This window comes from Streptomyces sp. NPDC094034, from assembly GCF_040303865.1.
In the GTDB taxonomy this organism is placed as follows: domain Bacteria; phylum Actinomycetota; class Actinomycetes; order Streptomycetales; family Streptomycetaceae; genus Streptomyces.
Genome location: NZ_JBEOUD010000016.1, coordinates 57672 through 160710 on the forward strand (window position 1 = coordinate 57672; position 103039 = coordinate 160710).

The 103039-nt window shown below is 71.4% G+C and carries 67 protein-coding genes (1 of these 67 running past the window's edge); 27 read left to right on the forward strand and 40 right to left on the reverse strand.

Translation table 11 applies throughout. From position 1 onward, the window contains the following. A protein-coding gene (locus ABTZ59_RS16740) for an SDR family NAD(P)-dependent oxidoreductase (RefSeq protein ID WP_351397231.1) crosses the window boundary here: on the forward strand, positions 1-481 show its 3' portion. 314 nt of this gene lie to the left of the window's left edge; the window shows 481 of its 795 coding nt (coding positions 315-795); its start codon lies off the left edge, out of view; it ends in the stop codon at positions 479-481. Between the two features lie 125 nt (positions 482-606). On the opposite strand, the gene ABTZ59_RS16745 is transcribed toward ABTZ59_RS16740, so the two are convergent. From ABTZ59_RS16745 to ABTZ59_RS16755, 3 genes are all read right to left on the reverse strand, one after another. Further along, on the reverse strand, positions 607-1209 hold the full coding sequence (locus ABTZ59_RS16745; protein WP_351397234.1) for a TetR/AcrR family transcriptional regulator: 603 nt from the start codon (positions 1207-1209) through the stop codon (positions 607-609). Between the two features lie 111 nt (positions 1210-1320). Continuing rightward, complete coding sequence (locus tag ABTZ59_RS16750; protein ID WP_351397236.1) at positions 1321-3363, reverse strand: S9 family peptidase; 2043 nt, start codon at positions 3361-3363, stop codon at positions 1321-1323. 236 nt (positions 3364-3599) lie between these two features. Continuing rightward, a complete protein-coding gene (locus ABTZ59_RS16755) occupies positions 3600-4652 on the reverse strand; it encodes an aldo/keto reductase (RefSeq protein ID WP_351397239.1) in 1053 nt (350 codons plus the stop codon). A 105-nt stretch (positions 4653-4757) separates the two neighbouring features. On the opposite strand from ABTZ59_RS16755, the gene ABTZ59_RS16760 reads away from it, so the two are divergent. Next, positions 4758-5387, forward strand: coding sequence for a TetR/AcrR family transcriptional regulator (locus ABTZ59_RS16760; RefSeq protein ID WP_351397242.1), 630 nt, complete (start codon positions 4758-4760; stop codon positions 5385-5387). A 155-nt stretch (positions 5388-5542) separates the two neighbouring features. Here ABTZ59_RS16760 and ABTZ59_RS16765 read toward each other — a convergent pair whose 3' ends face one another. Next, complete coding sequence (locus ABTZ59_RS16765) at positions 5543-6457, reverse strand: AraC family transcriptional regulator (protein WP_351397245.1); 915 nt, start codon at positions 6455-6457, stop codon at positions 5543-5545. A 101-nt stretch (positions 6458-6558) separates the two neighbouring features. On the opposite strand from ABTZ59_RS16765, the gene ABTZ59_RS16770 reads away from it, so the two are divergent. Then, the gene (locus ABTZ59_RS16770; protein ID WP_351397248.1) at positions 6559-7509 is read left to right on the forward strand and encodes an MBL fold metallo-hydrolase; all 951 of its coding nucleotides are present in this window, start codon (positions 6559-6561) and stop codon (positions 7507-7509) included. Between the two features lie 114 nt (positions 7510-7623). On the opposite strand, the gene ABTZ59_RS16775 is transcribed toward ABTZ59_RS16770, so the two are convergent. Beyond that, positions 7624-8616: a translation initiation factor 2 gene (locus ABTZ59_RS16775; protein WP_503002977.1), complete on the reverse strand. Its 993-nt coding sequence runs from the start codon at positions 8614-8616 to the stop codon at positions 7624-7626. A gap of 90 nt (positions 8617-8706) precedes the next feature. Here ABTZ59_RS16775 and ABTZ59_RS16780 point away from each other — a divergent pair, with 90 nt between their 5' ends. Together ABTZ59_RS16780 and ABTZ59_RS16785 are read left to right on the forward strand one after the other, a co-directional pair. Continuing rightward, a complete protein-coding gene (locus tag ABTZ59_RS16780; protein ID WP_351397254.1) occupies positions 8707-13227 on the forward strand; it encodes an ATP-binding protein in 4521 nt (1506 codons plus the stop codon). Positions 13228-13270: 43 nt separating this feature from the next. Then, positions 13271-14683, forward strand: a complete 1413-nt coding sequence (locus ABTZ59_RS16785) for a lipase/acyltransferase domain-containing protein (protein ID WP_351397257.1) — start codon at positions 13271-13273, stop codon at positions 14681-14683. A 181-nt stretch (positions 14684-14864) separates the two neighbouring features. Here the strand turns inward: ABTZ59_RS16785 and ABTZ59_RS16790 are convergent, their stop codons facing one another. Then, a complete protein-coding gene (locus ABTZ59_RS16790) occupies positions 14865-15779 on the reverse strand; it encodes a LysR family transcriptional regulator (protein WP_503002994.1) in 915 nt (304 codons plus the stop codon). Positions 15780-15868: 89 nt separating this feature from the next. On the opposite strand from ABTZ59_RS16790, the gene ABTZ59_RS16795 reads away from it, so the two are divergent. Further along, positions 15869-17194, forward strand: a complete 1326-nt coding sequence (locus ABTZ59_RS16795; protein ID WP_351397263.1) for an aspartate aminotransferase family protein — start codon at positions 15869-15871, stop codon at positions 17192-17194. A gap of 77 nt (positions 17195-17271) precedes the next feature. On the opposite strand, the gene ABTZ59_RS16800 is transcribed toward ABTZ59_RS16795, so the two are convergent. Further along, positions 17272-17694, reverse strand: a complete 423-nt coding sequence (locus ABTZ59_RS16800; protein WP_351397266.1) for a Rid family hydrolase — start codon at positions 17692-17694, stop codon at positions 17272-17274. Positions 17695-17786: 92 nt separating this feature from the next. Between ABTZ59_RS16800 and ABTZ59_RS16805 the strand changes: the two genes are divergently transcribed. Both ABTZ59_RS16805 and ABTZ59_RS16810 read left to right on the forward strand, forming a co-directional pair. Next, positions 17787-18305 (forward strand): MarR family winged helix-turn-helix transcriptional regulator, encoded by a 519-nt coding sequence (locus ABTZ59_RS16805; RefSeq protein WP_351397270.1) that lies wholly within the window; start codon positions 17787-17789, stop codon positions 18303-18305. A 134-nt stretch (positions 18306-18439) separates the two neighbouring features. Continuing rightward, positions 18440-18706 carry a hypothetical protein gene (locus ABTZ59_RS16810; RefSeq protein ID WP_351397273.1) on the forward strand — a complete coding sequence of 89 codons (267 nt, stop codon included), beginning with the start codon at positions 18440-18442 and terminating at the stop codon, positions 18704-18706. 143 nt (positions 18707-18849) lie between these two features. Here the strand turns inward: ABTZ59_RS16810 and ABTZ59_RS16815 are convergent, their stop codons facing one another. Together ABTZ59_RS16815 and ABTZ59_RS16820 are read right to left on the reverse strand one after the other, a co-directional pair. Next, positions 18850-19776 (reverse strand): hypothetical protein, encoded by a 927-nt coding sequence (locus ABTZ59_RS16815; protein WP_351397276.1) that lies wholly within the window; start codon positions 19774-19776, stop codon positions 18850-18852. A 22-nt stretch (positions 19777-19798) separates the two neighbouring features. Continuing rightward, positions 19799-20191: a hypothetical protein gene (locus ABTZ59_RS16820; RefSeq protein WP_351397279.1), complete on the reverse strand. Its 393-nt coding sequence runs from the start codon at positions 20189-20191 to the stop codon at positions 19799-19801. Between the two features lie 81 nt (positions 20192-20272). On the opposite strand from ABTZ59_RS16820, the gene ABTZ59_RS16825 reads away from it, so the two are divergent. Then, entirely contained in the window at positions 20273-24139 is a 3867-nt protein-coding gene (locus ABTZ59_RS16825; RefSeq protein ID WP_351397281.1) for a CHAT domain-containing protein, read from the forward strand. A 37-nt stretch (positions 24140-24176) separates the two neighbouring features. Here ABTZ59_RS16825 and ABTZ59_RS16830 read toward each other — a convergent pair whose 3' ends face one another. The 12 genes from ABTZ59_RS16830 to ABTZ59_RS16885 all read right to left on the reverse strand — a co-directional run bounded on the left by ABTZ59_RS16830 (position 24177) and on the right by ABTZ59_RS16885 (position 55249). Next, the gene (locus ABTZ59_RS16830) at positions 24177-24896 is read right to left on the reverse strand and encodes a type 1 glutamine amidotransferase (protein ID WP_351397284.1); all 720 of its coding nucleotides are present in this window, start codon (positions 24894-24896) and stop codon (positions 24177-24179) included. Continuing rightward, positions 24893-25732, reverse strand: coding sequence for a M23 family metallopeptidase (locus ABTZ59_RS16835; protein ID WP_351397287.1), 840 nt, complete (start codon positions 25730-25732; stop codon positions 24893-24895). Before ABTZ59_RS16835 ends, ABTZ59_RS16830 begins: the two co-directional genes overlap by 4 nt. 141 nt (positions 25733-25873) lie before the next feature. Then, on the reverse strand, positions 25874-26092 hold the full coding sequence (locus ABTZ59_RS16840) for an MbtH family protein (protein ID WP_351397290.1): 219 nt from the start codon (positions 26090-26092) through the stop codon (positions 25874-25876). Positions 26093-26167: 75 nt separating this feature from the next. Continuing rightward, the gene (locus ABTZ59_RS16845) at positions 26168-35617 is read right to left on the reverse strand and encodes a non-ribosomal peptide synthetase (protein ID WP_351397293.1); all 9450 of its coding nucleotides are present in this window, start codon (positions 35615-35617) and stop codon (positions 26168-26170) included. Next, on the reverse strand, positions 35614-42789 hold the full coding sequence (locus ABTZ59_RS16850; RefSeq protein WP_351397296.1) for a non-ribosomal peptide synthetase: 7176 nt from the start codon (positions 42787-42789) through the stop codon (positions 35614-35616). The genes ABTZ59_RS16845 and ABTZ59_RS16850 overlap by 4 nt, the downstream gene beginning before the upstream one ends. Then, positions 42782-43801, reverse strand: coding sequence for a 3-hydroxyacyl-CoA dehydrogenase family protein (locus ABTZ59_RS16855; protein ID WP_351397299.1), 1020 nt, complete (start codon positions 43799-43801; stop codon positions 42782-42784). The genes ABTZ59_RS16850 and ABTZ59_RS16855 overlap by 8 nt, the downstream gene beginning before the upstream one ends. Before the next feature lie 33 nt (positions 43802-43834). After that, complete coding sequence (locus tag ABTZ59_RS16860; RefSeq protein ID WP_351397302.1) at positions 43835-49552, reverse strand: condensation domain-containing protein; 5718 nt, start codon at positions 49550-49552, stop codon at positions 43835-43837. Between the two features lie 31 nt (positions 49553-49583). Further along, positions 49584-51605: a non-ribosomal peptide synthetase gene (locus tag ABTZ59_RS16865; protein WP_351397305.1), complete on the reverse strand. Its 2022-nt coding sequence runs from the start codon at positions 51603-51605 to the stop codon at positions 49584-49586. Positions 51606-51620: 15 nt separating this feature from the next. Beyond that, complete coding sequence (locus ABTZ59_RS16870) at positions 51621-52694, reverse strand: HAD-IIIC family phosphatase (protein WP_351397308.1); 1074 nt, start codon at positions 52692-52694, stop codon at positions 51621-51623. After that, the gene (locus ABTZ59_RS16875; RefSeq protein ID WP_351397311.1) at positions 52691-53977 is read right to left on the reverse strand and encodes an acyl-CoA dehydrogenase family protein; all 1287 of its coding nucleotides are present in this window, start codon (positions 53975-53977) and stop codon (positions 52691-52693) included. The genes ABTZ59_RS16870 and ABTZ59_RS16875 overlap by 4 nt, the downstream gene beginning before the upstream one ends. Continuing rightward, positions 53961-54239, reverse strand: coding sequence for an acyl carrier protein (locus ABTZ59_RS16880; RefSeq protein WP_351397314.1), 279 nt, complete (start codon positions 54237-54239; stop codon positions 53961-53963). Before ABTZ59_RS16880 ends, ABTZ59_RS16875 begins: the two co-directional genes overlap by 17 nt. Beyond that, positions 54236-55249 (reverse strand): 3-oxoacyl-ACP synthase III family protein, encoded by a 1014-nt coding sequence (locus tag ABTZ59_RS16885; protein WP_351397317.1) that lies wholly within the window; start codon positions 55247-55249, stop codon positions 54236-54238. Before ABTZ59_RS16885 ends, ABTZ59_RS16880 begins: the two co-directional genes overlap by 4 nt. A gap of 502 nt (positions 55250-55751) precedes the next feature. On the opposite strand from ABTZ59_RS16885, the gene ABTZ59_RS16890 reads away from it, so the two are divergent. From ABTZ59_RS16890 to ABTZ59_RS16905, 4 genes are all read left to right on the forward strand, one after another. Then, positions 55752-56471 carry a GntR family transcriptional regulator gene (locus ABTZ59_RS16890; RefSeq protein ID WP_351397320.1) on the forward strand — a complete coding sequence of 240 codons (720 nt, stop codon included), beginning with the start codon at positions 55752-55754 and terminating at the stop codon, positions 56469-56471. Then, a complete protein-coding gene (locus ABTZ59_RS16895) occupies positions 56468-57460 on the forward strand; it encodes an ADP-ribosylglycohydrolase family protein (RefSeq protein WP_351397323.1) in 993 nt (330 codons plus the stop codon). The genes ABTZ59_RS16890 and ABTZ59_RS16895 overlap by 4 nt, the downstream gene beginning before the upstream one ends. A gap of 189 nt (positions 57461-57649) precedes the next feature. Beyond that, on the forward strand, positions 57650-59128 hold the full coding sequence (locus ABTZ59_RS16900; RefSeq protein WP_351397327.1) for a purine-cytosine permease family protein: 1479 nt from the start codon (positions 57650-57652) through the stop codon (positions 59126-59128). Then, positions 59125-60093 carry a PfkB family carbohydrate kinase gene (locus ABTZ59_RS16905; protein WP_351397330.1) on the forward strand — a complete coding sequence of 323 codons (969 nt, stop codon included), beginning with the start codon at positions 59125-59127 and terminating at the stop codon, positions 60091-60093. The genes ABTZ59_RS16900 and ABTZ59_RS16905 overlap by 4 nt, the downstream gene beginning before the upstream one ends. A gap of 41 nt (positions 60094-60134) precedes the next feature. Here ABTZ59_RS16905 and ABTZ59_RS16910 read toward each other — a convergent pair whose 3' ends face one another. The 3 genes from ABTZ59_RS16910 to ABTZ59_RS16920 all read right to left on the reverse strand — a co-directional run bounded on the left by ABTZ59_RS16910 (position 60135) and on the right by ABTZ59_RS16920 (position 62500). Further along, complete coding sequence (locus ABTZ59_RS16910; protein ID WP_351397333.1) at positions 60135-60836, reverse strand: ribonuclease H family protein; 702 nt, start codon at positions 60834-60836, stop codon at positions 60135-60137. 104 nt (positions 60837-60940) lie between these two features. Beyond that, positions 60941-61846: an NADP-dependent oxidoreductase gene (locus tag ABTZ59_RS16915; protein WP_351397336.1), complete on the reverse strand. Its 906-nt coding sequence runs from the start codon at positions 61844-61846 to the stop codon at positions 60941-60943. 132 nt (positions 61847-61978) lie between these two features. Beyond that, complete coding sequence (locus ABTZ59_RS16920; RefSeq protein WP_351397339.1) at positions 61979-62500, reverse strand: MarR family winged helix-turn-helix transcriptional regulator; 522 nt, start codon at positions 62498-62500, stop codon at positions 61979-61981. A 124-nt stretch (positions 62501-62624) separates the two neighbouring features. Between ABTZ59_RS16920 and ABTZ59_RS16925 the strand changes: the two genes are divergently transcribed. After that, complete coding sequence (locus ABTZ59_RS16925) at positions 62625-63041, forward strand: organic hydroperoxide resistance protein (protein ID WP_351397342.1); 417 nt, start codon at positions 62625-62627, stop codon at positions 63039-63041. Positions 63042-63070: 29 nt separating this feature from the next. Here ABTZ59_RS16925 and ABTZ59_RS16930 read toward each other — a convergent pair whose 3' ends face one another. From ABTZ59_RS16930 to ABTZ59_RS16945, 4 genes are all read right to left on the reverse strand, one after another. After that, entirely contained in the window at positions 63071-64396 is a 1326-nt protein-coding gene (locus tag ABTZ59_RS16930) for a DUF3089 domain-containing protein (protein ID WP_351397345.1), read from the reverse strand. A gap of 295 nt (positions 64397-64691) precedes the next feature. Further along, positions 64692-65567, reverse strand: a complete 876-nt coding sequence (locus ABTZ59_RS16935; RefSeq protein ID WP_351397348.1) for an LLM class F420-dependent oxidoreductase — start codon at positions 65565-65567, stop codon at positions 64692-64694. 366 nt (positions 65568-65933) lie between these two features. Then, a complete protein-coding gene (locus ABTZ59_RS16940; RefSeq protein WP_351397351.1) occupies positions 65934-67517 on the reverse strand; it encodes a glycerol-3-phosphate dehydrogenase/oxidase in 1584 nt (527 codons plus the stop codon). Continuing rightward, positions 67514-68113, reverse strand: coding sequence for a TetR/AcrR family transcriptional regulator (locus ABTZ59_RS16945; RefSeq protein WP_351397354.1), 600 nt, complete (start codon positions 68111-68113; stop codon positions 67514-67516). The genes ABTZ59_RS16940 and ABTZ59_RS16945 overlap by 4 nt, the downstream gene beginning before the upstream one ends. 153 nt (positions 68114-68266) lie before the next feature. Between ABTZ59_RS16945 and ABTZ59_RS16950 the strand changes: the two genes are divergently transcribed. From ABTZ59_RS16950 to ABTZ59_RS16960, 3 genes are all read left to right on the forward strand, one after another. Continuing rightward, the gene (locus ABTZ59_RS16950) at positions 68267-69886 is read left to right on the forward strand and encodes an FAD-binding oxidoreductase (RefSeq protein WP_351397357.1); all 1620 of its coding nucleotides are present in this window, start codon (positions 68267-68269) and stop codon (positions 69884-69886) included. 2 nt (positions 69887-69888) lie between these two features. Next, positions 69889-70770: a diacylglycerol/lipid kinase family protein gene (locus ABTZ59_RS16955; RefSeq protein ID WP_351397361.1), complete on the forward strand. Its 882-nt coding sequence runs from the start codon at positions 69889-69891 to the stop codon at positions 70768-70770. Positions 70771-71079: 309 nt separating this feature from the next. Further along, positions 71080-72216, forward strand: coding sequence for a PQQ-dependent sugar dehydrogenase (locus tag ABTZ59_RS16960; protein WP_351397364.1), 1137 nt, complete (start codon positions 71080-71082; stop codon positions 72214-72216). Between the two features lie 200 nt (positions 72217-72416). Here the strand turns inward: ABTZ59_RS16960 and ABTZ59_RS16965 are convergent, their stop codons facing one another. From ABTZ59_RS16965 to ABTZ59_RS16980, 4 genes are all read right to left on the reverse strand, one after another. Beyond that, positions 72417-73685: an alpha-L-fucosidase gene (locus ABTZ59_RS16965; protein ID WP_351397367.1), complete on the reverse strand. Its 1269-nt coding sequence runs from the start codon at positions 73683-73685 to the stop codon at positions 72417-72419. Positions 73686-73705: 20 nt separating this feature from the next. Continuing rightward, entirely contained in the window at positions 73706-75052 is a 1347-nt protein-coding gene (locus tag ABTZ59_RS16970; protein WP_351397370.1) for a 6-phospho-beta-glucosidase, read from the reverse strand. Positions 75053-75262: 210 nt separating this feature from the next. Continuing rightward, positions 75263-75958 carry a hypothetical protein gene (locus ABTZ59_RS16975; RefSeq protein WP_351397373.1) on the reverse strand — a complete coding sequence of 232 codons (696 nt, stop codon included), beginning with the start codon at positions 75956-75958 and terminating at the stop codon, positions 75263-75265. Next, positions 75958-76566, reverse strand: coding sequence for a SigE family RNA polymerase sigma factor (locus ABTZ59_RS16980; protein WP_351397376.1), 609 nt, complete (start codon positions 76564-76566; stop codon positions 75958-75960). Before ABTZ59_RS16980 ends, ABTZ59_RS16975 begins: the two co-directional genes overlap by 1 nt. 362 nt (positions 76567-76928) lie before the next feature. Here ABTZ59_RS16980 and ABTZ59_RS16985 point away from each other — a divergent pair, with 362 nt between their 5' ends. Then, positions 76929-78629 carry a lysyl oxidase family protein gene (locus ABTZ59_RS16985; RefSeq protein WP_351397379.1) on the forward strand — a complete coding sequence of 567 codons (1701 nt, stop codon included), beginning with the start codon at positions 76929-76931 and terminating at the stop codon, positions 78627-78629. 65 nt (positions 78630-78694) lie between these two features. On the opposite strand, the gene ABTZ59_RS16990 is transcribed toward ABTZ59_RS16985, so the two are convergent. Beyond that, a complete protein-coding gene (locus ABTZ59_RS16990) occupies positions 78695-81595 on the reverse strand; it encodes a glycoside hydrolase family 3 C-terminal domain-containing protein (protein ID WP_503002989.1) in 2901 nt (966 codons plus the stop codon). Positions 81596-81933: 338 nt separating this feature from the next. Here ABTZ59_RS16990 and ABTZ59_RS16995 point away from each other — a divergent pair, with 338 nt between their 5' ends. The 5 genes from ABTZ59_RS16995 to ABTZ59_RS17015 all read left to right on the forward strand — a co-directional run bounded on the left by ABTZ59_RS16995 (position 81934) and on the right by ABTZ59_RS17015 (position 89885). Continuing rightward, complete coding sequence (locus ABTZ59_RS16995; RefSeq protein WP_351397382.1) at positions 81934-83607, forward strand: type 2 periplasmic-binding domain-containing protein; 1674 nt, start codon at positions 81934-81936, stop codon at positions 83605-83607. A gap of 29 nt (positions 83608-83636) precedes the next feature. Further along, entirely contained in the window at positions 83637-84674 is a 1038-nt protein-coding gene (locus ABTZ59_RS17000) for an ABC transporter permease (RefSeq protein WP_351397384.1), read from the forward strand. Continuing rightward, positions 84671-85630 (forward strand): carbohydrate ABC transporter permease, encoded by a 960-nt coding sequence (locus ABTZ59_RS17005; RefSeq protein ID WP_351397387.1) that lies wholly within the window; start codon positions 84671-84673, stop codon positions 85628-85630. Before ABTZ59_RS17000 ends, ABTZ59_RS17005 begins: the two co-directional genes overlap by 4 nt. Before the next feature lie 80 nt (positions 85631-85710). Further along, positions 85711-87918, forward strand: a complete 2208-nt coding sequence (locus ABTZ59_RS17010) for a 1,4-beta-glucanase (RefSeq protein ID WP_351397390.1) — start codon at positions 85711-85713, stop codon at positions 87916-87918. Then, positions 87918-89885, forward strand: a complete 1968-nt coding sequence (locus tag ABTZ59_RS17015; protein ID WP_351397392.1) for a beta-galactosidase — start codon at positions 87918-87920, stop codon at positions 89883-89885. The genes ABTZ59_RS17010 and ABTZ59_RS17015 overlap by 1 nt, the downstream gene beginning before the upstream one ends. 112 nt (positions 89886-89997) lie before the next feature. On the opposite strand, the gene ABTZ59_RS17020 is transcribed toward ABTZ59_RS17015, so the two are convergent. The 4 genes from ABTZ59_RS17020 to ABTZ59_RS17035 all read right to left on the reverse strand — a co-directional run bounded on the left by ABTZ59_RS17020 (position 89998) and on the right by ABTZ59_RS17035 (position 93867). Further along, entirely contained in the window at positions 89998-91032 is a 1035-nt protein-coding gene (locus ABTZ59_RS17020) for a LacI family DNA-binding transcriptional regulator (RefSeq protein ID WP_351397395.1), read from the reverse strand. A 185-nt stretch (positions 91033-91217) separates the two neighbouring features. Then, positions 91218-92450, reverse strand: a complete 1233-nt coding sequence (locus tag ABTZ59_RS17025) for an NAD(P)/FAD-dependent oxidoreductase (RefSeq protein ID WP_351397398.1) — start codon at positions 92448-92450, stop codon at positions 91218-91220. Continuing rightward, entirely contained in the window at positions 92450-92644 is a 195-nt protein-coding gene (locus tag ABTZ59_RS17030; RefSeq protein WP_351397401.1) for a ferredoxin, read from the reverse strand. Before ABTZ59_RS17030 ends, ABTZ59_RS17025 begins: the two co-directional genes overlap by 1 nt. A gap of 23 nt (positions 92645-92667) precedes the next feature. After that, positions 92668-93867 (reverse strand): cytochrome P450, encoded by a 1200-nt coding sequence (locus ABTZ59_RS17035; RefSeq protein ID WP_351397404.1) that lies wholly within the window; start codon positions 93865-93867, stop codon positions 92668-92670. 209 nt (positions 93868-94076) lie between these two features. Between ABTZ59_RS17035 and ABTZ59_RS17040 the strand changes: the two genes are divergently transcribed. Beyond that, positions 94077-94583, forward strand: coding sequence for a MarR family winged helix-turn-helix transcriptional regulator (locus tag ABTZ59_RS17040; RefSeq protein ID WP_351397407.1), 507 nt, complete (start codon positions 94077-94079; stop codon positions 94581-94583). Between the two features lie 296 nt (positions 94584-94879). Then, positions 94880-95725 (forward strand): M23 family metallopeptidase, encoded by an 846-nt coding sequence (locus ABTZ59_RS17045; RefSeq protein WP_351397410.1) that lies wholly within the window; start codon positions 94880-94882, stop codon positions 95723-95725. A 44-nt stretch (positions 95726-95769) separates the two neighbouring features. Here ABTZ59_RS17045 and ABTZ59_RS17050 read toward each other — a convergent pair whose 3' ends face one another. After that, the gene (locus ABTZ59_RS17050; RefSeq protein ID WP_351397425.1) at positions 95770-96153 is read right to left on the reverse strand and encodes a DUF6114 domain-containing protein; all 384 of its coding nucleotides are present in this window, start codon (positions 96151-96153) and stop codon (positions 95770-95772) included. Positions 96154-96218: 65 nt separating this feature from the next. Then, on the reverse strand, positions 96219-96860 hold the full coding sequence (locus tag ABTZ59_RS17055; protein WP_351397413.1) for a DUF6230 family protein: 642 nt from the start codon (positions 96858-96860) through the stop codon (positions 96219-96221). A gap of 669 nt (positions 96861-97529) precedes the next feature. Here ABTZ59_RS17055 and ABTZ59_RS17060 point away from each other — a divergent pair. Continuing rightward, positions 97530-98231: a Tat pathway signal sequence domain protein gene (locus tag ABTZ59_RS17060; RefSeq protein ID WP_351397416.1), complete on the forward strand. Its 702-nt coding sequence runs from the start codon at positions 97530-97532 to the stop codon at positions 98229-98231. A 205-nt stretch (positions 98232-98436) separates the two neighbouring features. On the opposite strand, the gene ABTZ59_RS17065 is transcribed toward ABTZ59_RS17060, so the two are convergent. Next, positions 98437-99252 (reverse strand): SAM-dependent methyltransferase, encoded by an 816-nt coding sequence (locus ABTZ59_RS17065; protein ID WP_351397419.1) that lies wholly within the window; start codon positions 99250-99252, stop codon positions 98437-98439. Positions 99253-99512: 260 nt separating this feature from the next. Between ABTZ59_RS17065 and ABTZ59_RS17070 the strand changes: the two genes are divergently transcribed. Continuing rightward, the gene (locus ABTZ59_RS17070) at positions 99513-102752 is read left to right on the forward strand and encodes an alpha-L-rhamnosidase (protein WP_351397422.1); all 3240 of its coding nucleotides are present in this window, start codon (positions 99513-99515) and stop codon (positions 102750-102752) included. Positions 102753-103039: the final 287 nt, after the last annotated feature.

Sequence of the window (103039 nt, forward strand, 5' to 3'; positions counted from 1 at the left end):
CGACGCCTGGGCCGAGCTGTACAACGTCAACGTCATCTCCAGCGTGCGTATGGTCCAGCGCCTGCTGCCGGGCATGCGTGCACGCGGCTGGGGACGTGTGATCCAGATCAGCAGCGTCACCGGCCACCGGCCCTCGCCGAACCAGCCGCACTACGCCGCCACCAACGCCGCCCGGAACAACCTCGCCGCCTCGCTCGCCCGCGAACTCAAGCACTCCGGTGTCACCTCCAACGCCGTCGCGGCGGGAGGCATCCTCACCCCCGCCACCCAGGACTTCCTGGTGGGGGTGGGCAGGGCCCAGGGCTGGGGAGAGACCTGGGCGGAAATCGAACCCAAGACGGTGGCGCTCGCCCCCAACGACGCCGGCCGTATCGCCAGGCCCGACGAGTACGCCAACCTGGTCGCCTTCCTGGCCGGCCCGGCCGCCGGTTACATCAACGGCACGACCCTGCACATCGACGGCGGGTCCTACGACGTGTGACCCGGACGCGGGACGCCGCCCCGCCAACGCAGCGTCAGGGCCTCGCGGTGTCCGCCGGCCACGCGGCCGCTCCGCACACCACCGGATACCCCGGCGGCCTGCGGGGCGGCCGCCGCACGGTGGCCTCAGCCGACTCCGGCCGCGCGCATGTGTCCGATACCGCTGTCCAGCACCGCCCGCAGATGCGTCGACCGGCCGGTCGACAGCATGATCGATACACCACCCTGGATGCCCGCGAGCAGCGCCGCGGCGTTCTCGTCGACGTCGAACGACGCCGGCAGTCGTCCCGCGTCCCGCATCGCCCTGATGCCCACCGCCAGATACTCCTGCCACTGGCGCAGGAGCTCCACCACGATGGCCCGCGCACCCGGCGTCGAGCGCCCGACCTGCATGATCAGTGAGCCCAGCGGGCAGTGGTCCCCCTGCTCCTCATAGCGCTTCACGACCACCTCCCGCCACTGCTCCCAGGCATCCCAGGAGTCCAGGCACCCCAGGTACGGCATCTGATCGTCCAGTACCCGGTCCGCCTCGAACCGCGCGACCGCGAGCAGCAACTGGTCCTTGCCCTCGGGAAAATAGTGGAACAACTGGCTCTTGCTGGTGCCGGTACGCGCTCGCACATCGTCCAGCGTCGTCGACGCAGCCCCCTTCTCCCGTAGCACCTCGGCCGCGCCCGCAACGATCCGAGCCCTGGTGGCCTGCCCTTTCGCCGTCAGCACACCGCTCATCGCACCCTCCCGGATTGGACTTCTCAGTCCATTATGCGGCCGTACCACATGGGCGCCGTCGGGTGCGGCCACCGGCCGTCCGGCGTGACGGCACAACGCGCCCCTTCCCCGCTACGCCATGTCGGCCAGCGTCGCGGAGTCGGCGGCCTTCGGGGTCAACGCGTAGTTCGGGGGTGTCTCCCCCATGAGGTGCCGGACGAAGTAGTCCCATCGCCGTCGCCACCAGTAGCGCTGCCGTGACAGCAGCGCGTGGTCCGCGTTGGGGACGATCAGCAGATCGAAGTCCTTGTCCGCGTCGATGAGCGCGTCGACGAGGCGCAGTGTGACGTAGGGGGTGACGTTGTCGTCGAGCTCGCCGTGGATGAGCAGCAGCTTGCCGACGAGGTTCTGGGCGTGGGTCTCGTTGGCGTGCGGAACGTAGATCTCGTCGCCGGCGTCGGCGACATAGGTCTCGCCCCATGCCGCGTGGTACACACGGGCGTCGTGGCCGCCCGCGCTCGAAACAGCCACCTTGAAGAACTCCGGGTGCAGCAGCAGTGCTCTGGTCGACTCGTATCCACCGCCCGAGTGCCCGTAGATGCCGACCCGGTCGAGATCCAGCCAGGGGTGGCGCTGTCCGAGCTGAGTGATCGCGGCGACATGGTCGTCGAGGCCGACCCGGTCGCCCGGACCGCGGGTCGCCGCCTGGAACGCCTTGCTCCGGCGGGGGGTGCCGCGGGTGTCGAGAACGACCACGGCGAATCCCAGGGCGGCCATGGATACGGCGTGATCGTGCGCGGGGCCGGATGAGCGGGGGTAGCGGACGCTGACCACGCTCACCTGCGGGCCGGGGTAGGTCTCGTCGAGGACCGGGTACTTCTGGTCCGGGTCGAGCTGGTGGGGCCGGTAGAGCAGTCCCCACAGATCGGTCACACCGTCCGCGGCCTTCACCACGAACCGCTCGGGCGGCTCGAATCCCGCCTCGACCAGGCCGGTGGCATCGGCGGTGCTCACTGTCGCGACGAGGTCACCGTCGCGGTCCAGCAGCAGGCTGGTGGCGGGCTCGTCGATCCAGGAGACGACATCGACGAAGCGGCGACCGTCGGGGGACGCCGTGATCTCATGGTCGCGGCCATCCTCCAGGAGGGTGTCGACGCGGGCGGTGGCGAGGTCGACGCGGCAGAAGGCGCGGGCGTACGGGTCGGCGTCGGTGTCACGGGCCGTCGCGGTGAAGTAGGCGTACTCCGGATCGGCGGAGACGAGGTCGACCACCAGCCACTCCCCCGATGTCAGCGCGCGGATCGTGCCATCGACGCCGATGAGGTGGAGATGTCCCCACCCGGTGCGGTCGGACCACCAGACGACGTCCCCGTTCGGTAGCACGCGGATGTTGGGCGGCGCCCCGAAGACGGGGTGCGGCGTGACCGGCGGGTCACCCTTCTCCTGGTGGACGGTGCGGGTGCTGCCGGTGCTCAGGTCCATCGCCCACAGGGTGAGGGTGCGGTTCCCGCGATCGCCGGCTATCCAGAACAGCTCCCGCTCCCCCGGTCCCCACCAGGCGTAGCCGAGTTGGAACTCGGAGAGGTAACTGGCCACCTGCGGGCCGCAGTCGGCCAGGGTGACGGCGCCCGTGACGACGTCGACCGACAGCATCTGGGCGGTCGGGACGTGCGCGTCGCCGACCATGGCGTAGCGGGAGGTGTGCAGTACGGGCCGGCCGCCGCCGGGGGGCCGCGCCTGCACCAGGTGCATCCGCTCGACCTCGCGCTGGTCGATGAGGTGGGTGGCGATCCGGGTCGAGTCCGCGGACCAGATCAGCAGCGGCGGGGATGGGATGCCGAGCGGTCCGAGCACATGCCGGAACGTGGTCATGTCGGGTGGGGTCGCGTAGGAGTGGTCGGGTTCACCGTCGTAGGTGAGCGGGCGTTCGTCCCCGGTGGCTCGCTCGCGCAGCCATAGATTGTGGTCCCGCACGAACGCGACGAGCTTTCCGTCCGGTGAGGGCGACTCGTGCATCGCCGGTCCGGAATCGCCGGTCGTGGTGCAGGTCGCGGTGGCCCGGTCGTAGGTGAGCTCAAGCGGACCGACGGCGATCCGGACGGCGCCCGCCCCGAAGGTCAGATCGGAGACCGGGAGCGCGTCGGCCTCCAGCGGAGTGCCGAGTGCCTCGGACATGCCGGTGGCGACCACGGCGTGGTCAAAGGCCGGGGAGACCTGGCCGGTGAGGCCGTCGACGACCCGATCGCCCGCCGGTCATGGACTGACGGGACCGGGGCCCTCGCGCGATGAGCCGACGTTCGCGCGGGCCGAATGCCGGCGGGGCGCACTGGCGACCTCGCCCCTGGTGACCTTCCGCGGTCGTGCCGACAGGTTGGCGGACAGGCTGACGCCGTCGGTTACTTGAGTCGGCGTCATGGAGCGGGCGGGAGTGCGACGACCGGTGGATTGAGGCGGGCGAAGCCTTCCTGGCGCTGGTAGGGAAAGTACGGGTAGGGCGCCGTCTTGCCGCTCGCGGCATCGAGTTTCGCCATCTGGTCGGGCGTGAGCGTCCAACCGACGGCACCGAGGTTCTGGCGAAGCTGGTTCTCGTCGCGGGCGCCGATGATGACGGAGGAGACGGTCGGTCGCCGCAGCAGCCAGTTGATGGCGATCTGCGGAATGCTCTTCCCGGTCTCCTGCGCGATCTCGTCGAGGGCGTCGACCACACGGTAGAGGTGTTCGTCCTCGACCGGCGGGCCGTAGTCCGCGGTGTGGTGCAGTCGGCTGTTGGCCGGCAGCGGCTGGCCGCGGCGGACTTTGCCGGTGAGCCGTCCCCAGCCGAGCGGGCTCCATACGAGGGCTCCGAGGCCCTGATCGAGCCCGAGGGGCATCAGCTCCCATTCGTAGTCGCGGCCGATGAGGGAGTAGTAGACCTGATGTGCGACATAGCGCGGGTGGCCGTACTTCTCCGCGATCGCGAGGGACTTCATCGCCTGCCAGCCGGAGAAGTTGGAGATGCCGAGGTAGCGGACCTTCCCCGCTCGTACGAGATCGTCGAGTGTGGACAGGACTTCCGCGATCGGCGTGCCGGCGTCAAAGGCGTGCAGCTGGAACAGGTCGATGTAGTCGGTGCCGAGCCGGCGCAGGGCGTCCTCGCACGCGGTGATCAGGCGGGAACGGGAGGAGCCCGCATCGCCTGGGCCCTCGCCCATCGGCAGGCTGGTCTTGGTGGACACGATCACCTGGTCCCTGCGGCCTTTGATCGCTTCGCCCAGCACCTCCTCGGAGGCCCCGCCGGAATAGACGTCGGCGGTGTCGAACATCGTGATCCCGGCGTCGAGGCAGATGTCCACGAGGCGGCGGGCTTCTCGCGTATCGGTGTTGCCCCAGGCACCGAACAGCGGTCCTCGGCCGCCGAAGGTGCCGGCGCCGAAGCTCAGTGCGGAGACCTTGAGGCCGGATGTGCCCAGCCGTCTGTATTCCATGACTGTTCCTCTTTCGTCGCCTGACCTGGCTAACGGTCCTGGAGTTCCGTTAGTGTGTGCCCCAACGTAGCAGGTGTGGCCGATTAATGAAACTGGAGTCCCGTTATGGGGTCTGAGGGTGCGGTTCCGGGGACCGTCCGTCCTGGTGGGCGCACGGCGCGGGTGCGGGCGTCGGTGCTGCGGGCAGCCGGGGACGCCCTGGCGGAGCATGGGTTTGCCCACCTGGACCTCGCCGACATCGCGCGCCGTGCCGAGGTGGGCAAGACCACCGTGTACCGCCGCTGGGGAACGGTGACCAGCCTGGTGGCCGATGTGCTGCTGGACATGGCCGAGCAGTCACTGCCGCGTACCGAGACCGGCTCGCTGCTCGGTGATCTCAGGGCCAACGCCCGGCTCGTGCAGCGCACCTTGGCCGACCCACGGCAAGGAGCGCTGTTCAAGGCGGTGATCGCCGCCGCCACCGGCGAGGCGAAGACGGCCGAGGCCCTGCACCGCTTCTACGACATCCGCGTCAAGGAGTGGGCACCGTGCGTCCAACAGGCCATCGACCGGGGCGAGGTGCCCGAGGGCACCGATGTGCACGAGGTGATCCGTGCTGTCTCCGCCCCCCTCTACTACCGCCTGCTGACAAGTGGCGACCGCCTCGACGAAGCCGCCGCGGACCAGGCCGCGGCGGCCGCGGCGGCCGCGGCACGCGCGGGAGCGTATCTGCGGGGCGACGAAGGCCGTGCGTGACCGGCTTCCCGCGTCCGTCGCTGAGCGCGGGTCACCGTGCGTGATCTCCGGGGACATGACGTTTTCCGGTTCCCCTGGCCTCGTCGGCGAGCGCGAGCCGCGTGGTGCGGTCGTCGCCGTGGCCGCGCGTCCGGGCGATCACCGGAGCGGGGGCCTCAGGACGAGTTGGCGGCTCGATACCGCCCCGGTGTGATGCCGAACTCCCGTTGGAAGGCGTGGGAGAGTGCGTACGGGCTGCCGTAGCCGACTCGGTCGGCGATGGTGGCCAGGGTGTCCGGGGTGTCGCGGAGCAGGGTGGCGGCGCGGATCACGCGCCACCAGGTGAGGTACGCCATCGGAGGGCGGCCGACCAGGGTGGTGAACCGGCGCGCCAGGGTGGGACGGGAGACACCCGCCTCCGCCGCCAGCCGGTCATTGCTCCACGGCGCGGCCGGATTCGCGTGCAGCGCCCGCAGAGCGGCGGCCGCCACCGGGTCGCCCAGTACGCGGGGCCAGACTCCGCTGGGGGCGTCGGTCATCCAGGCGCGGATCATGTAGACGAGGAGGAGGTCGAGCAGGCTCGGGAGCGCCACGCAGGAGCCGGGCCGCATCTCGTCCAGCTCACCGGCGAGCAGATCGATGGCGGCGCGGAGTTCGAGATGTCTGCTCACTTGGCTGGGAAGGTGGACGACCTCGGGCAGTTCTGCCATGAGCGGGTGCATACGGCTGCAGTCGAGCCAGTACTTCCCGCAGAGCATCTCTGTCTCGTGGCGATCGGGCTGGGTTCGCGGCTCTGTCTCCTCAAGCCATTGCTCGAACGGCACCGCCTTCTCCTTCGCGACCGCCGCGTCGACCGGGAAGTCGGCGAGCACATGGCCCGTGCCATGGGGCAGCAGCACCGCGTCGCCCACGCCGAGAGGCAGCGGGGCGCTGCCGTCGGTCAGCAGCCAGAAGTGGCCCTTGAGAACGATGTAGAAGCCCGCGCCGTCGTACGGGTCCAGTCGCGCGCACCAACTCCCGCTGGTCCGCAGCCGGTGGGACCAGGGGTGCCCGAGGTGCACGGCAGAGATCGCGTCGCTCACCACATCCATCCAGCCAGGATATCCGGCGCATGAGGGATGAGACGCATTCGTATTTTTGTGAGCCAGATGGATATTGAGGCGATCTTTTGGCCTTCCTTAAGGTCGAGCCCATGACGAATGAGAACGACAGCGCGCAGAGCATGGTGCTGGGGGAGGTCGAGGTCATCCGGGTTGTTGAGTGGCACGAGCCGTTCCTGCCTGCCTCCGGCATGTTCCCGGGAGCCGCCGCCGATGTGTGGAAGGACAACGAGGACTGGCTCGCACCGGACCACTGGGCGCAGGACAGCGACGTGGTGGTGCTCGCTCTGCAGAGTTGGGTGCTGCGCAGCGCGGGCCGGACCGTCCTGGTCGACACCGGAGCGGGCAACGGGCGCGAACGACCGGGCATGGGGCCGTTCCACCGGGCCCAGAGTGATTTCCTCGGCCTCCTGGCGAGGGCCGGAGTCCACCCGCGGGATGTCGACGTCGTCGTCAACACCCACCTCCACGTCGACCACGTCGGCTGGAATACCGTCGACGCGGACGGGCAGTGGGTACCGGCCTTTCCCAACGCCCAGTACGTCATTCCGGCCGCCGACGACTTCCACTACGGTCCGGACAACGCGTACAGGAACGGCGCGCAGGAGGTCGACCGCCTGATCTACGAAGACAGCATCGCGCCCATCCACCGGGCCGGACAGTCCGTGCTGTGGGACGGCCTCCACCGCATCGACGAACACCTCACCCTGGAATCCGCGCCCGGTCACACTCCCGGCTCGTCCGTGCTGCGACTCGCATCCGGCGGCGACCGGGCGGTCTTCGTCGGAGATCTGCTGCACAGCCCGGTGCAGATCCTGGATCCCTGCTGCAACAGCAGCGCCTGCCTGGCCCCGGAACAAGCGGTGGCCAGCCGCCGTCGGGTGCTCGGACGGGCGGCTGACGAACGGGAGTTGCTCGTTCCCGCGCACTTCGGTGGCGCGGGGGCCCTGGAAGTTCGAAGGGACGGTGACCGGTTCACCCTCGGCCCCTGGGCAACAGCCGGCCGGCGGCCGGCGCCCACGGGCCGCTCGCTCACCTCCTGAGACGGGACAACGGCCGGGCGCGGGTGCGCGACGAGGAAGGCGAGAGCGCTCGTCGAACGGTCACGGAGGCGGTTGATCAGGTCGTTGAGCGTGGGATCGTCAGCGCCTCGGCCGTCACAGGCCCCGGCGTTCGATGACGCGCTCCTCCGCCTCCTCCACCTCGAAGCGGGCCGCTGGGTCGTCTCCCGCCCGCCGTACGGCACCCCGTACCAGGGCGAGATAGAAGAGGGCCGGGGCACAGGGCGTCCAGGTCTCGGCAGGCTGTTCCGCCATGAAGTCGAGTACCGAGTCGGGGTCGGCGGTGACGAAGGCGAAGCGGTCGTGCTCCCACTTGTCGCCCACACCGCGCGTCCAGCGCAGCCGCAGGGTCTTCTCGTCCAGGTCGGGCAGCACGGCGCGGAAGAAGGCCGCCCACTGGTTGTTGCGCAGGTCGAGGCCGAAGCCCAGGAGTTCCAGGTCGAGCGCGTCGGTCCTGTGCACGGCGAGTTCTTCGAACAGGGCCCGCCGGGCGACGGCGTACAGGCTGATCGGGCCGCCGTCCCGCGGCAGATCGTGGTCCCGGGCCAGGCCCTCGTTCGCGGACGAGTTCCAGCGTGAGCGGTTCGGCCCGACCACCTGGGCGCTGCGGTGGGAGAAGAGCATCTTGCCGTCCCGGCCTGTCTCCAGCGCCACGTTCACACCGAAGCTGCAATTCATGAAGGGGGGTGCCAGGACCGGATCCCGGCTCTCCAGGTACTGCTCGCGCAGGGTCAGCCCGTTGTGCTGCGTACGGTCCAGGTTGATCGACGTGGTGAGGAAGTCGTAGTAGTCGGCGTCCTGGAGGGTGAGGGTCACGACGGGGTCTTCGGCGAGGTGGGTGCGGGTCACGACGACCCGTTCGACGGCGAAACGGCTGTTGTTCCAGCGGTGCGGCCGGCCGAGGGCCTCCTTGCGTTCCTCGGCCTCCTGGATGGCATGCCGCCAGCCGCCGATCTCCTCAGGGAACTCCACCCGCTGCGGCCGGTACTTGACGCGGACGTCGTCCTCCTTGATGGGCCGGGTCCCGTCGCCCTCGAAGATATGACAGTCCGTCTCGCGGCCGACCACGGTGAATCGGTCCCGATGCACCCGAGGAATCATCAATAATCCTTTACGGCAGATGAGTTGATGGCTGGTATGTACCCCGCACACCAGACCCGGACATGATACGGACGTGCTGTGGCCGAGCCTCTGGCATTGATCAGATCCGAGCGACGCGCATCCGCTCTGGTGGGTACGGTGGCGGTGTCCCGGTACGCCCATCCCCCGGGCGGCCGTCCGCTGTTGCCGGACCTGCGGAACGTGGCGGAGGTGCGCCGACGGTTCACCGAAGTCGTCCGCAAGAGGCTGGAGTTCGGCGACGCGGTCCGCATCGACGAGGAGGGCGCCACCCGGCGGCGGCTCTGGGAGGGGCTGGAGAGCTTTCTCGCCCATGACGCCGAGCGGAAGATCCTCTACTGGACGGGCCACGGGGTCGACCTGCGCCGCGAGGGCTACTTCCTCGCCTGCGAGGACTCGGCGGCGGACGGATCCTTCGACCCGCGGCGAGCGATCGCGCTGACCGATCTCGTGGACCGGCTCCTGCGACCGGACTGCGAGACGGACACCCTGCTGATCGTCGACGCCTGCTTCTCGCACGGTCACTTGTCCCACGCGCTGGCGCGGGCACTGTCGTTGGAACACGCGAGCGTGCGATGGGCACGCAGGAATCGCAAGACCGGGTTCGTTGTCATCGGCACCTCAGGGATCGATGTGTCGGTGCCCGACGGGCGCTGGGTGCGATGGCTGGAAGAGGTCCTGGCCACCCCGGACTTCGTCGCGGCGGACCACGCCCGCCCCTTCGACCCCGCCGCGCTGTATCTGCCCGTCCCCTACCTGATCGAGGCGGTCGCCGCCGCGGCGGCGGCCTCGGGCCTCGACGAGCCGGCCCAGCGCCCGGGCCACACGGAAGTGCGGTCACTGCCCAACAGCTTCCTGGACAACCCGTTCTTCGTCGACGGCGGTCGGCGCGCCCACACCCCCGCGGTGCTGCGCGGCCGGGAACCATGGCTGGGTGCCGAGCAGTTCGGGCTGGAGGACGACAGCCATCTGCGGCGCCACTTCGCCGGACGGCAGGGCGCCCTCGGCCGCGTGGTGCGCTGGATGGACACCCATCCGAAGGGGCTGCTCGCGGTGACCGGGCCCGCCGGTGCCGGCAAGACGGCCCTGCTCGGCCGGCTCGCCCTGACCTCACTGCCTCAGTGGCGTGACGCCGTCGGCACGGAGCTGGTCCCCTCGACGCTACCGAGGGCGGGAACGGTGCAGGCGGCCCTGTCCTGCCGGGGGCAGTCGCTGCACTCGCTCACGGACGCGTTGTGGCAGGTGTTGTCCCGGCTTGAGGGCATGGACTCGCTGCCGGGCGCCGCGGTGACGCCCGAGCAGTGCCGCGCGGCGGTCGACAGACTCGTTACGCGTGCGGGCTCCCTGAACCTGCTCTTCGACGCCCTCGACGAGGCGATGCCCGAGCAGGCGCACGACATCGCCCGGCATCTGCTGAACCCCCTGTCCGCGCTGTGGGGGGTCCGGGTGATCGTCGCCACCCGCCCCCAGCCCCGGCGGCGTACCAGCGCGCGGACGTTGGAGGAAACACTGCTGGACACGCTCGATCAGAGCGTCGCCCCTCTCGTCCTGGGGGACGACGAGGAGGCCAGGCACAGCATCGCCGGCATGGCCGCCTCCGTCCTGGACCACGTGGGCTCGCCGTATCACGGGGAGGAGCACCGCGACGAGCGGGAATGGGTCGCGGGACTCGTCGCGGCCGAGAGCCATGGCTCGTTCCTGGTGGCCCGGCTCGCCGCGCGGGAACTCGCCCGGCGGCGCCGGGCGGTGACCGAGGCGGAACTCGCCGAGTGGATGCGGCAGGGAGGGATGGCCCTGAGCGAACGCCTCGCCGAGGAGGTGGGACATCTCACCGCCCAGCGGGGCTCGGAGCGCGCGGAGGAGCTCTTGCGCCCGCTGGCCGTCGTCCAGGGGCGTGGGCTGTCACGTCGCGGACCGTGGCTGGTGCTGGCCAACGCGCTGCGCGACGCGGGCAGTTTGGAACTGACGGCCGGGGATCTGCGACGCGTGGTGCTGAGCGCGGCGGGCGGTATCGTCACCGCCCAGCCCGCGCCCGACACCCAGGACACCGTCCATCACCTGGCCCACCCCAGCTACGGGGCGTACTTCCTGCGGCAGGCCGGCCTCGACGCGCCCCAGGCGCACCGCACCGTGGTGCGGGCGCTGCGGGCGCGGGCCGCAGGCGGCTGGTCCGACGCCGACGCGTACACGCTGCACTATCTCGGCGCGCACGCCGCGCAGGTCGGAGTGGAGGAACTGCGGGCGCTGTTCGAGGATGTCGAGTTCCTTGTCCGGACCAGTCCTGACGTCATGCTGCCGCTCGCGTCCACCCTGGCCCGGGAGTGCGACGGCGCGGCCCTGTACGGGCGGGTCGCCCACGCCTTCCGCAACGCCGCGGACCTCACGACCCGTAAGACGCTGTTGCGGGCGACCGCGTTCGTCAGCCACCGTGAACGGTCGTACCGGACCCTGGAGGGGATCGACGGGTTTCTGCCGTGGCGGGAGTACTGGACGGACATGCCGCCCGACCCGGTCGAATGGCGCAGGCCCGCTCCGCTGGGCGGGGCGAGGGCGCTGAGCTGGCGCGGCGGCACGGGGCCGGCGGAACCACTGTCCGGGGACACCCTGGCCGCGGGGGGCCGGGGCGAGGTGCTGGTGCTGCATCCGGAGTCGGGCCTACGGCTGCTCACCCGCCGGACGCACGGCGCGGACCGGGAGCGGGGCGACGCGCTCACCGAGGTGCGGGAGGTGGGCACGGGTCCGCACTGGATCACCGTCGCCCGCGACGGCCGGGCCCTGTACTTCTGGCGGTCCGACTCCCGGCTGCCCGAGTACGTCTATCGCTGGGGCGGCGCGGTGCGCAGCCTCGCCGCCGCCCAACGGGCCAAGGAGACCGTCGTGCTGGCCGCCGACGGCCGGCGGGTGTGGGTGTGGCGCTGGCAACGGGGCGGCACGCACCGCGGGGACGAAAGCCTGGTGGACATCAGCATGTCCGACGCCGAGCGGCTGGCCGCACTCGTGCTGGGATCCCGGCTGTTCGCCCTGGTGGTGGGCGAGCGGGCGATGCTGTACGAGGCCGACCGGAGGACCGGTCGGACCGGCGGTCTGCTGCCCGAGGGCGTGGATCTCGGCGACCTCACGGCACCCGCGCTGGCCGCCGCCGCGATCGCGGCACCCGAGGGTGCGCCGTCGGCGAGGGAGGGCGGGAAGCTCGGCTGGCTCGCGGTCGCGGACGGCGGCCAGGTCCGGATCTGGCGGTGCGAGACGGACGACGGGGCGCCGTCCGCGCCGCCCGTGGTGAACCGGGTGCGGCTCCTCGACTCCCCGGCCCGCGGCATGGCCTTCGGACACCACGGTGATCACACGCTCCTCGCCCTGCTCGAAAACCTCACGGTCCGCGTCCTCGATGTCGAGGACCAGCGCTACGAGGCGCGGTTCCGGCTGAGTGAACCGAGGGACGAGGCCATGGCCTTCGAACCCGGCGGACAGGGAGTGCTGGCCCTCGCCGACGGTCCCGACATCCGGATGCTGGAGGTGGGACCGGTGATGGCGCCGGGTCGTGGCCTGCCCGGGCGCGCTCACGACCAGAAGCCGCTGGTCGCGCTGGCGGGGGCGGCCGAGGGACCGCCGCTGCTGTGCCGTGTGTGGGGCGAGCGGATCCTCGTCTCCCGGCCCCGCGACGGCGCACCGGCCACCGGCCCGGCCCAGGTCCTCACCCACCTCGCGCCGGTGACCGCGGTCCGTGCGGTGCGCCACTCGGACGCGTGGATCGTGGTCGCGGCCGCGCGGCGCACCGTACGACTCTGGCGGTTGGCCGACGATCTGTCCGTAGCGGCCGAGCACGATCTGACGCTGGGCGGCGACGCCGGCAACCGGGTGCCCTCGCTCGGCCTGGTCGTCGACCGGGCCGTCGACAGGCTCCGGATCTACGTGCCGGACCGGCAGCGCATCGATCACGCGGAGATGCCGGGCGACGCCTCGCGGGGGTGGCTCAGGGGCGAGCCGGTTCCGGCGGGGCTGCGTTCTTGCGCGGTCGATGCCCGGGGGATGCGGGACGGCACGATATGGCTGGCCGCGGACCTGGGGGACGAACTCCTGTTGTGGGAGCACCGGGAGGGCCGGCTGGAGGTGACCGCGCGCGTCGCGTTGCCCGGCCGGGACGAGGACGCCGAGCCCACCCGGCTCACACTGGGCGAGCTGTACGACCCGGACGACGAGGAGTCCTTCCCGCTGCTGGCCTGGGTGGACGGCGGCAAGGTCAAGGTCGCCGAGTTCACGGGCGGGGGCGAGAGGTGGCAGAGCCTGCCGGGCACGGTACGGGGAGTGACGTCCCTGGTCTTCCGCGGTGCGCCGGAGCGGCCACTGCTGCTGGTGTGCGACGAGCACAGGGCGCCGGCGGTGTGGGACCTGCGGGACAAGAAATGGCTGCACGGCGACGGGGTGCCCCCGCGCGGCTACCCGGTCCGGGCGGCGGACGCCGCGCCGGACCCCGACGGTCTGGTGGTGGCCCTGCAAGGAGACCACCGCTGCGACCTGATCCGGCTGCCCCACGCCTTCTTCACGGACCGGATGACGACCGACAGCACGTCGCGACAGCCGTGAGGCACGGACAGAGAAGAGAGAGCGCACAGTGAAGCACGACCTCGTGGTGTTTGTACCGGGGATCCTCGGAAGCCGGCTGACCAGGGACGGCAGGGACGTCTGGAACCAGTCCAGGCAGGCTCTGTTCCAGCTCCGACGGCCGGGACGGGCCATGGCGGGTATGGCCCTGCCGCCGGACATCGGCGACGACCGTCCCGACGAGGAGCACCGGCTGGTGGCGGAGGGGCTGCTGAAGTCCCCGGACGCCATGCCCGGGCTGCTCTCCTGTCTGGGGTACCCGGATGTCCGGGCCGCGCTCGGCGATATGGCCGAGGGCCAGTACGTGCCCTTCGCATACGACTGGCGGCTCTCCAACCGGCTGACCGCCCAGGATCTGAAGGCACACGTCGAGCGCGAGCTCGCCCGGTGGCGCGAGCGGGTCGGCCACCACTACCCGGGCCACTCCGACGAGCCGAAGGTCATTCTGGTCTGTCACTCGATGGGGGGTCTGATCGGCCGCTACTACCTGGAGTGCCTGGGCGGCAGGGAGACTGCCCGCACCCTGGTCACACTTGGCACGCCGCACCGCGGCGCCGCCAAGGCCGTCCGGTTCCTGACCGGGAACGGGGTGGGACCGCTGCCCGGTGACGGCGGACTGCGCCGGGTGGGCCTCGGCGCGACCGGCCGTGTCGTCAACGAATCGCTGCGCGAACTCGCCCTGACCCTGCCCTCCGTGGCCCAACTGCTGCCCGTGTACGACGCGGTCCGGATTCCGGGCAAGAGCCGACGGCGCTATCTGAACGATGCCCGGCACCCGGTGCCGGACCTGCCCACGGCCCTGGTCAAGGACGCTTTCGCCTTCCACGACGAGTTCCGGGACGCCCGCGAGGCCCATCGCCGCGGCGACGCGGGCGGCCGGCTGCCCTACCGCGTGCACTGCCTCGGGGGAATGGCACACCCGACGGTGCACGGCGTCGAACTGTCGCCCGACGGGCCGCGGTTCACCACGGATCTGGACGCCGGCCGTCCGTGGTCAGGTGACGGGACGGTACCGCAGGAATCCGCCTTCGCCGGCTGGGCGCTCGACTACAAGGAGGACGGGATCTGGAACGGCTACCGGCACGCCGACATGGCCGGCGGTGGTGCTGTGGGCCACCAGCTCGCCGTCATCAGGGAGGGCCGGCCGGCCGGCGACATGCTCGCGGCCGACGAGGAGTTCGGCCTTGAGATCCCCGAGTGCGCGGCGGCCGGCGAACCGTTCGAGGTCCGGGCCGTGGGATCGGGGCTCGCCGACCGGAATCTGCGGGCGGTGCTGCGCCGGGACGATGTTCCGTACGGCGATCCTGTCGCGTTCGTCCCCGACGGTGAGGCGTTCCGCGCGGAGTTGGAGGGCGGTCCGGGGACCTGGGTACTGGAAGTGGTCTCCGAGCGCCCGCGCACGGTGTGCCGGGAGGTGGTCACGCTCCTGTCGGCGTGAGGATCGTCCAGGGCAGGGTGTCCCCTGGTGAGATGCCCACCGGTGAACCGGCCGGGTGAACGGGTGGGCCTTCCGCAGGACGCTCGACGCTGTGCCACGGGAGGGCTGTGACATGGGCGGGCTGTGACATGGGCGGTGCGCGGCGAGATACGAGGGACACCTGTCGCCCGGAGTCGGTCGATCAGTCATGTCCCGGCATCGGTGGGTGCGGATTGTGCCGCAGCGCGTCCAGCACGACGCGCACCGCCGCGCGAGGTGGTGTGCTCCGGCCGCTGCGGCGGATCGCCGCCGTGATCGTGCGCGTCACGGGAGTCGCGAGTGCCCTGGTGGCGACGCGATACCGGCGGTCGACGGCCAGTCCGGGCAGCAGCGCGATCGACAGCCCGGCCTCGACATGCTGCAAGGTCATCAGGTAATTGCTGAACCGGCACACCACCCGTGGCTCGAAACTCGCTTGACGGCACAGTCGAAGGGCGAGATTCGCCATGTACGACTGGGGCATGTCGAACGCCCACGGCTCGTCGGCGTAGGCCGCGATGTCCACGGTGCCGCGGCCGGCCGCGGCATGCCCGAGCGGTGTCACCAGCAGGATCGGGTCCGTGGCCAGCGGCACGAGGTCGAGATCCGGCCCCAGGGGCAGCTCGTCGAAGTTCGTGGTCGTGATGATGATGTCCACGTCGCCACCGCGCAGCGCGGGCATACTCTCGTGCGGTTCCAGCTGGAGCAGTTCGACGGTGAGGCGTGGATACTCGCGCGCGAGGCGGGTGACCGCCGGCACGGACATGGTGTGGATCGCGCTCTGGAACGCCCCCATCCTCACCAGCCCGGCCGGTTCTTCGCCAAGCCCGCGCAGCTCGGCCTCGACGGCGTCCATGTGATCGAGTATCGCCCGCGCCCGTCGCGCCAGGATCAGCCCGGCCGGGGTCAGCCGTACCCGCCGCCCCGTTCTTTCCAGGAGCTGGGTGCGCGTCTCGGCCTCCAACAGCGCGAGTTGCTGGGAGACATTCGACGGGCTCAGGTTGGCGGCTTTGGCGACCGCCCGAATGGTGCCCAGCGTGTCCAGTCGGCTCAGCAGCCGTAGCCTCCACGGGTTCATCACGCCCCCATTGTTGTGCGGTTCCACCGAACAGGAAAGCCGGAATCGCGAGATGGACGTGTCGCTCGGCGCGACTTACCGTCAGAGGCATGGCTGCTTCGACCGCTCCGCCGTCCGCCGAATCCTTCTGGTCCGATGCCGAAAGGCACCTCGTGCGCTACGGCGGCGAGTTCACCCGTGAGATCATCGACCGCGCCGCCGGAAGTTTCGTGTTCACCGCGGACGGCCGGAAGATCCTCGACTTCACCTCAGGCCAGATGAGCGCGCTCCTCGGCCACTCGCACCCGGCGATCGTCGCGACCGTCCAGCGACAGGTGGCGACCCTTGACCATCTCTACAGCGGCATGCTCAGCCGCCCGGTGGTCGACCTCGCCCGGCGGCTGGCCGACACGCTGCCCGCGCCACTGGAGAAGGCGCTGCTGCTGACCACCGGCGCCGAATCGAATGAAGCCGCGATCCGGATGGCCAAGCTCGTCACCGGCAAACACGAGATCGTCTCGTTCGCGCGGTCCTGGCACGGCATGACACAGGCCGCCGCGTCCGCCACCTACAGCACGGGGCGCAAGGGCTACGGCCCGGCCGCCCCCGGCAACTTCGCCATCCCCGTGCCGAACGCGTACCGGCCCGACTTCACCACGGCCGACGGCTCGCTGGACTGGAATCGTCAGCTCGACTTCGCGTTCGACCTGATCGACGCCCAGTCGACCGGCAGCCTGGCCGCGTGCCTCGTCGAACCGATTCTGAGCTCGGGCGGCATCATCGAGCCGCCGATGGGGTATTTCGCGGCCCTGCGGGAGAAGTGCCGGGAACGCGACATGCTGTTGATCCTGGACGAGGCGCAGACGGGCCTCTGCCGCACCGGGACCTGGTACGCGTTCGAGCGCGACGGTGTCGTCCCCGACATCCTCACGCTGTCCAAGACACTCGGCGCCGGACTCCCCCTCGCGGCCGTGATCACCAGCGCCGAGATCGAGCAGGAGGCGCACAGGCGCGGGTTTCTGTTCTTCACCACGCATGTCGCCGATCCGCTGGTGGCCGCGGTCGGCAATACCGTCCTCGACGTGCTGCTCGCCGACAAACTCGACGAGCGCGCGCGGACGCTGGGCGCGTTCCTCCGTGACGGCCTGGCGGACATCGCCGGCCGCTACGCGGTCGTCGGCGACATCCGCGGCCGGGGCATGCTGGCCGGGCTCGAACTCGTCGTCGACCGCGAGACGAAACGGAGCTCGGACGAGCTGGGCAGCGAGGTCACCCGACGCTGCCTCGAACTCGGCCTGCACACGAACATCGTCCAGCTCCCCGGCATGGGCGGAGTCCTGCGGATCGCCCCGCCGCTGACCGCCACCGAGGACGAGCTCTCGCTCGGTCTGACGATTCTGGACGAGGCGATCGGCGGCGCCCGCACCGCACTCTGAGGACGCCGGAACTCCGGGGCGACGCACACCGCGGTGCGGCGGTGTGCTGTGCCGGTGTGCCTGTGCCGGTGCCCCGGTCAGCCGTCGTGTCGGATGATGGCGGTGACGCGGATCTCGACACGCATCTTCGGGGCACCGAGGGCCGGCACACCGGTCTCGGTCCAGATGGGCGCGCGGTCGCCCATGCGCTCGCGGAACTGGTCCACCATGACGCGGTTGTGGGCCTCTCCGATGAAGTCAGGGGCGTCGGGGATGTGGTAGGAGTTCACGGCGATGACATCACGCCACGTGGCGCCTGCCAGGTTGAGGGTCCCCTCGACATTGTCGAACGCCTGGATGATCTCGTCCTCAAGGGCCTCAGGGAAGTTCCAGTCATCGTCCCACCCGCCCTGGCCGGACGTCTCGACGCGGTCGCCGATGCGAACCGCCTGGTTGTAGTGCATGTTGGCCAACTGCGTCTCACCGTATCCGGGTGTGGCGAAGAACTCCGGCTCGCTCATGGCATCCCTCTCATCTTCACTTCAAGCGTGAAGTGAAGATACCACGATTTGACTTCACGCGTGAAGTCACGACCGTTCGATAGGGTGCCGCCATGGCCGAACCCTCGAACCCCCACCCCTCCGAGGACGCCTCCGACAGCGCGCTGTGGCTGACCGCGGACGAGAAGGAGGCATGGACCGGGCTGGTCTCGCTGGTCCTGCTGCTCCCGGGGAGGCTGGAATCGCCACTGCACCAGAAGACCGGCCTGACCCTCTTCGAGTACCTGGCCCTCAGCCACATCTCGGAGGCCCCGGAGCGCCGACTGCGGATGAGCGATCTGGCCTATCTCGCCAACGGCTCGCTCTCGCGCCTGTCCAATGTCGTCAAACGGTTCGAGCAGCGGGGCTGGGTGGAGCGTTCACCCGACCCCGACGACGGCCGGTACACCGTCGCCGCCCTCACGGACGCGGGCTACGACGTGGTGGTCGCCGCCGCGCCCACCCACGTCCGCTCCGTACGGCGGTATGTGCTCGACCCACTCCCCGCCGCCGACCAGCAGGCACTGATCCGCATCGCCTCCAAACTGCGGGACCGACCGGGCGAGTCGGCCCCACACTCGACCGGGGCCTGACTCCGCAGCCTGAGACCGTGCCGGAAAGGGCCGATCCCGGATCCCGCGGACCCGATGACCGGACCCTCGTTGAGGGCTACGGTGTTGCGCGGCAGCCGAGTTGGTCGGCGAAAGCGGACGTGGAGGGGCAACGGATGAAACGGCTACGGGGGTTCGGCGCGGCGGTGGCCGCCGGGGCGGTACTCCTGCTCGCGGGATGCGGCGTTCCGACGGACTACAGCGAGATCGTCACATTCACCGACGAGCACGGCCGCGCGTGCACCGCGGCGGTGGTCGTCGACCAGGAACAGAACGAGGGCGACGACTACGAGGTCTCCAGTCTCGACTGCGACTACGCCCCGGCGGGCCGCACTCCGGGGCCCACCAGCTACTCCCCCCTGCCGGAGCGTGACACCAAGTGATGTCGTGACCGTGCGACAGCGCGCCCGGCTCGACAGAATCGACAGAGTCGCGGCTGGGTCCGGCGGGCACCGTCGGACCCGTCGCCGACGATCGGCGGTGGGCGGAGGAGCGGGGTACGGGGTACGGGGAAGGACCCCGACCCTCACTCCGCCTTCCTGAACACCTCCGACATCCCGTCTCCCGTGTCATGGGCCAGCAGCCCCGTCGCGTCCGGGGCCAACAGGCCGACGCGGGTGGCCAGTTCTCTGCCGTGTACGTCGACGGCCGCCTCGATGAGACCCGCGAGCGCCTCCAGCCCTGTCCGGGCACGGGAACGGGCCACGGCCCCGCAGGCGACGGCGACCAGCGCGGCCGGCCACCACCAGCAGGCGAGGAGGGCATAGCCCACGCCCCAGGCGGCGAGGCGGGCCGCGGCGCTGAAGGAGTCGCGGGCCGACTGGATCTGGCGTCCGGCGGGTTCGGGGAGAATGAGCCACAGTCGCGGCCACAGGGCGGCGAGGTCCACACCGTAGGCGGCCTCGACACGGTCCGCCGTCGCCTGCATACGGTCGCCGTACCAGGTGGGGCGTGTCGGTACGCGCAGCGCGATGCGGTCGCGGGCCTCGGTTAGGGCCTGGATCCGCGCCCAGGTGCCTCTCGGGATCGTCACCGTGCCGTTCGCTCCGACGCCGGTCGGGCCGGCGTGCGCGACGGCCTGCGCCACCTTCCCGTCCCTGTCCCTCCACCGTCGCTCCCGCCATGCGGTGAGGGCACGTGAGAGCGGGTCCCGGCCGAACCGCAGCCAGTACTGTTCGATCGCCCCGCCGAGGAACTGCGCGGCGAGCGAGGCCGCGGCGGCGGTGAGCAGCACGAGCGCCACCATAATCGCGGCGGTACCGGTCCGGTCCAGGGCGGGACGGGCGGCGAGGTCGTCCAGAGTGCCGCGCAGCCGGTCGACGTCGTGCCAGTGGCGATGCCCCAGGGTGGCGCCGACGACGGTGACGGCGAGGAAGAGCGCGCCGGGCAGCACCAACAGGTTCAGCCAGCGCTCGGTGAGTTTTCCGCCGAGGGTGGCGAGGAGGGGGTTCATGAGGTCGGGAGGCCGGAGGCGGTCACTGTCCGGGGTCCAGCCGGCCCTTGCGCATGCGTGTTCCATTGACCGCGCAGTGGGGCGCGGGCAGCAGGTCGCGGGCCCGTTCGAGCCGCGTGCAACGGGCCGGTCCCGGGCACACGGCCACCTTCATGTGGGTCGCGACGCCGGGAGCGCCGACGCCGCGGGATGCGTTGAGCAGTCCGCCCGCGACCCCGGCCAGACGCAACGCGTGGTCCAGGTCGTCGTAGCAGGCCGCCAGCGCGGCGGCGTCCTCGCCCGACCGCAGCAGGTCCCGCGCGCGCTCGGCGGGCTCCTGGACCCCGGGCTGCCGCATGTCGTGCGACGAGCCGAGCAGGGAGCACAACGCCGCTGTCCGGCGGGCGGGTTCGGGGTTGTCAGGCGATACGGTCATGCTCCAAGTGTGCCGGAGAGCGGGCACCGCCGAGAGTGAGTCGCCGCACTGCCGGCAGTCGACAACAGGGGGAGCGACAAGGTGAGGGACGGGCTGGTACAGGCGATCCGTGCGCGCCTCGCACGGGCCGGGACCGCGGACGAGGGTGTGCACAGGGACGTGGTGTTCGGCCCCGCGGCCGATGCCGAACTCCGGGCCCTGCTCAGGACCGCCGACGCCAGGACCGACCTGGAGGCCAGGCTGGTGGCCGGCTGGCTCTGCGTCGCCCGCGCGGCGGCCACGCCCGGCAGGCGCGGCGCTGTCCATGGAGCCATGGCGGGAACGCTGCTCTTCCCTGTGTGGATGGCCGATCCCGGTCTCGTGCCACCGCGGTTGGCGGCCGGCTTCGAGTCCACCGCCCCCGCGGACCGCCCCGATCCGGCGAACGCCGACGGTCCCGCCGAGTGGTCGGCCGACTGTGCCGCGGCCGTGATCGCGGCCGAGGGCCGACAGCACCATCCGCCGCGCGACGCTTCCGAGAACGAACTCCGGCTGTACGAACTGGCCGTGCGGGTGGGTGCCTCGCTGCCCTCGCGTGAGCTCCTGCTCGCAACGGCGGTGGGGATGGGCGGCCTCGCCGTCCTCGCGACGCCGGAGCACGACCCCACCTACGCGACCCGGGTCGCCGATCTGACCCACGCGCTGTCCCTCGCCGGGCAGCACGGGCCGACAACCGACGACGGGCCGACGGTCCACGACTGGCAGGCCCCCGACGACTGGCCGATGGCCGACGAAGGCCCCGACGCGGCGCTCCGTCTCACCCACCGCACCCTCAAGCGCCTTCCCGCCGACTCCCCCGACCGGCTGCTCACACTCAGCGATCTGGGCGTCCGGCTCCTGGATCGATACCGGCTGTCGTACGACCCGGACGACCTGTACGAAGCGGTCGGCATCGGACGCGACGTGTTGGCCCAACTGCCCGCGCACGGCCCGCACATCGCCCAGCACCTCACCGTCCTGGGCGTCGCGCTGCTGCAACTGCGCCAGCGGGAGGGCGGCACGCCGGAGGAGTGCGACGAGGTGGTGGACCTGTTCCGCCGAGCGGCTCCCGACCATCCCCAGGGGCCGGCGGCGGCAGGGCTCAACCTGGGACTCGGGCTCGTCCTGCGCTACCAGCGCACCGGTCGGCCGCACGATCTGCGCGAGGCGGTCGGCGTACTGACCAACGCGCTGGGCGCCTCCCGGGACCCGGAGCAGCACACCGCCGTCCGCGCCGCCCTGGGCAACGCGCTGCGCGCCCGCTACGCGCTGACCGGTGATCCGGCCGATCTGGACGCGGCGATCACACAGTTGTCCGCGGTGGTCGCCGCTTCCAGGGAGCCGACGCCCCGCACCGCGACGCGGCTGCTCGCACCCGCGATGGCCCTGCACGCCCGCCACGCTCTTGATCCGGAAGGGAACAGTGCGGATCTCACGGAGGCCCTGCGACTGGTGCGGCGGGCCGAGACGCTTCTGCCGCCGGGCCACCCGGAACGGCCCGTGACTCTCGGCGATCTCGGGCTGGTGCTCAGCACCTGCTACCAACGCTCGGGAAATCCCGAGGAGTTGAACGAGGCTGTCCTGGCTCTTCGGGAGGCGGTGGCGCTCACCGCCGAAGGGCACGAGATCCTCGGCGTGCGACTGCTCAATCTCGGCATGGCCCTGGGCCTGCGCCACCAGCTGACCGAGGACGGCGAGGACCTGCGCGAGGCCCGGGAGTGCCGGCGCCTGGCCAGGGAACTGCCGGGTCTCGGCCGCGCGCACCGCGCGGCGCTGCTCGGCTCGACGGCCATCAGTCGCATCACCGGATTCGAGCGTGCCGCCGACCCGGACGCCCAACTCGACGAGGCGATCGGCCTCTTCAGGGAGGCGCTCGCCCTCACCCCGGCGGACGACCGCCTGTTGCCGCGTCGGCGCCACAATCTGGCCGTGGCCCTGATGTCCCGCTTCCTGACGGCACAACGGCTCATTGACGCGCGGGAGGCCCGCGAACTGGCCGACTCGGTGATCGCCGCGCTGCCCGCGGACTCACCCGAACTGCCCGGAGCCCTGGTGGTGGCCGCCGGCGCCCGGCTGTCGAGCCTCGGCGCCGTGTTGTCGTCGGCGGTACCCAACGAGGCGATCGCACTGCTCCGCCGGGCGGTCGAGATCACCCCGCCCGGCCACGCGAAGCGCACACAACGCCTGGCTACTCTCGGTGAGGTCCTGCGGGACCGGGGGCCGCGCCGTAGGCGCCGTCGATCCGACCTGGTCGAGGCGGCCGAGGTGTTCCGGGAAGCGGCCCTGGAGCGGCAGTGCGCCCCCTCCCAACGCATGGACGCCGCACGGGCCTGGGGCGCCGTGCGCGCGGAACTCGGTGACTGGGCCGGCGCCCTGGACGGCTACGCGATGGCGGTCGACCTGCTGCACTCCGTCGCGCCCCGCCATCTCGTCCGTGATGACCAGGAGTTCCTGCTGAGCAGGACCGTCGGGCTGGGTGCCGAGGCGGCGGCCTGCGCGGTGCGCGGCGGCAGGCCAGGGCTCGCGGTGGGGCTGCTCGAACAGGCAAGAGGCGTACTTCTCTCCCACGCCTTCGACGCCGACAGCGATCTGACCCGGCTCCGGGAGACGGCCCCGGAGCTCGCCGACCGCTTCGAAGAACTCCGGGACGCTCTGGACACGGCTACCGACAGCCGGGATCAGGGGTTCCTCGAAGAAGGGCCGGAAAGGCACCGGGGCGACGCGCCCGGCCCCGAAGCCCGCGCCGATCTGCGGCAGCGGCTGGCCGCCGAGTGGCGGGAGCTGACCCGGCGGATCCGCGCCGAGCACCCGGAACTCGGCCTGCTGCGGCCGGTAAGGGAGTGGGACGAGCGGGAACTGCGCGCGGCGGCCACGGGGGGCCCGGTGGTGCTGGTCAACGTCTCCTCGTACGGCGGCGACGCACTGATCGTCACCGAGCACGCCATCGACGCCGTACCGCTCCCCCAACTGGCCCCAGGGACGACAGCGGCCCGCCGACAAGCTCTCCAGGACGCGCTGTTACGCATCGAGACGCCCGGCACCTCGCGCGCGCGGTCCCTGCGCGCACAACGAGTCGTCCGCGACACGCTCGCCTGGCTGTGGCAGGCGGCCACCGGACCGGTCCTCGATCATCTGGGCGTCCCGGCCGTCCCCGCCGGACCATTGCCCCGTGTGTGGTGGTCGCCGGGCGGCGTCCTGGGCAACCTGCCGCTGCACGCCGCGACCCCCCAGGACGGCGCGCCCGGGGCGTTGGGCCGGGTCGTCTCCTCGTACACGCCGACGCTGCGGGCGCTGCGACACGCCAGGCAGCGCGTCGCCCGTCCGGCAGGGACCGGCGCGCTCGTCGTCGCCGTCGGCGAGGCCGCCGGTCTCGCACCACTGCCCGCCGCGCGCCGCGAGGCCGAACGGCTCGCCCGGCTGCTGCCCGGCTCCGAGGTGCTGACGGGCGCGTCCGCCACCCACTCCGCGGTGGTCTCGGCCCTGCCCCGGCACGCGTACGCGCACTTCGTCTGCCACGCCCGGGGGGATCTGGAGCGCCCGTCCGGCAGCCGGCTCGTCCTGCACGATCACGCCGAACGGCCACTGACCGTCCGCGACCTCGCCCGGCTGCGGTTGCCATCGGTACGGCTCGCCTATCTCTCCGCCTGTGACACCCTGCGCACCAGCCCCGAGCTCGCCGACGAGTCCGTCCACATCGTCAGCGCCCTCCAGATCGCGGGCTTCCCTCATGTCGTCGGCTCGCTGTGGCATGTCGACGACACGATCGGAGCCGGTGTCGCCCAGAACGTGTACGAGGCCCTGAGCACGGGCGACGGCGCGCTGGACGTCGGCCGCACAGCCGAGGCCCTGCACTCCACGGTGTGCGCGCTGCGGGACACGTATCCCCGGACCCCCAGCTTGTGGGCCTGCCAGGTCCACGCCGGACCCTAAGGGCTGTCCCGTGATCCCCGGCGGCGGGCGGACGGCGCTACTGTGCGGCGCGCCCTCGGTGCACGACCTCGGCGAAACGACGGGTGAATCCCTCCCAGGCCGCGGACGACGCCGGTTCGTCGGCCACCGCCCGTTCATAGACCGTGTCCGGGTCGAAGCCCCGCGATGTCAGCCATTCCCGGTCCCAGCGACGGACGTCCGCCGCCACCGCCTCGGGGTGGAACTGCACGCCCCAGGCCCGCTCGCCCAGGCGGAATCCCTGATACCGGCACCGCTCGCTGTCCGCCAGCCAGACCGCACCCGCCGGGAGTTCGGTCACGGCGTCCACATGGCGCTCCATGGCGGGCACCACGGGAGACAGCCCGCCGAAGAGAGGGTCCTCGCGCGCCTCGGCACGCAGCCGGATCGGCGTACTCCCGCACTCCGGCTCGCCCGAGCGGCCACGCACCGTGCCGCCCGCGACATGAGCGAGCAACTGGCCGCCCAGACAGATGCCCAGCATCGGATTGCCCTGCTCCAGCGCCTGTCCGGCAAGACGCCGGGCCGCGGGGAGCCAGGGCGCACGCGCGTCCTCGTCCGGGAGGAATCCGCCGCCGAGCACGATCAGCGCCCGGCGTCCGAGCGTTTCGGGCAGCGGCTCGCCGGTGTACGCGTGGACCGTCTCCAGGCTCAGTCCTGCCTCCCGCAGCCAGCGGCCGACGCGGCCGGGACCGCCGTTCGGCGTGTTCTGCACCACGAGCACACTCCGCCTCGTCATTGCCCACACCCGACCGGCTCACCGGACCAGAAATGGGTGGCGTCCTCCGGCACACCGCGCCGTTCGGCCCCGTCGTCGTCGCGGTACTCCCACTCGAAGGGCACGCCGCGCGCGGTGGCCACATCGGGGCCGTCCATCAGCTGGAAGTGCAGATGAGGTTCGGACGAGTTCCCGGAGTTTCCGCACTCGGCGAGGTGCTGCCCCGCCGTGACGCGGTCGCCCACCGTCACGCGGAGGGAGTCGCGCCGCAGATGGGCGAGGACCGCGTACACGTCGTCGCCGATGTCGAGCACGAGGTAATTGCCCAACAAGTGGCGTGGCCAGCCCGCGTCGCGCAGGAAGCCCTCCAGGCCGAGGAAGGCGAGGCCGGGAAGCGACATCCGGCTCAGATGGTCCCGCTGCCGACTCGCGGCCGCGACGACCACTCCATCGGCGGGAGCGAGAAGGGGCCTCCCGAAGGAGGGATAGGACCGCGGACGTTGGCCGACCGGCCAGACCCAGTGGAAGGGCGGGGTGCGCGGCGCGTCCGCGGCGTCCTGCGGCGGCTCGTACTTCAGGTCGATGGCGTAGGTCTGGGCGTGGCTGTGCGTATGGCTGGGGATCTTGGTCGCGGGGCCGTTGAGCGCTGTCCAGCGCCCGGTGACGGGCGGCCGGACCAGCACGGGCCGCCGGTCCCCGACCGGACGCTGGGTCCGTACCAGGGCCCAGCGCAGAAGGATCGCGACCGCGATCAGGGCGACACCCACGTACCACAACGGCCCGATGCCGCGGACGTTCACCACAATGCACAACGTCCCGGCGCCGAACAGCAGGCCATGGCGCTTCCACAACAACACCGGTGGACACATCCCTCGTACCTTCCCGGAGGCGGGGCCGCCTCCGGCCGACGGACGATCCGTCAGTTACGGGCCGAAACCGGCCCCACCGTCAGCAATACCATCCGATGTCCCGGTGTTGCCACCACGGGCCACCACGTATCAGACCGAGGTGTCCGATATCTCCCGCAAGCTGCGGGGACGCATGTCTGTCCAGTGCTCGTTGACGTAGTCGATGGCGGTCTCACGGTCCACGTCGCTCAGCGCGGCCGTCCAGCCCGCGGGGGCCGGGGCGAAGGCCGGCCACAGGGAGTGCTGGCCCTCGTCGTTGACCAGGACGTGGAAGACGCCGTCGGCGTCGTCGAAGGGGTTGGTGCTCATGGAGGTTCTTTCCTTTCAGGTGTTCGGACATCGCGTGGAGAGAGGGCGGGGACAGGGGGCAGGGGCGCTCATGGCTCAAGGTTCGGGGCTGAGCAGGCCGGCCACCGCGTCGTCGGGCGCCGCGGCGATCGCGCCCAGCAGACGTTCGAGTTCCGTGGCGATCCGCTCGGCCCGGGGGCGCTCCACCGCGTCCGGGCGATGGCCGAGCCGCAGCGTCAACGGGCCGTCGCCGGCGAACGCCGCCAGCGTCAGCGGGTAGTGGGTGGCGTCGCGCCCCTCACTGTGGACGAGCCGCAGGCCCGGGGTGGCGCGTGCCAGGCTCGCACGGTCGAGGGGGTAGTTCTCGAAGACGACGTGCGTGTCGAACAGCTCACGCCGGCCGACCAGCCGCTGAATGTCCCCCAGCCCCAGATGCTGGTGCGGCAGGAGCGCGGCCTGCTCGTCCTGGAAGCGCGCCAGCAGGTTCAGTACGGTCTCCGCGGGGTCGATCCGCAGTCGTACCGGCACGGTGTTGATGAAGAGCCCGATCATCGATTCCATCCCGGCGATCTCGGGCCTGCGGCCCGAGACGGTGGTGCCGAACACCACGTCCGGCACGCCGCCGTGCCGGGCGAGGAGGAGCGCCCAGGCGCCCTGGACGACGGTGTTGAGCGTGAGACCGTGACGGCTCAGGTCGCGCAACGACGCGGTCAGCGCCTCGGGCAGGGTGAACTCCACGGACCGTACCGGCACCGCGCCTCCACGGACGACGGTCCCGCCGTCGGTGTCCTGGAGGAGCGACGGCGCCGCCGCGTCGGCGAGAGCCGCCCGCCAGGCGTCCCGGGCCGCGTCACCGTCCTGGGCCGCCAGCGCGGACAGATGCTCGCGGTAGGGCGTCACGGCGGGCAGCGCACCAGGGGCGCCCCCCTCGGCGTACAGCGTGAACAACTCACCGACCAGCAGCGACACCGACCACCCGTCCAGGATCAGATGATGGTGTGTCAGCACCAGCCGGTGTTCGTCCGGCCCCCACGCGAACAGTGTGAAGCGCAGCAGCGGAGGCCGGTCCAGCTCGAAGCGCCGACGCAGGTCGGCGGCCGCGAGCCGGTCGAAGACACGCTCGCGGCGCCCGGCCGACACCACCCCGAGATCGAGCTCACGCCACTGCGGCACGAGCGTGCCCGGCACCACTTGGACCGGTCGGGGCAGCTCGTGATGGACGAACGCCGCCCCCAGATTGGGGTGCCGCTCCAGCAGCCCCGCCGCCGCCGCGCGCAGGGCCTGACCGTCCAGCTCGCCCCGCAGACGCAGGACGAGTTGCGCCTGATAGACGTCCGGACTGTCCGGGGCATAGAGCGAGTGGAAGAGCAGTCCCTGTTGGAGCGGGGTCAGCGGCAGGACGTCCACGAGGCCGGGGTACGCCGACTCCAGGTGCTCGATCTCCGTCTGCTGGAGCGGGACCAGGGGAAGATCGGACGGGCTGTGTCCGCCCGCCCCGGGGGTTCTGGCATGCACGACCAGGGCGTCGAGCGCGGTGAACCACAGCGAGGCCAGCTCCCGGATCTCCTCCTCCGTGAACGCCGGCTCCGCCCAGGACCACGCGGCGTTCAGCCGCGGTCCTGCCGGACCGTCGACGGTCACCGCGTCGAGGCCGAGGAAATGCCCGCCGGGCGGCGCGAGTGTCCCGTCCGTGTCGGGCAGTGTGGTGAACTCCGCGGTGATGTCCCAGTCCTCACGGCCCTCCGCGGCGATCCGGCCCAGGTAGTTGAACCCGGCCCGGGGCGCCCCCAGGGCGGACAGCTCCGGCGCCGCCACCGGGTCGAGATGACGCAGTACGCCGTACCCGATACCCAGGTCGGGCACGGCCCGTAACCGCTCCTTGACCCGCTTCAGGGCCCGGCCGAGCGCCGGGCCCGCGGTCCACACATCCGTCCAGGCACATTCGGTGTTCTCCAGCCGGACCGGGAACATGCTGGTGAACCATCCCACTGTCCGGGACAGATCCATCTCGGGCAGTTCCGGACGTCCATGGGACTCCAGCTCGACGACCACACCACGGGAGTCCCCGCCGGGCGCGCGGCCCCGGCGGCGGCGCCACTCCTCCATGGCGAGGGCCAGCCCGGTGAGCAGTACGGGCTCCACACCGCACCGGAAGGCGGCGCCCACTTCTGTCAGCAGGGGGCGGGTGCGCTCCGGCGGCAGCGTCGCCGTGAACCGCCGCGTCGCTCCCGGCGCCGCTCCCTCCGGGGCGTCCGTCAACGCGTCCGCCCCGGACAGTGCCTCTTTCCACAGGGCCAACTCGCCCTGCCGCGCGCCGGTTTCGCCCTGCCCGGCGAGATATCCGGCCCAGTCGCGGAACGGGGTCCCGACGCAGGGCAGTGCGGGAGGGCGACCATCGGCGACGGCCCGATGAGCGGCGGCCAGGTCGGGCAGCAGAATGCGCCAGGAGACCCCGTCGACGGCCAGATGATGTACGACGAGGACCAGTCGGCCCGGCTGGAGGGGCCCGGCGTCGAGGAACACCGCCGACACCATCCCTCCCACGGCGGGATCCAGGCTGTCCCGGGCCACGCGGGCCGCGTCGGAGAGCAGTTCGGGCAGCCGGGCCCAGTCGTCGACGGCATCGACCCGGCGTACCCGGTCCCCCGCCCGCACAACCCCGGGCGGCAGAGCCTCCACCGCCCAGCCCGCCGTATCGGCCGAACGAACCGCGTCATCCGCACCATGGGGCCTGTTGTCGCCGCCCGTGCCGTCCGATTCGGCCGGATCGCCGGGGCTCATCCGCAGTCGCAGCCGCAGTGCCGCGTGGTGGTCCAGCAGGGCCTGGAGGGAGTCGGCCAGTTGCTCGCGAGTCAAGCCCGGCGGGGTCCGCAGGGTGAGGCACTGGCTGAAGGCAGCCGGATCGTCACCCGGCTGATCCCGCCACCAGCGCATGATGGGAGTCAGCGGGAGCTCACCGCTTCCGTCGTCCTCCCCCGACGGCACCGGGGCGGCGCCCGCCTCGAACACCTCTGCTTTTTCGGCCAGCTGGGACATGCCGGGGTAGCGGAAGACATCGCGCACGGTAATCCGCAGACCCGCGTCGCGGGCCCGGCTGACCAGTTGGATGGCCATGATGCTGTCCCCGCCGAGGCGGAAGAAGCCGTCATCGACGCCCACCGACTCCTCACCGAGCAATTCCGCGACGATGCCGCACAGCACCCGTTCACGCGCGGTACGCGGCGCCGCCGAACGTGGCACGGGCCGGGCCGGTGCGGGAAGCGCGGCCCGGTCGAGTTTGTGGTGGCGGGTCAGTGGCAGTCGGTCCAGGAGGACGACAGTTCCCGGCACCATGTACTCGGGCAGCACACCGGCCACGTACTCCCGCACCGCCGCCTCATCAACCCTCCGGCCCTCCTCCGGGACCACATACGCCACCAGCCGCCGGTCGCCGGGCCGGTCCTCCCGTACGACCACCGCCGCCTGGCCGATCCCGTCATGTCCGGTCAGTACGGCGGCGACCTCGTCGGTCTCGATACGGAATCCGCGCAGCTTCACCTGGCCGTCGGCACGGCCCGCGAACGCCAGCACGCCGTCGGGCAGCCACCGGGCCAGATCGCCCGTACGGTACATCCGCGTCCCGGGCGGGCCGAACGGGTCGGCCACGAACCGTTCGGCCGTGAGTCCGGGGCGGTTCAGATAACCCCGTACGACACCAGCGCCCGCAAGATACAGCTCACCCGTCACGCCCGCGGGCACAGGCCGCAGGAAGTCGTCGAGTACGTAGACGCGGACGCCGTCCAGCGGGCGTCCGATCGGGACACCCGACCGGTGGGGCCGGTCCTCGGGACGGGGGACGGCGGGGCCGGTGATCGGGTGCCGGGTCGCGAACGTCGTCGCCTCCGCCGGCCCGTAGCCGTTCACCACGAGGGTGGACGGGCAGTGCCGGCGCACGGCGCTCACGGCGCGCGGCGCCACCACGTCTCCCCCGGTCCACACCGTGTCCAGCTCACGCAGACATCCGGGGTTCTCCTCCGCGACGAGTTGGAAGAGACCGGCGGTGAGCCACAGCGTGGTGATCCCCGTGCCTGTGATCAGGCGCTCCAGCGTCGCCAGGTCCAGTTCACCGGGCGGGGCCACCACCACCTCCCCGCCGTTCAGCAATGGGACCCACGTTTCCAGGGTCGACGCGTCGAAGGAGAGCGGCGAGTGCATCAGGACGCGCTGCGGCCGGCTGTCCTGCCAGCAACTGTCGAGGGCGAGGGCGAGCACATCGCCATGGGTGACGGCCACGCCCTTGGGCACACCGGTCGAGCCGGAGGTGTAGATGACCTTGGCCAGACTCGCCGGACTCGCCGGACTCGCCGGACTCGCCGGACTCGCCGTGCCGCCCACCGCGAGCGCCGGTCGCGGATCGGCGGCGGCCGCGGCGGTGTCCCGTACGTCGATGATCCGCGGACCGCCATCGGGCCCGCCATCCGGGGACGCGTCGTCGCGGGGCCCGACGTCGAGGGGTGTGCCCTCGCCCACGATCATCACCCGCGCGCCCGACTCCGCCACCACCCGTTCCCGTCGCGCACGCGGCGACCGCGAGTCCAACGGCACATACGCGCCACCGCACTTGAGGACCGCCAGCACGGCCACCACGAATTCCGCGCCCCGCTCCATCAGCACCGCGACCGGGGTCTCGGCCCCGACGCCGAACCCGGCCAGCCGTACGGCCAGCCGGTCGGACCGGGCGTCCAGCTCCGCGTAGGTCAGCAGCTGTCCAGAGGCGCGGACCGCCGGAGCGCCGGGCGCGCGACGCGCCTGCTCGGCGAATCTCCCCGGCACGGTGTCATGCGTGAGCCGCGCGGGAACCGGTGAGGTGCCCCAGGTGGTGAGCAGCCGATCGCGCTCCCCGCTCGCCAGGATGCCGGCCAGGTGCACGGGCAGGTCGGGACCGGCGCAGACGCCCTCCAGCAGACGCGCGAAGCGGTCGCCGATCGCCTGTGCGGTCGCCCGGTCGAACAGTGCGCTCCGGTAGTCCAGCACCCCGTCCATGCCCAGGAAGGCGCCATCCGGGCCGCGGTGTTCGTACAGGCTCAAGGAGAGATCGAACTTGGCGGCTCCGGTGCCGACCGTGCCGATCTCGGCCGAGACTCCGGGGAGTTGGAGCCGCCGCGGCGGCTCCGGGGTGACGACCAGCATCACCTGGAACAGCGCCTGTCCGCTCGCCGAGCGGTGCGGCGCGAGCGCCTCCACCACATGGTCGAAGGGGGTGTCCTGATGGGCGAAGGCGGCCAGATCGGCGTCCCGGACCCGCCCGAGCAGCTGACGGAACGTCATCGTGCCCGAGGCGTCGGAGGTGTCGGTGCGCAGCACCACTGTGTTCACGAAGAATCCGACGATCCCGTCCCATCGCGCGTCGGCGCGCTCCGAGACCGCTGTCCCCACGGGGATGTCCGTACCGGCACCGAGCCGGGTGAGCAGTGCCGCCAGCCCGGCGTGCACCACCATGAACACACTGGCGCGCTCGGTGGCGGCCAGTTCCGCGAGCCCGCCGTGCACCGGTGCGGGTATCTGGAACGCCACGGTGTCCCCGGCGTCCACCGCCTCGTCGCCCGCCGTCCCGGCCGTCCGGTCGGCGGGCAGCTCGATCCGTTCCGGCAGTCCGTCGAGTACGCGGGTCCAGTGGGCGAGCCCGCGCCGTGCCAGAGCCGTGGGCTCGCCGTCCGTACCCAGTGCCCGGCGCTGCCACCGGGTGAAGTCCGCGTACCGCACCGGCAGGGGCGCCCAGTCGGGCGCCAGGCCGCGCAGGCGGGCCGTGTAGGCCGTACGGAAATCGGCCAGCAGCGGAGCGAGGGACGCGTGGTCGCAGGCGATGTGGTGCAGCAGGAGCAGCAGCACCTGTTCGTCGGAGCCGGTGATGAACAGCTCGGCCCGCAACGGGCATTCGGCATCGAGCCGGAAGGCGTACCGTGCACTCGTCGCCAGTGCCCGCGCCAACTCCCCCGCACCGGTCCTGGTGACGGTGAGCGCGGAGCTTGCGTCCGCCGGTGGCAGGATCCGCTGGACCGGCCGGCCGGCCGCCTCCTGGACGATGGTGCGCAGCGTCTCATGACGTACCGTCAGATCGACGAGAGCCGCCCGCAGCGCTTCCTCGTCGGCCTCGCCGGTGAACCGCAGGACCAAGGGTACGTTGTAGGCGCTGTCAGGCCCGGTGAGCGAGTGCAGGAACCACAACCGCCGTTGCGCGAAGGAGAGCGGCAGGTGCGCGGGGCGGCCGTCCGTTGCCTCGGTGTCTTCGGCTCCTTCGATGCCGTGGGTCCCGTCCGCGTCGAGGTCCAGGTCGACGTCCGGGGTGTGTCGCCACAGGTGCGCGGCGAGTTCCGCCACCGTCGGACGCGCGAACACGTCCCGTACGTCCACCTCCACCCGGAAGCGCTCGCGCGCGGCGCTGACCAGCCGTGTCGCGCGCAGACTGTCGCCACCGAGATCGAAGAAACTGTCCTGCGGCCCGACGCGCCCCGTACCGAGAAGCTCCTCGTACAGGGAGGCGAGCCGCCGCTGCTGAGGGGTGCCGGGCGTGCCCGCGGCATGGACCGGCGCCGCCGGGACGGGGGCGGGCAGGGCCTTCCGGTCCAGCTTGCCGTTGGCGGTGAGGGGCAACGACTCCAGGACCACGAACAGCGCGGGGACCAGATGGCCGGGCAGCCGCTCCCGCAGGTGTTCCCGCAGACGCGCGATGAAGGGGCCGGGATCGCCCGCCGCCGCCGTCCCGTCCCGCGCGGGAACCACATAGCCCACCAGCCGCGCGTCAGGGCCACCGGCGCCGTCTTCGGCGCCTTCCGGTACGGCGGCCACGACCGCCTGCGCGACCCCGGAGATGCCCAGCAGCGCGCTCTCGATCTCGGCGGGCTCGATACGAAAGCCGCGGACCTTGATCTGGTCGTCGGACCTGCCGAGGTACTCCAGGCCACCGTCCGGCCGCCACCGTACGAGGTCACCCGAACGGTACAGCCGCGATCCCGGCGGGCCGTAGGGGTCGGCGACGAAGCGCGCCGAGGTCAGGCCGGGCAGGTCGAGATACCCCCTGGCCACCCCGGGGCCCGCCACATACAGCTCCCCCGCCGTCCCGGGCGACACCGGACGCAGCCGGCCGTCCAGTACGTAGAGGCGGGTTCCGGGCAGCGATGTCCCGACCGGGCTGCCCTGTTCGGCGCTGTGAGGGGCGGCCAGATCGAGCCGGGTGGCGTGAACCGTGATCTCGGTGATGCCATACATATTGACCAGGACCGGAGAGGCGTCACCGCGCCGCCGGAACCAGGACCGCAGCCGTGCGGGCCGCAGCGCCTCACCACCGAGGATCACCCAGCGCAGCGTCAGATCCCTCCCCCGGTCCGGCTCCTCGTCGTCGGCCGCCGCCAGCGCGTAGAAGGCGGACGGCGTCTGGTTCAGCACCGTCACCCGCTCCCGGGCGAGCAACCCCAGGAACTCCCGGGGCGACCGGCTCACCTCGTGGGGAACGACGACCAGCCGCCCGCCGTGCGCCAGCGCGCCCCACATCTCCCACACGGAGAAGTCGAAGGCGCAGGAGTGGAACATCGTCCACACGTCACCGGCGTGGAAGCCGAAGTCGGCCGCGGCGCCTGCCAGCAGCGACACGGCGCTGTGGTGCTCCACCACCACACCTTTGGGCCGGCCGGTGGAACCCGAGGTGTAGATGACATACGCGGCGTGGCCGGGCGTCAGCGGCCCCGTACGGTCCGCGTCCACCGGATCGGCGGACGAGAACTCGTCCAGAGGTCCGGCCGGATCGTCCGGAGTGACCACGCACACGGGCCGGGCGTCCGCCATGATCGTGCCGACGCGGTCGGCGGGCCAGGCAGGGTCGATGGGGACATACGCCGCACCCGTCTTGGTCACCGCGAGAATCGCCGTGACCAGTTCGACCGAGCGGGGCAGCAGGACGGCGACCGTGTTCCCGGGGCCGGCGCCGCGCCGGATCAGCGCCCCGGCCAGCCGGTTGGCACGGGCGTTGAGCTCTCCGTACGACAGGAGGTCGGGCCCGCAGGTGACCGCCGGGGCCCCCGGGGTCCGCGCGGCCCAGCGCTCCACCAGCCGCGGCAGTGTGGCGGCGGACCGAAGGGGCGGGGTGCCGGCGCGGGGCACCGTCCGCCGTCGCTCCCCGGCCGACAGCAGTCCCAACTCCCCTACCGGGCGGTCGGGTTCGGCGAGCACGCCGGTCAGCAGCCGGACGAACCTGCGTGCCTCGGCGGCGGCCTCGCGCGGGCCGTACCGGGCCGGGTCGGCATAGAGGTCGACGCGCAGACCTGAACGCTCCGTCTCCGGGTGGACCGTGACGGACAGATCCTCCACCGGGCCGACCGCGAGATGGTGCATCGTCATCGGCCGGCCCGCGAACCGCCGTCCGAAACTGAAGGGCATCACGTTCACGGCGAGCCCGTACAGCGCCTGCCCGGTGCCGGTCAGGCCCAGATCCCGGTGCAGATCCTCGGCGCGGTAGTGCTGATGGGCGAGTGCGGATGTCATCTCGGCGTGCACGGCACGCACCAGCTCGGCCGCGGGCCGGTCCACGCGCACCGGCACCCGCAGCGGCAGCACGTTCGAGGTCATACCGCCCACCGCGCGGGCCACATCGCCCGTACGACCCGCTACCGGCAGCCCCAGCACCACTTCCTCGCCCGCGCCCACTCCGGCGCGCGCGTGTGCCAGCAGGGCCGCCGACGCCGTGGCCACCACCGGCCATCGGACCCCCAGCCGCCGGGCCAGCAGCCGCAGTTCGGCCAGCCCCTCGCCGGGAAGCCGGGCGACGCCGCGCGCCGCGACCCCGCTCAGGGCCTCTCCCGCGTCCGGCGCGTCCACCGTCCCGGGTGCGCCCGCCCCGGAACGAAGAGCTTCGGGGCGGGCGGACTCGGGGCGCGGGCCGGCCATCCGGTCGATCCAGTAAGCACGGTCGGCGCCGAACTCCGGTGAGGACCGGTAGTCGGCCTCCGCCCGCAGCAGCGCCTCCAGCGGGACCCGGGGGCCTGGCTCAGGGTCCTCCCCGCGCTCCAGGGCCGCGTAGACATCGCCGAGACGCCGGGCGAAGAGCGCGCCGCCCAGACCGTCCATCACCAGGTGATGGCAGAGCAGAAACCAGCACACCCGCTCGTCCGAGAGCCGGATGAACGCCGTACGGAACAACGGCCCCGCCGCGAGGTCGAACGGGCGGGCCGCGTCGGCCCGCATCCACTCCACCGCCGCGGCCATCGGGCACCGCTCCTGTCGCAGATCCACCACGGGCACACGCCACGGCGGCAGCGGCCCGACCCGCTGCCAGGGCTCCTCGCCCTCCCCGGCGGGAAACCGGGCCCGCAGTGGCTCCGCCTCCGCCACCGTGAGCCGGAAGGCCGTCTCGAAGAGCCCGGGGTCCAGAGCCCCGGACACCTCGAATCCCGCCGCCACGTGGTACCGGGCCGGCGGGGCGAACTGCTGCCCCAGCCATACCCCGTACTGCGCGGTCGAAAGAGGGACGGAGCCGGGGCGGTCCGCCGTGTTCCCCGGCTCCGTACCCTGCCTCATACGACGTTCCCCGGCGTGGCCGGACGGGCCTTCAGCCGCTGGGCGAGCACCTGGGCGACTTCGCCCAGCGGGCCCGGCCGCCCCAGCTCACCGTGGGTGCAGTCGATGGGCAGTATCTCCATCCCGCCGTCGTCCACCAGCGGCCGCCACAGCTCACGGGCGACGTCCGGGGAGGTCTCCCGGGCGGTGAAGATCAGTGGGTCGCCGGTGAACCGGCCCGGCTTGTGGGCGTACGAGAGCGCCGAGTTGTTGGCGAAGATCCGGGCGACCGCCGCGACCCGCTGCTCGTCGAACGAGGCCAGCAGCCCCGTCTGTTCGCGGGCGATCTCCACGAACCGCGGATAGGTCAGCGACTCGCCCGCCCAGCCCGCGGGGTCGTACCCGAAGAACTCCAGCACCATCGCCAGCACATCCCCGCCGGTCACCCGTGCCGTGGGCCCGCCCGCGCCGTCCTTGGCCCGGTCGGCGGGAAAGGCGTCCAGAATCGCCAGCAGCCCGACGCTCTCGCCGCTCGACTGGAGCTGTACCGCCATCTCGTGGGCCACCAGGCCGCCGAACGACCAGCCCAGCAGCTGGTACGGGCCGGTGGGCCGCACGGAGCGGATGTGATCCACATAGTCCGCCGCCATCTCCCGCAGGGACGCGGGCAGCACCTCCTCTCCGTCGAGCCCTCGCGCCTGGAGGCCGTACACCGGCTGGTCCGTACCCAGCGGCCCGGTGAGCCCGGCGTAGGACCAGGCGATCCCCGCCGCCGGGTGGACACAGAACAGCGGCGGACGCTCACCGGACTCGCGCAGCGGCAGCAGGACGCCGATACCGCTCCCCGGGTCCCGCTGTGTGCCCGCGAGCAGCACCTCGGCCGCCGCCTCGGTGCCACCGGCGGACTCGCCGGCACTCTCGCCGGGGGCCATGAAACCGCCGACGCTCCGGGTGGGTTCGGTCGCCGCCGTGGTCAGCAGCCGGACGAACCGGTCGGCGAGTGATGCCACCCGCTCGCGCGCCATCAGGTGCGGACGGTAGTCGAACCGGAGCAGCAGCCGCTCGCCGCGCGCGGACACCACCAGGTTCAGCGGGAAGTGCGGGGCGTCGTCCCCATAGGCCCGCGCCAGTTTCAGACCCGGCGCGGGTTCCGCCAACTCCTCCGTGTCGAGCGGGTAGTTCTCGAACGCCATCACGGTGTCGAACGGGTTCCCCACATCCGTGATCCGGCGGATCTCACCGAGGCTGATGTGGTGATACGGCAGCAGTGCGGCCTGCTCCCGCTGAAGCCTCACAAGCAGCGCGCCCAGCGACTCACCCGGATCCAGCAGCACCCGCGTCGGCACGGTGTTGATGAAGAGCCCGACCATCGTTTCCACACCGGCGAGTTCCGCGGGCCGCCCCGAGACCACGGAGCCGAACACCACATCGGTGTTACCGGTCTCCTGGCCCATCAGAATGCCCCAGCCGGCCTGGAGCACCGTGTTGGTCGTCACGCCGTGCCGGCGTGCCATGTCGACCAGGGCCACGGTCGTCTCCGCGCTCAGCTGCACGGTGACATTGCGCGGCGCCAACGGTTCCGCCGTACCCTCCTCCAGCGCGACCCGGGTCGACGCCGCCAGCCCCGCCAGCGCCTCCCGCCAGGCGGCTTCCGCCTCCGTGCTGTCGACCCGTCCGAGCCAGGACAGATACTCCCGGAACGGGGTGGTGGCCGGAAGATCCTCGGGCGGGAGATCCCCGGCCGTGACCGAACCCTCGCCGCCCGCCTCCCGGTAGAGAGCGAACAGCTCCCGCAGCACGATGGGCAACGACCAGCCGTCCATCAGGATGTGATGCGTCGTCAGTACGACCCGGTGGCGGTTGTCGCCCAGCCGGATCAGCATCATCCGCATCATCGGTGGAGCGGTCGGGGTGAACCTGCGGCTGCGCTCCAGATCCAGCAGCCGGTCGATCGCCGACTCCCGCGCGTCCTGCGCCAGCGCGCCCAGATCCTCTTCCCGCCAGGGCAGTTCGGCCGCGGCACCGAACACCTGGACCGGCTCGGCCAGGCCCTCGTGGACGAAGGCGGCGCTCAGGTTGGTGTGCCTCCGCAGCAGCGCCCGGCCCGCGGCACGGAGCCGGTCGGGGTCCAGATCACCGACGAGTTCCAGCCACACCTGCACGGTGTAGACGCTGTGTTCGCCGACCGGTTCTTCCGCCGCCCCGGCTTCCTCCCGGGCGCCCTCGTCCGTCTCCGTATCGGTGCCCAACCCGCTGACCAGGACGTGGTACAGCAGCCCCTGTTGCAGCGGCGACAGCGGAAGGATCTCCTCCAGGCCCGGGTAGTCGCGCTCCAGCCGCTCGACCTCGTCCTGGCTGAGGCTGGTCAGCGGGAAGTCGGAGGGCGTACGGCCGCCCGCCCCGGGTTCCATGGCGTGGGCGGCCAGCGCGTCCAGGATCTCGAACCAGGTGTCCGCCAGCTCATCGACCAGCCGCTCGTCGAGAATGCCCTCGGGCCAGGTGAAACTGACGCCGAGTTCGGGTCCCCGCGCCGTGTCCTGGGTCAGGGCGGTGATCTCCAGCGGATGCGCCAGCGGCATGTCCGCGTCGGCCCCGGCGCTCATGCCCGACTCCGGCGCGGGACCCCAGTCCGCTTCCCCCGACGCGGCGGGCAGCAGGAACCGACCGAAGTAGTTGAATCCGATCTCCCTCGGCGCGGCGGCGGCCAGGACGTCCGAGGTCTCCGGATTCAGGAAGCGCAGCAGACCGAAACCGATGCCCTTGTCGGGGATCGCCCGCAACTGCTCCTTCACCCGGCGCAGCGCCCGGCCCAGCTCCTGACGGGAGTCACGCCGGTCCTGGGTGCCGGCGGCGCCGGGCGCGAGCCGTATCGGATACATGCTGGTGAACCAGCCCGCCGTACGGGACAGATCGGCGCCGGGAACGACCGGCTCACGGCCGTGCCCCTCCACATCGATCACCACATCGCTCTCACCGCCGACACAGCGCCGCACCGCCAGCGCGAGCGCCGTCAGCAGCACATCGTTGATCTCGCAGTGGAAAGCGGCCGGAATCGTGCTGAACAGATGCCGGGCCCGGTCGGCGCCGTACGTCACCGCACGGGAGCGCGCGCGCCCCGTGGTGTCCACGGCCGGGTCCAGTGGCCGCTTCGCCAGCCGGGGCCCCGGCGTGCCCAATATCCCCGTCCACAGAGGGAGTTCGGAGGTACGACGCTCCTCGCGGGCCTGCGCGGACAGCGCGCGGCTCCAGTGCCGCAACGATGTCTCCACCGGACGCAGCGCGGGCACCCGGCCCGCTTCGAGATCCTGGTACGCCCCGACCAGATCGGGCACCAGAATGCGCCAGGAAACCCCGTCACAGGCCAGGTGGTGTGCCATGAAGATCAGCCGGCCCGGTGCCTCGTCGCCCGCGTCGAGCCAGACGATTCGCACCATCGTGCCCGCCTGGACGTCCAGTTGTCCCTTCGCCCGGCCGGCCTCTTCGGTGAGGACCCGTCCCAGATCGTCGGCGCCCCTCACATCGACCCGCCGCACACACGACGCGCCGGACACCGAGCCGGGGGGCCGTACCGAGAGCCGCCACTCGGCCGACGACCGGTCGAGCCGCAACCGCAGGGCGTCATGGTGGTCAAGGAGCTTCTGTACGGCGGCGATCAGCCGGTCCTCGCGCACCCCGCCGGGGACCTGGAGCAGTACGGCCTGGTGGAAGCCGTCGACCGGGCCGTCCAGCTCCTGGAGCCAGCGCATGATCGGGGTGAGCGGTATGTCGCCCACGCCCGAGGTGGCGCCCCCGGACCTGGTACGCGTGGTCTCACGGGCGGCGGCGGCCAGCGCGTTGACGGTCTTGTACTCGAAGATGTCCTGCGGGGTGAGCACCAGCCCCACCTGACGCAGTCGGCTCACCAGTTGGATCGACATGATGCTGTCGCCACCGAGGTCGAAGAAGCTGGCGTCCACCGGGACCTCGGATTGCCGCAGGACCTCGGAGAACACTCGGGCGACCTGCTCGACGCGGGTTTCGGCGGGCGTCACCACGGACGCCGGCGGGGCCGTCGGCTTCGGTGCCACGGGCGCGGCGGGCCGGGCAGGAACGACAGGGACATCCGAAGCGACGGGAACGTCGGGGACGACGGCTTCGGCGGGCCTCGGCGGCTCGACGGGCCCGGCCGGTTCGGCGGACTCGGGGGGCTCCGTGGCCGGTGCCGTGGCGGCGGGCTCCGGCGCGACGGCGGATTCCGGCGCGATGGCGGGCTCCGTGTCCCGGTCGAGTTTGCCGCTGGGAGTGCGCGGCAGCGACTCGGCGAGCCGTACCTCCCCCGGGACCAGATACGCGGGCAGCCGCTCGGCGGCCCACTCCCGCAGCGTCTCGGGCTCCGGACGCCCGGCTCCCGTCGCGGGCACCGCGTAGGCGACGAGCCGTGCGTCGCCCGCCGCGTCCTTCCGTACCGAGGCCATGGCCTCGCTCACCCCGGGGTGAGCGGCGAGCACGGTCTCCAGCTCGCCCGGCTCGATCCGGAATCCGCTGATCTTGACCTGTGCGTCGGCCCGCCCCAGGTACCGGAGTTGCCCGTCCTCGCGCCAGAGGGCGAGATCCCCGGTCCGGTACATACGGCTGCCGGGCGGGCCGAACGGATCGGCCACGAAGCGTTCCGCGCTCAGTCCGGGCCTGCGCAGATAACCGCGGGCCAGCCCGGCACCCGCCAGATACAGCTCGCCCCGCCGCCCCGGCTCCACCGGCTGGAGTGCCCCGTCGAGTACATACGCGCGCACATGCGTCAGCGGACGGCCGATGGGCGGCGCGCCCCCGGTCGATGAGTCGCCGGCCGATGAGTCGCCAGCCGGTGAGTCATCGGCCGGGGACTCGTCGGAGGACCAGGCGGTGGCGTACACGGTGGCCTCGGTCGGTCCGTAGACATTGAGCAGTCTGCTGCCGGGCATGGTCCGCGCGACGCGGGCGGCGAGGGCGGCGGGAAGCGCCTCCCCGGCCATCGCGAGCGTCTTCGCCGACAGTTCGACGCCGCCGAACTCCATGAGCTTCGCGAACACGGAGGGAATCGCGCACAGCAGCCCGCCCGACCAGCGCGGCGGGTCACCGTCGAGCAGTGACAGCAGATTGCCGACCACCTCGACACTGCCGCCGGTGGCCAGCGCCGGGAAGATCTCGGCCACCGACACATCGAAGCTGAACGAGGTCGCGGCCAGCGTGTGCGCGAGGGCGCCCGCGCCGAACTCGGCGGCCACCCAGGCGATCAGCGGCACCACCCCTCGATGAGCGACCACGACACCCTTCGGCGTCCCGCTGGATCCCGACGTGTAGATCACATACGCCGGATGCGCGGGCAGCAGGGGTGCCACGCGGTCCGCGTCGGTGGGCGGCTTCGGGGAGCAGCCCACCAGTTCGTCGGCGGTCTTCGCGTCGTCCAGTACGAGTACGTCGATGTCTCCCGGGGGACCGTCGATGTCGAGGTCCGCGCCGGCGGCGTCGGTCACCACACACCGGGGACGCGCGTCGTCGATCATGAAGCGGAGCCGCCGCGCCGGATAGGCGGGGTCGAGCGGCAGATACGCGGCGCCGGTCTTCAGCACCGCGAGCATCGCGACGATCGCCTCGGCCGACCGCGGCAGCAGCAGCCCCACGATCTGCTCGGGTCCGGCCCCGCGGCGGATGAGCAAGTGGGCCAGGCGATTGGCCCGCTCGTGGAGTTCGCCGTAGGTGAGCCGCGTCGTACGGTCCCGGACGGCGATCTGGTCCGGGTGCCGGGCCGCCGCGCTCTGAAGCAGTTCCGTGAGTGTGCCCTGCTGAGGGCGCCGCTCCAGCGCCCCCGTCCAGCCGTGCACCCTGGCCCGCAGAGCGGCGTCCAGCAGATCGAAGGAGCCCACCGGCAGGCCGGGGGCGGCCACGGCGGCGGACAGCAGACGCCCGAAACGCCGGCCATGGGCCGCCAGTTCGGCGGCGCTGTAGCGGCCCGGCACGCCCAGGAAGGTGATCCTCGGGCGGCCGTCGCCGGGCTGCTCGTCCACCACCACGCGCAGATCCTGGACCGGTTCCTGGTCCACCCTTTGGGCGACGGCGAGCAGCGCCCCGAACCGGATCTCCGGGCCGGGGGTCCTGATATCGGCGACGGGCCCGTAGAGCCGCGGGCGAGCGCCCGGCACTCCCAGCTCACGGCACAGCTCTTCGTGCCGCAGCCGCTGACGGGCGCGGACGCGGCGGCTCTCCTGGGCCACCCGCTGGACGAGTTGACCGAAGCCCATGGCGGGACGCACCGTCAGCCGCAGCGCCGCGATGTCCTCGGCCACACCCGGCACGCGCCGGGAGACCCGGCTCAGCCGTCCGTCGACCGGCAGACCGAGGAACAGGTCCGTGGCGCCGCTCATCCGGTGCGTGTACGCGCCGACGGCGGCCAGCAACACGGCCCGGGACGCCGTTCCGCTGTAGCGGGCCGCGGCGCGCAGCCGTTCGGATTCGGTGGTGCTGAGGACCACCGGAGTCGAGGGCTCGGCCGGAGCCCGGACAGCGGCGTCGTCGGCGCCCGGCGCCGATTCCCCGGCGAGGGTCACCGGCTCGGCGTGGCCCGCGACATACTCCCGCCAGAACGTGAGATCCCGGCCGCGGTCGTCCGACGCACGGTACTCGGCCTCCTCCGTGAGCAGCACCGCCGGTGACGTCAACGCCGAATCCCGTGGCGGCCATCCCTCGGCCTGTGCGGTGTAGACCTCCGCCACCCGGCGGGTGATCAGTGAGCAGCCGTAGCCGTCGAGCACCGAACGGTGATGGCGGTGGAACCAGTGGAAGCGGTGTGCCGAGAGACGGATCAGCGCCTGTGCCGACGCCGCGTTCCCGGCTGGGCGGGGCGCGCGGGCGAGTTGGGCCCGTACCCACTCCTCGGCCGCGACGACCGGGGCGGGGTCGGCGCTGAGGTCGACCAGGGGAAGCGGCAGGCCCTCGGCGAGTTCCGGGGCGGGCGGCCCCTGCGTACCCGGTTCGCTCCCCGGCAGCCGCACGCGCAGCGCTTCGCTCTCCTGGACGACCTGGGCCAGCGCCCTCTCGAACGCCGTGACGTCCAGAGCGCCGTGGATCTCCACGACCTCCGCGACAAACAGGCCCGGCCCCCAGGGGTCGGCCGGCGAGTCGCGCCAGACCTCCCGGCCTGCGGCGGACATCTCGTGACGCGCACTCTGGTGGTCAGCCATGGCTGGCTCCTCCCCGCGAGACGAGTTGGTGTTCCGGATGCTGCCTCTGCTCCGGGTACTGATAGAAACCGCGGCCGGACTTGCGGCCGACACTGCCTTCCGCGACATGGCGGGCCAGCAGGGCGCACGGCCGGAAACGTTCGTCTCCGGTGAACTCGCGCAGCACTTCGAGTGAGTCGACCACGGTGTCCAGCCCGATGAGATCCGCCGTACGCAGGGGCCCCATGGGGTGGCCGAAGCAGTCCTGGAAGACGCGGTCCACGGTCTCGGCGTCGGCCGTTCCCTCGCCCAGCACGGCGGCGGCCTCGTTGAGGGTCAGCATCAGCACGCGGTTCGTCACGAAGCCGGGCGCGTCACGGACCACGAGTGCCCGCTTGCCGAGCTCCGCGAGGAGGTCCACGGTCCGCCGGACGGTCCACTCGCTGGTCCGCGGCGCGCGGATGACCTCTACGGCGTCCTTGAGGGGGGCCGGGTTCATGAAGTGGGTGCCGATCACCCGGTCGGGACGGCCGGTGACGGAGCCGAGCCGGGTGATCGGGATGCAGGACGTGCAGGACGCGAAGACCGTGTCAGGGCCGCACACCTGATCCAGCCGCCGCAGGATCTCCTCCTTGATCGGCACCTTCTCGCGCGCGCACTCGACCACGAAGAGAGCTCTGGCCAGGTCCGGGAGTTTCGCCGACCAGGTGACACGGTCCTCAAGGGAGGGGGACGGGGAAGAGGGCGCGGGTGTCCCGGCGCCTGCCCCCGCTCCGGGTCCCGCGCCACCGGGCCCGGCTCCGGTCCCGGCCGGCGACGAGGAGCGCCGTCGTAACAGCCTCGCCATCCGCACCCCCGCGCGGAGGCGGGCCGGGCCGCTGCTGAGTGCCGCCGGATCGGGATCGACGACCACCACGGGATATCCGGCCTCCGCGAAGCACTGCGCCACGCCGACCCCCATGGTTCCGGCACCGACGACACCCACGGGCGCGCCGGGTGTCATGGCCGGCTCACTGTCCTTGCGTTCGCGCACGGTTACGGATCTCCTTCGGCTCTGTCCGGGATGTCAGTCGGTGAGTGACGCGGCGGCGCCGAACCACAGGTGGGGCAGTGGCGCGGCGGGCTCACGGAGGGCGACGCGCATGAGCGCGACCAGATCGTCGGCCAGGGCGGCGACCGTCGAGGCGTCGAACATCTCGGTGCGGTATTCCACCGAGATCTGCAACGCGTCCGGCCCTGGGCCTTCGACGACCGACCAGACCAGATCGTGACCCGTCCGGCCGTTGGGCAGGGTGAGCCGTCCCGCCTCCTCCCCCGGCCACCGCACGGCACCGGCCTCGATGCCGGCCGCCGCGCCGAGCCTCGCGGGCAGGCGGTGGTGGGCGTAGACGACATCGAAGAGCGGCGCCCGCCCAGGCTCCTGAGGCACACCGGCCGCGCGGACGATCTCGGCGAGCGGCACATCCCGATGGTGCTCCGCGTCGGCGGCCAGCCCTCGGATCCGCCCGGTGAGCAGGTCGAGGGAAGGGTCGTCGGCGAGCGAGATCCGCAGGGGCAGCGTGCGCGCGAACGGGCCGATCAACTCGCCCGCGTCCGGCGCCGTGGTGAGTCCGATGACCGCTTCTTCCGTCTCGGAACGCAGGGCGAGGAGCGTGGCGATACCCGCGAGCAGCCCCTCACGGGCTCCTGCGCGGCCCAGTTCGACCGCGAGCTCCGCCGGAATCCGGAAGGTGTGGGCGGCACAGGCGCCCGTACCGAACAGCGGGCGCGGCCGGTCGGCGGGCAGGTCGAAGGCGCGCAGCCCGGCGAGGGTGTGCTTCCAGTGGTCGAGGCCACCGTTGAGCGGAGCATCCGCACCCGGAACATCAGCGCCCGGACCTCCGGCGCCCGGCTCGCGCCGCGGGCGCGCGTACTCCTCGTACGGGACGGGGAGTTCGGGCAGTGCGGGCAGCCGCGCCGGGTGTCCGTGCAGCCGCGCGCCGTACAGGGCGAACAGGTCCCGGAAGAACACACCGGGCCGCGCTCCGTCATAGGCCGCGGGGTGGGTGGTCACCACGAGGATGTGTTCGGTGGGGCCAGTGGTGATCAGCAGCGCGCGCAGCGGACGGCCCGCCACCGGCTCCAGCGGCCGCCGCCCTTCCGCCAGGGCGAGTTGACGTGCGGCGGCCGGTGGGTCGTCCCGGTCGGAGGTGTCGATCGCCGTGAAGAAGTCACCGCGTACGGGACGCAACACCGCGTGCCGCTCCGCGAGCTCCCGCAGCGCGGTTCGCATCCGGGCCCCGTCCACCTCGCCACGCAGCTCCAGGCAGACGCTGACCGGGTCTGCGTGGTCTGCGTGGTCCGCGTGGTCCGCGGAATCGACGGCCGGGACCGGGGTGTCAGGGGCGGCGAGCTCGGTGACGGCCAACTCGGTGGGCGTCGGCTCGGTGGCCGTCGACTCGATCGCGGTTGGCTCGGTAGGCGTCGGCTCGGTGGCCGTCGGCTCGATCGCAGTCGGCTCGGTGGCGGTCCGTTCGACGGCCGTCCGCCGAGCGGGGGCCGGCTGTACGGGTATCTCCCCGTACGGGGTGTCCTCGTTCGCCGCGACGGCGCCCAGCAGCTCCATCAGCGATGCCGACAGGGCCTCGACCGTACCGGCGTCGAAAAGCTGCGTGGCGTACTCGATCACCACGTCGAGCGACTCCTCGCCCGCCCGCTCGGCGACGACCACCGTGAGGTCGAACTTGGCCGTGCCCTGCGGCAGTCCGGGGAAGTAGGGACCGGTGTCCTCATGCCCGGCAGGACCGAACAGGTCCTCGCCGAACGCGAGGCCCGCCGGAAGGGTCTGGTGGACGTACATCACATCGAAGATCGGGTTCCGGCTGGGATCGCGCTCCGGCGCGACCTCACGCACGATCTTGTCGAACGGGATCTCCTGATGGTCCAGCGCACCGAGCACCACGCCTCGCACCTGGCGCAGCAGCTCCCGGAAGGTGGGATCGCCGGAGAGGTCGGAGCGCAGGGCGATGGTGTTGTTGAAGAAGCCGAGCAGGCCCCACAGTTCGGGGCGGCTACGGCCGATGGTCGGGGTGCCGATCACGATGTCCCGCTGACCTGACCAGCGCGAGAGCAGCACCTTGAGTCCGGTGAGCAGCACCATGAAGAGGGTGGCGGTCTCCCGGCCGCCCACGGCCCTCAGTCCGTTGACCAGTTCACCGGGGATGGTGAACCCGTGGGAGGCTCCGGCGAAGTCCATCCGGGTGGCACGGGGCCGGTCGGTGGGCAGTTCGAGCGCGGGAGGATCGCTCAATCGCCCGCGCCAGTAGTCCAGTTCACCGTCGAGCCGGGAGCCCTCCAGCAGTTCGCGCTGCCAGCGCGCGTAGTCCCGGTACTGTACGGGCAACGGTTCGAACCGGTGTACGCGGCCGTCCAGGCGGGCCGTGTAGAACGCCAGGAACTCCTTCATCTGGATCTGGGGCGCCCAGCCGTCGTTGACCGCGTGGTGCATCGCCCAGCAGAAGAGATACTCGTCGGGCGCGACTCGCACCAGCGTCACCCGGACCAGCGAGTCACGGGCGAGGTCGAACACCCAGCCGGTCTCCACCCTGATGACCGCGCGTGCCGCGGCCTCGGGGTCCGGGTCGGCGGAGACGTCCTCGTACCGGAAGAAGTCGCCCAGCTCCGGGCGGATCACCAACCGGGGTCGCCCGTCGGCCTCGACGAAGTTCGAGCGCAGGGTCTCGTGCCGCTGGGCGAGATCTTCCCAGGCGAGCCGTACGGCGTCGGGATCCAGCGGGCCGCGGTGCCGGGAGACGCCCGGCAGGTTGTAGAGCGTGGTGGTCGGGTCCAACTGGTGGTGGAACCACATGCGTTCCTGCCCGTACGACAGCACCAGTTCGTCGCCGGGGAGGATCGGCGGCAGCGAGGGGCCGTCGTCCTGGGCGGCGGGCTCGGCCGACAGCTCCGGCCAGGTCCCCTTCTCCGGCGGGGCCTGTGGCAGCCGGGCCGAGAGGGCGTCCGCGAGGTCGCCGACGACGGGGTGGTCGTAGATGTCGACCAGTTTGAGATGGGCTCCGTAGCGCCGCTCCATTCCCTGGACGAGCTGGAGCGCGATGACGGAGTTCCCGCCGATGGTGAAGTAGTCGGCGTCGGCGGGGACTTCGTCCGCGCGCAGCAGATCGGTCAGGGATTCCTGGAGCCAGCTGAGCACCGTCTGCGAACCGGACGGCGCGCTCGGACCGGGCCCGGGCACAGCCACGGGCGCGGGGGCCGCGGGAGCCGCGGGGGCGACGGGTACAGAGACCGGCCCCGGCGCCGGAACGGGCCTGGGCGCGGGGACCTGAACTGGAGCCGGGACATGGGCAGGAGCCGGGACATGGGCAGGCGCGGCGGTGGGCGCCGGGGATGTCGCCGCCTCGGTGGCCGCCGCCATCGACGCCGCCGTCGACGCGGCCGTTCCGAACCCCTCGAAGGAGATGATGTCGCCCACGGGCCTGGCCCAGCAGCGGACGCCCCGGAGCGGGCGGCCGGGCAGCGGGACCCGGTGGCCGACGCCCTCGCGTTCGCCCGCCGCCGCCAGCGCCGCCCAGTCGGGATCCCACCGCAGCTCGTAGAGCCGGGCGAGCACGTCGAGTACCCCGTCCGTACCGGATTCCAACGTCAGCACGCGGGCGCCGGGGCGGCCGTCCAGATACTCCGACAGTCGCTCGCCCAGTTCCCCGCGGGCCGCCAGCTCGACGAAGACGACGGGACCGCTCGCCAACTGCTCGTCCGCCGCGGCCCGCAGCTGCTCCAGCCGGAGCGCCCCGCCGGCCACCGCCGGGTCCTGGCCGCTCGATGCCCGCTCCAGCGCCGTGGTGTCGGCGGGCGTCAGGGTGCTCCGGAGATGGCGGACGGTGTAGCGCGAGATCCCGGAACTCATCAGTCCGTCGGGGGCCACTCCGGCCCGGGTGAGCCGGGTGTACGCGGCGAGCTGGGCGCGTACCATCGCGGCGCGATCGGTCGGTACGGGCAACCGCTCGGGCAGCGGGTCCGGGGAGGGGCCAGTCCCCGGCGACCGGCCGGGGTCGGCGTCCCCGGAGAACAGGAACACCACGCGGGGCGCGGCCGCGCGCCGGGATTCGGTCCCGCCCGCCCCCGGGGACAGCGCCGTACCGGGGGCCTCCAGCCGCTGCCAGGTGGCCTCGGCGGCCAGTGCGACGGCCAGTTCGGCGGTGCGGCGTGCCACCGCGCCGACGCGGTAGGGGTGGTGCTCCCGTCCCTCGTTCAGGGTCCTGGCGACATCGGCCAACGGCCGTGTGCTGTGGCGCAGTTCGAGCGAGAGCCGTTCACACTGCGCGATGAGTTCGGCGGGCGTACGGGCGGACACACCGACCAATCGCGCCTCGGCCGGGCCATCGTTCGTGCCCGCCGCGCGCCGTACGGCCGTCGCGGGCGCCTGCTCCACCACACAGTGCGCGTTGACGCCACCGAGGCTGAACGAGCTGACACCGGCGCGGCGCACCTCGTCCCGCCAGGGCCTGACCGATGTCACGACATCGAGGCGAGCCCCGTCGAGGTCGATCTCCTCCGGCGCCCGTTCGAAGTGCAGCGAGGGGTACAGCTCACCGTGCCGCACACTGAGGATGGTCTTGACCAGCCCGGCGATTCCCGCGGCATGGTCCAGATGTCCGAGGTTGGTCTTCACCGATCCGACCGCGAGGCGGCGTCGGTCGCCGGGGCGGGCGAGGGTCAGCCCCTCCACCTCGATGGCGTCGCCGAGCCGGGTGCCCGAGCCATGTGTCTCGACATACCCGGCCGTCGCGATGTCCAGGCCGGCGCCGCTCCACGCCTTGCGGATGACCTCCGCCTGGGAGCGTGCGCTCGGTGTGCTGATGGTGGCGGAGTGCCGGCCGTTGTGTACGACGGCGCTGCCGCGGATCACGGCGTGGATGAACGCGCCGTCCGCCAGCGCCTGCTCCAGGGTGGTGAGCAGCAGGACCGCGCCGCCCTCGCCGCCGCCCGCCCCGTCCGCCGCGTGGTCGAACGCCCGGGACCTGGCGGTCGGCGAGCTGATGCCGGGAAAGTCCGCCACGGTGGCCGCGGGGGCGATGATATGGCGCAGGCTCACCCCGCCGGCCACCGCGTACCGCGCGTCGCCGTCGCGCAGCTCCCGGCATGCCTGGTGCACGGCGACGAGCGATCCGTTGCAGCCGGTGTCGACGCCGTAACAGGGCCCCGTGAGCCCGAAGATGTGGGAGACCCGGGCGGGCAGTCCGCACGGGATGTTGCCGATCATGCTCAGCGTGCCCTGCTCGCGGACGAGCGGCGCGTATCCGTTGCTCGGGGAGCTGAAGATCACGGCGGTCTGGCTGTCGCGCAGGGTCTCGGGGGCGTATCCGGCGTTCTCCAGGGCCTCGTGGGTGAGTTCGAGGGCGAGCCGGTGCTGTGGGTCGGTGACCTCCGCCTCGCGCCGCGACAGACCGAAGTGCTCATGGTCGAAGAGATCGATCCGGTCCAGATAGCCCAGCTCCGGGTAGTCCACGGAGGGGTCCAGACAGGTGGACTCGACCCGCTCGGGCGGTATCGGGCGCACGGAGTCGACGCCGTTGAGCAGATTCGCCCGGAACGCGTCGAGGTTGTCGGCCTGCGGAAAGCGCGTGGCGATACCGATGACCGCGACGGCCGGCCTCGCAGGCGTCGCACCGTCTTCCCGCGCCGCACGGTCCCCCCGCGTCGCACCGTTCTCCCACACCGGCCGGTTCCCCCGCGTCGCTCCGTCTTCCGGCGTCGCACCGGTCCCGTAGGCCACGCCCGTCCCGGTCATATCGCCCTCCCGTTCATGCGGCTCCCTGCCTTCACAGCTCATAGGCGGTCGGGGGTGTGAGGTCTTCTCGCCGAACGTCAGCGTCCGCGTCCGTGCCCGCGTCCGCATCCGTCCCCACGCGGCTCGTGATCGCCTCCGCCTGGGCGGAAATGGTGATGAGGTCGAACAGTTCACCCATGCGCAGCACCCCGGGCCACCGCTGGTTCAGCCGGGCGTGCAGATCGATGATCTTCAGGGAACTGCCGCCGACCGCGAAGAAGTTGTCATCGGGCCCGGTCTCGGACTGTCTGAGGACGGCCGCCCAGATGGCGCCGACCGTGCGCCGGTGGCCGGTCCACCGCTCCCACGGGGAGTCGGCGCTCGTACGGCCGTCGACCGGGCCCGCCACCGAGTCCCGCTCGTCCCCGCCCACCGGCGCGCAGTCGCGCAACAGGGCCGCGCGGTCGGCCTTGCCGCTGCTGTTCAGCGGCATCCGCGTGACCGGCAGGAACATCGTGGGAACGGCCTGTTCCACCAGATGTTCGAGGCAGTGCCGGCGCAGTGTCATGCCGCCGGGCGGTGTGATCCGGGGCCCGGCGGGCGTGATGAAGGCCATCAGCCGGGGCTCGTCGTCCTCGGTCGGTTCAGCGACCACCACGGCCTGGCCGATGGCGGGGTGGCGCTCCAGGACGCTCTCGATCTCGCCCAGTTCGATACGGGTGCCACGGATCTTCACCTGGAGATCCGTCCTGCCGTGGTAGTGCAGCGCTCCCCGTTCGTCGACGGCGGCGAGATCACCGGTGCGGTATAGGCGGCTCCCCGGCCGTCCGTACGGGTCCGCGACGAACCGCTCGGCCGTTTTGCCGGGCTGTCCGGCGTAGCCGAGGGCCACGAACGCGCCGCCGATGTACAGCTCGCCCTCCACCCCGGCCGGTACCTCGCGCAATCGGTCGTCCAGTACCCAGGCCTCGGCGCCCGGCCAGGGCCGGCCGATGGGGATCCGTGGCCGAGAGGCGTCCGGGTCGGGCTCGACGGTGCAGGAGATGATCGTCTCGGTGGGGCCGTACTCGTTCGCGAGTCGCACACCGGGCAGTCGCTCATGGTGGGTGCGCACCAGCTCCGGCGTACAGACCTCGCCCGCGACCACCACCAGCCGCAGGCAATCGGGGAGCAGCCGGCTCTCGTCCAGCAGCGCGCGGTAGTAGGAGGGAACGACGATGAGATGGGTCGCCCGGTGGCGGCCGGCCAGCCGGGCCAGTTCCTGAACCTGTCTCAGCTGCCGCAGATCGGGGAGCAGCAGGGTGTGGCCGTTGCGGAACGACCAGAACATGCCGCCGAGCATGCCGTCGAACGACAGCCGCATCGCCATCAGGTAGGTGGAGGGTTCGGTGCCGTAGACCCCGGCGCGAGGGCCGATGGACGCCGCGAGCTGGGCGCGGCTGACCATGACCCCCTTGGGGAGGCCGGTCGATCCCGAGGTGTAGACGAGATAGGCGGGGGCGTCCTCGGAGACCGGATACTCCTCGTCCGTGTCCGCGGCCCGCGCGCCCGTCTCGATGAGGTCGGGAATCCGGATTGCGGCGGCTTCGATCCGCTCCGGCGGGTTCACCAGGCCCGTCATGGCCGGGTCTTCTCCCGCGCTGAGCACCACCGCGCAGTCGGTGTCCCGGAACAGCGCCCGTACGCGCGAGACCGGCAGGTCCGGTTCGAGCGCGGCCCAGGCGGCGCCGGTCCGCAGGGCGGCGAGTACCCCGATCACGGCGAGCGCGCTCTGCTCGACGCGGATGCAGATGACCCGGCCGGGCCGTGCGCCGCGCCGGCGCAGGAGTTGGGCGAGCCCGGCCGAGGCGTGGTCGAGTTCGCGGTAGGTGAGGACCGTGTCTCCGATGATCAGGGCGGTCGTCTGCGGTGAGCGCCCGGCCTGTCGCCGGAAGGCGTCCAGGACGGAGTCCTGGTCCGCCGCGGTCGCGCTCCGGTCCTGCGTCCCGATCGCGCTCTGGTCCCGAGCCCCGGACGCGCCCTGGGCCCGCGTTCCGGCGGCTTGGTCGCGGTCACGCGCGTTGCTGTGTACCACCGTGATCTCCCCCTCTCACTCCGCGCCGGTGATCACACGGGTGTGGCCCTGGTGCTCCGGAGCCGGACCGTCCTGATCGACCGCGAGCACCATCTGGCCGTCCTCGGTGGCGACCGGCCGATACCCCGCGAAGCGGAGAGTGACCAGCATGTTCCGGTTGACGTCGGTGGGTACGAAGTGCGCGACGGGCCGACGGCCCTCCGCCAGTGCCTCCCGGACCAGATGGTTGAGGAGAACACCGCCCACACCCCGTGACGCGACCCGGCAGGACATCAGCATCAGCCGCAGGACCGAGTCCGAGGGGGTGAGTTCGGTGACGGCGAGGCCGATGATCCCGTAGTCACCGAACCGGTCGCTGAGCCGTGCCACCCGCACCTGATGGTCCGGTGACGCGCTCAGTGCCCGCAGTTCGTCCGCGTCGTAGGTCAGACCGGTGCTGTTGAGCTGATGGGTCCTGACGGTCAGTTCGCTGGCCCGCGCGAGATCGTCCTCGGTGGCCGGGCGCAGCCGCATCACCAGATCGAGTGAGGCGAGGAAGGCCTGCCGGTCCTCGCCGAACTCCTCTTCCGCCTCCCGGCGCCGCCACTCGGTGCGATAGAGCGCGCGTCGCCGGGACGCCTCCTCGGTCACCTGCTCCGGCTGGAATTCGGGGCGGTCCGGGAGCCGGCCGACCTCGTCGGCCGGGTAGCACCGGACCATGGGCAGTGCCGCCGCGACCTCGGCCCGTTCCGCGGGGTCGTTGTCGACGAACGCGAGAGTGTCCAGGCCGATGTTGAGGGTTTCGGCGATGCGCCGCAGCGCGGCGGACTTGGCGCCCCAGCCGACCTGGACCGCGCAGAACCAGTCGTCCAGGCCGCGGTCCGTCAGATGACGGGTGACGGCGCTGTGTTCGCTGCGGCTGGCGGCGGCGTGCAGGATGCCCCGCTTGTCCAGGGCGCTGAGGGTTTCCAGGGCCTCGGGGAAGGGCTCGGGATCGTCGTTCTCCAGTACGACCCCGTCCCACAGAGTGTCGTCCAGGTCCCACACCAGGCACTTGACGACAGGGGCGGTCCCCGGGGCGCGCGTACGGGAGTCCTGGTCCGGTGTCATGCCGACTCCCCGGGGCCTCGCGTGCCGGAGGCGGGCGGAGCGCCGAACTGACGCAGAAGGCGATCGGCTATGTGGAGTTCGGACACGTGCTGCGCTCCTTCGATGATCTCCATGACCTTGGCGTCCCGGAAGTGGCGTCCCGGTCTGCTGTCGGGTTCACAACCGGCCGAGCCGAGGATCTGTACGGTGTCGCGGCTGACCGAGGCGGCGGCAGCGGCGGCCGCGTACTTGGCGACGATGGTCTCCGTGACGCCCCGGCCGGGCCCCGGCGCCCGGAACTGCGCCGCCCGGCGGGCCAGTTCACGCGCGCCGGCGGTGTCCACCGCGCAGCGGGCCAGCAGGGAGCGGACCAGTTGGTGATCGGCGAGCGGCACCCCGCCCTGGGTGCGGGTGGCGGCGTGCGTGGCGGCGTCGGCGACACACGCCTCGGCCATGCCCACGCAGCCCCAGGCGACCGTGAAGCGTCCGTGGTCGAGGGCGGTGGCCGCGACATGGGACAGCCCGAGCCCCGGCGGGGCGACGAGATGGTCCCTGGGAACCCGCACGGCGTCGAAGGTGACATGGGCGATCCGCGCGGCGCGCATGCCCAGCTGGCCGGTCACCGGCTCCCGGCTCACGCCCGTACGGTCCGCCTCGACGAGGACGGTGGCAGGTTTGCCCCGGCTCTTGCCCAGCACCAGGAAGACATCGGCGACGGCCCCGAAGGTGATCCATTTCTTGTGGCCGCTCACCTCGATGTCCCCGCCGCCGCCGGGGTCGTCGACACGGGTCTCGACGGCCCCGAGCGCGCTGCCCGCTGCCTGCTCGGTGGCCGCGAAGCCCGCGGTCAGCTCTCCGCTCGCCAGTCTCGGGAGCCAGTCGGCGCGCTGTTCGCGGGTGCCCCAGCGCGCCAGCGCCGCCGCGACCATCCCCTGCACGGTCAGCAGCCCGCGCAACGCGCTGCACGCGCCGCCCAGATGCGCGGCGGCCTCGCCGAGCGCCGCGGGGCCGAGGCCCGCTCCGCCGTATCGCCGGGGCAGATCGGCGCCGAGCAGACCCGCGGCGGCCATGTCCTTCCGTACCGAGTCGGGCAGTCCGCCGCTCCGGTCCCAGTCGGCCGCCGGACCGCGTGCCCCGGCGGCGAGTTCGGCCGCCGCGCGTATCAAGGACCGTTCCGGCGCGGCCGGTTCGCCGTCGCCCGGACTGCCGGCGAGCGCCGGGGGGTCGTGCATCAGGGTGTGGTGGGTCGGGGTGTCGTCCGGCGGCCCCGCTCCGGGCGGCGTGGTGTCAGGCACCCTGGTCATCGGTTTCCGTCAGCCGGTCGGCCCCGGTCTTGCGGAGCACGAAATCCGTGATGCGGTTGGCCGTGCGGAAGCTGTCCAGGTCGAGGTCCTCCACTTCCACGGTGAACGAGAAGCGCTCCTCGACGAAGGTCACCAGTTCCAGCGCGAAGAGTGAGTTCGCGAGGCCCATGGCGAAGTAGTCGTCGTCCGGGCCGATCGGCCGGCGGAGGGCCGCGGTCAGGAACTCCGTGACCTCTTCGGTGATGCCGGTGATGCCGTTCACGCCACACCTTCCTGTGGTCCTGTCTCGACCAGCAGCAGACTCCAGGCGGCTACCGGACTGGCATTGATCAGTACGACGCGGTCCCCAGTGGCGAGTTCCTTGCGCTCCAGGGCCGTGTAGAGGTTCAGGAAGACATCGTTCGAGCCGAGGTGTCCGTAGCGCCGGAGGTTGTCCCGGCAGACGGGCAGGATGTCGATGCCGAGGGATTCCTCGGTGAAGGTGAAGCTGCCCTCGGACAGGTTGTGGCTGAGGAAGCCGCGGATGTCCGTCTGGCTCAGACCGTTGCGTTCCAGGACCTCGCGCAGCATCGCCGAGAGCGCGCCACGTGTCTCCATGGCGAGCCGGAAGGAGTAGGTGGCCGGGTCGCCGCATTCCTCATGCCACTGCGCGGTGGGCCGGTCGCGGTACTTCACCTGGAAGAGGTCCCAGTACCGGCCGTTGGTCCGCTGTGCGATGTCGAGGATCCGGACCAGGCCGCGGCGGGAGAGCAGCAGCGCCTGTCCGCCGTCGCCGTTGACCGTCACGGGGTGGCGGTAGCGCACCGCCGCGGCCGGCTTGCTGCCGTGTACGACCAGGACGTTGTCCATGGAGGGGTCCCCGGCCAGCAGCCCGCGGGCGGTGATCAGCGCGGCACTGATCGAGACACAGCCGAGCCCGCCCACCGCGAGGGTGGTCGCCGTATCGGCGCCGAGCAGATGCTGCAACCGGGTCGCCTCGGAGCTGAGCAGGGTCTCCGGTGCCCGCGACTCGACCAGGATCAGGGCTCCCAACTCCCGGGCGTCCACCCCGGATCGGTCGAGCACACGGCGCGCGGCGCGCTCGCAGAGCTCCACCGCGCTCAGCCGGTCGTCCGCCCGTACGGTGTCGATCCCCAGGCCCCCGCGGGTGCGGAGCTCGGTCTCGTCCCGTGCCGCCAGTCCGGCGACCGGTACGACCGGCTCCGGCAGATACCAGGCTGCCTCACGTACGGCGAGCGGTGCCGTGTCACCGCGCTCTGCTGGATCGGTCACGCGCTCTCCCTCTCGGTCCTGGGCGGCGGGGGAACCTGGGCTTCTGAGCATCGGCGCTGTTCGGCACGGGAGTTGGGGAGAGCGGCTGGGACAGCCCACGGGCCGTGTTCGTCGAGCCGATCACCACACCGTGCGGACGGATGTAAGCATCGACCCAACCCGGGGTCATATGACGCAGGTCACAGTAAAATGAGGAACGAGAGCATCCATTTCCTGACATACATCACGCCCGGCCATGACATCCGTCATCCCGAGCCAGGGCAGCCCCCTCTCTCGCGCACACCCCCGAGGGGCGGCGATTTCCGGCACACGCGCCCGCCCGGTCCGCGACTGTGACACAGATCACTTCCGGATGATTTGGCCCCGGCCGAATACTCACCCTTACTTCGCGCCCACCGAATCGCCCCCGGCGACGCGATGAAGGAGCGCGGGGCACGCATCGGCGAAAGAAAAACTCCGCGGGCTATGGACCGGAAGGATCCTGTCCGTTTACCTTCTAGACATGCCTGGACAGGTACACAAGCACCATCGCATCGCCCGCGTTCTCGCCGACGAGATCCGCTCCGGCGTCCATACCGACGGCAGCAGGCTGCCCGGGGAGCACGCGCTCACCCAGCGGTTCGGCGTCAGCCGCACCACTCTGCGGCAGGCGCTCCAGGTCCTCGGTGAAGAAGGGCTGATCTCCACCCACGCGGGGATCGGCTCCTTCGTCACCTTCGACGGGACGCCGCTGGACAACCGGCTCGGCTGGACCCGGGCGCTGGCCGAGCAGGGCACCGAGCTGACGACCCAGACCCTCCGCTTCGAGGAGGTGACCGATCCGGAGCTGGCCGCCGAACTGGGGCTCGCGTCAAGTGCGTTCATCGCGCTTGACCGGGTCAGACGGCTCGCCGACGGGCAGGGCGTATCGCTCGAACACAGCAGGGTGCCCGCCGCCGGTGACCTGGTGGGGCTGCCGGAGCGCGGCCTCGACGGCGGCTCCCTCAACCGGGCGCTGATCGCCGCGGGCCGTATCACCGACTCCGGCGAGGGCCAGGTGTCGGTCATCGGGCTCGACGCGGCGGAGGCCGCCGTACTGCACCGCTCCCCCGGCGAGTCCTTCCTGCGACTCGCCCAGCTCTACCGGGCCGCCGACGGCTCGGTCATCGAGCAGGTCACGAGCCTGCTCGACCCCGCCAGATTCGAACTGCGTGTGCGCTCGGGCCGAGGAGGCCGACTGTGACCGACCGACTCGACCGCGCCCTCGGCGCGTACTACGGACTCGCCCTCGGCGACGCCCTCGGCATGCCCACACAGGTGATGTCCCGGGAGGAGGTCGTACGGGTCTACGGCACCCTCACCGGCTTCGAACCCGCTCTCCCCGACAACCCGGTCAGCGCCGGCATGCCGGCCGGCTCCGTCACCGACGACACCGACCAGGCCGTCATCGTCGGCCGGCTGATCGACGAGGGCCGCGGCAGCATTGATCCGCTGCGTCTCGCCCATGAGTTGCTGGACTGGGAGAAGGAGATGAAGGCCAAGGGCTCCTTCGATCTCCTCGGCCCGTCCACCAAGGCCGCCCTGGACGCGGTGGCCCGTGGCGTACCGACGTACGAGGCGGGGAGGTACGGCACGACCAACGGCGCCGCGATGCGCGTCACCCCGGTCGGGATCGCCTTCGCCGTCGAGCCGCTCGACTCCTTCCTCGACCATGTCGTGGAGTCCTGCCAGGTCACCCATGACACAACCGTCGGAATCGCGGGCGCGGCGGCCGTCGCCGCCGCCGTCAGCACGGGTGTCGGAGGCGGCACACTGGAGGAGGCCGTCGCCGCCGCGGTGGCCGCGGCCCGGGCCGGCGCGCGGCGTGGGCACTGGGTCGCCGGGGCCGATATCGCGTCCCGGATCGAGTGGGCGCGGGAGCTGGTGCGGGGCCTCCCGGAGGCCAAGGCGCTGGACCGGATCTGCGCGCTCATCGGCACCAGCGTGGCCAGCCAGGAGTCGGTGCCCGCCGCCTTCGCGGTGCTCGCCGTGGCCGACGGCGAACCCTGGCGCGCCGCCCTGCTCGCCGCCAACCTCGGTGGCGACAGCGACACGATCGGCGCAATCGCGGGCGCGATCGCCGGATCGGTCGCCGGGCTCTCGGCGCTGCCCTCCGAGGCCGTCCGGACCCTCCGTACCGTCAACTCCCTCGCCCTGGAACCCCTGACCGCCCGGCTGCTCGCCCTGCGCTGAGCCGCCCCGAGACACCCGTGCGCCGCGCGGACATCCGGCCCCCGGACATCCGGACTCCCGGATCTCCGGACTCCCGGATCTCCTCCGGCCCGGAGCCCGCTCCCGCGCCGTCACCGCTCGCCGTGAGCACCGGCTACGACCAGCAGCTTCCACCACCCGCCCCTTCGCACCCCGCTAGGAGGTTCCGTCATGACCGTTTCGAAGACGAACGATCGCGTCGGTGCCATGGAGACCCGAGGGATCGAACCGGTCCCCGACAACGAACGGCACGGCCAGGCCGGACAGATGTTCTGGACCTGGTTCGCCGCCAATATCAGCATCCTCGGGCTCCCGCTCGGCGCGACGCTCGTCGCCTTCCGCGGCCTGAACATCTGGCAGGCGGTGCTCGTCGCCGTCGTCGGCTCCTTCGGCTCCTTCGCCCTGGTGGGGGCCCTGAGCCTGGCGGGCAAGAAGGGCGGCGCACCGGCACTCACCCTGTCCCGCGCGGTCTTCGGGCAGCGGGGCAACGCGGGTCCGACCCTGGTCACCTGGCTGAGCCGGGTCGGCTGGGAGACGATCACCACGACCACCGCGGCGTACGCGCTGCTCGCGCTGCTCGGTATCGCGTTCGGTGTCGGCCGCGGCACCGTGCTCACGCTCGTCTGTCTGCTGGTCTTCATCAGCTGCACACTGCTCATCAGCGGTCTCGGCCACGCCACCATCATGTGGATCAACAAGTGGGCCACGGTCGTCTTCGGCGTCCTGAATCTGATCGTGATGGGCTTCCTGGTCGCGACCGTCGACTGGAGCGGGGTCCTCGACTCCCCGGCGGGCCCGACCAGCGGTGTCATCGCGGGCATCGGTTTCATCGCGGCGGGTACCGGTATCGGCTGGGCCAACGCGGGCGCGGACTACGCCCGTTATCTGCCCCGCGAGATTCCGGGCAGCCGGCTGATCGTGGCCTCGGCGTTCGGCGCGGGCATCCCGCTCGTGCTGCTGATCTCGCTCGGCTCACTGCTCTCCGCGGGAGATCCGACGCTCGCCACGGCCTCCGACCCGGTCGCCGCCATCAACGCGATGCTGCCCTCCTGGATGGCGATCCCCTATCTGATCGCGGCCTTCGGCGGACTGCTGATGTCGAACCATCTGTCCACCTACTCGGCCGGGCTGACGATGATCACACTGGGGTTGCGGGTGCCGCGCCCCGTGGCCGTCGCCCTCGATGTGGTGCTGATGTTCGCCGGTGGCATCTATCTCATGCTGATCGCGGACGACTTCTACGGCCCCTTCTCCACCTTCCTGACGCTCCTGGCCGTACCCATCTCGGCCTGGATCGGGGTGATCGCGGTGGACTCGCTGCGCGGCCGTACATACGACCCCGAGGCGCTGATGGACACCACCCGCACCAGCCGGTACTGGTACACGGGCGGCTTCCATCTTCCCGCCGTCCTCGGCTGGGCCGTCGCCATCGTGGCCGGTCTGCTCTTCACCAAGGCGTCGACGAGCGAGACCGACGTCTGGTTCGCGGGCCCGCTCGCCGACACCTGGTTCGGTGAGAACGGGCTGGGCTGGGCGATCTCCATGGCCGTCGGCGCCGCGGTGTACGCGCTGTTCGGCCGCCGTACCGGCGCCACGGCCGGTACCGGCGACGAGCCCGTCTCCCCCGCCCTCCAGGAGACCGCACGATGAGCGGCCGTCTCGTCCTCGCCGGGAACGTCATCGCCGATCTGGTGATCGAGGTTCCCGCGCTGCCCGAACGCGGCGGCGATGTCATCGGCACACGTACGGAACTGACCGCGGGCGGCGGGTTCAACACCCTCGTCGCGGCCCGCCGCCTCGGTACGGAAGCGGTCTTCGCCGGGCTGCACGGCACGGGGCCGTACGGCGACCTCGTACGCGAGGCGCTCGCCGCCGAACACATCGGAGTCCTGCTGCCGGCCCGTACGGACGGCGACACCGGCTTCACCGTGGCCCTGGTCGACGGCGGCGGCGAACGTACCTTCGTCACCAGCTTCGGGGTCGACGCGGAGCTGACACAAGCCGACGTCGACGCGGTCACCGCGCGGCTGCGGCCCGGCGATGTGGTGCAGCTCTCCGGCTATGGACTGGTGATGCCGGTCAACGGGCCGCTGCTGGCACGCTTCGCCGCGGGGCTGCCGAAGGACATCACGGTCTGTTTCGACCCGGCGCCGCTGGTGGCCGACATCCCCGGGACGGTCCTCGCCCCGGTCCTGGCCCGTACGGACTGGCTCAGCGGCAACGCACGCGAGGCCCGGCTGATGACCGGACACGACGATCCGCGCGCGGCGGCGGTGGCACTGCGGGAGCTCCTGGCTCCGGGTGCGGGGGTGCTCGTACGGGCGGACAAGGACGGCTGCTGGCTCGCGGCGCCCGGTCAGGCGCCGCGGCATGTGCCGGGTTTCCCGGTCGAAGCGGTCGACAGCAACGGGGCGGGGGACGCGCATGTCGGCGCGTTCCTGGCCCTGCTCGGCCAGGGCCACGAACCGCTGACGGCCGCACGCGGAGCCAACGCGGCGGCGGCGTACGCGGTGGGGCGCCGCGGCCCGGCCACCGCGCCGGACCGCACGCAACTGGCGGCGTTCCTGGGCGGGGATCCCCTGGCGGAGCCGCTGTTCGGCGCGACGGACCGCTGACGGCCGGGGCCTCGCGACGGGCGAGCCCAGCAAGATCCAAACTAGGCCGGCGCCGCCGCCGTGGCGCACGCCGGGTGGCCCCAGCCGTCCGGGTTCTTGGCGATGGGTTCGCCCGCGGCATACGCGCGCCCACAGCGGCAGCGACCCGGGAACTTGGCGTTGAGCGTCCTCTTCGAACTCCCCGAGGCGCGCTGCCGCGACGGGGCCGCCTTCGCCGCGCCGCCCGAACGTACGGTGTCGGGCGCGGCCGGCGGTTCCGGGGAGTCGTACGCGCTGCCCGCGGCCTCCTGGGCGATCGCCGCCTGGCTGGCGGCCCGGTCGGCGAAGTCATTGAACCGGTCGCCGTTCACCTGGTGCGCGGGCACATACCGGAACTCCACCGAGCGCCCGGTGAGCAGCGTGTCGATGCTGACGACCAGGTCCTGATTGGCGACGGGCTTGCCCGCGGATGTCTTCCAGCCCTTGCGCTTCCATCCGGGCAGCCAGGTGGTGACCGCCTTCATGGCGTACTGGGAGTCCATCCGGATCTCCAGCGGCACGCTGGGGTCGACGGCCGTCAACAGGCGCTCCAGCGCGGTGAGTTCCGCGACATTGTTGGTCGCCGTGCCCAGCGGGCCCGCCTCCCACCGTACGGAGGTCCCGTCACCCTCGGCGATGACCCAGGCCCAGCCGGCGGGCCCGGGATTTCCTTTCGACGCCCCGTCACACGCGGCGATAACGCGTTCAGCCATGCCACCGATCATGCCAGTGCCCCGTACCCCGCCGAGCACCGCACCCTCGTCTCCCCACCGACCGAGCCGCCTGTCCCTCCGGGGCGGGCTTCGGCCGCGCTCCGGTCAGACTCCGGTCAGACTCCGGTCAGCCGCAGGACGACCTTGCCCATGGCATGTCCTCCCTGGCTGATCTCGTGGGCCTTCGCCGCGTCGGCGAGCGTGAACTCCGCGGCGATACGGACGCCGAACTTTCCCTCGCCGGCGAGGCGCGCCGCCTTGGCCAGGGCGTCGAACGCCGATGCCTTGGTGGTGATCCGCACGCCGTGCTCGGGGGCGGAGAGGTCGGCGACGGTCACCACCCTGTCGGGGGAACCGGTGATCGCGACGAGATCCGACAGGGATCCTTTGCCGACGGTGTCGAGCGCGGCGTCGACCCCGTTCGGGGCGAGGGCGGCCACGCGCTCGGGCAGTCCCGGTCCGTAGGTGGTGGCCTCGGCGCCGAGGGAGCGCAGATACGCGTGGTTCGACTCACCGGCCGTACCGATCACCGCGACCCCGTCGGCGAGCGCGAACTGCGCGGCGGCGCTGCCCACCCCGCCCGCGGCACCATCGATCAGAAGCGTCTGCCCAGGGGACGGATCAAGGATCTTCAGGGCGCGCGCCGCGGTCTCCGAGGCGAACGCGAGCCCGGCCGCCTGGGACCAGTCGAGCGAGGCGGGCTTCGGAGCGAAGTGCCCCAGGACGGCGAACTGCGCGGAGGTCGCGGTGCCGAGCCCGAACACCTCGTCCCCCACGGCGACCGCGTCGACGCCCTCGCCGACCTCGTCGACGACACCGGCCGCCTCCACACCGGGAATCGCGGGCAGCTTCCGCGGCATCAGATCCTTGAGCCCTCCGGACCGCACCTTCCAGTCGACAGGGTTCACCCCGGCGGCGTACACCGCGATACGGATCTGTCCGGGACCGGCGTGCGGTTCCGGCATGGTGGCCACCCCGAGAACCGACGGATCGCCGTACTCCGCGTACTCCACTGCCAGCATGTCCCTGCGTCCTCTCGGTCCGATCCCGTCGTCCCCCACCTCCACTCTGTGGCACACCTCGGTACGGCACATCTCACGGAGCGGCCGTTCGGCGACAGGCCCGGACGCGCTGGTCGCCCGTACGGACAGCGCTCAGGAACGGCGCGCGTTGGCGCTGTCCAGAGCCGCGGTGAGCCTGCCCAGCGACTGGTGCAGCGCGGTGAGTTCACCCTCGTCGAAACCGGTCGAGGCGAGGACCGTCTCGGGCAGCACCCGGGCGCGCCGCTTGAGCGCCGCACCCGAGGTGGTCAGCCGGACGGTGACCGAGCGCTCGTCACTGCGGCTGCGCTCGCGCACCACGAGTCCGGCCGCTTCCAGTCGCTTGAGCAGGGGCGAGAGGGTCCCGGAGTCGAGCCGGAGCGCGAGGCCCAGCTCCTTGACGGTCAGCGAGTCGTGCTCCCAGAGGGCGAGCATCGCCAGGTACTGCGGATAGGTCAGGCCCAGCTCGCCCAGAAGCGGCCGGTAGAGCGCGTCGAACGCGCGGGAGGCCGCGTGCAGCGCGAAACACACCTGCCGGTCCAGGCGGAGCAGCTCCTCCGAGCGGGCTGCCCCGCGTACCGGCGGGGTGAGGTGTGCCGCCCCGTCCTCCAGGGCCGTGTCCGCTGTGCGTTCCATAAAGCCATCGTACTCTTTAGTTGTGCGCAATTGAATTGCGCTACACTCACCTCGTGGAGGTCGGCCGACGCCCCCGTCGTCGGCCGCCCTCCCGGCCATGCCGCGCCACTTTTGAGGAGATCCGATGACCACGACGCACTACACCGCCATCGCCACCGCGAACGGCCGCGACGGCCGGGCCGTCAGCTCCGACGGTCTCCTGGACGTCCAACTGGCGCCGCCGCGTGAGATGGGCGGCAGCGGCAAGGGCACCAACCCCGAGCAGCTCTTCGCCGCCGGCTACGCCGCCTGCTTCGCCAGCGCCCTGGGCGCGGTGGGCCGGGCCGGCGGTCATGACACCAAGGACGTGTCCGTGACGGCCGAGGTCGGCATCGGCGGCGATGTCGCCTCGGGCTTCGGGCTCTCCGTCGTCCTGCGGGTCGAGCTGCCCGAGCACCTCGAAGGCCCGCTGGGCCGGCAACTCGTCGACCAGGCCCACCAGGTCTGCCCGTACTCCAACGCCACCCGCGGCAACATCCCCGTCGAGCTGGTCGTCGAGTAGCCACCCGGCCGCTCGGCGCGACCGTACGGTCAAGGATTGCGGCGCTCCAGCCACGCACGGGTCTGCGCCTCGGTCAGCGCGATCAGGTCCCCCTGGGCCACATTGAAGTCCATGGCGTGCAGACCGGTCAGTCCGGCGGGCGCGGAGGCGGGGAAGTACGAGAGGTCCCCGCCGACCTGGAGCCAGTCGGCGCTGACCACGCCGTCGGTGGCATGGGCGCACTCCCCCGTGAGGGCGTCGGGGTGGTGGGCGAAGCCCGTGGCCAGGTTCGGGAGTTGGTAGCCGTTCAGGGGCACTGCCAGCGGTCCGTTCGGCAGGAGTGCGTTGCCACCGACCAGCCGCCGCGTGGGCAGATACAGATCGAGCGGTACGCGCGCGCCCCCGCCTTCGCCGCGCAGCAGCGCCGCCGGGTTGACGCAGACCACGCGGTGGCCGGGGCTCGCCGTTCTGCCGATCACGGCGGGCAGCGAGCCCTTGGGCAGGGAGTAGGTCGCGTACGAGACCACGCAGCCGGTGGGCATCGGGGCGCCGGCCGGGCGCCGGCAGGCGGGGATGTGCTGGAACGTCGACGCGGGGTCGGCTCCACCGCCCGCGTCCCGGCCCTCCGGCACCTCGATGTTCCCACCGATCAGTGCGGCGGCGACAAGCTGCCGCCGTACCCCGGGGTGTTCGTCCACGCGTTCCCGCATCAGTGCGGCGGCGACGGCCGTCCCCTGGGAGTGCGCCAGGATGACGACCCCGCGTCGCTCACCGGTCTCCGGGTCACGGTTGTCATGGGTCCAGTAGTCGTCCCAGGCGTCCCGGATGTCCATGGTCGCCGTGGTCAGGTCGGCGCCCGAGCCGATGACGATCCCGGCGAGCAGAGCGGGCAGCGGTACCTGGCGGTAGACCGGAACGAACATCCGGCACAGTCCGGCGAAGCGCGCACTCTGCATGAGCGTCACGGCCTGATGGACGTCCTGCGGCACCGGGGGCAGGCCGCCGATGCGCAGTGGTGGGTTGGGCAGCAGGTCCACCGTCGGGTAGGCGTAGAAGCAGTCGACGGGTGGCTTCTCGGTGACGGTGAACGGCTCGCGCTTCCCGCTTCCGTCGGCGGCGAACCGGGTGGCGTCCAGCAGCCGCGTCCCACCGCTCGGGTAACGGGTGACCAGCTCGGGGCCGCCCGACTGGGGGATGCCCTCGGCGTCCTGCCCGCAAGGGTTGTTCACCAGCCCCGGCCGGCACAGCCAGACGGTACGGTCCAGCGGGCGCGCGACCGGGTCGGCGGCTGCCGCGGGGGCCGGGCGCGCTTGCGCGCTCGCGGACGCCAGGACCATCGCGAGAACACCGGCCACCGGAATCAGAAGTCTTCGCACAGCGTCCATACGAGACACGGGTGTTCCCTCCCATCCGCAGGTGTGCGGTCGCTGTCCCGGCAGACCGGTCCGGCCCGTCCCTCTCACCTTGATCCAAAGGGCGAGACTTCACACCTCAGGCGCCGAGGATGGCGACAACCGGCCAACGTGATCAGAGGGACTGCCGTGTTCGCGCTCACCCCGGACCGCCTGCCCGACGGCATCCACCTCACCCTCTACATGAGGGTTGGACACCAGGCTCAGGCGTCAGGCGTCAGGCGTCAGGCGTCAGGCGTCAGGCGTCAGGCGTCAGGCGTCAGGCCAGGATCTCGGCGAGTCGGCGCCACTCGGCGCGCGGCAGGGCGCCCGGCGCCCCGGAAGCGCTGTCGCCCGTGACGATCTGGAGCGCGACATGGTCGGCGCCGGCCGAGTGGAAGGCGTCGATACCGCTCCGGATCCGGGCCTCGTCGCCCCAGGCGTAGACGGCGTCGATGAGCCGGTCGCTGCCGCCGTCGGCGAAGTCGTCCTCGGTGAACCCCAGCCGCAAGAAGCTGTTGGTGTAGTTGGGCAGGGCGAGATACCGGGCGAGATAGCCGCGGGCGGTCGCGCGGGCGGTGGCCGGATCGGCGTCGAGGACGACCTTCAGCTCAGGTGCGAGCAGGCGGTCGGGGCCGAGGAGTTCACGGGCCCGCTCGGTGTGTTCGGGGGTGACGAGGTACGGGTGCGCGCCGCCCGCGCGGTCGCGGGAGAGTTCGAGCATCTTCGGCCCGAGTGCGGCCAGCACGATCCGCCCGGCCGGCATCCCCGCCGCGTCCAGCGCGTCGAGATAGCCGACCATCGACGCGTAGGGGCGCCGGTACTGCTCGGCGAGCTGGGCGTGGCTGGCGCCGAGCCCGAGCAGGAACCGCCCCGGATGCCGGGATTCCAGCGTCAGGAAGCGGGCGACCACGTCGGCGGCCCCGTACTGCCAGATGCTGAGGATGCCGGTGGCGACGGTGAGCCGGGAGGTCGCCTCGATCAGGGGCGCCGCGTGCTCGACCGCGCTGCTGCCGCCCAGCCAGACGGCGCCGAAGCCGAGCTCCTCCAGTTCGGCGGCGGCCTCGGGAATCTCCCCGCGCAGGGCGGGATCCTCGGAGCGGAGCTCCGCGCTCCAGATCCCGTAACGGCCCACGGATTCCCGCAGATTCACCATCGTGTTGTCTCCCGCTCGGACTCGAATCCAGTGATGACCGTGCCCCCCGTGACCGTGCCAACCCGGGTCCCACGCGGCCTATTCCAGGGACTCCTTGAGCTCCTGGGACTCCTTGAGCTCCTGGGGACTTGGCGGGCTTCCGGTGCTTGCGAGCCTCCGGGGCTCCTGGAGCGCGCGGAGCGGCTGTCCCGCGAGACCGGGAAACGGCGCCCTTGCCATCATCACCGGCCGGGACGGCCCCCGCCTCGTCCACGCCGCCGAACAGCTGAACGGGTCCGGGACACCGGGAGCGCGGGATCGCGGGGGGCACGAGGGCACGGGGGCGCGGGAGCACGGGAGCACGGGGGCACGGGAGCGCGGGGCCGCTCAGACACCCGTGGCGGAACGTGCCGTCGTGGCCAGCGCCTCATATGCGGCGTCCAGCGCGGCGGCGCGGTCGGACGGTACGAGACCGACGCGGGTGCGGCGGTCCAGAAGGTCGGACACGTCGAGCGCACCCTCGTGCCGTACCGCCCACACGAGTTCGGCCCGCGTGATGTCCAGGCCGTCGGCCACGGGCGCGCGGAGGTCCGGGTTCCGCTCCCCCAGCGCATGGATCGCGGTCGCCTCCGTTCCGTAGCGTTCGATCAGTCCGCGTGGGGCGGAAAGAGTCGCCAGAGTCGCCCGTGACGCGGCGCCGACCAGAGGAAGGCGCGCGGTACCAGGGCCCGGCGCGGCGTCGAGGTGACGGGCGGTCAGCGCGGCGTCGACGGCGTCCTGGGCCATCCGACGGTAGGTGGTGAGCTTGCCGCCGACGACGGTCACCACCCCTTCCCGGGAGGTCACCACGGCATGCCCGCGCGAGAGGTCGGAGGTCCGGGGGCCGGCCGTATCCGCCTCATGGGAGGTGTCCAGCAGAGGCCGCAGCCCCGCGAAGGCGCCCACCACGTCACGGCGGCGAACCGGCGTGTCCAGTACGGTCCCCAGGATGTCGAGCAGAAAGCCGATGTCGGACTCCGGCGCCTCGGGCACGTCGGGCACGGGGCCGTCGACCGGCTCGTCGGTCAACCCCACGTACACCCTGCCGTCGTCCTGGGGGAGGACCAGCACGAAGCGGCTCGTCTCGCCCGGGATGGGGATGTGCAGGCCGGTGTGGAGACCGGCCAGGCTCTCGGCGCGGAGCACCAGATGGGTGCCGCGGGACGGGCGGAGCCGGATGTCCTCGACAAGCCCGCCGGCCCAGACACCGGTGGCGTTGATGACCATCCGGGCCCGGATCCGGGTTTCCTGCCCGGTCAGCTCGTCGCGTACCCGGGCTCCGGTGCCGGTGACGGACAGCGCGCGCGTCCGGGTCAGTACCCGGGCGCCATGGCCGGCGGCGGTTCGCGCTATCGCGGTCACGAGCCGCGCGTCGTCGACGAGCCGGCCGTCCCAGGAGCACAGTCCGCCGCGCAGCCCGTGCCCGCGCAGGCAGGGCGCCGCCCGCAGCGTCTCCACGGCGGACAGCCGTCGTGGTCCCGGCAGCGTGCGGCGAGCCGTGCCGGCCACGGCGCGCAGGAGGTCACCCGCGCGCAGCCCGGCCTCCGCGAGGACGGCGCTCCGACGTGAGGTGAGCGCGGTCAGCGGCATGACGAAGGGCTGGGCGCGTACGAGATGGGGAGCGGTGCGCTCCATCAGCACCCCGCGTTCCACCGCGCTCTCGTGGGCGACGCCCACCTGACCCGACGCCAGATAGCGCAGTCCGCCGTGGACGAGCTTGGAGCTCCACCGGGAAGTGCCGAAGGCCAGATCGTGCGCGTCGATCGCCGCCACCGAAAGACCGCGTGAGGCGGCGTCCAGTGCCGTACCCGCGCCGGTGACCCCCAGGCCCACCACCAGGACGTCGACCTGCTTCCCTGTGGCCAGTTCGGCCAGTTCCCCGGTCCGGCGTGCCGCGTTGAGGGAGAAGTCGGGGCGGGCTGCGGGGCTCATGGGGCCAGGGTCCTTTCGAGAAGGTGCCTGAGCTCGTCGTGGAAGGCGGCCTCGGTGAGCTCGGGATCGGTGTCGTCGGTCATGGTCCGCGTCGAGAACACGAACGACTGGAGCACCAGCAGCAGGCAACGCGCCTGCCGTACCGGATGGTCCGGGCGAATGGAGCCGTCCGCGTGCCCCCTCCGCAGCGCCTCCTCGATGAACTCCAGCACCCTGTCCTGGCTCGCGCCGCGCCGGTCGAAGAGGTAGGGGAGCAGCAGTTCGGGGTCGACGTCGAGGATCTTGCGCAGCAACGGGTGGCCGCGCAGCGCCCGGAGTCCGGCGACGAGGGTGTCGACCAGATGGGGCCGTACCCGCCGGGTTCCGTCGTCCGGCGGAACCGCTCCCAGGGTGACGGCCACCCATTCACGGGTCATGACGTCGCCGACGAGTGCGCGTACATCGGGCCAGCGCCGGTAGAGCGTCATCCGCGACACCCCTGCCCTGCGGGCGACGTCGGTCAGGGTCGTTCGTCGCACCCCGACCGCGAGGACACAGTCCCGCGCCGCGTCGAGAACAAGATTGTCGTCGCGCGGGGTGTTTCGTTTAGGCGTCACATGTCACAGTGTAACGACGGGGGCGGCGACAGCAAGGGACGGTCCGCGTCGCGCGCGGGAGCCCGACGGCCGTGGGGACCGTGGGAACCGTGAGCCCAACGACCGTGAGAACAAAGCCGATGAGGCCGACAGGCCGGACGAGCGAGGAATCGGATGGACCCGACGCACATGCTGTGGAGCGGATGGGGCGACCCGGGCGGAGCGGCGCCGCTGCCCGGCCCGATCACCGACGTACTGGGCGAACTGCTCGGCGTACGGCCCGGCGACGGGCGGCCGGTGGGACTGACCGACATCGAGCCGCGCGCCCACCGGCTGACCGCCGACGCCGAGGCAGCCCTCACCCGGATCGTGGGAGAGGGACAGGTCCTCACCGACGCCGAGAGCCGGGTCCGGCACACACGCGGCAAGTCCACCACCGACCTGCTGCGCATCCGCGCCGGCGCGGTCGACGACGCTCCCGACGCGGTGGTCGTGCCCGCCGACCACGACGACGTGCTCGCCGTCCTGCGGGCCTGCTCGTCGCATCGGGTCGCGGTCGTCCCCTTCGGGGGCGGCACCAGCGTGGTCGGTGGCCTCGCGCCCGGCACCCCCGGCTGTTTCATCGCCCTCGACCTGCGCGCGATGAACCGGCTGACCGCCCTGGACACGGTCTCGCGTACCGCGGTGCTGCAACCCGGGCTGCGCGGGCCCGAGGCCGAGGCGCTGCTCGCCGAACAGGGCTTCACGCTCGGCCACTTCCCCCAGTCCTACGAGTGGGCGACGATCGGCGGTTTCGCCGCCGCGCGTTCCAGCGGCCAGGCGTCGGCAGGCTACGGCCGCTTCGATGACATGGTGACGGCCCTGCGGGTGGCCACGCCCGAGGGGACCTGGGACATCGGGCGCGCTCCGCGCTCGGCCGCCGGGCCGGACCTGCGGCAGCTCGTGCTGGGCTCCGAGGGCGCGTTCGGCGTGATCACGTCGGTGACGGTACGTGTGCGCCCCGCTCCCGAGACCCGCGCCTACGAGGGCTGGCGTTTCGGCTCGTTCGCGGCAGGCCGGGACGCGCTGCGGGCACTCGCCCAGAACGGGCTGACGCCCACCGTGCTGCGGCTGTCCGACGAGACCGAGACCGCCGTCGGCCTGGCGGACCCCGGCTCCATCGGCGCCGCCTCCGGCGCCGGCACGGGCTGTCTGGCGGTCGTCGGTTACGAGGGCGGCGCGGCGGAGGTGCCGCAGCACCGGACGCGCACCCATGCCGAACTGCGCGACCGGGGCGGTGAGTTCCTGGGCGAGGCGCCCGGGAGGAAGTGGGTCGAGGGCCGCTTCCGCGCACCGTATCTGCGGGACGCCCTGCTGGACATCGGGGCGTTCGCCGAGACATTGGAAACCGCCGCGTTCTGGTCCGACATTCCCGCCCTGTACGAGAACGTGCGGAGCGCGCTCACCACCACCCTGACCGACGCGGGCACTCCCCCGGTGGTGATGTGCCATGTCTCGCACGTGTACCCGACGGGAGCGTCGCTGTACTTCACCGTGCTCTGCGCACAGGGCGACGATCCGGTGGCCAACTGGGCGCTCGCCAAACGGACGGCGGGCGAAGCGATCCTCGCGTCGGGCGGCACCATCAGCCATCACCACGGCGTGGGCACCGATCACCGTGACTGGTACGCCCAGGAGATCGGCCCGCTGGGCGTCGAGGTCCTTCACGCGGTGAAGGACAGACTCGATCCGTCCGGCATCCTCAATCCCGGCATCCTTCTGCCGCCCGTGCGGTCCCGGCCCACCGGAGCGTAGTCATGCGACAGTTCACCGCCGTCGTCAATCCGAGCGCGGGAGGCGCCGGATCGGCGGCGGCCCTCATCCCCCTCGCCGTACTGCTGCGCGAGGCCGGCGCCGAACTGGAAGTCGAATACAGCCGCGGTCTCGGCCACGCGCGCGAACTGGCCCTGGAAGCCGCCGGACGGGGCCGGATCGTGCTGGGCGTCGGCGGTGACGGCCTGACGGGGCGCGTCGTCGGCGCTCTCGCGGGAACCGACGCGGTCGGCGGGATCGTACCCACCGGCCGTGGGAACGACTTCGCCCGCGCGGTGGGCGTGCCCGCCGACCCGGCCCGGCTCGCCGAACTGCTCCTGCGCGGCGAGCCGAGAGCGACGGATGTCATCGAGGTCGAGTCGGCCGTTCACGACCGTATGCCCGTCCTCGGCAGTGTCTACGCCGGCGTCGACGCGCTGGCCAACCGCCATGCCAACCACAGCCGTCTGCTGCGCGGCGCCGCCTCCTACTACGTGGGAGGGCTGCGTGCCGTGATGAGCTGGCGCCCGGCCGGTTACCGCGTCACCGTCGACGGCACCGTCCATCACCGCAGGGGATTCACCGTCGTCGTGGCCAACTCCGGCTACTACGGCTTCGGCCGGCGCATCGCACCCGCCGCGGCCGTGAACGACGGCCTGCTCGATGTTGTCATCATCCATCAGGCCTCACGCCTGTTGTTCTTCGCCGTGATGAACGAACTCAGAAGCGGCGGACATGTGAACCGGCGTCAGGTGGAGACCCTGCGAGGGCACGAGGTGCGGATCGAGTGTGATCGGGACCTTCCCTATGGCGCGGACGGCGAGGTCGAGGCCGCCCTGCCGGTCACGGCACGGGTGCTGCCCGGAGCCCTGAACCTGCTGTCCTGACCCGTCCGACCCTCTGGTTCGTCCCTGCCCCCCTTGGCCCGTGCCTGCCCCTGGGCCCGTCCCCGCTCACTCCTTCGCGGTGGGGACGGGCCTGATGACGGGCAGACGGAAGGTAGGCGCCCACAGGAACGGAGGCAACTGGATCGAGCATTGGTCTACGCCAACCGCCCCTGTCCCTATATCCTCATCCGTGACCAGCGACACACAATCCCCCCCACCCAGGTTGCGTGCTGGCGCGGGCGACACCCACACGACTCTGCCCCAAGCAGCCGGGTTATCTCCCCACTCGCCGCCTCCAGGAGGATCACGGTGAAAGTTCGCACCAGAAGCTCGGCGATCATCGGCACCATCTGTCTCGTCGCGTCGCTCACGTTGGCCACGGCGTCCGCCGACGAGCCCGTCGCCCCACGTCAGGCGGCGGAGGTCACGCTCAAGCAGGTGGCCACGGCCCAGAATCCGATCGCCGGAGCGGCCGGACCCGGTGGCACGGTCTGGATAGCCGAACGCGCGGGTACCGTAAGGGTCCTGGGCGCTCAGGGACTCGGCAGGCCGGTCCTGGACATATCCGACGAGACGACCACCGACGGCGAACGCGGCCTGCTGGGCATCGCGTTCGACAAGAAGTTCGCGCACTTCTACATCTCGTTCACGGACCTCGAAGGCACGAGCACCGTGGACGAATTCAAGGTGCGGTACGGCAAGATCCAGCCGAACACCCGGCGCACCGTCCTCACTCAGACGCAGCCGTACTCCAACCACAACGGCGGCGACATCAAGTTCGGCCCGGACGGCTACCTCTACATCGCGCTGGGCGACGGAGGCTCGGGCGGCGACCCGCACGGCAACGGGCAGAACCTCGACACACTGCTCGGCAAGCTGCTGCGGATCGACCCGCGCGGCGGCCAGCCGTACGCGATCCCGTCGGACAACCCGTTCGTGAACGACCCGAACGCGAAGGACGAGATCTGGGCGTACGGGCTGCGCAACCCGTGGCGATTCTCCTTCGACGCGGGCACGGGCGACCTGCTGATCGGCGATGTCGGCCAGAGCGAGTGGGAGGAGATCGACTGGGCATCCGCGAACAGCGAGGGCGGCGAGAACTACGGCTGGGCCTCGATGGAGGGCAACCACCCCTTCCGGGGCGGCACGGAGCCCGCGAACCACGTACCGCCGGTCCACGAGTACGACCGTAACGGGCTGGGCTGCTCGGTGACCGGTGGATATGTCTACCGCGGCGACGCGATCCCGGATCTCAAGGGTCAGTACCTGTTCAGCGACTACTGCGACGGAACCGTCCGCGCGTTGCGGATGGAGAACGGCAAGGTCACCGGCGAGAGCGAGCTCGGCGTCAACGGCGGCCAGGTCATCTCGTTCGTGCAGGACGGCGACGGCGAGCTGTACCTGCTCGACATCGCCGGCAAGGTCTCCCGTATCGACCCGGCGTGACCTCCGTATCACCCGTATGACCCGTATGACCACCGCGTGACCTTGTGCGTGAGCGCCGCTGGACAAGGAGAACCATCGAGCGGGCCGGGCCCGGTGCTGAGCGATCAGCGCCGGGCCCTGCGGGCGCCGCTGTGCCGCGGCTCCACGCGCTCCTACGAAACGTGGAGCGCCGCCCCGTCGGTCATCCGGTCCGTACGGACTCAGGAGCGTCCGGCGCCGCGGTACAGGTCGAGTTCACCGTCCAGTTCCACGGCGAGGACCGTCGCGTGCTCATCGAGGTCGGCGGCCCCTGGCGGGTCGATCCAGAGCACGCCCGGCACCTCGTGGAGGCCGCCCAGGACCGTATGGCCCAGTTCGGTGCCGGTACCGAGCACGCTCACCCGGCGCACCGGTGTGCGCAGCCCCCGTACGCCGACGGGCCCGCGCGGAATGTCGAAGACCGTCAGATACAGGGTGCGGCCGTCGGCCGACAGGGTGCTCGGGCCGTAGTGATGCCCGGCGGGCAGACCGGCGACCGTCCCGTACACCGCGTCGCGGTGCCGGGCGATCCAGACGCCCATGCCTTCGAGGCGTTCGACCTGTTCGGCGGGCAGGGTGCCGTCCGCCTTCGGGCCGACCGAGAGCAGCAGATTGCCGCCCGCGCCGATCGTCTCGGTGAAGTAGCGGATCAGCTGGCCGGTGGACTTGTAGCGATGATCCCGGTGCCGATAGCCCCAGGAGTCGTTGAAGGTCAGGCACAGCTCCCAGGGGCCGTCGGGGGCCTCGATCGGCACGCCCTGTTCGGGGGTCGCGTAGTCACCCTCGCTGAGCATGCGCGCGTTCAGGACGCACGCGGGGAGTTCGGAGCGGATCAGCGCGGCCAGTTCGCGTATCCGCCACTGCTCCTCGGAGCGCTCCCATTCGCCGTCGAACCAGAGGAGATCGGGGCGATAGCGCGTGGCGAGCTCCCTGACCTGGCCGTCGCGGTAGTCCAGATAGCGTGCCCAGGCGGTCAGATCCTCCTGTTCCTCGGGGACTTCGGCGTACGGATTGGTCTCCTGCCCGGCGGGGCGGTCCTCGTGGCGCGTGGAGGCGTAGTCGGGGTGGTTCCAGTCGCTGTGCGAGTAGTAGAGGCCCACCTTCAGGCCCTGCTCACGGAGGGCTTCCGCGTAGGGACCGACCAGATCGCGGCCGGCGGGAGTGTGGCGTACCACGTCCAGATCGCCGAGCGCGGTGTCCCACAGGGAGACTCCGTCGTGGTGACGGCTGGTCAGCACCGCGTAGCGGGCGCCCGCTCGGGCGAACAGCCGCGCCCACTCGCGGGGGTCGTAGCGCGCGGCCGTGAACCCGTCGAGCTGGGCCATGTACTGGTCGTGCGGGACGTCGCCCTCGAAGAACGACCAGGATTCCTGGACTCCCTCCACTGCGTAGATGCCCCAGTGGAGGAAGATCCCGAACTTGGCGTCGGGGAACCACGGTTGCATGGTCATACGGCGCTCCTTGTGAGGTGCTACTTCCGGTTCAGATAGGCGAGGCCCGGGTGCGCCCGCGTATAGCCGTCCACGAGACGGCGGGCGACGGTGACGGAGTCCACCAGCGGGTGCAGGGCGAACGCCTTGGCCGCGGTGGCGCGCGAACCGCTCTCCGCGGCGGCCAGGACCTCGCGCTCGACGGCCTTGACGGCGCACACCAGTCCGGTGGCGTGGTGCGGCAGCGGGGAGACGGCAAGTGGATGGGCGCCGTTGGCGTCCACGAAGCAGGGCACTTCGATGACGGCCTCCTCGTCCAGCACGCGCAGAGTGGTGCGGTTGCGGACGTTGAGGATGAGCGTGGTGCGTTCGTCGCGGGCGATGGCGCGCATCAGCGCGAGCGCGACCTTCTCGTAGCCGCCGGACTCCAGGTCGGGGGCGTCACGCTCGCCGACGCCCGCCGCCTCGCGGTTCGCTGCCATATACGTGGCCTCGCGTTCGGCGCGGGTACGGTCCCAGGTCGCGAGCGCGGGGGTGCCGGGGCGCTCCATCTCGTCGTAGAAGCGTGCCTGTTGGTCGTGGAGGAACGCGCCGCGGGTCTGCTCGGCCTCCTGGTAGGCGCGTACCGCCTCCCGGTTGAAGTAGTAGTAATGAAGGTATTCGTTGGGGATCGCGCCGAGGGACTGGAGCCATTCGGTCCCGAAGAGCTTGCCCTCCTCGAAGGAGCCGAGGGCTTCGGTGTCGGCGAGCAGCCGGGGCAGTTCGTCGCGTCCGGCGACGCGCAGCCCGCGCAGCCAGCCGAGGTGGTTGAGGCCGACGTAGTCGATCGACGCCTCGTCCGGGTCGGCGCCGAGGGCGCGTGCGACGCGACGGCCCAGACCCACGGGTGAGTCGCAGATTCCGATCACGCGGTCGCCGAGATGCCGGGACATGGCTTCGGTGACCAGTCCGGCCGGGTTGGTGAAGTTGATGACCCAGGCGTCGGGGGCGAGCCGGGCGACGCGTCGCGCGATGTCGACGGCGACGGGGACCGTGCGCAGTCCGTACGCGATGCCGCCCGCACCGACCGTCTCCTGGCCGAGCACGCCGTGGTCCAGGGCGACGCGTTCGTCGGCCGCGCGTCCTTCGAGTCCGCCGACGCGGATGGCGGAGAACACGAAGTCGGCGCCGCGCAGCGCCTCGTCGAGGTCGGTGGTGGCCGTGACGGTGGGTGCGTCGGGGACGGACGCGGCCTGCTCGGCCAGCACGCGGGCGACGGCCGTGAGCCTCGCGGCGTCCAGATCGTGCAGGGTGACGTGGGTGACGCGGCCCTCCGCGTGGTCGCCGAGCAGTGCTCCGTACACGAGCGGCACCCGGAATCCGCCGCCGCCGAGAATGGTGAGCCTCACGCCTGAACCGCCTTCGGTGCCTGAGCCGACTTCCTGCCTGCCCCACTTTTACACCGGCCGTCCCCGGGGTGGCGCGGCCAGGGCCTGTCGTCGGGCGGCGCGACGCTCACTACCCGCTTCTCCGCGCTGCCCCGCTACCGGCTGGGCGCCGGGACGTAGCGCTGGTCATGGACGCTGCGCCCGCTGTGAGGGGGCTTCCCGGCCGGCGTGCTACCGGGCCGCGCCGAAGCCTCCCCTGACCTCGGCGGGCCGGCCCGAGCCGGTCGCGACCGCCGTGTACCGGTCGTCCCCGGCGTCCCGCTGGCCTTCCGCGTGGTTGTACTGCGCCGCGAAGACATGCTCGCCCGCCGGGACCGTCACGCCGTCCTTGAGCGTCCACCGGTAGACCAGCGCGCCGGCCTCGGGGCGTACGGAGACGGTGAAGTCCTCTTCGGGCAGCGTCCACCAGGAGCCGGTGTCCCGTACCCCTCCGGTCTGCGCGACGCGCAGTTCGAGGGTCAGTGAGGTCAGTGGCCGGTCCGTCCCGATCGTGATGTTGCTCTGCGCCCAGTACGCGTTGCTGTTCGGGTCGAGCACGCCGTCCGACCGGAGATAGCCGTCCCGGGAGCCTGCGGGCGGGCCCTCGGATGTCCCGCTCGACGGGCCCGGGGTGGTCGCCACCGTCCTCGCCCGATCGGCGCCGTCGTTCACGACTGCGTCGAGGGCGAGCGCGCCGGCGGCGAGCACGCCGGTCGCCGCGACCGCCGCCGCGACGACCCGCGACCAGGACGCCGGGCGATGGACCGGCGATCGCGCGGGGCGCGTTCCCGGCGCGGCCATGCCCCGCTCGACGCGCGCGCGCATCCGCTCCCGGTCCGGGTGATGGGCCCGCGCCGTCTCCTTCAGCCGCCTGTGCAACTCCTCCATCAGCCCCTGCCTTCAGCACGTGTCGAGGCGCGCGCGGAACCACGTGCCCGGGTGGGCGTGGCGGCACGCTGCGAGGCCACCGTCGCCTGGACCTCTTCGGTTGTGGCGCCCGGTCCGAGCAGCCGTCCCAGCTCGGCCATCCCCCTCGACGACTGGCTTTTCACCGTGCCCACCGAGATGCCCAGGGCGAGCGCCGTGTCCCGTTCGGAGAGATCCAGGGCATACCTCAGCACCACGCAGGCGCGTTTACGGAACGGCAGCCGCCGTAACGCGGCCTGGACGTCGAGTACGGCCGGTACGTCCGGATCGTCGAAGCGCTCGCCCCGCTGCGACCAGAACAGCGAGACACGGCGGCGCTCCCGTACCGCGCTCCGGATCCGGGTGCGGGCCAGGTTCGCGACCACCCCGCGGGCGTACGCGACGGGGTGATCGGCGGCCCGTACCCGGTCCCAGCGGCGCCACATCGCGAGCAGGGCGTCCGAGGCCAGATCATCGGCCGTATCGGCGTCGCCCGTCAACAGATAGGCCAGCCGGGACAGTTCGGCGTAGTGCCGCTCGAAGAACGCGTGGAACTCGGCAGCGGTGGCGTCATCGACCACTGTGCCCACGGAGCCGCTCCTTGTCCGCTGTCCGCTCCCGCACCGGCCGTTCCCGCCGCCGCGGGATGCGCGAGCCCAGCACTCGCGCGACTCCACCCCCTGTCACTCCCGGTCTCGATAGCACAGCCGAGGGGTTCCTGGGGCAGAAATCACGCACTGATGGCTTGATCCGCGTTTCGTCGCACAATTCCGGCCAACCATCGGCGACTTGTGGGTCCGCGGGCAACCCGGAGTGACGTCCTTCTGATCTCACAGGTGACACATAGATGACGCATGGGGCCCGTCACGAAACGTCGGGACATTCCCGGCCGGTGGCCCCTCCGCCATCCGTGCGCACCACTGTTGTTGTGGCACTCGCAGACGAGGAACCGATGACCAGACCTCACCACCACAGCCGTATCCGCCGATCGGCGATCGCCGCCGGGGCGGCGCTCGCCGTGATCGCGGGCGTGGCGGGAGCCGCGCCCTTCGCCGGAGCGGCGACTCCGGCGGGCCCCAAGCTCTCCCTGATCGCCGCCTCCAACTCCGTGATAATCGACCGCTACGAGGGCGAACCGGGGGTCTATCTCGACCTCGGTACGTATGTCACCGCCGATGGCGGACCCCTGGAGTTCCGGGTGACACGCGCGTCCTACAAGGACCCCGTGGTCGCCAAGCAGATCATCCGCGAGGGGAAGAAGACCACGACCAAGACCCTCCCGAAGGGTCTGGTGAAGGACTTCTCCGGTCTGCCGGGCTTCCTCCAGGTGACGGTCACCGACGCGGCGGGCGCGGCGGTCGTGAAGACCACCGAGACGTTCTGCCCGAATAACGCCTCGGGCCGGATCCGTCCGGACGCCCCGTCCACCTCGAAGTATCCCGAGAGCTGCTCCACCAACCCGTTCACGCTGGGTTCGGTGTGGGGCGTGGAGAACGGCTGGGCGACCAACACCAACCTGGGCTACTACTCCGAGCCGGTCGACCTGGCGCCCGGGGAGTACACGGCCAAGGTGTCCGTCGCCAAGAAGTACCGCGACCTGTTCGGCATGCCCAACACGTCGAAGTCGGTCAAGGTCACCGTGCGCGAGCGCAAGTGGGACGAGGGAGGCGGGGTCGGAGCGGCTCCCTCGGGAGCCAGGGCCGCCGGTCACGCGGGTCACGGCGGTGGTCATGGTGGTCATGGCGCGCCGGCGGGGCACCCCGGCGCCTCGGCGCATGTGAGCAGCAACGGCCGCGGGGCCGACGCCCCGGCGCCGCCCGCGCTGCCGAACGCGCTCATGTCCGGCAGGGCCTCGGCCCATCTCGGCGACGGCCCGGGACACACCGACGGTTCGCGGATCGCGCCCGCGCTCAAGCCCAACGCGAAGCGTCCGACCGGCCGTGCGAGCGTGCCCGACGTACCCAAGCCCGATCTGCGCGCGCTGCCGGCGTGGGACATCTCCATCACCGACGGCGAGGACGGGGACATCCCCGGCAAGGACTATCTTGCCTTCAGCGCCAATGTGTGGAACGCCGGTCCCGCGCCGCTGGTCGTGGACGGTTTCCGCGGTCCCGGCAAGGACCTGATGGACGCCTACCAGTACTTCCACGACGCCAAGGGCAACCAGGTCGGCTACGCGCCCGCCGGCACCATGGAGTGGGACGCGCGGCAGGGCCACGAGCACTGGCACTTCACCGACTTCGCCAGCTACCGCCTGCTGAGGGCCGACAAGAAGGAGGCCGTGCGCAGCGGGAAGGAAGCGTTCTGTCTGGCCAACACCGACGCCATCGACTACACCGTGAAGAACGCCAACTGGCACCCGAACAACACCGATCTGTCCACCGCCTGCGGTGTGCAGAGCTCCGTCTCCGTCCGTGAGGTGCTGGACGTCGGCTCCGGTGACACCTACACCCAGTACCGTCCCGGTCAGTCGTTCGACATCACCGACCTGCCGAACGGTACGTACTACATCGAGGTGCTCGCCAACCCCGAGCGTCGGCTCCACGAGACCAGCCTGTCCAACAACACCGCGCTGCGCAAGGTGGTGCTGAGCGGCAAGCCCGGCGCCCGTAAGGTGACCGTGCCCGCGCATGACCTGATCAACGCACCCTGATCCAGGGGCTTTCGACGGCCAGGGGGTCCGGGCGGTGCTCGCCGTCCGGACCCCCTTCCACGTGCTCATCCGGTGACCTCGATGCGTGCGAGCCGCAGTGGGCCGCGCATGCTGACCCGTAGGTCGTGCACACCCGAGAGCGCGAACTCGACGCGTGGGGTGGTGCGGTAGTCGTACGGTCCGCCGCCCGCCCGGACCTCGATCGCCACGCGTGTCCCACCGTCCGCCGTGGCCAGAACGACCTCCCCCTCGCCCGCCGCGTCGAGGACGACCCAGCTCACGCCGTCCCCGAAGTCGCAGTCACGGAAGAGCAGTTCGCCCGCCTTCCGCTCACCGCCCGAGTCCAGCGGGGTCACCGCGTCGCCCGACACCTTGGTCCGGTCGACGATTTCGGTTCCGGTCTGCTCGTCGTAGTCGGCCGCCGCCAAGCCGTTTCGTCTCAGGTCCCGCGCGCACGGGGTGTCGCCCGGGACGGTGAGCCGGACGGAGCGGCGGATGACCGCGCTGGAAGCCGCCGCCTCGAACACATACGTGCCCTCCGGTACGGTCCACGCGCCGCGTGCCACGTCGTAGTGGCCCAGTTCGTCTCTTCCGAAGGCCAGTTCGACGGTTCGGGACTCCCCCGGCCCGAGCGGTACACGGGCGTGCGCGACCAGCTGACGGTGCGGACGAGGGACACGCGGGGCGGCCTGTCCGACGTACAGCTGCACCACCTCGTCGGCGGCGCGCGAGCCGGTATTGGTGACCGTCACGCGTGCCAGCGGATCAGGTCCTGTCCAGTCGATCTCCAGGGCGTCGTAACGGAAGGACGAGTACGACAGCCCGTGGCCGAAGGCGTACAGCGGCGTGCCGTCGAAGTAGAGGTAGGTCTGCCGCGAGCCGATGATGTCGTAGTCGAGGAGACCGGCCGGATCCGCGTCGTCCGCGTACCACGTCTGGGGCAGCCTTCCCGCCGGTGAGACATCGCCCGCCAGTATCCGCGCCAGTGCGGTGCCCGCCGCCTGGCCGCCGTGCGCGGTCCACAGCAGCGCCGGGAGCGCGGCCTGCGCGTCGCCCACCGCGTAGGGATAGCCCGAGGTCAGCACGAGCGCCGTGCGCGGATTGGCGGCATGCGCGGCCCGCCACAGCCGGTCCTGGTGCGGTGGCAGGGCGAGAGTGCGGCGGTCCTCGGTCTCCCGGCCGTTGATGTGCGGGTCGTTGCCCGCCATGACAACGACCACATCGGCGTCGGCCGCCGCCCGGGCCACCGCCTCCTCGCCGCGTTCCAGGACGACGATCTCGAAAAGTGTGCCGTGGCCGGCAACCTTCAGGCCGTCGGCGGCGACCGATACGTACCCGCCGGTCCCCGCGTGTACAAGGAGGTGCCCGCCCTCGTGCTCTTCGAGCCGGAACGTCTCCTGGACCACCCACCCGCCGGGCTGATCGGCGCAGGCCCGTACGTACCCGTCCTCGGCGACGGACAGATAGCGGTGGTCGGGCGCGCGCAGGGTGATCAGCCCATGCCCCCAGTCGATCAGCGACAGTTCGGCGGCCTCGGTGGCCGCGTCGGCGTCAGCGGTCAGCGGCGGGAGGTCGGTACGTCCCGCCGACAGCGCCGGGTCGAGCGCTCCCTCGGCGCCGCGTGTCGCCCCCGCCGTCTCTCCCGCCGCCTCCCCCGCCGTCTTCCTCGCGATCCCCTCCATCGACCCGCGCGAGGGCACCCGGACCCAGCCGCCCGTCATGGCCCTGAGCGTGATCCGGTCCGCGCCGTCGGCGAAGACGACACGGTCGGCACCGAAGCGTTCACGGAGCCCGTCGAGCGGGGTGGTACGCCGGATCAGGGTGCCGCTGTACCAGTCGAGTTTGCACTCGTCGGCGAGCGGACCGACCAGCGCGATACGGCGGCCGGGCGCGATCGGCAGCGGGCCGTCGTTCTTGAGCAGGACGACGGCCTGCTCGGCGGCCTCCTGGGCGAGCGCGCGGTGCCCGGGGGTGTCGAAGGCCGAGGTCTCCCGGTACGGATCGCGTTCCGGGTCGAATTCCCCGAGCGCGAACCGCACCGTCAGCTGCCGTCGCACCGCCGTATCGATGTCGGCCTCACCGATCAGCCCCCGCTCCAGGGCGCCGCGGATCCGTCCGGTGATCACGGACGGGTCGGTGCCGTGGTCGGTGAAGCTGTCGACGCCGGCGCGCAGCGCGGCCGCGGTGGCCTCCTCGTGGGTGTCGAAGTACGCCTCGGCGTCGACGAGATTGCTGGGCGCGCCCGCGTCCGAGCAGACCAGCAACTGCTGGTCGGTCCAGCCGCGCAGGTGCTCGCGCAGCAGGGGCGAGAGATGGTTGGGACGTCCGTTGACGAGGTTGTAGGCGGGCATGACCCCGGCCACCGCACCCGCCTCGACGGCTCCGCGGAAGGCGCGCAGATCGTATTCGTGCAGGACACGGGGGCGGATGGAGGACGAGGTGGTGGCCCGGTCCGTCTCGTTGTTGTGCGCGAGCCAGTGCTTGAGCACCGGGGCCGTGCGCCAGTAGTCGGGATGATCGCCGCGCAGCCCCCGGGTATAGGCGGTGGCGAGGACGGCGGTCAGCCGAGGGTCCTCCGCGTACCCCTCCTCGTTACGTCCCCAGAGCGGGTTGCGAAGCACATTCACCGTCGGGGCCCACACGTTGAGCCCGACTCGGTCGTCCCGCGCGCGCATCGCCCGTATCTCCTGGGAGACGGCCTCCCCGATCCGGCGCACCAGTTCCTCGTTCCAGGTCGCGCCGAACCCGACGGCCTGCGGGAATACGGTCGCGGGCCCCATCCAGGCGACACCGTGCAGCGCCTCCTGTCCGGTACGGAACGCCGCGACGCCCAAGCGTTCCACCGCCGGGGCGAACTGATGCAGCAGGGCGGTCTTCTCATCGAGAGTCAGCCGCGCGAGCAGATCCTCGACGCGCGCGGCACGGGTCAGCCCGGGGTCACGGAAGGGCGGCTGGTCCTCGGTCACGGAGAGTTCTCCCTGGAGAGGGTAGGTAGGGCCGAAGGGGCCGGAAGAGGCCCTCGTTCGACTTTCGAAGCGCTTCGATGCTCCGAGTCCGCCGGTCGGCTGTCAAGACATCCCGAGACACCGGGCACCGCTGCCGCGCCCGGGCAACTTCCCTTCAGGCCACGCTTGTTGAGGGCGGTTGACCGAGCGGTGAGGAATCATGGAGGCGACTCTTGTGCCTCCGGAAGGGTTCATTTAACCTCGCAGCAACATCGAAGCGCTTCGACAAATCTTCGACTCCGCAGCCGACCGGCGGGCTTCCGCCGTACGTTCCTGCGCACCACGAAGGGTTTGACGCAATGACGCCGAAGTCCTCCTCCGCACCGAGCAGGAGAAGCTTCCTCGCCTCCACCGCGCTCGCGGCCACCGCCGTGGCAGGCGGCGCACCGCTGCTCGCCGCCTGCGGCGGCACGCGGAGCGGCAAGAAGGAGGGCACCACCTCCGGGAAGGAAGCGCGGAAGATCCTTCCGGCCTTCGTGGCACACAGCGTCGTGGCGCCGGACATCCCGCCCGTGAACGGCTCCTCCGCGGGATTCACCCGGGCGATCGCCGCCGCGGATCTCAAGGTCTCGGTGCCGGAGAGGCTCGGCGCGGGCAGCCGAATCACCGTCATGTCGCCGTACTGGGGCACCCCGCCGTCCGGTGACAACCCGTACTACGCGGCCATGAACGACGCGATCGGGGTGCGGACCGTCTGGCAGAACCAGGACGGGAACACCTACGACGAGAAGCTCGGCGCCGTGCTCGCCTCCAGCGGGATCCCCGATGTGGTGATCGTGCCCGGATGGAATCTGACCGGCAAGATCCCCGGCGCCGTCAACGCCAAGTTCGAGGACCTCGGCCCGTATCTCTCCGGCGACCAGGTCAAGGACTTCCCGAATCTCGCGGCCGTGCCGACCGACGCGTGGCTCCGCTCGATCTTCGGCGGCGCGCTGCGCGGTATCCCGATGCCCGCCTCGTACGTCGTGAACATCGCGCCCTTCTACCGCAAGGACCTCTTCGAGAAGCGGGGATACGAACCGCCCCGCACGGCCGACGAGTTCCTTTCGCTCGCCAAGGAGATCACCAGCGCCAGATCGAAGGTGTGGGCCTGCGACGACATGAAGTGGTCGGCGTTCAGCATGTTCGGGGTGCTCTCCGGCAACGACAAGGCCCTCGGATGGGACCTGGTCGAAGGCAAGCTGGTCAACCGCGTCGAGACCGCCGAGTATCTGGAGGCCCTGGAGTGGACGCGCAAGCTGTACGCCGCCGGGGTGGTCCACCCCGACGCCAAGGCCGTCCAGGGCGACGCCGGCAATCGGTTCACGGCCGGTCAGGTCCTGATCTACAACCAGGACCTCTCCCACTGGTACGCGAAGACCGTGGAGCAGGCGGGCACCCCCGGGTTCGCCATGGGCGCCCTGGACTTCTTCGGCCACGCGGGCGGCGACCCGACGCTCTACGCCGTCCAGCCCGCCGGGATCTGGGCCTTCGTCAGGAAGGGTTCCTCCGCGAAGCTGGTCAGGGACGTGCTGGCCATGGCCAACTTCACCGCCGCGCCGTACGGCACGAAGGAGCGCATGCTCACCGACTACGGCGTGGAGGGCACGCACTACACCGTGGAGAAGGGGCTGCCCGTCAAGAACGACAAGGGCACCATCGAGGTCGCGGGCACCTTCGACTACACCGGTGACCCGGCCGCGTATGTCGCCCACCCCGACCGGCCCGATATCGCCAGGGCTCAGGTGGAGTGGCAGCAGCGCATGGGGGCCTTCACCAAGAAGACCTCCTTCTACGGGCTGACCATCACCGAGCCCACGCGCTGGACGAATCTCGCCGATGACTTCGAGCAGTTGGAGGACGACATCGTCCGCGGCCGGAAGAAGATCGGGGACATGCGGCGGGCCGTCTCCGACTGGCGCAGCGGCGGCGGCGACCAACTGCGCGACTGGTACCGGAAGCTGCTCGACGAGTCAGGACCGGCCGCGAACTGACAGGCGCCACACGACGCAGGGGGTTGAGGGTGTCGCAGAGCACGCTTCCGGACGCGGACGTACGCCGGCGCGCACAGCGCGCGCCCCGGCCGCCGCGGCGGAAGGGCGGGAACCGGCCGCCGAAGCGCGCAAGGGCTCGCGGACCGGCCCTCCGGGTGCGGTGGCGCCGGGACCGGGCGCTGATCCTCATGACGCTGCCCGCGCTGCTCCTGGTGCTCGTCTTCAGCTATCTGCCGATCCTCGGCAATGTGGTGGCCTTCCAGGACTACGACCCGTATCTCAGCGACAACGGCTTCGTCGCGATTCTGGAGAGCCCCTGGGTAGGTGTCGACCAGTTCGCCCGGATCTTCGGAGACTCCGCGTTCTGGGCGGCCGTGCGGAACACCCTGGTGCTGTTCTTCCTCCAGCTGGTGCTCTACTTCCCTGTCCCAATCCTGTTCGCGCTGCTGATCAACAGTCTCGTACGGCCCAGGGTGCGTGCGGTCGCCCAGGCCGTGATGTATCTGCCGCACTTCTTCTCCTGGGTCCTGGTCGTCACCGTCTTCCAGCAGATCTTCGGCGGCGCGGGGATCATCGCCCAGACACTGCGGCGCCATGGCGTCGAGGGCTTCGACCTGATGACCGACCCCGGCCTCTTCAAGTTCCTGCTGACGGCCGAGGGGGTCTGGAAGGACGCCGGGTGGGGCATCATCGTCTTTCTCGCGGCGCTCGCCTCCGTCAACCACGAGCTGTACGAGGCAGCGGCGATGGACGGTGCGAACCGCCGGCGCCGGATGTGGCATGTCACCCTGCCCGCGCTGCGCCCGGTGATCGCCCTGCTGCTGGTGCTGCGCGTCGGCGACGCGCTGACGGTCGGCTTCGAGCAGATCCTGCTCCAGCGCGACGCGGTGGGACGCGACGCGGCGGAGGTGCTGGACACGTTCGTGTGGTGGACGGGCATCCGGAATCAGGACTTCGGTTACGCGGCCGCCGCCGGTCTGGTCAAGGGCGTCATCGGTCTGGGACTGGTGCTCACGGCCAACAAGGTCGCCCATCTCATGGGAGAGCAGGGGGTGTACAAGAAGTGAGCCCCACCGGGACCGCCTCCCCCACCGACTCCGCACCCGCCGCGCCGCGCGGGCGCCGTTCCTGGTCCGCTCCGCCGCGTCCGGTCTGGGAGGAGAAGCCCACCAGGGCCGGCCTCGCGGGCAAGGGCATCGCCCTCTCGGCCGCCTGTCTGGCCATCCTCTTCCCGCTCTGGATCGTGATCGTCACCAGCCTGTCCTCGCGGCGCACCATCGACGCGGCCGGCGGTCTGGTGATCGTGCCCAGGGACCTCACCCTCATCGCCTACGAGGAGTTGCTGAGCGGTGGTCAGGTGCAGCGCGCCGCCCTGGTCAGCCTGGGAGTGACGGTCGTGGGCACGGCCTTCAGCATGATGGTGTCCGTCCTGTGCGCGTACGGGCTCTCCCGTACGAACTCACTCGGCCACCGCTGGATCCTGATGACACTGCTGGCCACCCTGTTCTTCGGGGCCGGTCTGATCCCGACCTATCTCCTGGTCCAGGCGCTGGGGCTGACCGACACCTATCTGGCACTGATCCTGCCGGGCGCGGTGAGCGTCTTCAATGTCCTGGTCCTGCGCTCGTTCTTCATGAACATCTCCCCCGAGCTGCTCGACAGCGCGCGGATCGACGGCGCGGGCGATCTCCGGATCCTGTGGCAGATCGTCATACCGCTCTCCCGTGCCGTGATCGCGGTGATCGCGCTCTTCTACGCGGTCGGTTACTGGAGCGCCTGGTTCAACGCGTCGATCTATCTGACGGACCAGGACATGATGCCGCTCCAGAACGTCATGATCCAGCTGGTGCAGAAACAGGAACCGCCGACGGGCCTGGGACAGCGGATCAAGACCGGCCGGCTCTCCCCGCTCGCCGTGCAGATGGCCGTCATGGTGCTGGCGCTGCTGCCTGTCGCCGTCGCCTCGCCTTTTGTCCAGAAGCACTTCAGGAAGGGCATGCTCACGGGCGCCGTCAAGGGCTGACGCGCCCCCCGGGCCTGCTCGCGCACGACCTCACCAGGTGCCGCCCCGGCGCGCACGCCCCCACGACGGAAGGTGACGTCATGTCCGATCCGACGCATGGACCCCGTAGACGTACGGTGCTCGGCACCGCCTCAGGAACGGTGGCGGCCCTCGCGCTGACCGGCGTCCCGGCGATGGCCGCGCCCCGGCACTCCCCCGCCGCCGCCGACCGGGCGGCGGCGGAGCAGCCGTACCGCTGGCGCACGGTCACCATCGGTGGCACCGGCTTCCTCACCGGCGTGCTCTTCCACCCCGCGGTCAAGGGGCTGGCCTACGCCCGTACCGATATCGGCGGCGCCTACCGCTGGGACGACGCGGCCCAGCACTGGACACCGCTCACCGACCATCTCGGCTGGGACGACTACCATCTGCTCGGCGTCGAGGCCATGGCCGTCGATCCGAACCAGCCCGACCGGCTCTATCTCGCTCTCGGCGCCTATACGCAGTCCTGGGCCGGCAATGGCGCTGTGCTGCGGTCGACCGACCGGGGTGCCACCTGGAGCCGTACCGCTCTGCCCGTGAAACTCGGCGGCAACGAGGACGGCAGGGGCGCGGGCGAGCGGTTGCTCGTCGACCCGCGCAACGGCGACACCCTCTATCTGGGCACCCGCCATGACGGACTGCTCGTATCGACCGACCGGGGAGCGACCTGGGCCGCCGCCGCCTTCCCCGCCGCCGCGAACGCCTCCGGTCAGGGCATCACCTTCCTGGTGGCCGCCGGGCGTGTGGTGTACGCGGGATGGGGCGACGGCGGCAGCGCGCTCTACCGTACGAGCGACGGCGTGGCATGGCAGGCCGTCCCCGGTCAGCCGTCGGGCGCGTCGGCGCGGGTGCCGATCCGGGCGGCCTTCGACGCGAACTCCCGTTCCCTGTATGTCACCTACGCCAACGGGCCCGGCCCCAACAACCAGACCGACGGATCGGTCCACCGGCTCGACACCGCCACCGGTGTCTGGACCGATGTGACGCCCGTCCGGCCGTCGGGGGGCGACGCCTTCGGATACGGGGGCGTGGCGGTGGACGCCCGGGTCCCGGGTACGGTCGTCGTCTCCACCAACAACCGCTGGGGCCCGGTCGACACCCTCTACCGCTCCACCGACGGCGGTGGGAGCTGGGTCTCGCTCAAGGACACCGCGACGCTCGACATTCGCGAGACTCCCTATCTCGGCTGGGGTGCCGTGCCCAAGTTCGGCTGGTGGATCCAGACCGTCGCGATCGATCCGTACGACTCGAAGCACCTCGTGTTCGGCACGGGTGCCACCCTGTTCGCGACCCGCGATCTGGTGCGCTGGGCGCCCTGGATCCGCGGTCTGGAGGAGTCCGCGGTACGACAGTTGGTCTCGCCCGCCGCCGGAGCCGCCCCTCTCCTCAGTGGTCTCGGCGACATCGGGGTGATGTACCACGAGTCGCTCACCGTCTCCCCGTCCCGGGGCATGGCCACGAATCCGGTCTTCGGGACGGCGACCGGTCTGGCGCTCGCCACCCTGAAGCCGGCCTATGTGGTGCGTACCGGCTGGGGCGACCACGGCAACGGCGCCTCCTCGACGGACGGCGGCCAGAGCTGGCGGCCGTTCGCGGGACAGCCCGCGATCGCGTCGACCGCTCCCGGGCCGATCGCGGTGAGCGCGGACGGCGCCACGCTGCTGTGGTCGTTCGTCCACTGGGACGGTACGCGGCATCCCGGCTTCCGCTCCACCGACGGGGGCGCGGGCTGGAGCGAGGTGGCCACCTTCCCCCGGGGCGCGGTACCGGTCGCCGACCCGGTCGACCCGCGGTGTTTCTATGTGTACGACACGGACGGCGGAGCCGTGTACCGCTCCACGGACGCGGGCGCGACCTTTGTGCGCGGCGCGGGCGGACTGCCGTCCGGGGATGCGCAGTTCCGGATCGCCGCGGCGCCGGGACGGACCGGTGATCTCTGGCTGTCGGCCAAATGGAACGGCCTGTTCCGGTCGACCGACGGCGGTCGTTCCTTCACCAAGGTCACCAGCTGCTGGGCCTCGTACGCCCTCGGTTTCGGCAGGGCGGCCCCGGGGGCTTCCTATCCCGCCGTCTTCCAGACCGGCGCGACGGAGAACTTCGTCGGGGTGTACCGCTCCGACGACGCGGGGGCCAGCTGGATCCGGATCAACGACGACGCCCATCAGTGGGGCTGGACCGGCGAGGTGATCACCGGCGATCCGCGTGTCCATGGCCGCGTCTATCTGGGCACCAACGGCCGCGGCGTCCAGTACGGGGACCCCGTCTGATGCCGTCCCTCGACGACGCCACGCGGGGCCGTGTGCTCTTCGGCGGCGACTACAACCCAGAACAGTGGCCGGAGGAGACCTGGGCCCAGGACGTGCGGCTGATGAGGGAGGCCCGGGTCAACTCCGTCACCCTCGGGGTCTTCTCCTGGGCGAAGCTGGAACCCCGGCCGGGCGCACGGGACTTCGGTTGGCTCGACCGGCTGATGGACCTCATGGCGGAGAACGGCATCGGGGTCGTCCTGGCCACCCCGACCGCTTCCCCGCCGCCGTGGATGGGGTCGCGCCATCCGGAGACCCTGCCGCGTGACGAGGACGGCCGGATCGTGTGGTGGGGCTCACGGCAGCAGTTCTGCCCCAGCTCGCCCATCTACCGTGCGTATGCCGCCGCCCTCACCGAGGACCTCGCGGCGCGGTACGGCGGCCATCCGGCGTTGCGCATGTGGCACATCAACAACGAGTACTGCACCCACTGCTGGTGCGACGAGACCGCGCGCCACTTCCGCGAATGGCTGCGGGCCAGGCACGGCGGTCTCGACGCGCTCAACGAGTCATGGGGCACCGCCTTCTGGAGCCAGCGTTACGACCGCTGGGACGAGGTGATCCCGCCGCGGCGCGCCCAGTATCTGCGCAACCCCGGGCATACCCTCGACTTCCGGCGCTTCACCTCGGACGCACTGCTGGAGTGCTACACCGCGGAACGCGACATCGTTGTGCGCCACACCCCGGACACCCCGGTGACCAGCAACTTCATGCCGTTGTGGAGCGGTCAGGACGGCTGGGGGTGGGCGGAGCGCGAGGATGTGGTGTCCGTCGATGTCTACCCCGACCCGAGGGATCCGTACGGCGGACAGTACAACGCGATGCTCGGCGATCTGACCCGCTCCCAGGCACGGGGTCCCTGGGTCCTGATGGAACAGGCGGCGGGGTCCGTCAACTGGCGGGGCGTCAACCACCCCAAGCCGGCCGGCCTCAACCGGCTGCTGTCCTGGCAGTCGGTGGCCCGGGGCGCCGACGCCATCTGCTACTTCCAGTGGCGCCAGTCCCGGCAGGGCGCGGAGAAGTTCCACTCCGGGATGCTCGGCCACGCCGGCGCACAGGGCCGCACCTTCCAGGAGATCAAACGCATCGGGGCGGAACTGGACCGGCTGGGGCCGGACTTGACGGGCACGCACACCGTCGACGAGATCGTCGTGCTGCACGACTGGGACTCCTGGTGGGCGGACCAGCAGGACGGCCGGCTCTCGTCCCGTCTCGACTACCCGGAGGTCCTGCGTGCCTGGCACCGTGCCCTGTGGGAGTCGAACCTCCGCACCGGCTTCGCCCGTCCCGATCACGACCTGAGCGGGTACCGGCTGGTGGTGGTACCGCACTTGTATCTGCTGACCGACGCCGCCATCGACAACCTGGTCCGGTACGTACGGGACGGCGGCACCCTCGTGTCCGGCTTTCTGACGGGCGTCGCCGACGAGGACGACCGGGTGCGGGCGGGCGGGATGGACACCCGGCTGCGCGAACTGTTCGGCATCGGCACCGTCCATGAGTGGTGGCCGCTGGAGGCGGACGAGACCGTGGAGTGCGACGGCTTCCGTGCCACCTTGTGGTCCGAGGAGCTGGAGGTGTCGACGGCCGAGACCGTCGCCTCGTACACGAGCGGGGAGCTGGCCGGGCTGCCGGCCGTTCTGCGCGACGGCCGTGCCTGGTATGTCTCGACACTCCCCGAACCGGAAGCGCTGCGTGCGCTGCTCGCCCGGGTGGCGGACGGCGCGGGCGTGCGGCCCGTGCTGGACGGAGGGCCCAGCGGGGTGGAGGCGGTACGCCGGGGCGACCTGCTCTTTCTGCTCAACCACGGCGCGAAGGACATCACTGTCGCGGTCGACGGCCGGTACCGGGAGCTGCTCGGCGATCGCGCGGTCGACGGGTCGGTCGAGCTGGGCCGCCACGGTGTGGCGATCCTCCGCCCGAGCTGACGCCGTGCCGAACCCCAGAGTTGCTGAACCACTGGACCAGTGAGCCACTGGACCAGTGAGGGTCTCGACCTCCTCACGAACAGCTTCTCGGCCGCGGACGGCTGACGCCGCATCAGCCGCGTCGGGACGGCGGGTCCCCGGGGACGGCCCGGGGACCCGCGCTCTCCCTCACGGTCAACTCCGGCCGCAGGAGGAGGACTTCGTCCGTGCCCCGGCCCGCGAGTTTGGCGACCACCTGCTCGACCGCGTGCCGTCCCATCTCCTGTGCCGGGACGGCGACCGAGGTCAGGGGGACGGAGGCGTGCACGGCGACCTGATCGGGGCAGATGGCCACCACCGAGATGTCCTCCGGCACGGCGCGCCGCTGCTGGCGCAGCAGGGCCAGCAGCGGGTCGGTGGCCGCCTCGTTCTGGACGATGAACGCGGTGGTGCCGGGACGTTCGTCGAAGATCCGGCCGACGGTGGCGGAGACGGCCGCGTAACTGCCCTCGCAGGGCCGGTGCAGCAGCCGCAGCCCCAGCTCCCCGCTGCGCTCGCGCAGACCGCTCAGCGTACGTTCGGCGAATCCGGTGAGGCGTTCGTACACTCCCGGGGCCTCGCCGATGACCGCTATCTCGCGGTGGCCGAGCCCGGCCAGATGCTCCGCGCACAGCGCGCCCGCGGCGGCGAAATCGAGGTCCACACAGCTGAGTCCGCCTGTGTCGGCGGGCAGTCCGATGAGCACCGAGGGACGCCGCGACTCGCGCAGCAGGGGCAGCCGGTCGTCGTGCAGCTCCACATCCATCAGGATCATCGCGTCGGCGAGGGCGCTGCCCTCGATCCGGCGCACCGCCGCCGGCCCCTCCTCGCCGGTCAGCAGCAGTACGTCGTAGCCGAAGGTACGGGCCGTGGTGGCGACCGCGATGGCGATCTCCATCATCACCGGTACGTACATGTCGGTGCGCAGCGGCACCATGAGCGCGATGATGTTCGACCGGCTGCTGGCCAGCGCGCGGGCACCGGCGTTGGGGTGGTAGCCGAGTTGTTCGATGCTGCGCTCGACCCGTTCCCGGGTGGAGGCCGAGATGGACCGCTTGCCGCTGAGGACATAACTCACCGTGCTGGCGGACACTCCGGCATGCTGAGCGACATCGGCGAGGGTGACCATTCAGCTCTCCAGGCAGGCCGGTTGAGGTGTGAAGCGCTTCGACACACGCGGGCAGATACGCCTTCGAGATTAGATGGCAGGGTGATGACCTGTCCACAGTCGGATCGAAGCGCTTCGACACCCCTCGCCACGAAGAGCGGGTCCGGCCGACCCGGCCGGACCCGCTCCCAGGGAGTGCCTTCCGGCTATGTCACCAGCTCCGTGCGCACACCGACCGCGCTCTCCCAGTCGGCGCCCTCGGCCACCAGCGCGCGGTAAGGGCGGGCGGCCCGCGCCATATTGACGCAGACCGCGCCGCAGACCCGGCCCTCGCGCCCGTAGAGCGCGATGAGCTTGCGGTCCACCACGGCGCCCTCCACGACGCGCATATGGTCGGCGTCCCGCGTACGGCCGAAGATCTGCACCTTCAGGTCGTACTGATCGGACCAGACATACGGAACGGGAGCGAACGGAACGGCCGCCGCGGGCCCGGCCAGGATGTTCCTGGCGACGGCGAGACCCTGTTCGGCGGCGTTCGTGCGGTGCTCGATCCTGGTCGGCGCGCCGGTGCGCGGGTGCAGCCAGCAAGCGACATCGCCGGCCGCCCAGACCCCCGACCCGGCGTAGAGGGTGGGATCGCACTCCACCCCGTCACCGACCGGAAGACCGCTCCCTTCCAGCCAGCCGGTGCTGGGCCTGGCCCCGATCCCGACCAGTACCGCGTCCGCGGCGAGCGTCCGGCCGTCGGCCAGTCGCACCCCGGTGACACGGCCGCCCTCGGAGGCGATGCCCTCGACGAGCACGCCGGTCTCCAGCCGTACTCCGTGGTCGCGGTGCACCTCGGAGAGCATCGCGCCCAGTTCCGCACCGAGTACGTCGGACAGCGGCATCGGGACATCGCTGACCATGGTGACCTCGGCGCCCAGTTCACGGGCCACGGCGGCGGCCTCACAGCCGACGAAGCCCGCCCCGACGATGACGAGCCGCGGCCGGCCGCGCAGATCGTCCCGCAGACCGAGGGCGTCCTCCAGGGTGCGCAGCACATGCACCCCGGCGATGCCTTCCGTACCGGGCAGCCGGCGGGCGGCGGCGCCGGTCGCCACCACGAGGGCGTCGTAGCCGATCCGTTCACCGTCGGCCAGCACGACCTCGCGCGCCGTTGTGTCCAGGAACGTCGCCCGGACACCGAGCCGCAGATCGAGCCGGAGGTCCGTCAGTACGTCCTCGCCGCGCAACCGCAGCCGCTCGGGTTCCCAGGCGCCCGACAGCAGTTGCTTCGACAACGGCGGTCTGTCGTAGGGGAGATGAACCTCCTCACCGATGACGGTGATACGCCCCTCGAAGCCGGCCCGGCGCAGCCCCTCGGCGGTGGACATACCCGCCGCCGAGGCGCCGACGACGGTGACCTGCCGGACCTCGCCCACTCCCGCTCCGCTCACTATCGCTCCAGTCGGATCGCGGCGGCCGGACAGATGAGCGCGGCCTCGCGTACCTGCTCGTGCAGCGTGGCCGGCGGCCGCGCGTCGAGAATGAATGCTATGCCGTCCTCGTCACGCTGGTCGAAGACTTCGGGGGCGACGTTGACACACTGTCCCGCTCCGCAGCACTTGTCCTGGTCGAGCTCGATTTCCATGATCTCCCTCTCCGCTCCGGCGCTCACCAGGCCACCGGAAGCGCGTACACCCCGTACACGGCCATGTCGCCACGGAAGCGGATGTCCTCGAACGGCACGTCGAGCCGCAGCTCCGGCAGTCGGCGGATGATGGTCTCCAGAGCTATCTGGAGCTCCACCCGGGCCAGTGGCTGGCCCAGGCACTGATGCACTCCGAAGCCGAAGGCGACATGGCGGCGCGCGTCCCGGGCCACATCGAGGTTCCCGCCGGACGGGAAGACATCCGCGTCGCGGTTGGCGGTGTTGAGGGTGCAGATGACACCCTCGCCCGCGCGGATCGTCCGGCCGCCGACGGTGACATCCTCGGTGGCGGCCCTGGTGACCCCGTTGTGCACGATGGTCAGATAGCGCAGCAGTTCCTCGACCGCCCCCTTCACCAGCGAGGGGTCCTCCTGGAGCCGGGTCCACTGGTCCGGTTCGCGCAGCAGCGCGAGCACCGACAGCGCGGTCATGTTCGCGGTCGTCTCATGGCCGGCGATCAGCAGCAGCAGCCCCATGGACGCCGCCTCGTTCACACTGAGTTCGCCCCGGGCCGTCAGCCGGCTGATGATGCCGTCGTCCGGCGTGTGCTCCTTGGCCTTCGCCAATGCGATCAGGTACTCGCGCAGTTCGTCACTGGCGGCCGTGATCTCGGTCTCCGTCGACGCGTTGTGCAACAGGACGCGGCTTCGCTCCTGGAAGTAGTCGTGGTCCTCGTAGGGCACCCCGAGCAGACGGCAGATCACCAGGGACGGCAGCGGCAGCGCGAACTCCGTCACCAGGTCGGCCGTCGGCCCGGAGGCGGTCATCCGGTCCAGCAGACCGTCGGTGAGGCGCTGGATCTCGGGGCGCATCGCGTCGATCTTCTTGACCATGAAGTCGGCGGTGAGCATCCGGCGCAGTCGCGCGTGGTCCGGGTCGTCCATCCGGATGAAGCTCGACTCGCCCGAGGCCAACTTCTTGCGTGCGCTGGTGAGGAAGGGATACCCGGGGCGGGTTGCATCGGCGCTGAACCTCGGGTCGCCGAGGACCGCGCGGACGTCTTCATGACGAGTGATCAGCCAGCACTGGGAGCCGTCCCAGAGCGTCACCCGGGTCACGGGGGCCTCCTCACGCGCCTGTTCGTACTCGGGAGGCGGGGAGAAGGGGCAAGCACCTCGGGAGGCGGGGGCGGTGAGGCGAGGGGGGTGGTCGGTAACGGTCATGGGGGGTTCTCCTTCGCACAGGGTGCGGATGGATTTCCAGGAAGACCGAGCGGTGAGTGAATTGCCTAACAAAAGCAATTAACTCTCGGTCACGCTAACGCGCCTGTACGTGCGGACGGAAGGGGACAGAAGCGCGGGTTCCACATTGGCCGAATGCCGACCGCCGCTACCCGAGCACCCTTGCGCGGTGTTGCCGTTACAGTTCGTCCATGCCGGACGCCGACACCGCCCCGGAACCCACCGCCGCACTGGAGAAGATGCTGGCCCTGCTGTCGTATCTGCTCACCCGCTCCCAGGCGCACGACCAGCAGATCTCGCGGGCAGGCGTGACCGCCCGCCGCTCGGACGTGTATCTGCTGCTGGCCCTCGACACGGGCGAGGGCGGCAGCCGGGTCGGCGATCTGGCCGACCGGCTCATGGTCGAGCCCTCCCATGTCACCCGTCAGATCGCCCGGTTGCAGGCCCAGCGGCTCGTCGAGCGCACACCTGATCCCCTCGACGGCCGCGCCCGCCGGGTGGTGATCACGGCGGCGGGGGCGGCCCTGCTCTCGCAGCTCCACCGGGCCAACCGCGACGGTCTCCAACGGGCCCTGCACGGCGTGGAGGAGCGCGACATCGCCACCACCGTCGATGTGCTCCAGCGGCTCGTCGACGGCTATGTGCGCAGGGTACGTACGCAAGCGCTGCCGGAGCGGTACGAGGCCCAGAACGAGTAGGTCCGAAGCCCCGTCCACCCGGCTCGTCCGTCCCGCGAGAGCGGTCTGCTTGTCGTGCACATGGCGCGATCGCTACGGTGGCCCGGGGCACGTCGCCCGGACACGATCCGTTCAGCACATCCCGCCGCGCCGGTTGGCCTCGTCAGTGGTGACGGGGCGTCACCCGGCTCTGAACGAAGGCGACTCAGGATGCGTGACAGGTGGCAGCGGCACCACTGGCCGATCGCACTCGTCCCGGCACTCGCGTGTCCGAGGGGCCGCAACCCACTTCCGCCCGCTTCGGCAAAGGAGCCCGTATGCGTCGCAGTAGCCTCTCGTCCACGCGGTCCGTACTGACCGTACTCTCCGTCCTCGTTGTCGCGCTCCTCGCGACGACCGGTCCGGCCGCCGCCCCCGCGCAGGCGCGCGACGGGTCCTCGGGGCCCCGGCAGGACGTCTCGCTCGCCGCCCCGAATTTCAAGGCCCCCTATCCGTGCGGCCAGCGGTGGACGCTCAGCCACCACTCCGCCGAGGTCCGCCGGGCACTGGACTTCGTACGGGCCGACGGCGGTTCGACGGCCGGCACACCGGTCCTGGCCTCCGCCGCCGGCACGGCCACCCGGATGTCACAGCCCAGCGGCGCGGGCAACTACATCGTGATCGACCACGGCGCGGGCTGGAAGACGTACTACTTCCATCTGGCCTCGTACTCCGTACCCAGCGGTGCCCAGGTCGGCCAGGGACAGCAGATCGGGGTGACCGGGTCCTCGGGCAATTCCTCCGGCGCGCACATCCACTACGAGCAACTGCTCAACGGTGTGGGCCAGAACATCGTCATCAACGGCGCGGGACTGCCCTATCCGGCGCAGTACAACCAGTCGTATCTGACCAGTGACAACGGCTGCGGTGGCGGCGGAAGCAACTTCCGTACGTGGGGTTCGGACATCCGGGTGCGCGCGGACGCCTATCTGAACTCGGCGGTGGTCAACGTCCTCGCCGGACCGACCAGTGTCACGGTGGTGTGCCAGAAGCAGGGCAGCACCGTGACCGCCGAGGGCTACACCAACAACTGGTGGAGCAAGCTCCGTGACCAGGGCGGCTTCATCTCCAATATCTATATCGACCATCCCGCGGCCCAGCTGCCGGGCGTTCCCGTCTGCTGACCCCCACCGGATCCGTCGGTCCGCACCGTCACACCGTCACACCGTCAGGCCGACTCGCGTGGAGCCCGCCGCCGCCGTCGGCGGCGCGGCTCCTGGTCGGGCAGCCAGCCGAAGGCCAGCGAGCTGCCGATGACACCGAGCAGCAGACCGACGAAGAATCCGCCCAGGTTGGAGGTGATCCAGGAGCCCAGGGCGACCAGCACACCGATGACGGAGTAGAACAGCCGCTGCCCCGGGTTCAGCAGCACCAGCAGTCCGCAGACGGCCATGACCAGCGGAAGCAGATAGGCGGCGACGCCGCCCGCGCCCGCCTGTAGGACCACCGAGATCGAGGCCTGTTCGGTGAGCAGGATCTCCACTCCGCCGAGCAGCAGGAGCGTCCCGCCCCAGAAGGGCCGGCGTCCGCGCCACGCGGTGAAGGCACGCAGCGGATGGCGGCCCCCGGCCGGGACGGCGGTCCCTGCCGGGGGGTTCGGTTCGAGGTGAGCCACCCTCAGCAGCCCTTCGAACGGAAGCTGAGATGAAGGTTGGGCAGCCGGAACTTGGCAGCGGTGGTCGCCCAGTTGGTCTGGCGCAGATGGGTGATGGTGACGGTGTCGGCCTGCTGGCCGAAGACACCGAGCGGGCCCTTGACGCCCGCCTTGGTGAAGGTGCTCGCGTCTCCGCCGATCTCGATGTTGTCGAAGTCCGCCCGATCGCCCGTCAGGACTGTGGAGTCGGTGGTCAGATCGGTCGCGGACACAGGAGTGCCCTTGTCGCCCGCGGTGATGTGCAGAAAGGTGCCGCCGATCTCCACACTCTGGCAGAGCTTGGTGAGTTCGGCCTTCTTGATGGCGGAGACCACCACCAGGACCTGGCCTCCGGTGTCGCCGGCGTTGGGGCTGCCCTCCGCCATGTTGTCGATGCCGCCGAACTGCTCGAAGCCCTGGCCCTCCAGACGGTCGGCCGTGACGGTGAAGGGCATGCCGGAGATCGCGAACTGAGCGGCGATGGCGCCCTGCGCCGTGAGGATCACGAGAGTGGCGGCCGCGGCGATCGCCGGTACGCCCATGAGAGCGGCGCGGCGCGGCCGCACTCTCCCCCGCCGTTCGGCTCTCTCTGGCGGTTCGCCGCCGGTGCTTTCGGACGTGGCCATGAGCTGCTCCTGAAGGTGTGATGACCGGAACGAGCTTGCGTGGCGATGTCCTGGCGCGGACGGCTCCCGGCGCCGATGGGTTTCCCCTGGGCGATGGCGCGGCCATGGGAGTCGACCCGGAAAGTTACTCCCAGGTATCCAAGCGGTCAACCACCTTGTGAAAATCGGGTGTTGATCGCGTATGAGTCCTGCTCCCGGTCCGGTGCGCTTGGCTCCGCAGCCGCCTCGGGCCCCGGGTGGGACGGCACGGCACCCGGCGGGGTCCGCGCCGGACGGACCGCTCGGGCTCGCGGCCGGTGCGTGCCCGCGGCAACGCCGCTGACGTCTGGGTACCGTGGGTAACATTCATCGGCGACTTCCCCCTCGGGGCCTTGACTCCGTGCACCGGACAGGTTTACAACGCTCTTGGGTTTCCTTCTGTGCCGCGCTCGTTCGCGGCGCGGTGCGGGTCCGTGGCGCCGGTCCCGCAACGCAACCGTTCCCCCCTACCCCCTCCGGCGCTGCCCCCGCGGGCACCGCTCTCGCACCTTCCCGCCGCTCCACCGCTCCCTTGAGGAGCGGGCGCCGCACAGCCGGCCGCCTCCCTCGCCGGTCATGACCACGCGCCTGGCCGAGCCGCCACAGCGTGCTCGCAGAACCTCATCCCACCGCTCGCGAAAGGGACTTCGCATGCGCACTCGCACGGGCTTACGACGTACCGTTCTCGCCACCGCCGGCGTCAGCGCCGCCGTCGCCCTCCTCACCACCGGAACAGCCTCCGCCACCGGTACGGCGTCCACCGCCGGTGCCGCCGCCGGCAATGTGCTCACCTACGGCAGCGCGGCCGGCGCCGCCGTCGCGGTGGGGGACGTCTTCACCTCCTCGCTCAGCAGCGGCGCGAGCGTCGCGATCCGTACCACGGCCGGCGGATCCACCGGAATCACCTGCACGGCTTCGCAGTTCACCGCGACCGTCACCGGCAATCCGGCCGCACCGGGGACCGCCACCGAGTCCCTGACGGCGCACACCTTCGGCGGCTGCACATCAAACATTCTGGGTACCACCGGGGTTCAGAGCATCACGGTCGACCGGCTGCCCTACAACACGACGGTCACCTCCGGGGGGCCGCTCACCGTGGGCGCGGGCGCGGCGGGCGCGGTACAGACGACCGTCAAGCTGAACACCCTGCTCGGCCTGACGACCTGCGTCTACACCTCCACGGGGCTGAGCGGGGCCACGTCCAACACCGACAACTCCATCACCTTCACCAACCAGTTGTTCAGCAGGTCGTCGGGTCCTGCCACCTGCCCGGGCTCCAGCTACTTCTCCGCCAAGTACGGCCCGGTCAAGGACACGAGCCAGTCCGGCAGCCCCTCCGTCTTCGTCAACTGACCTGTGGCGACGACACGTTGAGGAACTGACGGACGGACGCACCGATGCCCCTGCGACCACGCTCGCACGGGCATCGGCCGCTGACCGCGCCCCGACCCGGGCCGGTGCCCCTTCAGGCCTGTCCCCATTCAGGCCGGTCCCGGCTCGGGCCGGTCCCTGCTCAGGTGAGGCTCAGGTGAGGCTCCGGCTCAGGTGAGGCCCCGGCTCAGGCATTCTTCCGGGCGACGCCGCCGTACATGGCGATGTCACGGTCGTCGATGTCCTCCTGATCGGCGTCCGGCCGCCAGTGGTGGACCTGGGTGACGCCCGGCTCGACCAGTTCCAGACCGTCGAAGAACGCCTCGGCCTCGGCTTGCGTGCGCAGCTGCATGGGCATACCGCGGCGCGCGTACTCGGCGGCGACGCGGCCCACCTCCTGCGGGGCGAAGTCCGCGGTGCCGATGGTCATGGCCAGGAAGCTGCCCGCGGGCAGCGGGTCCAGCAGACGCTGGACCAGACCGTGGTCGTCGTCGGTGTCGAGGATGAAGTGCAGGATGCCGATGATCAGCAGCCCGACCGGTTCACGCAGATCGAGGAGCTCCTGGAACTGGGGCGAGCCGAGGATCGCGTCCGGGTCACGCATATCGGCGTCGACATAGGCGGTACGGCCCTCGGGGGAACTGGTCAGAAGCGCCCTCGCGTGCGCGAGCACGATCGGGTCATTGTCCACGTAGACGATGCTCGCGTCGGGGCGGACCTCCTGGACGACCTCGTGCACATTGGGCGAGGTGGGCAGGCCGGTGCCGATGTCGAGGAACTGCCGGATGCCCTCCTCCCGCGCGAGATACCGGGCCGCGCGGTGCATGAACTCCCGGTTGGCCCGCATGTGCACCGGCAGCGCCCGCCACTCGCGGCACATCGCGTCTCCGGCTTCCTTGTCCACCGGGTAGTTGTCTTTCCCGCCCAGGATGTAGTCGTAGACGCGGGCCGAATGCGCCTCGCCCGTGTTGATCCGCCGTACTGGATTCTCCCGCTGCGCCATCGTCACTCCAGATCCCGATCGAAGCTTTGGCCAGGAGTCTAGGCATGGAGATGTCTCAAGATCGCGCGGGCTACCCACATGAAAGGTTTCAACAGATCCTCGGAGGAAGCTAGAGCAACGTCAACCACCCCGTCAATAGGACAACTTGTCGCTCTCGCGGCTTCGCCACGGCCGTCACAGAACCCTTGACAGTTCACGGGCGCCTCCCTACTTTCCCAAAAGTGAAACGATTCATCGTCGAGTCGTAACGGAGTCGCATTGTGATCAGCAGAAGACGACTGCTCGGTACGTCCGCCACCGCCCTGGGAACAGCGCTTGTCGCCGGGACCGTGCCGGCCGCCGGAGCCGATCCGTCCATGGCACCGGCCGCCGGGCCGGGTGCCGGGGCGGGCGGGCGCGTCACCGAACCGACCGTCGAATACGTGCGCCATCCCCTCGGGCTCGACACCCCACGTCCCAGGCTCAGTTGGCCCGTCGCGTCCGACCGGCCCGGACAGCGGCAGAGCGCGTATCAGATACGGGTCGCCACCTCTCCGGAACGTCTCGCGACACCCGACATCTGGGACAGCGGGCGGATCACCTCCGCGCAATCGGTCCTGGTCCCCTACGCGGGACCGGAGTTGAAGGCACGTACCCGCTACCACTGGACGGTACGGGTGTGGGACGCCGACGGCAGGGCGTCGGGGTGGAGCGCGCCGTCCTGGTGGGAGACCGGGCTCACCGATGCCGCCGACTGGTCCGCACGCTGGATCGCCGCGCCGGCCGCGCTCGTCGGCGCGCCCGCGCTGGACGGCGCCTCCTGGATCTGGTTCCCCGAGGGGGACCCGGCGAGCAGCGCCCCGGCGGCGACCCGCTGGTTCCGCGGCCGGGCCGAGATACCGGCCGGCGTCGTCCGCGCCCGGCTGGTCATCACCGCCGACGACGGCTGCACCGCCTCGGTGAACGGCGTCCGTGTCGCGCACACCGAGGCGAACGGCCCCGCCGAGAACTGGAAACGACCCGTCGTCGTCGATGTGACCGGCCACCTGCGCGCCGGCGCCAATGTGATCGCCGTCTCCGCCACCAACGCGACCATCGGGCCCGCGGGTCTGCTCGGACTGCTGGAGCTGACGACAGCGAGCGGCACCACCGCCTTCGTCACCGACGGCGGCTGGCGGTCCACCGACCGGGAGCCCTCCGGCGACTGGGGGACAGTCGACTACGACGACACCGCGTGGCCCGCCGCCAAGACGCTCGCCGCGTGGGGCTCGGGCCCCTGGGGCGCGGTGCGGGTCTCCTACTCCCCCGCCGCGCAGCTGCGCCACGAGTTCCGGCTGCGGCGCGGGGTGAAGGTCGCGCGCGCCCGGCTCTACTCCACGGCCCTCGGGCTGTATGAGGTCCATCTCAACGGCGAGCGGATCGGCGAGGACCGGCTCGCGCCCGGCTGGACCGACTACCACCAGCGCGTCCAGTACCAGACGTACGACGTGACCCGGCTGCTCGGATCCGGTACCAACGCCCTCGGGGCGACGGTCGCGGCCGGCTGGTACGCGGGGAACATCGCCTGGTTCGGTCCGCACCAGTACGGCGAACGGCCCGCCCTGCTGGCACAGTTGGAGGTCACCTACGCGGACGGCACCACCGAGCGGGTGCTGTCGGACACCGACTGGCGCGCCGCGACCGGGCCCGTGACCGGCGCCGATCTGATGGCGGGCGAGGCGTACGACGCCCGGCTGGAGACCGATGGCTGGACGCGCCCCGGATTCGACGCGACCGGCTGGGTGTCCGCCGAGGCCGTCGCCAACGTCCGCGCGGCGCTCGTGGCGGAGGTGGACGGTCCCTCGCGGGTGGCGGGTGAACTGCCCGCGAAGAAGGTGACGGAGCCACGGCCCGGCGTCTTCGTCTTCGATCTCGGCCAGAACATGGTCGGCGCGGTCCGGCTGACCGTCTCGGGCGCCGCGGGCACCACCGTACGGCTGCGCCACGCCGAGGTCCTCAACCCCGACGGCACGATCTACACGGACAATCTGCGCACCGCGCGCGCCACCGACACCTATACCCTCAAGGGCGGTGGCCAGGAGACCTACGAGCCGCGCTTCACCTTCCACGGCTTCCGCTATGTCGAGGTGACGGGCTATCCCGGGAAACCGGCACCCGGCGCGGTCGTGGGGCGGGTCATCCACACCTCGGCGCCGTTCACCATGGATTTCCGCACGAACGTCCCGATGCTCAACCAGCTGCACAGCAACATCACTTGGGGCCAGCGCGGCAATTTCGTCTCCATACCCACCGACACTCCCGCCCGCGACGAACGGCTCGGCTGGACAGGCGACATCAATGTCTTCGCGCCAACCGCCGCGTACACCATGGAATCGGCACGCTTCCTCACCAAGTGGCTGGGGGATCTGCGTGACGCGCAGGAGGACAACGGCGCCCTCACCCATGTCGCCCCCGATCTCGCCGGGGTCGGCAGCGGTGCGGCCGGCTGGGGAGACGCGGGGGTCACCGTGCCCTGGGCGCTCTACCAGGCGTACGGGGATGTGCGGGTGCTGGAGCAGTCCTGGGCCTCCATGCTGAAGTGGCTCGACTATCTGGAGGCACACAGCAGCGGCTATCTGCGCCCCGCCGACGGGTTCGGCGACTGGCTCAACATCCAGGACGAGACGCCCAAGGACGTCATCGGCACGGCCTACTTCGCGCACAGCGCCGACCTCGTCGCCAGGGTCGCCGAGGTCCTCGGCAAGGACCCGGCGCCGTACACCGCGCTGTTCCGCGCCGTACGCGATGCCTTCCGCGCGGCGTATGTCTCCGCGGGCGGACGGGTGAAGGGGGACACACAGACCGCGTACGTCCTGGCCCTGTCGATGGATCTGCTGGCCGACGCCGACCGCGGACCCGCCGCCGACCGGCTCGTCGAGCTCATCAGGTCCAAGGACTGGCATCTGTCCACGGGCTTCCTCGGCACCCCTCGGCTGCTGCCGGTCCTCACCGCCACCGGTCACAACGATGTCGCCTACCGGCTGTTGACGCGACGGACGTTCCCGAGTTGGGGCTACCAGATCGACCAGGGCGCCACGACGATGTGGGAGCGATGGGACTCCATCAGGCCGGACGGCGGTTTCCAGGACGCCGGGATGAACTCCTTCAACCACTACGCGTACGGCTCGGTGGGCGAGTGGATGTACGCGAACATCGCCGGCATCGCCCCGGGTGGCCCGGGGTTCCGGCAGATCATCGTTCGGCCGCGGCCCGGTGGCGGGATCACGGAGGCCGAGGGGCGCTACGACTCGCTCTACGGCCCGATCAGCACACACTGGACGAACGACTCCGACGGCTTCCGGCTCACCGTCTCCCTGCCCGCCAACACCACCGCCGAGGTATGGATCCCCGAGGGCGGCGCGGCGACCACGACCGGCGAGGGCCAGGCGGAGGTACGGCACGCGACCGCCACGTTCCTGCGACGGGAGGACGGCTGCGCCGTGTTCGCCGCCGGATCGGGGAGGCATCACTTCACCGGCTGACTGGGCCGGCAGAGCCCCCACCGACAGGGCGGCGAACGGAAGGTTCCGCGAGGGGGGGGGCGTCCGGCGGGGCGTCCGGCGGGGCGGGGCGTCGGCCGGTGACGAGTGCGACATGCCGGACAGAGCGGTGGAAGCGTCCGGCCGAACCGTCGAGCGGGGAGGCCGACGACACTCCCAGGAGTGACGCGCCCTTAGGTCCTGTCCGGTCGATCTTCGCGGGCCCGCGACGCCTGGCACCGCACCTCGCCGCGTTGTCGGAGTCGCCCAAGTACGTCCAGTACATGGGC

What these genes read in the sequence shown, in the direction of transcription:
- ABTZ59_RS17030 (WP_351397401.1), bottom strand. Translation starts at nt 92,644, where the DNA reads ATGGAAATCGAGCTCGACCAGGACAAGTGCTGCGGAGCGGGACAGTGT.
- ABTZ59_RS16820 (WP_351397279.1), bottom strand. Translation starts at nt 20,191, where the DNA reads ATGACCGTATCGCCTGACAACCCCGAACCCGCCCGCCGGACAGCGGCG.
- ABTZ59_RS16995 (WP_351397382.1), top strand. Translation starts at nt 81,934, where the DNA reads ATGACGCCGAAGTCCTCCTCCGCACCGAGCAGGAGAAGCTTCCTCGCC.
- ABTZ59_RS16770 (WP_351397248.1), top strand. Translation starts at nt 6,559, where the DNA reads ATGACGAATGAGAACGACAGCGCGCAGAGCATGGTGCTGGGGGAGGTC.
- ABTZ59_RS16790 (WP_503002994.1), bottom strand. Translation starts at nt 15,779, where the DNA reads ATGAACCCGTGGAGGCTACGGCTGCTGAGCCGACTGGACACGCTGGGC.
- ABTZ59_RS16915 (WP_351397336.1), bottom strand. Translation starts at nt 61,846, where the DNA reads ATGCTGGCAGTGGAGTACGCGGAGTACGGCGATCCGTCGGTTCTCGGG.
- ABTZ59_RS17065 (WP_351397419.1), bottom strand. Translation starts at nt 99,252, where the DNA reads ATGGCGCAGCGGGAGAATCCAGTACGGCGGATCAACACGGGCGAGGCG.
- ABTZ59_RS16830 (WP_351397284.1), bottom strand. Translation starts at nt 24,896, where the DNA reads ATGACGAGGCGGAGTGTGCTCGTGGTGCAGAACACGCCGAACGGCGGT.
- ABTZ59_RS16805 (WP_351397270.1), top strand. Translation starts at nt 17,787, where the DNA reads ATGGCCGAACCCTCGAACCCCCACCCCTCCGAGGACGCCTCCGACAGC.
- ABTZ59_RS16900 (WP_351397327.1), top strand. Translation starts at nt 57,650, where the DNA reads ATGACCGTTTCGAAGACGAACGATCGCGTCGGTGCCATGGAGACCCGA.
- ABTZ59_RS17035 (WP_351397404.1), bottom strand. Translation starts at nt 93,867, where the DNA reads ATGACCGTTACCGACCACCCCCCTCGCCTCACCGCCCCCGCCTCCCGA.
- ABTZ59_RS16800 (WP_351397266.1), bottom strand. Translation starts at nt 17,694, where the DNA reads ATGAGCGAGCCGGAGTTCTTCGCCACACCCGGATACGGTGAGACGCAG.
- ABTZ59_RS16905 (WP_351397330.1), top strand. Translation starts at nt 59,125, where the DNA reads ATGAGCGGCCGTCTCGTCCTCGCCGGGAACGTCATCGCCGATCTGGTG.
- ABTZ59_RS16950 (WP_351397357.1), top strand. Translation starts at nt 68,267, where the DNA reads ATGGACCCGACGCACATGCTGTGGAGCGGATGGGGCGACCCGGGCGGA.
- ABTZ59_RS17060 (WP_351397416.1), top strand. Translation starts at nt 97,530, where the DNA reads ATGCGCACTCGCACGGGCTTACGACGTACCGTTCTCGCCACCGCCGGC.
- ABTZ59_RS16840 (WP_351397290.1), bottom strand. Translation starts at nt 26,092, where the DNA reads ATGAGCACCAACCCCTTCGACGACGCCGACGGCGTCTTCCACGTCCTG.
- ABTZ59_RS16985 (WP_351397379.1), top strand. Translation starts at nt 76,929, where the DNA reads ATGACCAGACCTCACCACCACAGCCGTATCCGCCGATCGGCGATCGCC.
- ABTZ59_RS16815 (WP_351397276.1), bottom strand. Translation starts at nt 19,776, where the DNA reads ATGAACCCCCTCCTCGCCACCCTCGGCGGAAAACTCACCGAGCGCTGG.
- ABTZ59_RS16910 (WP_351397333.1), bottom strand. Translation starts at nt 60,836, where the DNA reads ATGATCGGTGGCATGGCTGAACGCGTTATCGCCGCGTGTGACGGGGCG.
- ABTZ59_RS16975 (WP_351397373.1), bottom strand. Translation starts at nt 75,958, where the DNA reads ATGGAGGAGTTGCACAGGCGGCTGAAGGAGACGGCGCGGGCCCATCAC.
- ABTZ59_RS16760 (WP_351397242.1), top strand. Translation starts at nt 4,758, where the DNA reads ATGGGGTCTGAGGGTGCGGTTCCGGGGACCGTCCGTCCTGGTGGGCGC.
- ABTZ59_RS16765 (WP_351397245.1), bottom strand. Translation starts at nt 6,457, where the DNA reads ATGGATGTGGTGAGCGACGCGATCTCTGCCGTGCACCTCGGGCACCCC.
- ABTZ59_RS16965 (WP_351397367.1), bottom strand. Translation starts at nt 73,685, where the DNA reads ATGACCATGCAACCGTGGTTCCCCGACGCCAAGTTCGGGATCTTCCTC.
- ABTZ59_RS16795 (WP_351397263.1), top strand. Translation starts at nt 15,869, where the DNA reads ATGGCTGCTTCGACCGCTCCGCCGTCCGCCGAATCCTTCTGGTCCGAT.
- ABTZ59_RS16845 (WP_351397293.1), bottom strand. Translation starts at nt 35,617, where the DNA reads ATGAGGCAGGGTACGGAGCCGGGGAACACGGCGGACCGCCCCGGCTCC.
- ABTZ59_RS16920 (WP_351397339.1), bottom strand. Translation starts at nt 62,500, where the DNA reads ATGGAACGCACAGCGGACACGGCCCTGGAGGACGGGGCGGCACACCTC.
- ABTZ59_RS16940 (WP_351397351.1), bottom strand. Translation starts at nt 67,517, where the DNA reads ATGAGCCCCGCAGCCCGCCCCGACTTCTCCCTCAACGCGGCACGCCGG.
- ABTZ59_RS16925 (WP_351397342.1), top strand. Translation starts at nt 62,625, where the DNA reads ATGACCACGACGCACTACACCGCCATCGCCACCGCGAACGGCCGCGAC.
- ABTZ59_RS16860 (WP_351397302.1), bottom strand. Translation starts at nt 49,552, where the DNA reads ATGACCGGGACGGGCGTGGCCTACGGGACCGGTGCGACGCCGGAAGAC.
- ABTZ59_RS16875 (WP_351397311.1), bottom strand. Translation starts at nt 53,977, where the DNA reads ATGACCAGGGTGCCTGACACCACGCCGCCCGGAGCGGGGCCGCCGGAC.
- ABTZ59_RS16935 (WP_351397348.1), bottom strand. Translation starts at nt 65,567, where the DNA reads ATGGTGAATCTGCGGGAATCCGTGGGCCGTTACGGGATCTGGAGCGCG.
- ABTZ59_RS17055 (WP_351397413.1), bottom strand. Translation starts at nt 96,860, where the DNA reads ATGGCCACGTCCGAAAGCACCGGCGGCGAACCGCCAGAGAGAGCCGAA.
- ABTZ59_RS17040 (WP_351397407.1), top strand. Translation starts at nt 94,077, where the DNA reads ATGCCGGACGCCGACACCGCCCCGGAACCCACCGCCGCACTGGAGAAG.
- ABTZ59_RS17015 (WP_351397392.1), top strand. Translation starts at nt 87,918, where the DNA reads ATGCCGTCCCTCGACGACGCCACGCGGGGCCGTGTGCTCTTCGGCGGC.
- ABTZ59_RS16870 (WP_351397308.1), bottom strand. Translation starts at nt 52,694, where the DNA reads ATGACACCGGACCAGGACTCCCGTACGCGCGCCCCGGGGACCGCCCCT.
- ABTZ59_RS17045 (WP_351397410.1), top strand. Translation starts at nt 94,880, where the DNA reads ATGCGTCGCAGTAGCCTCTCGTCCACGCGGTCCGTACTGACCGTACTC.
- ABTZ59_RS16755 (WP_351397239.1), bottom strand. Translation starts at nt 4,652, where the DNA reads ATGGAATACAGACGGCTGGGCACATCCGGCCTCAAGGTCTCCGCACTG.
- ABTZ59_RS16890 (WP_351397320.1), top strand. Translation starts at nt 55,752, where the DNA reads ATGCCTGGACAGGTACACAAGCACCATCGCATCGCCCGCGTTCTCGCC.
- ABTZ59_RS17010 (WP_351397390.1), top strand. Translation starts at nt 85,711, where the DNA reads ATGTCCGATCCGACGCATGGACCCCGTAGACGTACGGTGCTCGGCACC.
- ABTZ59_RS16810 (WP_351397273.1), top strand. Translation starts at nt 18,440, where the DNA reads ATGAAACGGCTACGGGGGTTCGGCGCGGCGGTGGCCGCCGGGGCGGTA.
- ABTZ59_RS16750 (WP_351397236.1), bottom strand. Translation starts at nt 3,363, where the DNA reads ATGTCCGAGGCACTCGGCACTCCGCTGGAGGCCGACGCGCTCCCGGTC.
- ABTZ59_RS16745 (WP_351397234.1), bottom strand. Translation starts at nt 1,209, where the DNA reads ATGAGCGGTGTGCTGACGGCGAAAGGGCAGGCCACCAGGGCTCGGATC.
- ABTZ59_RS16955 (WP_351397361.1), top strand. Translation starts at nt 69,889, where the DNA reads ATGCGACAGTTCACCGCCGTCGTCAATCCGAGCGCGGGAGGCGCCGGA.
- ABTZ59_RS16850 (WP_351397296.1), bottom strand. Translation starts at nt 42,789, where the DNA reads ATGGCTGACCACCAGAGTGCGCGTCACGAGATGTCCGCCGCAGGCCGG.
- ABTZ59_RS17020 (WP_351397395.1), bottom strand. Translation starts at nt 91,032, where the DNA reads ATGGTCACCCTCGCCGATGTCGCTCAGCATGCCGGAGTGTCCGCCAGC.